Origin of the sequence: Clostridium sp. HBUAS56017 (assembly GCF_007115085.1) — a bacterium.
GTDB lineage: Bacteria > Bacillota > Clostridia > Clostridiales > Clostridiaceae > Clostridium > Clostridium cibarium.
Genome location: NZ_SULK01000003.1, coordinates 1,203 through 116,545, shown reverse-complemented (window position 1 = coordinate 116,545; position 115,343 = coordinate 1,203). Strand labels below are relative to the sequence as shown.

The 115,343-nt window shown below is 28.4% G+C and carries 91 protein-coding genes, 2 pseudogenes and 1 riboswitch (1 of these 94 only partly in view); of the genes and pseudogenes, 18 read left to right on the top strand and 75 right to left on the bottom strand.

The features are described from left to right. The 4 genes from mutL to FAY47_RS04315 form a co-directional block, all read left to right on the top strand. Positions 1-48: the end of a DNA mismatch repair endonuclease MutL gene (gene mutL, locus FAY47_RS04330; protein WP_143315196.1), read on the top strand. It extends 1,848 nt beyond the left edge of the window; only the last 48 of its 1,896 coding nucleotides appear in the window; its start codon lies beyond the left edge, outside the window; its stop codon occupies positions 46-48. A 14-nt stretch (positions 49-62) separates the two neighbouring features. Then, positions 63-992, top strand: coding sequence for a tRNA (adenosine(37)-N6)-dimethylallyltransferase MiaA (miaA, locus tag FAY47_RS04325; RefSeq protein ID WP_143315195.1), 930 nt, complete (start codon positions 63-65; stop codon positions 990-992). A gap of 38 nt (positions 993-1,030) precedes the next feature. Next, positions 1,031-1,276, top strand: coding sequence for an RNA chaperone Hfq (gene hfq, locus FAY47_RS04320; RefSeq protein ID WP_143315194.1), 246 nt, complete (start codon positions 1,031-1,033; stop codon positions 1,274-1,276). A 74-nt stretch (positions 1,277-1,350) separates the two neighbouring features. Further along, a complete protein-coding gene (locus FAY47_RS04315; RefSeq protein ID WP_143315193.1) occupies positions 1,351-2,631 on the top strand; it encodes a methionine gamma-lyase family protein in 1,281 nt (426 codons plus the stop codon). Positions 2,632-2,673: 42 nt separating this feature from the next. Here the strand turns inward: FAY47_RS04315 and FAY47_RS04310 are convergent, their stop codons facing one another. After that, complete coding sequence (locus tag FAY47_RS04310) at positions 2,674-3,288, bottom strand: DUF3267 domain-containing protein (protein ID WP_143315192.1); 615 nt, start codon at positions 3,286-3,288, stop codon at positions 2,674-2,676. Between the two features lie 73 nt (positions 3,289-3,361). Then, the gene (lexA, locus tag FAY47_RS04305) at positions 3,362-3,967 is read right to left on the bottom strand and encodes a transcriptional repressor LexA (RefSeq protein ID WP_143315191.1); all 606 of its coding nucleotides are present in this window, start codon (positions 3,965-3,967) and stop codon (positions 3,362-3,364) included. 147 nt (positions 3,968-4,114) lie between these two features. On the opposite strand from lexA (FAY47_RS04305), the gene FAY47_RS04300 reads away from it, so the two are divergent. Both FAY47_RS04300 and FAY47_RS04295 read left to right on the top strand, forming a co-directional pair. Continuing rightward, positions 4,115-4,534: a hypothetical protein gene (locus FAY47_RS04300; protein WP_143315190.1), complete on the top strand. Its 420-nt coding sequence runs from the start codon at positions 4,115-4,117 to the stop codon at positions 4,532-4,534. A gap of 71 nt (positions 4,535-4,605) precedes the next feature. Continuing rightward, positions 4,606-5,127 (top strand): hypothetical protein, encoded by a 522-nt coding sequence (locus tag FAY47_RS04295; RefSeq protein WP_143315189.1) that lies wholly within the window; start codon positions 4,606-4,608, stop codon positions 5,125-5,127. A gap of 26 nt (positions 5,128-5,153) precedes the next feature. On the opposite strand, the gene FAY47_RS04290 is transcribed toward FAY47_RS04295, so the two are convergent. From FAY47_RS04290 to FAY47_RS04265, 6 genes are all read right to left on the bottom strand, one after another. Continuing rightward, entirely contained in the window at positions 5,154-6,131 is a 978-nt protein-coding gene (locus FAY47_RS04290) for a tyrosine recombinase XerC (RefSeq protein WP_243129548.1), read from the bottom strand. A gap of 1,428 nt (positions 6,132-7,559) precedes the next feature. Next, complete coding sequence (locus FAY47_RS04285) at positions 7,560-7,853, bottom strand: metalloregulator ArsR/SmtB family transcription factor (protein WP_143315187.1); 294 nt, start codon at positions 7,851-7,853, stop codon at positions 7,560-7,562. A 23-nt stretch (positions 7,854-7,876) separates the two neighbouring features. After that, positions 7,877-10,180: a bifunctional glutamate--cysteine ligase GshA/glutathione synthetase GshB gene (gene gshAB / locus FAY47_RS04280; RefSeq protein ID WP_143315186.1), complete on the bottom strand. Its 2,304-nt coding sequence runs from the start codon at positions 10,178-10,180 to the stop codon at positions 7,877-7,879. Beyond that, on the bottom strand, positions 10,164-11,492 hold the full coding sequence (locus FAY47_RS04275) for an MATE family efflux transporter (RefSeq protein WP_143315185.1): 1,329 nt from the start codon (positions 11,490-11,492) through the stop codon (positions 10,164-10,166). The genes gshAB and FAY47_RS04275 overlap by 17 nt, the downstream gene beginning before the upstream one ends. 147 nt (positions 11,493-11,639) lie before the next feature. Next, positions 11,640-12,560 carry a DMT family transporter gene (locus tag FAY47_RS04270; RefSeq protein ID WP_143315184.1) on the bottom strand — a complete coding sequence of 307 codons (921 nt, stop codon included), beginning with the start codon at positions 12,558-12,560 and terminating at the stop codon, positions 11,640-11,642. A 9-nt stretch (positions 12,561-12,569) separates the two neighbouring features. After that, positions 12,570-13,337 (bottom strand): putative ABC transporter permease, encoded by a 768-nt coding sequence (locus FAY47_RS04265; RefSeq protein WP_143315183.1) that lies wholly within the window; start codon positions 13,335-13,337, stop codon positions 12,570-12,572. A gap of 220 nt (positions 13,338-13,557) precedes the next feature. Between FAY47_RS04265 and FAY47_RS04260 the strand changes: the two genes are divergently transcribed. Together FAY47_RS04260 and FAY47_RS04255 are read left to right on the top strand one after the other, a co-directional pair. Then, the gene (locus FAY47_RS04260; protein WP_143315182.1) at positions 13,558-14,025 is read left to right on the top strand and encodes a ribonuclease; all 468 of its coding nucleotides are present in this window, start codon (positions 13,558-13,560) and stop codon (positions 14,023-14,025) included. Between the two features lie 16 nt (positions 14,026-14,041). Beyond that, on the top strand, positions 14,042-14,317 hold the full coding sequence (locus FAY47_RS04255; RefSeq protein ID WP_143315181.1) for a barstar family protein: 276 nt from the start codon (positions 14,042-14,044) through the stop codon (positions 14,315-14,317). Positions 14,318-14,373: 56 nt separating this feature from the next. On the opposite strand, the gene FAY47_RS04250 is transcribed toward FAY47_RS04255, so the two are convergent. The 10 genes from FAY47_RS04250 to lexA (FAY47_RS04205) form a co-directional block, all read right to left on the bottom strand. Next, entirely contained in the window at positions 14,374-15,783 is a 1,410-nt protein-coding gene (locus FAY47_RS04250; RefSeq protein WP_143315180.1) for a peptidoglycan binding domain-containing protein, read from the bottom strand. Positions 15,784-16,065: 282 nt separating this feature from the next. Then, on the bottom strand, positions 16,066-17,451 hold the full coding sequence (locus tag FAY47_RS04245) for a peptidoglycan binding domain-containing protein (RefSeq protein ID WP_243129545.1): 1,386 nt from the start codon (positions 17,449-17,451) through the stop codon (positions 16,066-16,068). A gap of 251 nt (positions 17,452-17,702) precedes the next feature. Continuing rightward, entirely contained in the window at positions 17,703-19,340 is a 1,638-nt protein-coding gene (gene hcp / locus FAY47_RS04240; RefSeq protein ID WP_143315179.1) for a hydroxylamine reductase, read from the bottom strand. 93 nt (positions 19,341-19,433) lie between these two features. After that, complete coding sequence (locus FAY47_RS04235; protein ID WP_143315178.1) at positions 19,434-20,111, bottom strand: Crp/Fnr family transcriptional regulator; 678 nt, start codon at positions 20,109-20,111, stop codon at positions 19,434-19,436. A 51-nt stretch (positions 20,112-20,162) separates the two neighbouring features. Further along, a complete protein-coding gene (locus FAY47_RS04230) occupies positions 20,163-21,290 on the bottom strand; it encodes an ABC transporter permease (RefSeq protein ID WP_143315177.1) in 1,128 nt (375 codons plus the stop codon). Next, the gene (locus FAY47_RS04225; protein ID WP_243129544.1) at positions 21,283-22,419 is read right to left on the bottom strand and encodes an ABC transporter permease; all 1,137 of its coding nucleotides are present in this window, start codon (positions 22,417-22,419) and stop codon (positions 21,283-21,285) included. Before FAY47_RS04225 ends, FAY47_RS04230 begins: the two co-directional genes overlap by 8 nt. 22 nt (positions 22,420-22,441) lie before the next feature. Continuing rightward, positions 22,442-23,371 (bottom strand): ABC transporter ATP-binding protein, encoded by a 930-nt coding sequence (locus FAY47_RS04220; RefSeq protein WP_143315175.1) that lies wholly within the window; start codon positions 23,369-23,371, stop codon positions 22,442-22,444. Positions 23,372-23,471: 100 nt separating this feature from the next. Next, a complete protein-coding gene (locus FAY47_RS04215) occupies positions 23,472-24,092 on the bottom strand; it encodes a response regulator transcription factor (protein WP_143315174.1) in 621 nt (206 codons plus the stop codon). A 1-nt stretch (position 24,093) separates the two neighbouring features. Then, complete coding sequence (locus FAY47_RS04210; RefSeq protein WP_143315173.1) at positions 24,094-25,197, bottom strand: histidine kinase; 1,104 nt, start codon at positions 25,195-25,197, stop codon at positions 24,094-24,096. A gap of 12 nt (positions 25,198-25,209) precedes the next feature. Then, positions 25,210-26,628 carry a transcriptional repressor LexA gene (gene lexA / locus FAY47_RS04205; protein WP_143315172.1) on the bottom strand — a complete coding sequence of 473 codons (1,419 nt, stop codon included), beginning with the start codon at positions 26,626-26,628 and terminating at the stop codon, positions 25,210-25,212. Positions 26,629-26,831: 203 nt separating this feature from the next. On the opposite strand from lexA (FAY47_RS04205), the gene cax reads away from it, so the two are divergent. Beyond that, positions 26,832-27,881, top strand: coding sequence for a calcium/proton exchanger (gene cax, locus FAY47_RS04200; protein WP_143315171.1), 1,050 nt, complete (start codon positions 26,832-26,834; stop codon positions 27,879-27,881). A gap of 99 nt (positions 27,882-27,980) precedes the next feature. Here cax and FAY47_RS04195 read toward each other — a convergent pair whose 3' ends face one another. The 12 genes from FAY47_RS04195 to FAY47_RS04145 form a co-directional block, all read right to left on the bottom strand. Next, positions 27,981-29,255 carry an MFS transporter gene (locus FAY47_RS04195; RefSeq protein WP_143315170.1) on the bottom strand — a complete coding sequence of 425 codons (1,275 nt, stop codon included), beginning with the start codon at positions 29,253-29,255 and terminating at the stop codon, positions 27,981-27,983. An 85-nt stretch (positions 29,256-29,340) separates the two neighbouring features. Beyond that, complete coding sequence (locus FAY47_RS04190) at positions 29,341-37,929, bottom strand: non-ribosomal peptide synthetase (protein ID WP_143315169.1); 8,589 nt, start codon at positions 37,927-37,929, stop codon at positions 29,341-29,343. A gap of 114 nt (positions 37,930-38,043) precedes the next feature. Then, positions 38,044-54,222 (bottom strand): non-ribosomal peptide synthetase, encoded by a 16,179-nt coding sequence (locus FAY47_RS04185; RefSeq protein WP_143315168.1) that lies wholly within the window; start codon positions 54,220-54,222, stop codon positions 38,044-38,046. Positions 54,223-54,390: 168 nt separating this feature from the next. Continuing rightward, entirely contained in the window at positions 54,391-54,546 is a 156-nt protein-coding gene (locus FAY47_RS20210; protein WP_185966715.1) for a hypothetical protein, read from the bottom strand. Between the two features lie 11 nt (positions 54,547-54,557). Further along, positions 54,558-56,231: a hypothetical protein gene (locus FAY47_RS04180; RefSeq protein ID WP_143315167.1), complete on the bottom strand. Its 1,674-nt coding sequence runs from the start codon at positions 56,229-56,231 to the stop codon at positions 54,558-54,560. Further along, positions 56,231-57,109, bottom strand: a complete 879-nt coding sequence (locus FAY47_RS04175) for an ABC transporter ATP-binding protein (RefSeq protein WP_143315166.1) — start codon at positions 57,107-57,109, stop codon at positions 56,231-56,233. Before FAY47_RS04175 ends, FAY47_RS04180 begins: the two co-directional genes overlap by 1 nt. Before the next feature lie 483 nt (positions 57,110-57,592). Next, the gene (locus FAY47_RS04170) at positions 57,593-59,611 is read right to left on the bottom strand and encodes a phosphatase PAP2 family protein (RefSeq protein WP_143315165.1); all 2,019 of its coding nucleotides are present in this window, start codon (positions 59,609-59,611) and stop codon (positions 57,593-57,595) included. Positions 59,612-59,745: 134 nt separating this feature from the next. Next, entirely contained in the window at positions 59,746-60,480 is a 735-nt protein-coding gene (locus FAY47_RS04165; protein ID WP_243129543.1) for a DUF2812 domain-containing protein, read from the bottom strand. A gap of 52 nt (positions 60,481-60,532) precedes the next feature. Further along, positions 60,533-61,843 carry a peptidoglycan-binding protein gene (locus FAY47_RS04160; protein ID WP_143315164.1) on the bottom strand — a complete coding sequence of 437 codons (1,311 nt, stop codon included), beginning with the start codon at positions 61,841-61,843 and terminating at the stop codon, positions 60,533-60,535. 47 nt (positions 61,844-61,890) lie between these two features. Further along, positions 61,891-62,292: an SHOCT domain-containing protein gene (locus FAY47_RS04155; RefSeq protein WP_143315163.1), complete on the bottom strand. Its 402-nt coding sequence runs from the start codon at positions 62,290-62,292 to the stop codon at positions 61,891-61,893. Between the two features lie 14 nt (positions 62,293-62,306). Continuing rightward, positions 62,307-64,085, bottom strand: coding sequence for an ATP-binding protein (locus FAY47_RS04150; RefSeq protein WP_143315162.1), 1,779 nt, complete (start codon positions 64,083-64,085; stop codon positions 62,307-62,309). Next, positions 64,078-64,770 carry a response regulator transcription factor gene (locus tag FAY47_RS04145; protein ID WP_143315161.1) on the bottom strand — a complete coding sequence of 231 codons (693 nt, stop codon included), beginning with the start codon at positions 64,768-64,770 and terminating at the stop codon, positions 64,078-64,080. The genes FAY47_RS04150 and FAY47_RS04145 overlap by 8 nt, the downstream gene beginning before the upstream one ends. Positions 64,771-64,947: 177 nt before the next feature. Between FAY47_RS04145 and FAY47_RS04140 the strand changes: the two genes are divergently transcribed. Together FAY47_RS04140 and FAY47_RS04135 are read left to right on the top strand one after the other, a co-directional pair. After that, a complete protein-coding gene (locus FAY47_RS04140) occupies positions 64,948-65,418 on the top strand; it encodes a hypothetical protein (RefSeq protein ID WP_143315160.1) in 471 nt (156 codons plus the stop codon). A gap of 118 nt (positions 65,419-65,536) precedes the next feature. After that, positions 65,537-65,902, top strand: coding sequence for a NifB/NifX family molybdenum-iron cluster-binding protein (locus FAY47_RS04135; RefSeq protein WP_143315159.1), 366 nt, complete (start codon positions 65,537-65,539; stop codon positions 65,900-65,902). Between the two features lie 72 nt (positions 65,903-65,974). On the opposite strand, the gene FAY47_RS04130 is transcribed toward FAY47_RS04135, so the two are convergent. The 3 genes from FAY47_RS04130 to FAY47_RS04120 form a co-directional block, all read right to left on the bottom strand. Beyond that, positions 65,975-66,421, bottom strand: a complete 447-nt coding sequence (locus FAY47_RS04130) for a DUF134 domain-containing protein (RefSeq protein ID WP_143315158.1) — start codon at positions 66,419-66,421, stop codon at positions 65,975-65,977. Positions 66,422-66,526: 105 nt separating this feature from the next. After that, positions 66,527-67,363, bottom strand: a complete 837-nt coding sequence (locus FAY47_RS04125; RefSeq protein ID WP_143315157.1) for an MBL fold metallo-hydrolase — start codon at positions 67,361-67,363, stop codon at positions 66,527-66,529. 156 nt (positions 67,364-67,519) lie between these two features. After that, complete coding sequence (locus tag FAY47_RS04120) at positions 67,520-68,518, bottom strand: YeiH family protein (protein ID WP_143315156.1); 999 nt, start codon at positions 68,516-68,518, stop codon at positions 67,520-67,522. Positions 68,519-68,642: 124 nt separating this feature from the next. Between FAY47_RS04120 and FAY47_RS04115 the strand changes: the two genes are divergently transcribed. Further along, the gene (locus FAY47_RS04115; RefSeq protein WP_143315155.1) at positions 68,643-69,515 is read left to right on the top strand and encodes a LysR family transcriptional regulator; all 873 of its coding nucleotides are present in this window, start codon (positions 68,643-68,645) and stop codon (positions 69,513-69,515) included. Positions 69,516-69,587: 72 nt separating this feature from the next. On the opposite strand, the gene FAY47_RS04110 is transcribed toward FAY47_RS04115, so the two are convergent. From FAY47_RS04110 to FAY47_RS04065, 11 genes are all read right to left on the bottom strand, one after another. Further along, entirely contained in the window at positions 69,588-71,603 is a 2,016-nt protein-coding gene (locus FAY47_RS04110; protein ID WP_143315154.1) for a penicillin-binding transpeptidase domain-containing protein, read from the bottom strand. Between the two features lie 143 nt (positions 71,604-71,746). Then, positions 71,747-72,148 (bottom strand): hypothetical protein, encoded by a 402-nt coding sequence (locus FAY47_RS04105; protein WP_143315153.1) that lies wholly within the window; start codon positions 72,146-72,148, stop codon positions 71,747-71,749. Positions 72,149-72,254: 106 nt separating this feature from the next. Then, entirely contained in the window at positions 72,255-72,764 is a 510-nt protein-coding gene (locus FAY47_RS20205) for a potassium channel family protein (RefSeq protein WP_207706218.1), read from the bottom strand. 550 nt (positions 72,765-73,314) lie between these two features. Further along, complete coding sequence (locus FAY47_RS04095) at positions 73,315-73,857, bottom strand: hypothetical protein (protein WP_143315151.1); 543 nt, start codon at positions 73,855-73,857, stop codon at positions 73,315-73,317. Between the two features lie 75 nt (positions 73,858-73,932). Further along, complete coding sequence (locus FAY47_RS04090) at positions 73,933-74,865, bottom strand: phosphotransferase (protein WP_143315150.1); 933 nt, start codon at positions 74,863-74,865, stop codon at positions 73,933-73,935. Between the two features lie 97 nt (positions 74,866-74,962). Next, positions 74,963-75,949, bottom strand: a complete 987-nt coding sequence (locus FAY47_RS04085; protein ID WP_143315149.1) for a Gfo/Idh/MocA family oxidoreductase — start codon at positions 75,947-75,949, stop codon at positions 74,963-74,965. Between the two features lie 36 nt (positions 75,950-75,985). Then, the gene (locus FAY47_RS20805) at positions 75,986-76,258 is read right to left on the bottom strand and encodes a ribose-5-phosphate isomerase A (RefSeq protein WP_279232034.1); all 273 of its coding nucleotides are present in this window, start codon (positions 76,256-76,258) and stop codon (positions 75,986-75,988) included. Continuing rightward, positions 76,259-76,501: a hypothetical protein gene (locus FAY47_RS20800; protein ID WP_243129541.1), complete on the bottom strand. Its 243-nt coding sequence runs from the start codon at positions 76,499-76,501 to the stop codon at positions 76,259-76,261. Positions 76,502-76,528: 27 nt separating this feature from the next. Beyond that, entirely contained in the window at positions 76,529-77,545 is a 1,017-nt protein-coding gene (locus FAY47_RS04075) for an oxidoreductase (RefSeq protein ID WP_143315148.1), read from the bottom strand. A gap of 116 nt (positions 77,546-77,661) precedes the next feature. Next, entirely contained in the window at positions 77,662-79,152 is a 1,491-nt protein-coding gene (locus tag FAY47_RS04070; protein WP_143315147.1) for an HTH domain-containing protein, read from the bottom strand. A 32-nt stretch (positions 79,153-79,184) separates the two neighbouring features. Next, entirely contained in the window at positions 79,185-79,748 is a 564-nt protein-coding gene (locus FAY47_RS04065) for a TetR/AcrR family transcriptional regulator (RefSeq protein WP_143315146.1), read from the bottom strand. Positions 79,749-79,861: 113 nt separating this feature from the next. Between FAY47_RS04065 and FAY47_RS04060 the strand changes: the two genes are divergently transcribed. Continuing rightward, the gene (locus tag FAY47_RS04060) at positions 79,862-80,905 is read left to right on the top strand and encodes a TIM barrel protein (protein WP_243129540.1); all 1,044 of its coding nucleotides are present in this window, start codon (positions 79,862-79,864) and stop codon (positions 80,903-80,905) included. A gap of 94 nt (positions 80,906-80,999) precedes the next feature. On the opposite strand, the gene FAY47_RS04055 is transcribed toward FAY47_RS04060, so the two are convergent. From FAY47_RS04055 to FAY47_RS04040, 4 genes are all read right to left on the bottom strand, one after another. Beyond that, positions 81,000-81,545 (bottom strand): nitroreductase family protein, encoded by a 546-nt coding sequence (locus tag FAY47_RS04055; RefSeq protein WP_143315145.1) that lies wholly within the window; start codon positions 81,543-81,545, stop codon positions 81,000-81,002. 43 nt (positions 81,546-81,588) lie between these two features. Beyond that, on the bottom strand, positions 81,589-84,129 hold the full coding sequence (locus FAY47_RS04050; RefSeq protein WP_143315144.1) for a cation-translocating P-type ATPase: 2,541 nt from the start codon (positions 84,127-84,129) through the stop codon (positions 81,589-81,591). A 128-nt stretch (positions 84,130-84,257) separates the two neighbouring features. Continuing rightward, positions 84,258-84,348: riboswitch (NiCo riboswitch) on the bottom strand. 102 nt (positions 84,349-84,450) lie between these two features. Beyond that, a complete protein-coding gene (locus tag FAY47_RS04045) occupies positions 84,451-85,179 on the bottom strand; it encodes a TraX family protein (RefSeq protein WP_143315143.1) in 729 nt (242 codons plus the stop codon). Further along, positions 85,166-85,765, bottom strand: a complete 600-nt coding sequence (locus FAY47_RS04040) for an ATP-dependent Clp protease proteolytic subunit (RefSeq protein WP_143315142.1) — start codon at positions 85,763-85,765, stop codon at positions 85,166-85,168. The genes FAY47_RS04045 and FAY47_RS04040 overlap by 14 nt, the downstream gene beginning before the upstream one ends. A gap of 158 nt (positions 85,766-85,923) precedes the next feature. Here FAY47_RS04040 and FAY47_RS04035 point away from each other — a divergent pair, with 158 nt between their 5' ends. After that, positions 85,924-86,628 carry a DUF421 domain-containing protein gene (locus FAY47_RS04035; RefSeq protein ID WP_143315141.1) on the top strand — a complete coding sequence of 235 codons (705 nt, stop codon included), beginning with the start codon at positions 85,924-85,926 and terminating at the stop codon, positions 86,626-86,628. A 33-nt stretch (positions 86,629-86,661) separates the two neighbouring features. Here FAY47_RS04035 and FAY47_RS04030 read toward each other — a convergent pair whose 3' ends face one another. Together FAY47_RS04030 and FAY47_RS04025 are read right to left on the bottom strand one after the other, a co-directional pair. Further along, positions 86,662-87,831, bottom strand: coding sequence for a MerR family transcriptional regulator (locus FAY47_RS04030; protein WP_143315140.1), 1,170 nt, complete (start codon positions 87,829-87,831; stop codon positions 86,662-86,664). A gap of 216 nt (positions 87,832-88,047) precedes the next feature. Next, a complete protein-coding gene (locus FAY47_RS04025; protein WP_143315139.1) occupies positions 88,048-88,584 on the bottom strand; it encodes a cysteine hydrolase family protein in 537 nt (178 codons plus the stop codon). Positions 88,585-88,755: 171 nt separating this feature from the next. On the opposite strand from FAY47_RS04025, the gene FAY47_RS04020 reads away from it, so the two are divergent. Continuing rightward, complete coding sequence (locus FAY47_RS04020; RefSeq protein WP_143315138.1) at positions 88,756-90,759, top strand: KUP/HAK/KT family potassium transporter; 2,004 nt, start codon at positions 88,756-88,758, stop codon at positions 90,757-90,759. 90 nt (positions 90,760-90,849) lie between these two features. Next, positions 90,850-91,029 carry a hypothetical protein gene (locus FAY47_RS04015; protein WP_143315137.1) on the top strand — a complete coding sequence of 60 codons (180 nt, stop codon included), beginning with the start codon at positions 90,850-90,852 and terminating at the stop codon, positions 91,027-91,029. Between the two features lie 360 nt (positions 91,030-91,389). Here the strand turns inward: FAY47_RS04015 and FAY47_RS04010 are convergent, their stop codons facing one another. From FAY47_RS04010 to FAY47_RS03925, 18 genes and pseudogenes are all read right to left on the bottom strand, one after another. Further along, complete coding sequence (locus FAY47_RS04010) at positions 91,390-92,178, bottom strand: HAMP domain-containing sensor histidine kinase (protein ID WP_207706217.1); 789 nt, start codon at positions 92,176-92,178, stop codon at positions 91,390-91,392. 130 nt (positions 92,179-92,308) lie between these two features. After that, the gene (locus FAY47_RS04005; protein ID WP_185966712.1) at positions 92,309-93,067 is read right to left on the bottom strand and encodes an ABC transporter permease subunit; all 759 of its coding nucleotides are present in this window, start codon (positions 93,065-93,067) and stop codon (positions 92,309-92,311) included. After that, on the bottom strand, positions 93,045-93,977 hold the full coding sequence (locus tag FAY47_RS04000) for an ATP-binding cassette domain-containing protein (protein WP_143315134.1): 933 nt from the start codon (positions 93,975-93,977) through the stop codon (positions 93,045-93,047). The genes FAY47_RS04005 and FAY47_RS04000 overlap by 23 nt, the downstream gene beginning before the upstream one ends. Positions 93,978-94,218: 241 nt before the next feature. Then, entirely contained in the window at positions 94,219-94,902 is a 684-nt protein-coding gene (locus FAY47_RS03995; RefSeq protein ID WP_143315133.1) for a response regulator transcription factor, read from the bottom strand. Between the two features lie 891 nt (positions 94,903-95,793). Then, positions 95,794-96,018, bottom strand: a complete 225-nt coding sequence (locus FAY47_RS03990; RefSeq protein ID WP_143315132.1) for a hypothetical protein — start codon at positions 96,016-96,018, stop codon at positions 95,794-95,796. Positions 96,019-96,705: 687 nt separating this feature from the next. Next, positions 96,706-97,218 carry a flavin reductase gene (locus tag FAY47_RS03985; RefSeq protein ID WP_143315131.1) on the bottom strand — a complete coding sequence of 171 codons (513 nt, stop codon included), beginning with the start codon at positions 97,216-97,218 and terminating at the stop codon, positions 96,706-96,708. Positions 97,219-97,267: 49 nt separating this feature from the next. Then, positions 97,268-97,591, bottom strand: coding sequence for a GNAT family N-acetyltransferase (locus tag FAY47_RS03980; RefSeq protein ID WP_143315130.1), 324 nt, complete (start codon positions 97,589-97,591; stop codon positions 97,268-97,270). A gap of 100 nt (positions 97,592-97,691) precedes the next feature. Then, on the bottom strand, positions 97,692-98,486 hold the full coding sequence (locus FAY47_RS03975; RefSeq protein WP_143315129.1) for an ABC transporter permease subunit: 795 nt from the start codon (positions 98,484-98,486) through the stop codon (positions 97,692-97,694). Between the two features lie 20 nt (positions 98,487-98,506). After that, on the bottom strand, positions 98,507-99,415 hold the full coding sequence (locus FAY47_RS03970; RefSeq protein ID WP_143315128.1) for an ABC transporter ATP-binding protein: 909 nt from the start codon (positions 99,413-99,415) through the stop codon (positions 98,507-98,509). Between the two features lie 86 nt (positions 99,416-99,501). Next, positions 99,502-99,834, bottom strand: a complete 333-nt coding sequence (locus tag FAY47_RS03965) for an inorganic diphosphatase (RefSeq protein WP_143315127.1) — start codon at positions 99,832-99,834, stop codon at positions 99,502-99,504. A 199-nt stretch (positions 99,835-100,033) separates the two neighbouring features. After that, entirely contained in the window at positions 100,034-100,879 is an 846-nt protein-coding gene (locus tag FAY47_RS03960; protein ID WP_143315126.1) for an aldo/keto reductase, read from the bottom strand. A gap of 59 nt (positions 100,880-100,938) precedes the next feature. Continuing rightward, positions 100,939-101,664, bottom strand: coding sequence for an ABC transporter ATP-binding protein (locus FAY47_RS03955; RefSeq protein WP_143315125.1), 726 nt, complete (start codon positions 101,662-101,664; stop codon positions 100,939-100,941). An 11-nt stretch (positions 101,665-101,675) separates the two neighbouring features. Continuing rightward, positions 101,676-102,476 (bottom strand): energy-coupling factor transporter transmembrane component T, encoded by an 801-nt coding sequence (locus FAY47_RS03950; RefSeq protein WP_143315124.1) that lies wholly within the window; start codon positions 102,474-102,476, stop codon positions 101,676-101,678. Next, positions 102,477-103,457 (bottom strand): cobalt transporter CbiM, encoded by a 981-nt coding sequence (cbiM, locus tag FAY47_RS03945; RefSeq protein ID WP_143315123.1) that lies wholly within the window; start codon positions 103,455-103,457, stop codon positions 102,477-102,479. Between the two features lie 171 nt (positions 103,458-103,628). Continuing rightward, a pseudogene (locus tag FAY47_RS03940) lies at positions 103,629-103,838 on the bottom strand (MerR family transcriptional regulator); the annotation flags it as partial. 125 nt (positions 103,839-103,963) lie between these two features. After that, positions 103,964-104,968 carry an isocitrate/isopropylmalate family dehydrogenase gene (locus tag FAY47_RS03935; RefSeq protein WP_143315122.1) on the bottom strand — a complete coding sequence of 335 codons (1,005 nt, stop codon included), beginning with the start codon at positions 104,966-104,968 and terminating at the stop codon, positions 103,964-103,966. Positions 104,969-105,342: 374 nt separating this feature from the next. After that, positions 105,343-106,731, bottom strand: a complete 1,389-nt coding sequence (locus tag FAY47_RS03930) for a L,D-transpeptidase family protein (RefSeq protein ID WP_143315121.1) — start codon at positions 106,729-106,731, stop codon at positions 105,343-105,345. 95 nt (positions 106,732-106,826) lie between these two features. Next, a complete protein-coding gene (locus FAY47_RS03925) occupies positions 106,827-108,335 on the bottom strand; it encodes a glycoside hydrolase family 43 protein (RefSeq protein ID WP_143315120.1) in 1,509 nt (502 codons plus the stop codon). A gap of 283 nt (positions 108,336-108,618) precedes the next feature. On the opposite strand from FAY47_RS03925, the gene FAY47_RS03920 reads away from it, so the two are divergent. Then, positions 108,619-109,569: a hypothetical protein gene (locus FAY47_RS03920; RefSeq protein ID WP_143315119.1), complete on the top strand. Its 951-nt coding sequence runs from the start codon at positions 108,619-108,621 to the stop codon at positions 109,567-109,569. A gap of 209 nt (positions 109,570-109,778) precedes the next feature. Continuing rightward, positions 109,779-110,285 carry a hypothetical protein gene (locus FAY47_RS03915; RefSeq protein ID WP_143315118.1) on the top strand — a complete coding sequence of 169 codons (507 nt, stop codon included), beginning with the start codon at positions 109,779-109,781 and terminating at the stop codon, positions 110,283-110,285. Positions 110,286-110,426: 141 nt separating this feature from the next. On the opposite strand, the pseudogene FAY47_RS03910 reads toward FAY47_RS03915, so the two are convergent. The 7 genes and pseudogenes from FAY47_RS03910 to FAY47_RS03885 all read right to left on the bottom strand — a co-directional run. Beyond that, positions 110,427-110,657: pseudogene (locus FAY47_RS03910) on the bottom strand (YnfA family protein); the annotation flags it as partial. A 21-nt stretch (positions 110,658-110,678) separates the two neighbouring features. Continuing rightward, on the bottom strand, positions 110,679-111,395 hold the full coding sequence (locus FAY47_RS03905) for a DsbA family oxidoreductase (RefSeq protein ID WP_143315117.1): 717 nt from the start codon (positions 111,393-111,395) through the stop codon (positions 110,679-110,681). 165 nt (positions 111,396-111,560) lie between these two features. Then, complete coding sequence (locus FAY47_RS03900; RefSeq protein ID WP_143315116.1) at positions 111,561-112,004, bottom strand: Lrp/AsnC family transcriptional regulator; 444 nt, start codon at positions 112,002-112,004, stop codon at positions 111,561-111,563. Positions 112,005-112,563: 559 nt separating this feature from the next. Next, positions 112,564-112,701, bottom strand: a complete 138-nt coding sequence (locus tag FAY47_RS20605; RefSeq protein WP_207706216.1) for a hypothetical protein — start codon at positions 112,699-112,701, stop codon at positions 112,564-112,566. A gap of 214 nt (positions 112,702-112,915) precedes the next feature. Then, positions 112,916-113,494: a barstar family protein gene (locus FAY47_RS03895; protein ID WP_143315115.1), complete on the bottom strand. Its 579-nt coding sequence runs from the start codon at positions 113,492-113,494 to the stop codon at positions 112,916-112,918. Positions 113,495-113,548: 54 nt separating this feature from the next. Further along, the gene (locus FAY47_RS20600) at positions 113,549-114,349 is read right to left on the bottom strand and encodes a ribonuclease domain-containing protein (RefSeq protein WP_207706215.1); all 801 of its coding nucleotides are present in this window, start codon (positions 114,347-114,349) and stop codon (positions 113,549-113,551) included. Positions 114,350-114,644: 295 nt separating this feature from the next. Next, positions 114,645-115,061 (bottom strand): AsnC family transcriptional regulator, encoded by a 417-nt coding sequence (locus FAY47_RS03885; RefSeq protein ID WP_243129539.1) that lies wholly within the window; start codon positions 115,059-115,061, stop codon positions 114,645-114,647. Between the last annotated feature and the right edge of the window lie 282 nt (positions 115,062-115,343).

The window sequence follows — 115,343 nt, the reverse complement described above, 5'->3', positions numbered from 1 at the left end:
AAGTTTAGTAATTATGATTTAGAAAAGAAATTTAGAAGAATAGTATAGAGAATGGTGATTAGATGAAAAAGAAACTTTTAATTTTGGCAGGTCCAACAGGGGTTGGAAAAACTGAACTTTCTATTGAATTAGCTAAAAGGCTAAATGGAGAAATAATTTCAGCAGATTCTATGCAAATATATAAATATATGGACATAGGTTCGGCTAAAATAACAAGAGAAGAGATGGATGGAGTACCTCATCATATGATAGATATCGTAGATCCTTCAGAAAGTTTTTCGGTGTCTGAATACAAGGATAGGGGAAGTGATGCTTTAGAAGAAATAATAGCTAATAATAAGCTTCCTATGATAGTTGGGGGCACGGGGTTATATATAAACTCCTTAACTTGTAATATGAACTTTTCTGAAACGGATAAAGATGAAGATTATAGGAAGTATTTAGAAGATTTAGCTAATGAAAAAGGCAATGAGTTTGTACATGAAAAGCTTAAAGATATTGACCCAATAAGTTATAAAGAAATTCACTACAATAACTTAAAAAGGGTTATTAGAGCATTAGAGGTATATAAACTTACTGGTAAGCCTTTTAGTTCTTATAATTCAGGTGAAGAATTCTATAAATCACCGTATGATATACATTTCTTTGTTTTAACTATGAATAGAGATACATTATATGAAAGAATTAATAAAAGGGTAGACATTATGATAGATAAAGGTCTACTTGATGAATGTATAAGTCTTAAGGAAAGAGGGTATACTTCATCTATGCAATCAATGCAGGGAATTGGCTATAAAGAGATGCTTTATCACTTGGAAGGCAAGATATCCTTTGAAGAGGCAGTTGATATGGTTAAACAAGGCTCTAGAAATTATGCTAAAAGGCAATTAACTTGGTTTAGAAGGGATCCGAGGGCAATTTTCTTAGATAAGGATGTTTTAAGTGATAGTGAGATTGTAGCTGAAATTTTAGATGACATAAATTCTAAATAACTGTATAATTATTTTAAAAGAAAACGGGAGGTGCCTTAATGACTAAACAACAAAATAATTTGCAAGATATATTTTTAAACAGTGCTAGAAAAAATAAAAATCAAGTAGTTATCTATTTAACTAATGGTTTTCAACTTAAGGGCTTTGTAACTGGATTTGATGCATTTACAGTTGTGTTAGATCAGGATGGTAAGCAAGTTCTTATATATAAACATGCAATAACCACAGTAACTCCATCAAAACCAATATTATTTACTGAAACAAATACTGATAATAATATATAATAAAAGATGAAAGCTTGGCTTTCATCTTTTTTATTTGTTATAATACAAGAGGAATAAAATTTTGGAGGAATACAATGTTACAAATTACTAAGGACTTATTAAAAAATACCTATAACTTTGGAGATGAAACTTTAAAGTTATATGATATAGCGATAAAAGATGTAGAAGAACAATTTAAGATCTATGATGAAATAAGGGAGTATAACCAAATCAAAGTATTAAAGGCTTTTCAAGAGGAGAGAATAAGTGATACTCATTTTACTAATTCTTCAGGATATGGTTATGATGATATAGGGAGAGATTCTTTAGATAAAGTATATGCGAGAATATTTAACGCAGAAGCTGCATTAGTTAGGCCACACTTTGTTAACGGAACTCATGCAATAGGAGCTGCACTATTTGGAAATCTTAGACCTGGAGATAAATTACTTGCAGTATCAGGGAAACCTTATGATACTCTTCATAATATTATAGGGATAAGCGGAGAGGAGAAAATAGGCTCTCTTAAGGAATATGGAGTGAATTATGAACAAGTAGACCTTAAAGAAGGTAAATTTGATTTTGGAGCCATTAAGGAAGCTTTAAAAGATAGCTCTGTTAAAGTAATACATATTCAAAGAAGTACAGGTTATGGATGGAGAAATTCATTCCTAGTATCTGAAATTGGAGAAATAATATCTTATATAAAAGATATAAGAGAAGATGTAAATGTATTTGTTGATAATTGTTATGGAGAATTTATAGATGTTATTGAACCTACTGATGTGGGTGCAGATTTAATAGCAGGATCTCTTATAAAGAACATAGGAGGTGGCTTAGCTCCTTCAGGAGGATATATAGTAGGTAAGAAGGAGTTAGTTACTCAAGCAGCTTACAGACTAACTATCCCTGGAATAGGAGGGGAGTGTGGAGCAACATTTGGCCTTATGAGAAGCTTATATCAAGGATTATTCTTAGCTCCTCATGTAGCTATGGAAGCTGTTAAAGGAGCAGTGTTCTGTGCTAGAATAATGGAACTTGCTGGATTTGAAGTGTTACCTAAGTATGATGAAAAGAGAAGTGATATAATTCAATCTATAAAATTTGGTGATCCTAAAAAGGTAATTGATTTCTGTAAGGGAATACAACATGGTTCGCCAATAGACTCTTATGTAGAATGTGAACCATGGGCTATGCCAGGATATAAAGATGAAGTTATAATGGCAGCAGGTGCATTTATACAAGGTGCTTCTATTGAATTATCAGCTGATGCACCTATTAGAGAACCTTATATAGCATATCTTCAAGGTGGATTGACATTTGACCACGCTAAAATAGGTATACTTATAGCACTAAATAATGTATTGAATAAATAAGGACAAGAAAGCCATCTCAAAATATATTTGAGGTGGCTTTTATTATAAATTCATATTATTAGGCATTCTTTTTTTTACAATAAAATATCTATTAGCCGATTTTAATATAATATTTCCTGAGCCTGGAATCTTTTTAAGTAAAATATATATATCATATAGATCAAATGCTGATAAAAGAGCATTAGCATAAGCAATTGATAATAATAACATACTTATATGATTATAAATTATTATGAGAAGTGGAAATATAGTTAGTATAAATAAAGGGGAGATAGCTGCTATAATAAGCCTGAATTTTTTAAGTTCCTTTTTACAATAGCAAAAAGGTGTTAAGTATTTTCTATAAAAACCTAAATAACATTTTTTATTCCAAGTGCTAGTAGGAAAAAATAAGCAGTGAAGCAGCAGATGAATTATAGTTACTACTAGAAAAAACAATAAAAAATATCCTAAAAACCAAATTAAAGATTTAATAAAATTACTATGAAAATTAAAAGTACTGTAACCAATTCCGAAGCAAAAAGGATAATGAATGAGAATCATTATTCTTGATGCATATTTTCTCTGTTTCTTAGGAGAATTACGATCTGCTGAGGTAATTGTGTACTCGCTTGAAATCTCACTTTTGAAATCAGGAAAAGGACCATTAACAAACATAATTTAATCCTCCTTAAAAGAAATAAAAAAAGAACTATATTTAAATATATAGCTCTTTACATAATATTATTACTTAATATTGTCTAAACAATCCAACAAGTTTTCCTAGTATACTACAAGTATCCACAATGATAGGAGACATAGTATCGTTTTCTGGCTGCAATCTAATATGGTCTTTTTCTTTGAAAAATCTCTTTATAGTTGCTTCATCTTCTATAAGGGCTACTACAATTTCACCATTGACTGCGTTGTCAGCCTTTTCGATTATAGCTAAATCACCATCGCAAATACCTGCATTTATCATGCTTTCACCAGTAACCTTAAGCATAAACAACTCTCTATCATGTTTAATATAATCTAAGGGAACTGAAAAAGTATCTTCAATATTTTCAGTTGCTAAAATAGGTTGCCCTGCAGTAACTTTTCCTACAATAGGTATTGTTGCCATTTCTCTTTTTGCTGAATTTAATTCCACTATTTCTAAAGCTCTAGGTTTTGTAGGATCTCTTTTAATTAACCCTTTTTTTTCTAGTCTTTTTAAATGTCCATGAACTGTTGAAGTAGATCTTAGTGAAACAGCTTCACAAATTTCTCTAACAGATGGTGGATATCCTTTAGTTTCTGTATAAGTTTTTAGAAAATTATATATATCAGATTGTTTATCTTTACCTTCTACCATGTTAACACCTCTTTAAAATATTATAGCATAACATTAATTGTATATCAAACCTATGTTCTCAAAACCTATGTTCTGTATATAAATTTGATTAATGGGCAATACTTTGTTATAATAAAATTTGATTATTTTAATAGGTGGTGTATTAATATGGCTAAATATACTGAAGATGATTACTGCGATATATACAAAAAGAAAATTTGTGATAATTGCGGAAAGTGTTTAGAGATGGATGGAGTAGATATTAGAGCGATTAATATTGAAGATATAGCTAAGACAGTGGAAGAAAATAAGGTTTTAGAGGAAGAGTACATAAATGAATTAGAAGCTCAAAAGGATGCTTTAGACGAGGAAGTAGATACAACAGATGATTCTTTCTATGATGATTATGATAAATTAAAGGATGCATATAAAGATTTTGCTAAAGAAAATGATTTAGGCGAAGAATATGAAGATGCATTTGACCATATAGATTATTCAACTGAAGAAGAATTGTTTGAAGATGGAAATTTAGAAGAAATGACTGAAGAAGTTTTTCCGGGTGTTAGGAAATTAAAGAAAGACATATAGATAATAAGAATAAAATCACCTTCTAATACAAAAAATACATTAGAGATATTTTTGTGTTAGAAGGTGATTTTGTGTTTAAAGAAAGAAAATTTGCTTTGTTTACAATAGTTGTTTTGCTAATTTCTCTATTGTTTAGTGGATGTAATGCCAAAAATACAATAGAGGATGCTGGAAAAAACATTAAGCAAGGGACTGAAAAGGTAAGTGAAGATGCTAAAGATATAGTAAGTAAAATTAAAGATGAATCTATGGGATATAGTAAAGATGAATTAAAAAAAGAATTGGCTAAGAAAGGAATAACATTAGAAAAGCAAGATACTACTAGCCCTTATTTTTCTGTAAAGAGTGAAGATTACAAAATAGTTGGTGGTAGCCTAATTATATATGAGTATAACTTAGAAGATAAAGAAAAGATTATTAGTGATCTAAAAACAGTAACAGAGAATGGGTCTGTTATAAATGGTACTAAAATTAATTGGTTAAAAGCACCTCATATATATAAAAAGGGGAGAGTAGTAGTGATTTACGATGGAGATGACGAAGCTATCAAGACTAATTTAAAAGAGATACTAGGAGAGCCTTTGTTAGGATAAAAAAGAAGAGAGTAGAATCTCTTCTTTTAAAGTTTTGATAAAGGATTTGATTTTACAGCTTCCCTTAAGGAATCATCATCTACGTGAGTATAAATCTGAGTAGTTGAAATACTTTCATGACCTAAGATGTTTTGTAAACTTCTAATATCTACATTGCCGTATTTATACATAAGGGTAGCAGCAGTGTGTCTCAATTTATGAGGGGTATATTTGCCGTCTACGATTCCTGCATTTCCAATATGTTTTTTTACTAAAAGTTCAACAGTTCTTTTATTTATAGCTTTATTTCTACCTGAAATAAATAGATATTTTTTATCTTCTTCAGAAACTTTTGAAACATCTCTGACTTTTAAATAATTATCTAAGGCTTTAAGGCAAGCTTCGTTTAGGTATACAGTTCTTTCTTTATTACCTTTACCTATAATAGTTAATGTATCTCCTTTAATTTTTTCTATGTTGATAGAGCATAATTCTGAAAGTCTCATTCCGCAGTTTAGGAATAAAGTCAATATGCAATAATCTCTATAATAGTTTTTATCGGTAGTATCTAACGAATTTAAAAGTTCTAAGCTTTGATCTAAAGTTAAATAAACTGGCTGTCTTTTATCTAATTTTGGAGATTCTAACTCTAAAGTTGGATTTTCATCGATTACTTTTGCTTTGTTTTGTAAAAATTTAAAGAAGGATTTTAATGCAGCAACTTTTCTAGCTCTAGCGTGAGTGCCGTTTTCTCTTTGTTTTTCTACAAAAGAAAGGTAAGCATAAATATCTGTAAGTTTTATTCCTCTAATAAAATCTTTGGTTATATCGTTTGTAGGAATTTCACCAAACTCTAAAGAGGTATCTTTAATTAAACCTTTATATACCTTTAAAAATCTAAAAAACAAAGTTAAATCAATAGCGTAACCTTTGATTGTGTTGCTGGATTTACCTTTGATGGTCTCTAAATAATTTAAAAAATCTTTTAAGGTTTCAGGATAAGTGCTAGTATCAGCTAGCTCAATACCAAAGGTTTCAGATATATCTGAACCTGTGATAGCTTGTCCATTTCCGTTAGGAGAAAGGTTAAGATTTGAGTTTTTATCCTTAATTTTAGATGCTGTCTTTAAATCTCTATTAAGGCCTAATTCTTTAAGCCAAATTTGTATAGTTCTAACTCCGACACCATAAATATTAGCTAATTCACTGGTGGATAGTTTATGTTTATATGAAAGTATATATAAATCTTCAATAATATATTCATATCCGCGTTCAGCTTCTAAATCATAAAAATTTGAATAAACTTTATGAAGTCTTTTTCGATCAGCGTTGTTCAAGTCAACTTCAAATAGTGAAAGTATTTCTTCAGGATATTCGTAATTTTTATATTTAAAAGTTTTATTTCGTGCTTTATTCATTTTTTTACCTCCATAAATGCCACTTAAAGCCTTGATATCATTATATCACAGCATTTTTTTATAAACAATAACACGAAATGTAATAAATGTGTATTTAGCGAAATAACTTTTAGCTGATTTTTAAAGATTTTCTTATAAATTCTTGCGATTATATCAAATCTTTATTGCTGATATTATCTTTATCATAACTTGTGTAACTTCAAAAAACTGTTTTATAACCTAATTGGTTTATATAATTTAAAGATCTTTTGCTAAATGTTTCATTTTGAAATCTAAAAAAATTACATATATCTGTACCTGTTGATTTTTTATAAGAATCTTCAGTTTTACATATTTCTTTAAGCATTTCTCCAGGACTATTTATTGCAAGTTCGTTAATATCTATATCTTTAGCTAATAAATTTATAAAGAAAGGATGGAAGCTATTAATAATAAAATTGTAGCAAAAGCAATCTTGCTATTTAGGATTTGCTTTTGCTTTCTATTCCTTTGCGCCTTTTTATTTCTCAATCCTACCACCCGCTTGTTTGTGTGTGTTTTTATTTAATTTAATACTATTACATTTTATTTGGTTTGTAAATTATGTAAGAATATTCTTGGTTATGGATTTTTTAAACGGAGGGAGGAATGAAACTCTAGAACATTATGAAAAAATAAATATTATGAAAAAAATCTAATTTTATTACAAAATATGGGTAAAAAACGCTGATTTCGATTGTGTCAAAAATTATATTCTAACTTTTCTTTATCCCTCACAATTATACATTTGTATTAAAGTTGGAATTAAAAAAGCGTATAAATTGATGTAGTGTAATTTTATTTAAATTATTAATATATATGTAATTACTTAAATAAAATTATATATTATATAAAAAATTACTTATAATCAATTTTGAAACATATAAGTAATTTTTGATTAAATTGCTAAAATATAAGAAATGAAATGTTTATGAAAATCTATGAAAACAGAGGGAGCAAATAATAAAGTAAATAAAATTTAAGAGAATCATTTTTGATTCCCTTAAATGTATTACATTATTTTACTTTTGAACTTTTCATTACTATATCATTTAAAAAATTAAGAAGATTTTTTGTGTTGTCACAATTAAGTTTATAATAGTTCCAAGTACCCTCTTTTCTGCTAATAACTAAACCGCATTCCATTAATACTTTCATATGGTGAGATAAAGTTGGCTGTGTAAAATTAAATTGGTTTAATATTTCACAAGCACACTTCTCTTTACAAGATAGCATTTCGATTATTTTTAGTCTGTTAGGATCACCTAAAGTTTTAAATATCTTAGCAGTTACTTCGAATTTATTATCCATTCTTTCACCTTTCTTTACACTATTTATATCATTTCAAGCATCTTAAGCACTTCGACAGCTATACTTCTCTCCTTCCCTCTATATGGGAAACAATGAATGTGAATAGCTGGATTAAAGTTAAGTTCTATGATTCCGTAATTTGAATTTTCATGGCTAAAATCTTCTAACATAATGTCAACTCCGCAAATTTTTGCATTAACTGCATTGGCGCATTTAATTGCTATATCCTTAAATTTATCTGGGATTAAATCAGTGTAATCTATACTATCTCCACCAGTACTAATATTAGAATTTTCTCTTAAATAAACTACTTCATCTTTTTTAGGTATATAATCAAAATCTTTATTTTGATTACGTAAGAACAACTGAGCATTTTCATCTAATTGAATTTTTTCTAAAGGTGTCACGTAACCATGGCCTCTTAATGGATCTTGATTTTTAATATGGACTAATTCTCTAATGGATTTAGTGCCATCTCCTAGTACATTAGCTGGTACTCTATGAAGTATTCCTACTACTTTATCTCCTATTACTAAGAACCGATATTCTTTTCCTTTTATAAACTCTTCTAAAAGTACAGTTTTGTCATACTTAAATGCAATTTTAAAAGCTTCTAGAATATCTTCCTCTTTTGCGCCTTTTTTAAAAATGCTTATCCCTGTACCAAAGTTAGTTGATTTGGGTTTTATGACTATAGGTTTATTTACGTATTTTTTTATTCTCTCCCCTGCTTCTTTCATGGAATTAAATTCTTCTCCTTCTGGAACTCTAATACCTTTTCTTTGAAGAATTTTTTTAGTAACTGTTTTGTTTTCCATCATAAGTACCGTAACATAATTATCCTTAGATGTCTTTGTAGCTTGCTTGACATATTCTATTTTATCCTTAAATTTTAAAGAAATAAAGTTATCGCTTCTATCTATGAAATCAACCTTAATACCTCTTTTTATAGATTCTTTTATTAAGATTTGAGTAGAAAGTTCTAAATCTTCATAACCTTGAAACTTAAATCTATTATTGTAAGCTTCTTCTTTATAAACTTTTGCAAGATCTAAATGAGTTTTAATATACCCATTTTCTCTTACATCATTGTAAATTTTATATGCGTAAGTAAGCTTTTCATCCATGATTTTATCTATCATTTCAGTAATGACCTTTGCTTTACCGAGATTTAGTTCATCGTTAATATGCATTACTTCATTTAGAATTTCTAATGCCCAATCTTTTTTAGAAATAGGCTTTCCATCTTTAATCAATGTTACGTCATTGCGCCCTTCTTTAGCTATAATATGCTGATTTTCGAGAGCTTCTTCTTGCCAAGTTTCATAATTAGTTTCGTCTTTTATTAACATAAATAAGTTAAAGATTTGAAGAAAATATAAATCATTTAAACTTATACCACCCTTTTCATAAGGGTTCACATCAATACTTCTATATTCTAAATAATCTATTCCATCTTGAAGTAATGAATTTAATAAATCACTCTTGTTCTTAGGCTTTAATCTAACTTGACTATAAAGTTCCTTTGATGATGTAATAACCTTATCGTCAATGAACTTATTTAAACTGTTAACATAACTATCTACTGATTTATAACTTGGAAATAAGTCAATTTCGTTTTTATAACCACATTCTCCATTTCTATAAGAAAGAGCTCCATCACTAGAAAAACTACAATCTGAAATCTTTTGTAAGCATTTTTTACATTCGTTAAAATAACTTTCATGTACTGTAGAAGTTGAACCTAGTAAATATATAATAAGCCATCTATATCTTAAGAAGTTTCTTGCTACTTTTAGATAAATTCTATCTCTAAAGTCCTTATAGGTTTCTTTTTTTTCGCTTTCATTATACAATCCTGCTATAATATCTTCATTAAAGGAAAAATTAAAATGTATTCCAGAAATAAGTTGTTTTCTTCCACCATATTTGTTCATTAATTTTTCTCTATAAGTTCTAGCAGTTATACCTTCAGGTGAATTATCGTAAATAGCTATAGGTATATCCTTATCCTCTGGAACTATTGAGGGCATTGATTGAGGCCAAAGACATTCATCCCCTATTTCCATAGCGACAATATCATATAGAGAGTTTAAATAATTATAGGTTTCTTCTATTGTATTTAAAGGTGGTGTTATCATTTCAATTTGACTTTCTGAAAAGTCAGTAGTTATATATGGATTTTTTACCTTATCTCCAAAAACTTTTGGATGAGGCTTTAAGGATAAATTTCCATTATCCTCAATTCTTAATGTTTCTCTTTCTATACCATAATTCCCTTTTAGTAATTCACTCGGGCTAAAAATCTTTTTAATTCTCTTTAACATATTTATAATCCTTCCTTATCTTTATTCTATAGACTAAATATGAAACGCTTCCTTTTAATACGCTTGATAAAGTAATGCTAAGCCAAATACCATCAAGTCCTATGAAATTTGTAAATATAAGTGCCATAGGAAGTCTTAAAGCTGTAAAAACAATGCTTATAATAGATGGTATTTTAGGTAATCCGAGTCCGGTAAAAATACCATTAGACACCATCTCCATTGTACTAAATATTTCAGAGAAAGCTATAACAAATAAGTATCTTTTTGCTATTGCTATGGTTTCGGTATCTCTAATAAATAATTTAACCAAGTCTTCTCCCCAAAATATAAATAATAAAGCCATAATAAAAGAATAGGTGATTCCTATTTTTAGAGCTGTATTGTAACCAGCAATTATTCGGTTATACTTTTTTGCACCAAAGTTTTGACCAGTAAAACTTGAAATAGCTCCATTGAGACCACCTATTACCATGTATGTAACAGACTCTATTTCTAATCCTAATTTTTGAGCAGCTATAGCATTAGATCCAAAGGTAGCTGTTATTCTTGCAAGTCCTATATTAATGAGTGTAAATAAAACTCTTTGACAAGACATAGGAAATCCAAGTTTAATTATTTCTACTATCTTCTTATAATCTAACCTTAATTCAAAATTATATTTTAGTGTTTCTTTAAATTTAACTTTGTATATTATAAACATTATAATATTTGCAGCAAGGGTTGCTACGGCAGCTCCAACCACTCCAAACTTCAAAGTATATATAAAGAAAGGATCTAGTATAATGTTTGCTATAAGACCTACCAGATTAATATTAAAGGCATAATGATTATTGCCGTAGCTTCCCATAATTCTCGCATATAACATATTGAAAAATGAGAATAATAATATAGGTCCGTTTACTGCTAAATATAAATAGGAATCTCTTTCTACTGTGGGATTGTTCATATTTAAAAATTCAATAAAGTTTTTCCCTAAGAAAATAAGTACTAAGGCATATAATAATCCTATGATTAAATTAATAACTAATCCTGCATTTATATAGCCTTTTGCTTCTTCTTCGTTCTTTCTTCCTACTGCATGTGCTATCTTTATTCCAGCACCTATAATAACTAAGGAATTAATGGAGTAACCAAGTCCTATATAAAAGCTTGAAGATCCAACGCTTGCAACAGCATCGCTTCCAATGCCTCCAACCCAAAACATATCAACTAAGTTGTATGTGAATTGCACCAAAGAACTTCCCATTATAGGTAAAGCTAGTGCAGTCAGAACTGACATTACTTTTCCTTCTGTTAAATCAATTTTCTTCATTTTTTGCTCCTTACATAGATGTGTATCTATATTTAATATAGATAATTATCTATGTATTGTCAATATATTCTTAAGAAGTTTATGTCCTTGAATAAAAATAAACATCCTATCTAATTAATAAGATGTCTATTTTATAGTACTATTAGATTATTTTTTATTTACTATATATATGCCAATGCAGACACAAATTAATGAAATAATATTTTTAATATTAAATACAGATTCATATAAGAATAAAGCAGATAGCAATGATCCGAAGATCGGTATTAAAAAGTTATAAATTGATATCTTACCTGCACTATTATACTTTAATAATATAGTCCATATAGTGAATGCTATAGCAGATAAAGCTGATAAGTAGATAAGTAGAGCTATACCTTCTTTAAGGATAACAACGTTAGGTTGTCCTTCTATAAATGAAATAAGTGTCAATACAAAGCCGCCAATTAATAATTGATATCCTGTTATGGTCATAGCATCACTATCATTAGCAATTTCCTTGCTAATTACTGATCCTACTGAAGAAGATACTGCTGCTAAGATTATAAAACCTTCTCCAAATAACGAAAAATTATTACTACTACCAGTTGTAGAGCCAAGACTAATTATTATAACGCCAACAAAGCCAATTAAGCTACCAAGAGCTTTTTTTAAGTTTATTTTATCATCCTTAGTTATAAAGTGACAAATAATTATAACTAAAAATGGAGATATCGAGTTTAATATAGATCCTTTTACTCCGGTGGTATTTGAAAGGCCTATGTAAAAAAATATGTACTGAAGAGTAGTTTGAATTAAGCCAAGTAGACTTATCCCCAAAATATTCTTTCTATTTGGAATAATTAATTTCTTGTTTAATAAAATGCCTGCTAATATAGTTAATATACCTGCAAAGAAAAATCTAACTCCAGCAAAAAGCATTTGTCCATATATATTATCAGAAGTTATGGAAAAAAACTTATAGCCTATCTTAACTGCAGGGTATGCACTTCCCCAAAGTAATGTACAAATAATAGCTAAATATAATATATTTATGTTTTTAGTAAAATATGATTTTGTGCTTTTCAATGGTTCTCACTACTTTCTTTTATGGTTATCTCTACTTTTAATTATATTATCTTTGATTCTTTCAAAAGCTTCGTAATATTTTGTAGATTTGAAATTCGGGAAAGCCTTCATAATTCTCTTATCTTGAAATCTTTTGACACTTAAGATGTGTTTTATTTTTTCTGAATAAAATTCACTTTCTTCAAATTTATCAAGTATATTAAATTTAATTTTATCAGTTTTAACCTTAGATGCTTCTATATATTTATTAAAGGCTTCTTGTACCTGTTTAAGCCTGCTATTTAAGGATAATAAGCTATTTACAGTAAATATGGTGTCTACAACTAATATTATTAATAGAATAAGGCTGATAAGGTTAAGTATATTATCATTAACTACAGAAAGTACCTTATTAGTAAATAGGTTTATGTAAAATACAGTAATAACTGATAAGGTTCCAAATACCAAAGCCCCTTCTAAGCATACCCTCCCATTTATATTAAATGATCTATAGGAATAATCCCACCACTTAGCGTGAAATAACTTTTCCATAAGGTAAGAAGTAAGATATTCTAATATTCCAGTTAGCAAAATACTAGATAGAAATAAAGCTAAAATATCTTTAACATCACCTAAGAGAATGATAACAACCAATGCACCAGTTCCATATATAGGACATATTGGTCCATTTAAAAAACCTCTATTTATCAGTTTTTTATCTCTAACAGAACAAAGTGTCGATTCGTAAATCCAACCAATAAAACTATATATAATAAAAAGTAAAAAATAATACGTCATATAATATTCCCCTTAATTCTAATTTATTTTTATATACATTATTACAATACCATAATATCCAACTTTTTCATAATGCAACATGAAGGATGGGTTAATATAATTAAGTTTTTATTTATTAAAAACGTGTAATAAAAAGTTATAAATGGTTAATATTTCTTGATAAATTTATAAAATCCGGTTATAGTTTTTATATACACAAAAATGAAAGGAAGTGTTCAATATGAAAAAATTTATAAAAAAACTAAATTTCTTTTTAATTTTCGCATTTTTATTCACACCTATCTTTACTGTAACTTCACTAAATACTGCTAGTGCTTATAGTACAGATGAAGCAAACTTAGCAAGGTATAATGTGATAAATGACTTTCAAGGGGTGGCTGACTATATCCATGAATATGGGGTTTTGCCAAGTAATTATATTACAAAAGCTAAGGCTAAAAGGCTTGGCTGGAGACCTGGCAGAGATTTATGGCAATATGCTCCTGGTAAGAGTATAGGTGGAGATATATTTACTAATGTAGAAAAATCATTACCAGATGCTAAAGGCAGAGTTTGGCACGAATGCGATATTAACTATAATGGAGGACATAGAGGTGCCGACAGACTACTCTACTCAAATGATGGATTGATTTATGGAACTATAGATCATTATCAAACATTTACTTGTTATTATAGTGGGAAAAATTAATACTAAGGAGAACATAATGAATGAAATTATTTTAGACGGAAGAGAATTTACTAGCAAGAAGGAACTTCATGAAATATTAAAGTCAAAACTTAAACTTCCAGATTACTATGGAAACAATCTAGATGCTCTTTGGGATTGTCTTACAACAGATGTAGAACTACCTATGACTATAGAATGGATTAACTTTAGTAATAGTAAAGAGTTACTTGGAGAATACGCAGAACAAACAAAAAAAGTATTTATGGATGCTTCTGACTTTCTAGAAGAAGACTTAAATATAACTATAAACTAAATAAATATTAAAGCCCTTGATTTAAAATCAAGGGCTTTAATATTCGCATTAATCTGCTAATAACATACAACAGGAGTTCCTGCTTCAATATTTTCAAATATTGTTTTTGCTAACTCAACTGGTGCATTTACACAACCATGTGATCCATTACCTAGATAAGTAGTTGCAACAAAATCTGTTGGTGGCCTCCACCAAGCATCATGAATTCCTATGTTGTTATTAAAAGGCATCCAATAACTAACTGGTGTATTGTAATCTGTTCCTTTTAAGTGTGTATCTTTTTCCTTATATTTAAGGAGATAAACACCAGGTGGAGTTATTGTATCGGCACTTGCCGCATTACCTGTAACAACATTTCCTTCAACTACAAGAGAGCCATTTTTATAAAACCACAAATGTTGTCTAGCTAAATCAACTTCTACATATGTATTTCCTATATCATTTGAGCTATGAGAAGCAGCTTTTTGAGAATATTTTGGTTCTTTAGTTACAGTTTGTCCGTTTTTAATTGTTTCAATTAAATCTTGAGTTTCTGCTGAACCATCAATGTGCCATCCATAATCTCCGCCACTAACTTTTATTGTAGCACCAGATGAATTTTTGAAATCCCTTGTGATCCCAGTAGTATTATATTTATCACCAAGGGAATATACGTAGTTTTTAACTTTACTTTCATTAAAGATTAATTCAAAGTTTCCGTTTACTTCAAGCCAGTTATGTATTGTAGATCCATTTAATTCTACAGATTTATTATCACCAAATGTGTAGTCTATTTTTGATGATACATACTTATCTGCTAAATCTTTTGCATCTAAAACTTCTTTAGAGCTAGCAGTATATTTTGGATTTTCATAAACGTTAGATGAATCCAAATTTAATTCTGTCTTATTATTTTGTATAGCGTCTACTAATGCATCGTGTAAAGCAGTTTTATTAATTTTATTTCCATACACTTCGTCGACTATTTCGTAACCACTTTCAGTATACTTTAAGCTAGCATTTTTAGGTTCAACAATGTTTTTCCCCTTAACACAATCTAATTGGTCTATTTTTTTGTTTAACATTGCATCATCATAAGAAATAATTCCAGATATCTCATTATTATTATTAATGAAAGGTGCAAATATCCATAAAAAAGCATTTTGATTGTCTTTTAATTCTTGAACCTTCCCATCTGAAGTATATTTAAGCCCAAGATCAGAAGCGTTTATCTGCTCTTGAGTGTCGCCTCTTTCCTCTAACTGTAGTGAATATGATTCGATCCTAGATGCTAATAATTTATCTGCTTCCTCTGCAGTCTTACCTGTAATATTAATACCATTAAGTGCAGTGCCAAAATAAAAATGGCTTGTAAAATATATTGATATTCCTAGATATAAAACAAGCAAAGTGCTAAACGAAATTATAATACCTTTAATAAATTTATTGCTTACAAATTTACTGCGTTCACTTCTTTGTCTTCTCATTAACAATTACTCCCTTCCATAAGTTATTATACTAAAACTATAGCAATTTGTCCCACTTTTAAGATATATTTAATATCTTTTTTTTTATTTTTTTTACATGAGCAAATTAGACTTGGATGGGATACTTTAGTTTGGATAACTATCCATAAACTTCATGTCGCTGTTCTTATATGTGGAAGTTAATTTTGTTTTTAAAATATCAATTTATATATGAAAAAACTCTCGATAAATATTTTCGAGAGTTTTTTAAATCCACTTTTTAGTTGTCTATTTAATGTGTTATTAGTCATAACAAATTACAGGAGTTCCTGCTTCAATGTTATCGTAGATTGTACTTGCTAAGCTATATGGAGCATTGACGCAACCGTGTGACCCACCAGATAAATATATGCTTCCACCAAATTCACCTCTCCATGTTGCATCATGAATTCCTATTCCTCCATTAAATGGCATCCAGAAACTAACAGGTTGAGCATAATTGTCACCTCTTAAAACTGCATCTTTTTCTTTGTATTCTAATCTGTAGGTTCCGCTTGGAGTGCCCATTGAATTGCTAACATTTCCAGTTACTACATCTCCATCAGTAATAAGAGATCCATTTCTATAAAACCATAAATGTTGCTGAGCTAAGTTAATTTCAACATAGGTATTTCCTATATCATTAGCATTATGATTTAATGCAGTTTGTGCATATTTAGGCTCTTTAGTTACGGTTTGGCCATTTTTTATAACTGCCACTAAATCTGCCATTTCTTCTTCTTTATTTATACTCCATCCATAGTCTCCACCACTTACTTTGATTTTGGTTCCAGCTGTTGTAGTGAAATCTCTAGATATTCCTACTGTATCGTGCTTATCAGCTAATGATTCAATGTATTTATTCACTTGATTTTTATCAAAAGTAACTTCCATATTATCATTAACATTAAGCCAATTGTGTATGGTTTTCCCATCTAGTACTTCACTGCTATCTCCAAAATTATAAGTAACTTTTGTACTCGCATATTTTCCTAAAGTATCTTTGGCAGCTAAAACTTCTTTAGAATCCTTAGTATATTTAGGTTTTTCATAACAATCTTTATCATCTAGATTTAATGATTTATCCATATTCTTTAGAGCATTTTTTACATTGTCAGATAAAGAAGCACTATTGACTTTATTACCATAAACTTCATCAACTATGGAGTAACCTTCATCGCCATAATTAAAAACTGGACTTTTTGGGTTAGTGACATTTTTACTATCAAAACAAGATAAAGTGGTTAAATGCTTTTTTAGCTTGTCTTCATCGTATGAAATAATATCTTTAGAATCAAAATTTTTGGTAATAAATATACCTGGAATCCAAGCAAAAGGATTTTGCTTATCTTTCATCTTTTGAGTATCCTCAGTCTCATTGTATTTTAACCCTACATCTGAGGCCTTAATTTCTTCATTAGCGTCATTTCTCTCTTCTAATTTTAAAGTGTAAGATTCAATTTCAGACGAAATTTTTTCATTAGCATCTTCTACGGTTTTCCCTGAGACATTAATGCCGTTAATTGTTGAACCAAAATAAAAATGATTCCTAAAATAAATAGAAAATCCTAAATATATAACTAGCAAAATGCAAAGAGAAATAATTATACCTTTCATTTTTTTCTTACATTTACTTTTCTCTTCTTCCACCTAATTAATCCCCCTCTATTTATTGTTTTCTGAAAGGTAACAAGTACACTACTCAATAATATACTTATGTCATATAAATTATATACCATAATATGGAAAAATAAAAGAATTTGTTTTATCTTATATTATAAAAACAAAAAAATATATTATTATAGTATTCAATTGCTCTAAGAAGTGCTATCTGCTATTTCAAAATTATAAAAAAAAGACATTTACTAAGTATATTTAGTAAATGTCTTGTATATAATTAATTAGTTAAGGAACATTTTTATATCATCTTCAACATTTGTTATTCCACCAATACCAAAGTTTTCAACTAAAACGTTAGCTACGTTTGGAGAAAGGAATGCTGGTAATGTTGGTCCTAAGTGAATATTTTTAACACCTAAGTGAAGTAAAGATAATAATACTATTACAGCTTTTTGTTCATACCAAGCAATATTGAATGCTATTGGTAGATCATTTATATCTTCAAGTTCGAATACTTCTTTTAGCTTTAGAGCTATAAGTGCTAGTGAGTAAGAGTCATTACATTGTCCTGCATCTAACACTCTTGGAATTCCACCTATATCACCAAGGTCTAACTTATTGTATTTATATTTAGCACAACCAGCTGTTAATATAACTGTATCTTCAGGAATTGCCTTTGCAAATTCAGTGTAGTATTCTCTCTTCTTAGATCTACCATCACAACCTGCCATTACAAAGAACTTCTTAATAGCTCCAGTTTTAACTGCTTCTACAACTTTATCTGCTAAAGCAAGAACTTGATTATGAGCAAATCCACCTATGATTTCTCCATTTTCAATTTCTACTGGTGAATCACACTTCTTAGTTAAAGCTATTATTTCTGAGAAATCTTTCTTGCCATTTTCATCTTCAACAATATGTGTACAACCTTCATAACCTGCTGCACCTGTAGTAAATAATCTGTGTTTATAAGTATCCTTTGGAGGAACTATACAGTTTGTAGTCATTAAAATTGGTCCATTAAAGCTTTCAAATTCTGAAGTTTGCTTCCACCATGCATTTCCGTAGTTACCTACAAAATGAGAATATTTCTTAAATGCTGGATAGTAGTGTGCTGGCAACATTTCTGAATGAGTATATACGTCTATACCAGTTCCTTCAGTTTGAATTAATAATTGTTCTAAGTCTTTTAAGTCGTGACCTGAAACTAAGATTCCTGGCTTACTTCCAACTCCGATATTAACTTTTGTAGCTTCTGGATGTCCATAGCTTTCTGTATTTGCCTTATCAAGTAAAGCCATTCCGTCTACTCCAACCTTACCAGTTTCTAAAGCTAAAGCTATATATTCATTTAATGTTACACTGTCATCAGCTGTTTTAGCTAAAGCCATTTCCATGAACTTGCTTATTTCTTCATCATCATATCCTAAGGCATTAGCATGCTTAAGGTAAGCTGACATACCTTTTAATCCGTATGTGATAAGTTCTCTTAAACTTCTTATATCTTCATTTTTAGTTTCTAATATTCCAACTGAACCAGACTTAGCATCAAATTCAGCATCAGTTTCTGCTGTCCATAAAGCAGCTGAACTTAGTTCATCCTTGTTAGTTAAAAGATCTAATAATTCTTTCTTTAATTTTAAAGTTTCTCTTATTTTAGTATAAAAAACTGCATTATCAAAGTTTGCATTAGTAATAGTTGAGAAAAGATTTAAAGTTACAGTTCTGTTTGCATAAAAAGGAACTTCCTTTCCTTCTTCTCTAACTCTTGTAGCTACTTCAGATAAACCTCTTGTAACATATACTAATAAATCTTGTAGCTTAGCAAGTTCAGGTGTTTTTCCACATACACCTTTAACAGTACATCCTGAACAACCAGCTGTTTCTTGACATTGATAACAAAACATCTTATTTTCCATAATATCTCTCCCTTGGTCATTTATTATTTTCCATGAGTTTATTGTATTAGAATATAAAAAAATAGTCTGTAACTGTTGTTACAAACTATTTTTTTATTCAAATAATTCTTCTTCTAAATCATCTATATTTAAAATTGTTATGGTATTTCTATCGAAGGTTATAAGTTCTTCATCTCTAAGTTTTATAAGTTCCCTTGAAAGAGACGGTCTTGGCATACCTAAATAAGCTGCAATAGATTCTTTACTATCTTTAAGCTTTATTACTAGTGATTTTTGAGTTCTACTTTTTTGAATTAGATAGTTTATAACCCTTTGTTTAAGACTTTTAAAAGAAATACTCTTTATCTTACCATTTAGCATAAACACCTTATCACTTAAAAGTGTCATAAAATTTTCTAAAATAAGCTTTTCCTCTAGGCAAAGTTTTAAAACCTCTTCTTTATTAATAAAGATTATATTTGTCTTTTCTACAGCCTCTATAGTAGCTGGATAATTACCGTGAGAAGAAAAAACTAAAGCTTCTCCAAATACATCTCCCACTCCAAGTTTTTGTATAGTTATACTTTTACCACTTGAATATAATCTGATTATTTCAATACAACCACTTATTATAAGTCCCAGAGAATTACACTTTTCATCTTCATGAGCAATAACTTCGCCTCTATGATATTCCCTCTCATGATAAGTTATTTTAGAAATTATTTCTTCAATTTTTTCTTCCTTCATATTTTTAAAAAGTTCATTTCCTTTTAAAGCCTTTACTATCTTCATCTTTTCTCCTTTGATTGCATGATATTAAGTTAAGTTTCTCTTAATCTTATATTAATTGTTATCTTTAACTAATACAACCTTATTTTTTGTGAAGAAGATACTTAGCAAGAATAGTAAGATAGATAATAACAATACTCCCCCTACCATTGGCAAAATACTTACTATATCCTTTCCTTTTTGTAAATTCTCTATAGCTAAGAAAATCCATCTTGGAGGTAAAGCATTTCCTATTTTTTGCAAGGTACTACTCATAAGATCATATGGCCAAAATGAACCGCTAAGCATAAACATAGGTATTGTTAGGGCGCTAATAACCATTGTGAAAACAGGTTTATTTTTTATTATAGATGAAAGCATAATACTAAATGATACTGCTAATAAGGATATCAAGAAAATAATTGGCAATAATAATATTTTATTTTCAAATCCAAAATCCAAGTCAAGGAAATTAGATATAATATAATATTCTAGAGCTGGTACCATTGTAAATAGCAAAAATAATATTCCTAATCCTGCAAAATATTGTTTTTCTTTTATATTTCCCATAAGAACTCTTTCTTTTGTACCTTGCCTTTCATCCTCTAATAGGAATCCACAGCCAATGCTCGCGGAAATAAAAATTATATAAAATATTAATCCTAGAGAATCTTCACTTATTTTAATTTTAGCATCTTTGTTATTTGTAATTTCATAATCTGGCTTATATTCATTATAGCTTTTAATAACATTATCCATGCCATTTTCTTTTACATTAACGTTATTACATATACTAGCTAAGGATGATGTTTCACTTTTGAGCATATTCTTAACAACTTGAGTTGTATCGCTTTCAGATAGAGCTTGATATTTAATTTGCGACAATTCTCCATTTAATAATTTATCAGTAAAATTTTCATCTATGGTTATAAGCATTTCATATTTATGATAAATTAAACTTTGAGTATAATCTCCTTCATTTAAATCTGTAGTTTTAATTAAATCCATACTTGATAACTTGTCTTCAACAACTTTTCCAAGCTCACCTTTATCTTTATTAATTACTCCTATATTTAATTTTGTAATACTACTATTTAAACCGGTAATTGCAAATATTAATATTATTGGAAATATAAAAGTTGTTAAGATAAAACTTTTTCTCTTTAAAAGAATTTTAGCAGCATTTTTCATTATTCTAATCATTTGCAAGACCTCCTTTAGTATTTATAAAAGCAAAATAAATAATTAAACATATAGCAGATAATATAAGCGGAAGCCCGAGGGCAATTATATATGCTTCTGATTGCATACCACATAGCAAACTACTAATTGATGTATTTATCCAATATATAGGGCTTAAATAAACCAACTTTTGCATAATAGGCGAAGCTATAATAATAGTTAATGGTACGTAACAACCTCCAAGAAAACACATAAATATTATAATTCCTTGTAATATTCCTGTTGTTGTAGAATCATTTTTTGAAATAAGACCAACTAAAGCTCCAACTACTGAAACAAAAAATCCAAATACTAAATAAAGAGAAAAGAATTTAAATAAGTTTCCACTCCAATTTACACCTAGAACATAAGTTGAATATACATATATTAATGCGGTTTGTAATATAGAAATTATAACTCCCATAGCAACCTTAGAACCTATTAATAGATTATCATAAGCTTTTGATAACCTAATTCTATTTATTGTAGTAAGTCTATTTTCACTATAAACAGATTCTCCAACAGTTGTTGCTACATATAGTATTATTAAAGCTAACTCTGCAAAAGTGTAATATTCTGTGGAACTTATTTCTCTAGCACCATTTGGATTTTCCTTAACAACATATTCATCATATTTATTTTTTACTAGATTTTGAAAAGCTTTTGGATTAAATTTTTCTATTGTGCCATATGCAGCATATTCACTTAAGGATGATTCAAAAACATTTCTTAGTACTTTTTCTTTTGTCTTTTCCCCTTTACTTGACGAATATAAATTAAATCCATCAGTCCCAACTTCTACATGAAAAAGTGCATTGTGATTATCAATATTTTCTTTAATATTATCTAGATAAGAAACCTCTTCAAATTTAACATTAATACTATCTTCTATTCCTTTTTTAAATTGCAAAAAACCTTCTTTATATGGAGTATTATCTTCTATTGTATAATATACTTTTGAAGTTTCATCGCCTTCTTTAAATATTGTGTTATTTGCCATCATATCTTTTAAGCCAACGCTTAATGTAGTTATCAATATTATAGGAAATAAAAAAAGTATTAATAAGTTTCCTCTTGATCTTAAAAATTGTATAGCTTCTTTTTTTAGCATAGATAAAAACATAATTCTTCACCTACTCTCTTAGATTTTTTCCAGTTAAAGCTAAAAATACTGCTTCAAGGCTTGGTTCTTCACTTGCTATATTTTTTATATCTCCACCGCTTTCAGCTACTGTTGTTACAATGTTAGAAATTAGATTATTACTCTTTAATGTAGAAATCTTGTATTCATTTTCTAAGAAAGTAACCTTTTCTACCCCTGTTATTTCTTTTAGTTTTTCTTCTAGTCCATTGACCTTTTTTGTAACACTTAGATTAAAAATATTCATCTCTCCTACTAAATTTTTAAGTTCATCACTTGTTCCTTCAGCAATAACATGACCTTTATCTATAATTGCAATCTTATCACAAATATCATCAACTTCTTGCATATAGTGTGATGTGTAAATCACTGTTGCACCTTCTTCTCGAAGCTTAAGAACTGATTGTAATATATGATTTCTTGATTGTGGATCTATCCCTACTGTAGGTTCATCCATAATTATAAGTTTTGGAGAGTGTGCTATAGCACAACCTATATTAAGTCTTCTTTTCATACCACCAGAAAACTCTGAGGCTTTTTTATCTTTTACATCTAGAAGGCCCACAAATTCTAGTGTTTTTTTAGTTCTTTCTTTTAATTCTTTCCCCCTAAAACCATATAGAGAACAGAAAAAACTTATATTTTCCTCTGCTGTTAAATCCCAATAAAGAGCAAAATCTTGAGGTACAATACCTATATTTTCTTTCCATTTTCTTATTTTGTTTGTACTTTCTTCATATATAACTTCACCAGAAGTCTTTCTAATAAGTCCACAAATCATTTTTATAAGTGTACTCTTACCAGCTCCATTAGGTCCTAATATTCCATATATTTGTCCTTTATTTATAGTTAAGTTTATTCCGTCAACAGCTACTTGATTGTCATAGTCTTTATAAATCTTTTTTATTTCTAACATTTTCATTTTTTTATTCCTCCTGATATTTTCTATGATATTAGTATATAAAAAAAGATGATATTCCAATAGTTAGAAATATCACCTTTTATATATTACATTTGTCATATTATAAATTCCCTTTTAAATAGTTAACTGCAATAGCTGTTCTATGCTCAAGACCTGTTTTATCTAAAATACCAGTAATATAGTTTCTTATGGTTCCTTCTGATATATATAATTTTTTACTTATTTCTTTATTACTTAAGCCCTCACTTATTGCTTTAATTATATCTATTTCCCTATCTGTAAAATCATATTTTGATATCTTAGGCTCTGAAGTTTTACCTTGTATCTTTCCTAGTATATTTTCATTCATTACTATTGTATTGTTATAAACAGAAACTATAGAATTTGCTATTTGTTCTGGAGAGTTGTTTTTTAATATATACCCTTTAGCTCCATAACTAATAGCTTCATTGATATAATCTTCTTCATCAAAGGTTGTAAGAACCAAGCATTTAGTATTTGTTCTTTTAGTTATTTCTTTTACAGCCTCTACACCATTAACTTCAGGCATTCTAATATCAACTAAGGCCACATCAACTTCTTTAGATTTACATATATCAATACATTCCTGTCCGTTAGATGCTTCCCCTACTATTTCTATATCACCCTTTAATGGTATAAGTATTTTTAAACTTTCCCTAATTAGACTATCATCATCACATATTACAACTTTTATACTCATATTATTCCCCCAAGGTTATGATCATATTTATAATAAAACCATTATTATTATCAAATTGAATTCTTCCACCAATACTTTGAATTCTTTGCTCCATTCCTCTTATCCCTAGACTCTTATTAATTGATGGACATCCTTTACCATCATCTTTAAACTCAATCCTAGCAAATTTATTAAACACTAAAATAGATACTTGTACATTGGAGGCAGCGGAATATTTTGCTGTATTAGTTAAAGCTTCTTTAATGTTTTCTTCTATAATAATCCAAGCATTATACCTGATTCTCTCTACATCACCAGTGATATTCAAGGTTGTTTTTATGCCAGTACTATACTGAAACTTTAATAGTTTTTCTTTAATATCCTCTATTCCCATCACTTTTTCCTTAGGCTTAATGTTTTTTAGAACCTTACGTATTTCGTCCATGCCTTCTCTTAGGTTTTCCATGGAACTTATTAAATATTTTCTGCTAAGTTCGTTATCTTTTCCAAGAGTTTCTTTTGTGACTTCAAGCTGCATAAGAGAACTAGTTATTCTATGTCCTAAGTGATCATGAACCTTTTGTGCCATATAGTTTCTTTCTTTAAGGCTTGCCACTATGTTGTTTTGTTCTATATATCTTTCAAGATTTAGTAATCTTTGTTCCATTAAGTGACTTTCATATCTTTGTCCTCTACTAAATTCCTTTAATTCTAGCTCAGATTCTGATTGGTTCTTTATTTCAAAAAGATATAGATTTATTAGTATAATAAAAAACATATAGTAAAAAAAATCTTCTTTTACAAATATACTATTAACACTTATATCAAATAAGCAAACTATAGGTAAACTAAATTTAGGGCTTGCTAATTGAAATACTACTAAAGGAATAAAGAGTTCTACCCCTGTTATTTTAAAGAAGAGGGACACAATTATAACAATGGTTAATCCTCCTAATATAAGCTTTTTGTTTATTTTAATTATTTCATTTAGAATTTGAAGAATACAAATAGAAATAATAATACCTATATTAATAATAGAACTTACATCCATATTTGTTTTTATAACATTTAAAATTATGGCAAAAATGCCTACTATTAAAAAAAGTATCGATATTTTATTCCTCATCTAAATCCCTCTTTATTTCTTTTTAATAACACCTATTGCCTTACCTAAAACATAAAATTCTTGATCTTTTGTAACTTTAATAGGATCGTATTTATTATTTTCAGGCATTAGTAAAACTTCATCCTTTTCAAGTTTAATCCTTTTTAAGGTAGCACTTCCGTCTATGTTTACCGCAACTATGTCTCCATTAACTGGAGATGGATTTTGTTCTATAACAACTAAATCTTCATCATAGATATTTGCATTTATCATGGAATCACCTTTAATCTTTAAGATGAATTTTTGATTTTGCCCCTTTACCCAAAACTTAGGTAGTGTAAATATATCTTCTTGAGTAGGATTAATAAGTATAGGTTCACCGGCAGCTATGTTATTAAATACTGGAACATCTTGCAAATCACTTTTATCATATTTTTCTTTTGCTTCACCAACAAAGCTAACTTCATGACCGTTATCTTCAAGGGTAAATTCGAAGTCTCTTCTATGTTTTAAATCTACAAATAAATATTTATCTTCTATTTTTTCTTCTTTTAGTAGTGATAAGCTTTCAAAACTATTAGCTTGTACATCTGTTTTGAAGTTAAATATCTTCTTTTTATCTCCAAAAATCTTTTTAGCATATACCCTACCTTTTTTCACAAAAGAAGAATAGACATTTTCCCCCTTATCTATATCAACAGCTAAGGTTATGGTTCCATATGTCTTCTTATTATAAAGTGCAAGTAATAAGTCAAGTTCTAATTTAGAAAGCCCTTCTGCATTATCTACAAATATATGGACATATCCCTTATCAGCACTTTCATTTATATTATTTAATGCATTGATAAGCCTGTCCTCATCATCTTCAAGATCTTTATCCCACAATGCATCATTATATAAAGCAAAAAACTTAAACATATCTTCTCTTGCTAAGGAATTTTTTCTAAGTCTTAAGGGGCCTCCCATAAGGGTCATAAAGTCTTCAGAAGAAGAAACTCTATGGTTTTTAATAAATTTTATTTCGCTTAATATAAGATGTAAGTTTTGAAGTTTTAGTTTCTTACATTTCTTAAAAATATCTAATTTTAAAATTGAATTTATTATCTCTTCTTTATCTTTTAATTTAGCAAGTTTTTTATTAGTTGAATATTTCTCTACTACTTCTTTTATGGAAAGAAATTCAGGAGCCTTATCAGTAGATAAAAGAGACATATAAGTATACTCATTTTCTTTCTTAAAGAATACAAATCTATTTAAAAATTTATCTTTTAACTTTTCTTCCTTTTGAATAACGAGAATTTTATCATCATTTTCATAAGCAAAGTTGTTTGATAGGTTTAATATTCTATGAAGTATAGCTTCACTTTTTCCTGTATTTGATTTCCCTTTTAGTATATTTATTTCAACTGGTTTACTTTCTATAAATTTTTTTTGTATCTTTAGCAATTTCATAATTTTATACTTCCTTTATTAAATTCATGCTTATATTAATAATACCCGAAAAACATTATGTTATCAAACATTTCACAGTTTTATAGATTAAATTTTAATAAGTTGTAGCATAATATACCATATTATTTTATAATCTTATTTGAATAACTTTTAAGGTAGCTTAAGTAAGGTTATAAAATATAATTTAACGAGGAGGTAATTTCATGAAAGTATTAAGGTATATGCTTATTTTTATACCTATAAGCTTTATTTGTAAATTCTTAAATGTATCCCCGTCTATAATGTTTGTTTTAGCAGCATTATCTATAGTTCCCCTAGCAGGACTTATGGGGGAAGGAACAGAGGAGATCTCTTTTTATTCTGGTCCTAAAATAGGTGGTTTTTTAAATGCTACATTTGGAAATGCAACAGAACTTATAATATCATTCTTTGCTTTAAAAGAAGGTCTTTTTGAAGTTGTTAAATCATCTATAGCTGGTTCCGTTATTGGAAATGTACTATTAGTTCTTGGAGCTAGTATGCTGTTTGGTGGGTTAAAGCATAAGAGTCAAAGTTTTAATAAAAAGGTAGTTGAAGTATCTTCTAGTATGCTTCTTTTTGCAGTAGTAGGTTTATGTATACCTGCATTATTTACACATACTGTAGATCCAGAGCTTTTAAATACTAGATATGAAGGATTAAGCATATTTGTTGCTGTAGTTATGATACTAATATATATCTTAAGTTTAGTATTTTCTTTCTTTACTCATAAACATATTTATGCTAGTGCTAATGAAGAAGAGAATCACGGAACTGCAAAGTGGTCATTAAGTAAAGCTATAGGAGTACTAATAATTTCTACTGTATTTATAGCAATTGAAAGTGAATTTTTAGTAGGTGGTATTGAATCATTAACTGAAAGCTTAGGTCTTAGCGAATTCTTTGTTGGTATAATATTAATTCCTATAATAGGTAATGCAGCAGAACATAGTACTGCTATTATTATGGCTATGAAAAATAAGATGGATGTTGCCATAGAAATAGCTATTGGCTCTAGCTTACAAATTATTTTATTTGTAGCACCTGTATTAATATTTTTAAGTTTATTATTTACCCCTATGAGTATAGTATTTAACGAATTCGAACTTATAGCTTTAATAGTTGCTGTTTTAATAGCTAATAGAGTTTCTAGTGATGGTGAATCTAATTGGCTTGAAGGTGTACAACTTCTTGCTGTTTATTTGATTATTGCTGCATCATTTTTTATTCTTTAATACTGGACAAGCAAATATTTGAGAATTAAAAAGAACTGTCTAAAATAAATCTAATAATTTTATTTTAGGCAGTTCTAATATTTTTGTTTCCAATTGGTTCTATGATTTGTTTAGCTCTAACTCCTTTTCAGGACCCTTTAGCAAACTAATTCTAAATTTTAATATAGTTATAAGTAATATTAGTGAAGCAAAAATAATACATACCCATGCTTCAAAATTATCAAATAATATTCCAAATATCAGCTGCCCGATAGGAACAGCCGAAACACAACCGGTACTTATTACTGCACTTACTCTTCCCATCATTGTTAATGGTATTTCTTTTTGAATTATAATAGTTACACTTATGTTTGCAATAGAAGTTATCATACCTATTATAAATCCTACTACAATTATACTTATGTATGGCACAAAGTTGCTACTAAACAAACTAGTGTATACATCTGATGAGATTAATGCAATTAACACAGTTAACAATGATGAGCTAAAGATACTTAAAAACATAATTTTACCTGGATTAATATTTCGATTTAATTTACTAACTATAAATGGTGAAATAATCATAGATGCCATTAAAATTGATTCCATTATTCCATATTGAGAGTCAGTTATTTTTAGCACCTGTTTTCCTATATAGGTTAAACCTAAAGAAAATATTGGACTTAATGCAAAATTTAAAACTAACGCCAAAATTATTATATTAAAAACAAATGATTTTTGTTTTACAAATTTAATACCCTCAAAAAATTCTGTAATAAAAACTCTTGTATTTAATTTTTCAGATTTTATGTCTAACTTAGGAATATTTATAAACATTTCACCTATTGCAGAAAAAATAAAACTTATAGAGTTAATAAGTAATATCCCCTCTAAACCCAAAGTGGTGAATAAAATTCCGCCAATAAGAGGAGCTATTAGATTTCCTATATTTGTTGTCAAAGAATCTAATCCATTTGCATCTACTAAATCATCTTTTTTCACAATAGATGGCAGAATTGTGCTTATTGCAGGTAAGAATATGGATGAAATTACAGATAAAATGACTGCTAAAAAGTAAATACCTATTAATGATATTTCACCATTAAGTCTAAACATTACCCAATATATTCCTACTATAATACCAGATAACAAATCAGTATAAACTATTATTTTTTTCCTGTTAAACCAATCTGCAATTACTCCTGCTAAAGGTCCAATGACTATTCGTGGTATTATTGAAATTGCTGTTACTATAGCAAAATTTGTAGCTGATCCGGTTAATGCTAAAACATATAGAGACAAGGCAAATGTTTGTAGTTGACTTCCTATAAGGGATATAAATTTTGCTGTTATTAGCAACACGAGATTTCTATCTTTAAGAAGTTTTAAATTCATTTCATTTCCTCCACTAATTTATAGAGAAACAATATTGCTAGTTAAAGTATCAATATTGTTTCTCGAAATATTCTTCTAAACAACCTTAGTATTCATTTTTTAGAATATGGTCTAAGGAATTTTGCAAAAACTCTTGGATTCTTTCACTTTCTTCAAATAAGAAAGTGAAACATGTTAAATATAAATAATCACTTGAGTAATTAATAGTAAAGCCAATAGTATTCCTGTTTATCTTATTAGTATTAAAATTTTGCATTAAATCACTTATATAATTTTTTGTTTCTACATGATCAATATCCATATTACCTAAAAAGTTTAGAATTATATTATAATTTTCTCTATCGTCAGAGAAAGTGTTTAGCAGCTCTCCGATCTTTTTATACTCATTACTTAATTTGTAATCATTAAGTAATGTTAAAAAGTTTATATTATGTTTAGATGCATATTCTAAAAGATTTTCACAATATTTATAAGTGATAGTATTAATTTGTTCTTTATCAATTATTATAGGTATTCGATCTATACATTCACCAAAAACATCGTTAAATTTTTTATCTTCATACAATCTTCCATAACTTATTACTTGTAGTGGTATCTTAGTTGCATTTATATAATGCATAAAAAATTCTTGTATAATTTTGCAAGCAATTTCCCAAGAGTTATTTTTAAAAATGTCTTGATAATCCTTTGGTATAGGTAATTTTGCCTTGACAAATCCGCATCTCTTGGAAACTTCACTCAATTTTTCTTCTATTTCTTTAGAATAGCTACAATAACTTTCTAATTTATAAGTGTTAATTATCTCTTCTTCAGTTGAGTTTACTGGTCCCTTAGTAATCTGTTTTGAATATTCACTATATGGTTTAACCTTCTTCAAATTGATCTCTTGACAATTTATCAATTTATTGTAATATTCTTTGATAGTACTTTGAAGAATTAAATTACTTGTTCCATCAAATATGCAATGATTTATAGGTATATAAACTATATAATCCTTTAAGTTCTTCTTAATTATTAAAATTCTGTATAATACATTATTATAGTCATATTCTTGAGTGAAGGATTCATAAAAAAGATCCTTAACTATTGCATCTTGTTTATTTACATCTTCTTCAGATAAATCTATATATGGGATAAATAAGTTATTGATACACTCATCATTAACTATCTTTCTCCAGAAAATATGATCTCCTTCTTTTGATAAAATACTTCTTAAGTTATCAAAGGTTCTTATTGTATATATTATTGCTTTCTTAAGTACATCAATATCTATATAGTTATCAAAGCCTATTGCACACAAAGAAGGGGTAGATATTGTTGTAGTTATATTCAATCTTTGAATAGCAGTTAATTCACACTTTTCGGTTTCAACATTACTAAAAGATGATTTGAATTTATCTACAAGATTACATAGAAGAAGTTTATAATCCTGATTTTTTGAAATAAGAAATTCATTTTCTTTAGATCCATCTAAAATGTAATTTGGAAAAATGTCATTCGTTACAGAACTAGATAATAATTTTAATATTTCTTTGCAAGAATTTGATTCTAAATTATTTACATATAATGTAGAGAGTTGTTTATTATTAAGAATTTTAGTTTCTAATTTACTTTCTATACCAAAAGTCTCCATTAATAACTTTTCAACTTCTATATTATTATTGATATTAATTGCTTTGTCTTTATCTCTTTGCTCTAACGTACATGCTAATTCAAAAACTGTTTGATTTGTAAATAGATCATTTATATTAATATCATAATCAAGATTTTTTAGTTGCGATACTATATTTATTGCCTTAAGTGATTGTCCGCCAATATCAAAGAAATTATCATGTAGTCCTATTTTGTTAATTTCAAGAGCTTTTTCCCAAACTTCTACAATTTCTTTTTCTGTATTAGTTGTAGGAGGTTGGTATTTTGCTCTAATTCCATTTTCTTCTTGAGGCATTGGTAAATTCTTTTTATCAACTTTACCATTTACAGTTAATGATATTTTATCAATCCGTACAAAATAGGTAGGCATCATATAACTTGGAATTCTATTCTTTAAATATTCTCTTAATTTCTTTGGATTATAATCTTTATTTGACACAAAATATGCACAAATATATTTATTATTTTCTTCCTCTATTACCGTAGCAACAGACTGAGTAATGCCATCCATTTTTAATAAATTACTTTCTATCTCTTCTAGCTCTATTCTGAAACCGCGTATTTTAACTTGATGATCTATTCTACCTAAAAATTCTATATTTCCATCTGGCAACCATCTTGCTAAATCCCCTGTTCTATACATTCTTTCACCAGGTTCATAGAGATTATCTACAAATCTTTCATTTGTTATTTTTTCATTATTTAAGTATCCTCTAGCTAGTCCACTACCACTTATGCATAATTCGCCTGGGGCTCCAATTGGTTGAATTTGTCCATTTTTTCCTAATATATATATTCTTGTGTTATTAATAGGTTTTCCTATTGATACATTTTCTGAGGCACTATTTATTTTATATACTGTTGCACAAATACTATTCTCAGTAGGTCCATATTCATTAACAAGTTTTATATCAGGGAATCTGTTAAAATGCTCTTTTAACACTTTTTTTTGTAAACTTTCTCCAGCTACAGTTACTTTCTTTAAAGCAGTTATTCCTTCTAAACCAGTTCCTAAAAGTGTTCCGTAAAATGCTGGTGAGATTAGAAGACTTGTGACCTTTTCTTTTAACATAATTTCTTTTAAATATTTAACATTTAAAAGATTATTTTTACTTATTAAAATTAATTTAGCCCCTGAAATAAGTGCAGTAAATATATCTCCTACTGAACCATCGAAACAATATGCCATTATTTGCAGTACTGCATCATTTTTATTAAAGTTGTGATAACTACATCTCCATAATAAAGTATTTAAAATACTTCTATGTTCTATTAAAGTTCCTTTTGGTTTCCCTGTAGTTCCAGAAGTATATATTACATATGCCAAATTATTTGACTTTGTAATATTTTTTATATTCCTACAATCGTTAGAGTATGCACTTTCTTTGGTAATATCTATAATCTCACCTTCAAAATCAACCTTATTCATCAAGCTACTTTGAGTTAGTAAAATATTTGCGTTACTATCTATTAACATGTTATTTATTCTATCGGATGGTAGTTCAGTATCTATTGGTAAATATGCCCCACCAGCTTTAAGTATAGCTATTATACCTATTATCATCTCCATAGATCTATCTATCATTATTCCTACTATAGTTTCAGGAATAACTCCCTTTTCTCTTAATGTTATAGCTAGAGCATTACTTTTCTCATTTAATTCCTTATAACTTAATTCCTTATCATCGAATACTAAAGCAATATTATTAGGAGTTCTTTCTACTTGTTCTTGAAATAATTCTTGTATTGTTTTATTGCTTGGATAATCTACTTTGGTATTATTAAATTCATTAAGAATTATATTTTTGTCTTCAGGTGTTACTATGTCAACATTTGAAACTAATTGATCAATGTTATTTGTAATTTCTTTAAATATTTTAGCTAATTGATTTGTAATTTTTTCTATTAAGTAAGTTGTATAAACATTCTCATTGTACATTACTTTCAACTTTAAACTATCTTCCAAAACAAAGGATAAATTAAAGTCATAATTTGTTTCTTCTCTTCCTTGGATAAAATCAATCTTTATACCATTATTGCAATTATCTAATTCATTAAATGGGAAATTTTCAAAAACAGTTAAATTTTGAATTAAATTTTGTTTTAATTCACTTTGGTCTTGAATTTCAGCTAAAGATAAATATTCAAAGTTTCTGCTCTGATTTGCTTTTTCATAAACTTCTTTAAGCATTTCTTTTACTGTTATTTTTCCATTGTCAGTTATCCTTACAGGGACTGCATTTATGAATATACCTACCATTTCTTCTATCCCATTTATTTCTGGTGGTCTACCTGAAACTACAGAACCAAAAACAACATCATCAGTTCTATTATATCTTTGTAGAAGAATTCCCCATGCTAACTGGCATATTGAATTTAGAGTTACTCCACATTGACTAGATATTCCCTCTAATTTTCTTGTAACCTCTTTACCAAAATCCCACATTAAGTTTTTTTGTTTATATTTAGTACTTTTTGACTTTGTTTTAGGCAACTCAACAATTTGATTATATCCATCTAAATAGTTTTTCCAGTATGCAAGTCCATCCTCTTTTCTTTGTTTATACAGCCATTTGATATATTCATGAAAATTAATATTATTTTCTATATTAAGTTTTTCTCCTCGTTCTATATCTTCATAAAACTTAAACAAATCTCCTATAAGAATATTAGTTGACCATCCATCAATTATTATGTGATGGATAGTGAATATAAGTCTACTAGAGTTATCATCCATCTTAATTATGCTTAATTTAAATAATATGTCTTTGCTTAAATCGAAACCTTTCTTTACTAATTCAGTGCTAAATACTGAATAATCTTTTTCTTTATTACAGCTTTTAGTAAAGTCTTCATAATATATTTTGAAATTTCTATTCTCTAAAACTACTTGAGAAGGATGTTTAGAATTACTATAAATGATAGTCTTTAAGATATCATATTTTTTAGCTAACATATTATATGCTTTATTTAAGGATTCAATTTTTAGATTTCCTTTAATATTAAGTTCTAATTGTATAACATAAGCTGTAGTTTCTTTATTTTGCATATACGTAAATAGCATTCCTTGCTGCATAGGTGTTAATTTGTTTATCTTGCTTATATTAATATCTTTATCTATATTATTTTTTATAAATTGCTTTAATTCTTCTACATCTTCTAGAGAATATTCATTTATTCCATAGTCTGTAGGTGTAAGTTCTGCTTCTTTTCTAGTGGAGCAGTGTTCTATTATTCCATAAATATTTTTATTAAATATTTCAACAAATTTTTCAATTTCATCTTCTTTATATTCTAATTTACAGAAGTCGATATTAAATTTTAAATTTCCTTCTTGAATTAGCGAGTTTATTTGAATGCTATCTTTTAACTCGAAATTATTACTAATATCACTGCCCGTAGATAGATTTGAATAAGTAAATAACTCGTTATTAGAATTTGAATCTATCTGCCCTAAATAATTAAAGCTAATATCTGTTTCTATTGTCATATCTCTATTTTTTCTATTTTTACTACTAGTTAAATATTTTAATATTCCATAACCAATACCCTTATTTGGTATTTTCCTTAAAACTTCTTTATTTCGTTTAATGATTGTACTAATATCATTATCACTCATATCAAGTATAACTGGGTAACAACTAGTAAACCAACCTACTGTTCTAGTTATATCAACATCATTTATTATGTCTTCTCGACCATGGCCTTCTAAGGTTATAGCTGCATTTTTTGCACCACACCAATCTTTAATAGTAATTCCAAGGGCAGATAATAAAATATCGTTAATCTCAGTATTATAAGTCCTATTTGTTTCCATAACTAGTTTTTGTGTAGCTTCTTTATCTATTATAATATTTTTAGAAATCATGTCCTTAATTAATATTTTATCTGCTTTATTAAACTTAGGAAGTTCATCCAAATGTGTGTCAGCTAAATTGCTCCAATAATCTAATTCATTTAACAAAGCGTTACCATTTGCATACTCAATTTGTTTTTCTGTCCACTCTTTAAATGAGGTAGTCTTTTTAGGAAATTTTATTTCTTTCCCTTGTAATAATGATTTATAACCGTTATAAAAATCTTCAAGAATTATTCTCCAAGATACTCCATCTACAACTATATGATGAATTACAAAAAGTAAATAATCCCCTTTGTTAGTTGAAAATAATCCAACATTCATTAATGGACCATGTTCTAGATCTATTGATTCTTTTAATAATTGTCCTTCTTTGGCTATCTGCTCTTTAAAGTTATCTTCATGAGATAAATCAAAAAATTTAAAGTTAAATAAGTTTTCATCTATTTTTTTATTATATAAACTTATTTCTTCTCCATAATTTAGATTTATTCTTAGTGCATCATGATGAATTACTATTTCCTTTAAAAGCAATTTTACCTTATCTATTTCAAGTTTTTCTTTGCAGTAAATTAGTGTAGATTGATTAAAGTGTTTCATTACTTCTTTATCTTCTTGTAAGAATTTTTTCATTACCGGAGTAAGCATAGATATTCCAACAACTTCATCTTGAGATATTTGTATTTCTTCTGTTTTTGCATACTTAGATATTTTTTCAATAGTCTGATGGTCAAGAATATCTTTTATATCCACTTTTAGTCCTAAATTTTTAAGCCTTGATACGATTTGTATAGACTTTATAGAATCTCCTCCAAAATCATAAAAGTTATCTTTAATACCTATCTTTTCTGCTCCTAATACTTCACTCCATACAAGAGCCATTTTTTTCTCTACATCATTACTTGGTGCAACGTACTTATTAGTTTTTTCATTTAAATTAGGTTCAGGTAAAAGTTTTTTATCAACCTTTCCATTATTAGTAAGTGGCAAGGTTTCAAGTGTTAATATGTATGGAGGAATCATATATTCTGGTAAAGTCTTTTTTAGAAACTTTTTCATTTCATCTTGACTTACTTTTCCAACTATATATCCACATAAATATTTTTCTTTATTTTTATCAAATCTAACTATGACAGCAGCTTCTTTAACTTGTTCATGTTTTAAAATTTCTCTCTCTATTTCTCCTAGTTCTAACCTGAAACCACGTATCTTAATTTGATTATCAATTCTTCCTAAAAATTCTATATTTCCATCTGGTAGCCACTTTACTAGGTCTCCAGTTCTATAAATAATTTCATCTTTTATATAAGGATTTTGTACAAATTTTTCTTTTGTAAGCTCTTCTTTATTTAAATATCCTCTTGCTACTCCATCTCCCCCTACACATAATTCACCTGGAACACCTACTGGTAAAAGTCTCAAGTTCTTATCCATTACATAAGTTGTTGAATTTGATATAGGTTTCCCTATTGGTATTGGAATTTTTTTATCCCACATGTTTAAAGGGTCTATAGAAAAATAAGTAGAAAATGTAGTGTTTTCAGTTGGCCCATAACCATTTATGATTATCGTAGACTTATTATTTATTCTTAATTTATTAACCTGATTACTATCTAAAGCATCTCCACCAATCATCAAGGACTTAATGTCATCGAAAGTACTAGCATCAACATTGCATATTTGATGAAATAATGCTGTAGACATAAACATAGTTGTTATATTGTTCTTTTGTATATATTGCTTAAGCATTTTAGGATTTAAAATTAATTCTTTACTTTCAATATGCACTGTTAATCCATTTAAAAGTGCACCCCATATTTCAAAAGTTGAAGCATCAAATGCAATAGATCCTGTTTGAAGTATTTTATCATCAAGTTTTAAATCTATATAATTTTGATTTTTAACTAGTCTTACTACGCTTTTATTTTCTACACATACTCCTTTAGGATTTCCGGTAGAACCTGATGTATAGATAATATATATTAAATCATCAGAATTAATATTACCTGTAGAAATATTTTCTGTAGGTTGATTTAATAAATCATAACTTTCAAAATCTAATATTATAGGAGTTATTTCTTTAAAATCAAATTTGTTTAGTGTTTCTCTTCTTCCTATAATAAGATTGCTACCACAATCTTCAATCATATATTGAACTCTTGATTGAGGATAATCTTCATTAATTGGTACATAGGCAGCACCATTTTTAATAATAGCAATTATAGCTATAATTGTTTCCATACTCTTATCACATAATACTGGTATCAAACTTCCCTTAGTTACTCCATTATCTGCTAGTAAATGCGCTAACTGATTAGATTTATTATTTAACTCCTCATATGTTAAATTCTTTCCATTAGATATTATAGCTATATTCTTAGAAAATTCCTTGACTGTGTTTTCAAACAACTCTTTTACTGACATATCTTTTGGGTAATCTACCTTTGTATCATTAAATTTATTTATTATTATATTTTTCTCATCTTCATTAATAATCTCTACATCTCTTAATTTAACATCCATGTTAATTAATATGTTTCTTAAACATGATAAAAATTGATTGAATAGATTTCTAACCAAAGTCTTATCATTAATATTGTAATGAATATTACATTTTGTTAAATTATTTTCTTTTGAAAAACAGAATATTAATGTTAAGCCTAATTCTTTCAAATCATCAACTTTATGAATATTGCTAAGAGCACAGCCTACGTCAGTTATATCGATTATATTTTCTTTTTCTAAACTATGTATAATATTGTCAATAGGACAATTTTCTCTTTTATAAGATTCAATTACTATGTTTTTTGTATTTACCACCAGTTGCTTAAAACTTATATTGTCATCTATTTCCATAGGAAAGATTACAGCATTTTTATTTTCTTCCTTTTTATATGTTGGAGATACGATACATACTTTGTTAGTATTATATTTACTGATAAGTATTCCTAAGATCGTTACTAGAAAAACATATAATGGCAATTCAGAATTATTAGATATTTTATTTAATCTAACAGATAGATCTTCAGGAATTATAAAAGATTCTGTTTGGTATTCATTATTTATATGATTATTCTTTTTTATATTAAAGCTAGTAATCTCATCATAATCTTTTAAAAGGTTAGTCCAATATTTCATTTCTTTTTTATTTATTAATTCTCGCATAAAAATCCCCCATAGTTTTTTTATTGAATAACAAAAAGTTTTGATATATTGCTAGGTTACAAAAAGGAGAGCAAATGAATTACTCGCCTTTTTATAATCTGAGCAAAGCTTTAACTAAAAATTAAACGAAAAGTCTTCTATATTTTTATCATTATTGTCTGATATGTTTTCTTCAATTAATTTAATATCTTTTAATAAAACTTTCGGTTCTTCAAGTACCCTTTCAATAATATTTTTGTAATTATTTAATAACTCTTCTATTGTATCTGCCTTAAATGAAGAGGAATCATAAACACATTCTATTGTTAGTCCATCACAATTCTCAGCTACAATTATTGTTAACTCATTTTTAGAGGCAGTTGCTTTTAATTCAAGTGTTTGTAACTTAGTACCATCAAGACAAATAGATGAAAAATCATCATATTGATAAGAGAAAATCACATCAAATATATTATTATCCTTTATTAAACCTTGTTTCATAAGTTCTTGTAACATAAATTCTATTTGATAATCTTGGTTTTCAAATACTTGCAACGAATTCAATTTCACTTCATTTAATAATTTTTCAAAAGATACTTCATCCTCTACTGTACATTTAATTGGTAATGTATTTACAAACATTCCAACTATATTGTTCAAATCTAAATTATTTCTTCCAGATACAGGTGTTCCAATTACTATATTTTTCTGTAAGGTATATTTATTTAGTAATATATTTAGAGTAGCAAGCATAAATATATACTTACTTAGTTGCTTTTCCTTTGAATATTCATCTATTTTTAGTAATGTATCTTTATGAATTTTAATGTCAAGACTTCTTCCTTCGAAAGAATATTTATCTTCATTTATATAATCTTTTGGCAAATCTAGTTTTTCAAGATCATCACTTAAATATTTAAGCCAAAATTCTTTTTGTTTCTTCATTTGTCCTGTTTTAATTAAATTATTTTGCCATTCCGAAAAATCTTTATATTGTAATTTTACTGGTTCTAATTTTTTACCTTCATATAGATTAATAAATTCTTCAATTATAATTTTCATAGAAACACCATCTGTTATAATGTGATGCATATCAATAAACAAGATACTATTATTTTTTAATTCTATTAAATCAACTCTAATTAAAGGTGCTTTATCTAAATAAAATGGAATAATATGTTTTTGTATTAATTCTGCTATTTCCTCTTGATTTTCTTCATCAATATCATCATATTTGAAATGTTGGATTTTGAAATTAATAGTTTCTTCAATTTCTTGGATAAATAATCCATTTAAAACGCTAAATTTCGTTCTTAGACTTTCATGTCTAGCTATTATTTCATTAAATACATTTTGAAGTTTATTTATATCTAGCTTTCCATTAAACAAATATGCTCCTGGGACATTATAATTTGTACTATCTACATTTAATTGATTTATTGCATACATCCTCTTTTGTGCTGAGGATAATTCATAATAATCTTTCTGTGGTGCAACTTCAATCTTTTTATCATAATAACTTTTCTCATCTAATCCTAATGTATCTATCTCTTTTACAGAAATCATTAAACTCTTCACATACGCTGCCATCTCTTCTACAGTTGCTTTTTCAAATATATCTTCTATCTTTATTTTCACGTTGAATGTATTTAATATCTTCAATAATACATTTGTTGCCTTTAATGAATGTCCTCCCAATTCGAAGAAGTTATCAGTTATTCCAGGTTTCTCTACTCCTAATACTTCACTCCAAATATCTACTAGTTTTTCTTCTATCTCATCTCTAGGTGGAATATATTTAGAGGTTACTTGAGAATGATTAGGAACAGGCAATAGTTTTCTATCTATTTTTCCGTTTCCAGTAATCGGCATACTGTCAAGTTCAATAATATATGTTGGTATCATATAACTTGGTAAAGTATTTTTTAGGAATTCTTTTATTTCAGCCTGAGTTACACTTCCGACTATATATCCACATAGATACTTGTCTTCATTTTTATCTAGCCTATCTATTACAACAGCTTCTTTAACTTTTTCATGTTTTAAAATTTCTCTCTCTATTTCTCCTAGTTCTATTCTAAAACCACGTATTTTTACCTGATAATCAATTCTTCCTAAAAACTCTATGTTACCATCTGGTAACCATCTTACTAAGTCTCCTGTTCTATAAATCTTTTCACTTTTTACATATGGATTTTCAACAAACTTTTCCCTTGTAAGATCTTCTCTATTAAGATATCCCCTTGCTAATCCATCTCCTCCAACACATAGTTCTCCTGGAACCCCTGGTGGCAATAATCTTAAGTTTTTATCCATTACATATGCTGTTGAATTTGATATAGGTTTACCTATTGGGATTGTAGTATTTTCAACCCATATGTCATGTTGGTTTAATAAGAAAGATGTTGAATATGTTGTATTTTCTGTTGGTCCGTACAAGTTGATAAATAATGTAGAGTTATTATGTTCTCTAAATTTATTGAATTGGTTAGTATCTAAAGCTTCTCCACCTACTAACAAATACTTAAGATTATCAAAAGTACTTACGTCAATATTGCATAATTGATGAAATAATGCTGTTGTCATAAACATTATTGAAATACTATTTTCTTTCAAATATTCTTTCAATCTTTTTTGATTTAAAATTAAATCTTTTTCTGCAACATATAGTGTTAATCCATTTATAAGGGATCCCCATATCTCAAAAGTTGAGGCATCAAAAGCAATTGAACCTGTTTGAAGTATTTTATCATTGTAATCTAGTTCCATATAATCTTGATTTCTAACTAATCTAATTATATTTTTATTGCCTACACATACGCCCTTAGGATTTCCAGTAGAACCTGAAGTATAAATGATATATGCTAAATCATCAGGTCCATTTGTATCCTCTAGATTTTCTTTTCCTTTATTGTCAAATTCCTTTGAACCTATCTCCATAATTCTTATATTTAAATTTTCTAAGTTAAGCTTATCAATTTGATGTCTTTTTGCTAGCATTATTTTGCTTCCGCTATCTTCAATCATGTACCGTATTCTTAGTTCTGGATATTCTTCATCAATAGGTAAATATGCACCTCCAGCTTTTATTATAGCTAGCATTGAAACAATAGTTTCCATACTTTTATCGCATATTACTGGGACAATGCTATTTTTCCCTATTCCCTTTTCTTTTAATGTATGTGCAACTTGATTTGACTTTTCATTAAGCTCTTTATAACTTATTTTTTGACCTTTTGATATAATAGCTATTTTGTCTGATGATTTTATTACCTGTTCTTCAAACAATTCTTTTATTGTTTTATTGCTTTCATATTCTCTCTTAGTATCGTTGAAATCAGTTAATATCATTTTCTTTTGATCTTCATCTAATATTTCTATAGTAGATATTAATTGAGTAACATTTTCAGAAATAAATTCAAATATAATCTTTAGCTGCTTAGTTATATTTGATATAACTTCATTTTCATATACACTTTCATTATACATAACTCTATATTTTAAATTTCCTTCTAGTATAAATGAAATATCCAAATCATAGCTTGTTTGTTCTCTTGTATGATATTCCTCGACTTTTATAGTAGATTTCTTATTTGACTTGTTACTTTCAGGATAATTTTCAAATACTGTAATATGTTGAATAAGATTTTGTCTTAGTTCGCTTTGGTCTTGAATATCTGATAAAGCTATATATTGATATTTATTACTCATATTAACTTCATTTTGTACTTGCTTTAACAAATCAGAAATTATTTCATTGTCTTTAGCATTTATTCTGATAGGGATAGTATTTAAAAATATACCTATTGACTCTTCTATTCCCTTAATCTCTGGAGGTCTTCCAGACATAACCATACCAAATACAACATCGTCGCTATTAGTATATTTCTGTAACAATAGCCCCCAAGCTGTTTGGCAAATTGTATTTAGAGTTACTCCATACTTATTAGATATTTCTTGTAATTTTCTTGTTGTATCAATATCTAGTTGTTCTATAAGTTCTCTATGGTTATATTCTTTATTTACTGCATTATCTTTTTTTGGTAACGAAGCAATTTGGTTATAGTCATTAAGATATTTTGCCCAATACTTAATGCCATCTTGTTTATCTTGCTTATATAACCATTTAATATATTCGCTATAGCTAGTGCTAATTTCATAATTTAATTTTTCACCATTTTCCAACCTTTCATAAGTGTCAAATAAATCATTTATTAACATTGCATTTGACCAGCCATCAACTATTATATGGTGGATAGATATTATTAACCTATAATATTTTTCACCTAATTTAGCGACATTAAGTTTAAACAATATATCTTTGTCCAAAGCAAATCCTTTTTCAAGCAACGCTTTTACATACTTCTTGCAAGCTTCTTCAGTATTAATTTCATGAGTAAGATCTTCATAATAAATTTCATTATCTCTATTGTCCAAAACAACTTGCGCCGAATGTCTGGAATTGCTGTATATTATGCTTCTTAGAATATCATGCCTGTGTAATAAATGCTCATATGAAGTTTTTAAAATCTCCAAATCTAATTCTCCATGTATATTAAATTCTAATTGTAGTACATATGCATTGCTAGACTCGTTCTTTAAATAGGTGTATAGCATACCTTCTTGCATTGGAGATAATTTATTAATCTTACTTACAATTGCTTTATTGTCTATATTTGATTTAACAAAGGATTTTAACTCATCAACTTCTTCTAATGTATAGTCATTTATTCCATAATCTGTTGGTGTATATTCTACCTCTTCTTTTTGAGAACAATGATCTACTACCTTTACTAAATTTTCTTTAAATATTCTAATAAACTTATCAACTACTTCTTCGGAATATTCTAATTTATTAAAATCTATACTTATAGTTAATTGATCATCTTGTATAAGTGAATTTATTTGAATACTACTAATAGCTTCAAATTCAGTACTTTCATCACGGCCTCCTCTTAAGTTAGTAAGTTTAAATATTGAATTATTTTTATCTTCATTAAATTGACCTAAATAGTTAAAACTTATTTCAGTTTTTATATCAAGTTTTTCAATATCTACAGCATCATTTTGTGTTAGATATCTTAGTATTCCATAGCCTATACCTTTATTAGGAATTTTTCTTAAAATCTCTTTATTTCTTTTTATATTTAAACCTATATCACTGTCACTAGTATCCAAAACTACTGGGTAGCAGCTTGTAAACCATCCAATTGTTCTGTTTATATCCACATTTTCAATTATATTTTCTCTTCCATGACCTTCTAACATTACCGCTACTTTATCATTTCCGCTCCACTTTTTAGTGACAATTCCTAATATTGACAATAAGATGTCGTTTATTTCTGTGTTATATGCCCTATTAGTATCCTTTAGTAGTTTATTTGTTATTTCTTTATTGAAAGTAAAAGTTTTTGATTGCATATCTTTAAACAACAAATTCTTAACCACATTATACTTTGGCATTTTTCCTAAAGGCTCTTGTGGGACAATATTATTCCAGTATTCTAACTCGGCTAGAATTTTTGGACTTTGTGCATATTCAACTTGCTTTTTAGCCCATTCCTTAAATGAAGTTGTTTTTGGAGGTAGTTTAATTTCTTGTCCATTTTGTAATGCACTATAGCCATTATAGAAATCTTCGAATAAAATTCTCCAAGACATTCCATCAATAACAAGATGATGTATTACAAAAAGCAAATAATCTCCTTTTTGTGTTTTAAATAACCCTAGTTTTACTAGTGGGCCACTTTCAGTGTTCATGGATTCCTGAATCTTTTGACCTTCTATTTCAATGGAAGCTTTAAAATCCGAAATTTCTCTTAAATCATATTTTGCAAAATCAAATAATTTCTCTTCAATTCCTCGATTATACATCTTAACTGTATCAGTATATTTTAAAACGCTCCTTAGTATATCGTGATGGCTTACAATAGCTTTCATTACTTTTTGAACTTTATCATCATCAAATCCCTCATAACTATGAATTATCATAGACTGATTAAAATGAGTATAGACATTATTTTTAATACCTATAAACTTTTTCATAATAGGGGTCAATTCAATTTCTCCTTTTACCTCTCCTTGAGAAAACTCTAACATATCCTTTTTAACATGCTTAGATAATACTTCAATAGTTTTATACTCGAGTATATCTTTAATTTCAAGTATAATACCATATTTTCTGATTCTAGATACTATCTGCATAGATTTTATAGAATCTCCTCCAATATCGTAAAAATTATCTTTAACGCCTATTTTTTCTATACCTAGTACTTCACTCCAAGCATTTGCCAATTTTTCTTCTACATCATTTCTAGGTGCAACATATTCATTATCTAATTCCTTTGAAAGATCAGGTTTTGGTAAGGCTTTTCTATCAGTTTTTCCATTTGGTGTTAGTGGCATCTCCTTAAGTTGCATTATATATGATGGAATCATGTAGTTAGGAAGTTCTTTCCTTAAAAATTCCTTTATCTCTAATGAAGACATTTCTCTTAAGGCAACTATATATCCACATAGGTACTTATTTCCTTTACTATCTAATCTATCTATTACTACTGCATCTTTTATTTCATTATGTTTTAAAAGTTTAGCTTCTATTTCACCAAGCTCTATTCTAAATCCATTTATCTTAACTTGATTATCAACTCTTCCTATAAAATCTAGATTGCCATCTGGAAGCCATTTTACTAAATCTCCAGTTTTATATATTATTTCATCTCGTTTATATGGATTTTCAATGAACTTTTCTTTAGTAAGTTCACTTCTATTTAAATATCCTTTTGCAATTCCATCTCCACCTACATATAATTCTCCTGCTATTCCAATTGGTAACAACTTATTATTTAAGTCCATTACGTAAGCTGTTGAATTTTGAATAGGAGTACCTATAGGTATTTTGTGATCTTCTTCCCAATTTCCTATAATTCCATACATAGTAGATGCAACTGAATTTTCAGTTGGGCCATAACCGTTAATAATTTTCAAATCTTTATACATTTTTGTTAATTTAGATACTTGCTTGCTGGAAAGAACATCTCCTCCGACTAACAAAGCTTTTACGCCTTTGAATATCTCTGGACTATATTGATTGAATAAAGGAGTTGGTATAAGCATAAAGGTTATTTTATTTCTTGTTACATATTCTTGCAATGATTTTTCATCAATTGTCAGACTCTTATCTTCTAAATGAATCTCACCACCATTTAATAAAGTGATCCAAATTTGGAATACAGATGCATCAAAGGATAAAGATCCTGATTGCAATACTCTTTCAAGCTCTTTCTTATCCATGTACTCTGGATCTTTAACAAGATTAATTAATCCTCTATTTTTACAACATACACCTTTAGGATTTCCGGTAGATCCTGAAGTATAAATAACATAAGCTAGATCATCAGGTCCATTTAAGTCTTCTAAGTTTTCTTTACTTACATTTAAATCCTTATCATTTATTTTTAGTAATTCTATATTTAAATTTTCTAAATCTAATCGTGTATATTCACTTTCCTTTGCTAGCAATATCTTACTTTTACTATCTTCAAGCATATATCTTATCCTTGATTTTGGATATTCTTCATCGATTGGTAAATATGCTCCTCCTGATTTTATTGTAGCAACCATTAATACTATAGTTTGCAAACTTCTATCGCATATTATTGGGACAATAGTTCCCTTACCTACACCTTTTTCCTTTAACAAGCGTGCAATTTGATTTGCTTTTTCATTAAGCTCTCTATAGCTTATTTTCTCTCCTCTAGATACGATAGCAGTTTTATCTTGAGATTCTATTACCTGTTCTTCAAATACTTCTTTTACTGTTTTATCATTTTTATACTTTTTCTTTGTATTATTAAAATCAATTAAGATTCTTCTCTTTTCTATTTCATCTACTTTTTCTATATCCTTAACTGATGTTTCAACATTATTGATCATTATTTTAAATACTGAAATTAATTTATTAGTTAATTGTTCAATAAATTCATCATCATATATATTTTTGTTATACATATATTGAATTTTTAATGTATCTTGTTTTTCAAATGATATATTTAAAGGATAATCAGTTTGTTCTCTTGACTTTAGTTCTTTTACAATTAAACTTTCCTCATAATTTTTGCTATTATCAATTGGATAATTTTCAAAAACCATTATGTTTTGTATTAATTGATCTCTTAAAGGTGTAATCTCTTGAATTTCTGATAAAGCAATATGCTCATATTTCTTTGTATTATTATTATCTTGTTGTACTTTTTGTAAAAGATTTAGTATTGTTACACAGTCATCAGCTTTTATTCTTGCTGGAATAGTATTTATGAACATTCCAACCATCTTTTCTATATTAGTAACTTTTGCTGATCTTCCTGAGACAACAGTTCCAAATACAACATCATTACTTGAAGTATATTTTTGAAGTACCAATCCCCATGCAACTTGATATACTGTATTTAGTGTAACATCACACTTAACTGCAACTTTATCTAGTTTTTCACTAAGATTTTTATCTATAGAAAAGTTTAAAATTCCTTCTTTATAATTTCCTGTAGTATTCTTTTTAGCTGGAAGTATTGAAGTTTCATTATAATCATCAAGATATTCTTTCCAATAGTTAAGCCCTTCTTCTTTGTTTTGTTTAGATAGCCATGCTAAGTATTCCTCATATCTTAAGTTTTCTTTAGGAATTGATTCTCCCTTTTCTATTGCATTGTATATATTGAATAACTCGTTAATAATTATAGAATTGGACCATCCGTCTATGATTATATGATGAGCTGTTATTACTACCTTGTAATCTTTATCACCTGTTTTAACTACACTTACTTTAAATAATACATCCTTACTTAAATCGAAACCTTTGTTAATAATTTCTTTAGCATATTCTTGATAATCTTTTTCTACATTATCTTTTTCGCTAAAATCTTCATATATGATTTCTGTTTTTCTATTTTTAATAACTATTTGCGCTGGATGCTTCCAGTGATTAAAAATTACTGTTCTTAAAATGCTATATCTATTAAGTAATTCATTATAAGCCTTATTTAATATAGATAAATCCAATTTACCCTTTACTTCTAATTCCATTTGTAATACATATGCAGTTGTATTTTTATCATTTAAATACGTATATAACATTCCTTCTTGAATAGGAATAAGCTTATTGATACTTTCTATTATTGCATCTTCATCAACATTTTCTTTAATAAATGATCTAATCTCTTCTAAATCTTCTAATGTATAATCATTAATTCCATAATCTGTAGGTGTTAGCTCAACATCAAGCTTTTCACTACAATGACGTATTACAAGCTCTATTTTTTCTTTCAATATATCAATAAATTTAGTTGCTACCTCGTCAGTGTATTCTTTAGTGTTATATTCAATAATTACTTTTAATTCTCCATTTTGTACCATTGAATTTATCTGAATACTATCTGTTGCTTTAAATTCAGGACTTATTTCTGTACCACTTGATATATTAGAAAACTCAAATAATTCATTATTAACATCTTCATCAAATTGCCCTAAGTAATTAAAACTTATTTCTGTTTTTAGATTAAAGTTTTCTTTATTTTTATTGAAATCTTCTGTTAAATGTTTTAACATACCAAATCCTATACCTTTATTTGGTACCTTTTTCAAGATCTCTTTATTTCTTTTTATATTAGACGCCAAGTCATTGTCAGTTAAATCTAAAACTACTGGGAAACAACTTGTAAACCATCCAATCGTTCTTGTAATATCTATATTTTCAATTATATTTTCTCTTCCATGGCCTTCTAATGTTACGGCTACTTTATTAATTCCACTCCACTCTTTAACAGCAATTCCTAATGAAGATAATAAAATATCATTTATTTCAGTATTATATGCTCTATTAGTTTCTCTTAATAATTTCTTTGTTGTATTTTTATCTAAAGTAATAGTCTTAGAATTCATATCTTTAAATAATATTTCATCTGTCACATTGTATTTTGGCATTTTTCCTAGTGGCTCTTTTGGTATAATACTATTCCAATACTCTAATTCTTTAAGGAATTTACTACTGTTTGCATATTCATATTGTTTCTTTGCCCAATCTTTAAAAGAAGTTGTTTTTAGAGGAAATTTTATTTCTCTTTCTTCTTCTAAGGCTCTATATGCATTGGAAAAATCCTCAAATAATATTCTCCAAGACATACCATCTATAACAAGGTGATGAATTACAAAAAGCAAATGATCTCCATTCTTTGTTTTAAATAATGCTAATTTTACTAAAGGCCCTTCTTCAACATCGATAGATCGTTGTAACTTTTCAGCCTCCATTTCTATTGCTTTTTCATATTCTAGATTTTTAGTAAAGTCAAATCTAACATAACCAAATAAGTTTTCAGTTAACCCATTATTGTACAGAGTGATTTTGTTATCATCATATTTTAATATCATTCTTAAGGCATCATGATGAGTTAAAATGCTATTCATAGCTTCTTTTATGTTGTTTTCATCAAAACCTTTTTTACTGTATATCATCATAGATTGATTAAAATGGTTAAATATCTTTTTAGAAGTTCTAGTAAAATCTTTTATAATAGGTGTTGGTATTATCTCTCCTTCTACCAAATCCTGTGATATATTAGTTTCAAACTTTTTAATGTAATTTGAAATAGTTTTTATAGTCTTGTATTTCAAGATATCCTTAACTTCTATCTTAATTTTATGTTTAGTAAGTCTTGATACAATTTGTATAGCCTTTATTGAATCTCCACCAATATCATAAAAATTATAATTTGTACCTACTTTATCTATTCCTAAAACCTCACCCCATATATCAGCCATTATTTGCTCTTGCTCATTTATTGGTTCTATATATTCATTAATATTTTGAGATAAATCAGGTTTAGGTAGCAAGCTTGTATCTATCTTCCCATTTGAAGTCATTGGCAATCCTTCAATTTGGATAATATAAGCTGGTATCATATAATCTGGTAAATTGAAACTTAAACTTTTCTTCATTTTTTCTGAGGAAATCTTTTCATTACTAGTAACATATGCACATAAGTATCCAACACCTCTATTATCTTTATTTTCAATGACCAAAGCTTCTTTTACTTTTTCATCTTTTAAAAGTTCAGCTTGAATTTCACCTAGTTCAATTCTAAAACCTCTTATTTTTACTTGATTATCTATTCTTCCTAGAAAGTCTATATTTCCGTCCTCTAACCACTTTGCCAGATCTCCAGTTTTATATAAGCTTTCACCTTCAACAAATGGGTTATCTATAAACTTATCTTTTGTAAGTTCTTCACGATCTAAATATCCTTTTGCAACTCCTACTCCACCTACTAATAGTTCTCCTGGTACTCCAATTGGGCATAACTTGCCACATTTATCAACAATATATGCTTTAGCGTCATTTATAGGCTTTCCTATTGGAATTGTTTTGTCTTTATCCCATGACTTTTCAATTACATATTCGGTTGAAATTATAGTGTTTTCAGTAGGTCCATAGGCATTTATTATTTTTATATCTGGATAAGTCGCAACTAAAATTGCAACTGCATTAGAAGAAAGAACATCACCACCAACTGTTAACTCTTTAATTCCGTTAAATACATTAACATTTTCAGAAACTACATTTGCAAATAAAGCTGATGGCATCTGCATAGAAGTTATTTTAAATGTTTTTACTACGTTTTCTAATGAATTTAAATCCATTATTTCTTCATTAGATGCAATATATAACTCTTTACCATTTAATAGCGTTTTCCAAATATCCAAAACTGATGGATCAAATGAAAGTGAAATAACTTGTAATATTCGATCTTCTCTACTAGGATTTATGCAATTTAACGATCTATTAATTAACCCTCTTTGACACAAACATACACCTTTTGGCTTTCCTGTTGATCCTGAGGTATATATTGTATACATAAGATCATCTAATTCATTTATACTTTCCAAATTTTCTATACTTTCTTTACATATTTCTTTATTGTCTGTAACTAATGTTTCTATATTATATTCATTAAAATCATCTTGAGATAATTGTTTTATGTTTCCTAGTAACATTTTGCATTTGCTATCTTCAATCATGTATTTCTTTCTTGATTGTGGATAATTATTATCTATTGGCAAATAAGCAGCCCCTGATTTTATTACTGCTATCATAGAAATAGCTGTTTCGATTGTTCTATCACAAAGAATTCCTATAATATTGTTTCTACCAATACCTTTCTTTCTTAATAAGTGAGCTATCTGGTTAGCCCTTTCATTTAATTCTTTATAAGTTATTGTTCCATCTTTACTTATTAGTGCAGGTTTATCTTTGAGTTTCTTTGCAGTTTCTTCAAACATCTCTTTAGCACCTTTAAGAATTAAAGTATTTGTCTTTGTATTATTAAAACCATTTAGAATAGTATCTCTTTCTTTTTCAGTTGCAACTTCTATTTCATTAAGATTTATATCTATATTTGATACTAGTTGATTTAATACATTTTTATAATTATCAATGAATCTTGTAATAGTCTCATATTTAAATAGTTTAGTCTTGTATTGAATCAACCCTTCATAGTTATCATTCATAATTACTGTCATATCAAGTTTTGCTATAGTATCTTTTCTTAAATATCTTTTTAATTTAATTGTTTTACTATCTTCATAGTTTAAATTAAAGTCTTGTACAGAAAACATTATGTCAAAAATAGGATTTCTATTAGCTTCTTGCTTTATATTTAACTTTTCAACTAAATTAGCAAAATCATAATCTTGATTTTCAAAAGCATCTAATATAGTATTTTTTACTTCATTAAGTGTTTCAATAAAAGTGCTGTTAGGATTAAGTTTATTTCTAATTGCAAGCGAATTTACAAACATTCCAACAATATTGTTTAAACTATCATTACTTCTTCCTGAAGAAGGAGTTCCTATAACTATATCATCTTGACCACTATATCTAGACAAAACCACCATAAATGCAGTAGCTAGCAACATATATCTTGTTGTGCCTGTTTTCTTTACAATGCTATCTAATTTTGTAGTTAAATCAGCACTTATATTAAAGAAAATAGTGTTTCCATTAAAATTTTGATAAGCTGGTCTACTATAATCTGTCGGCATATTTAGCACAGGGATATCCCCTTTAAACTTTTCAAGCCAGTATTTTTCTTGATTATCTAAATAACCATTTTTATATAAATTATTTTGCCAATGTGCGAAATCTTTATATTGAATTTCTAATTTATCTAGAGTTTTTCCTTCATATAGGTCTACAAGCTCTTTAATTATTATTTCGCTTGAAATACCATCAGTAACTATATGATGAATATCTAAAACTATAATATCTATATCATCAAGTTCAATAACAGATAATCTAATAAGAGGTGCCTTGCTTAAGTTAAAAGGATATATTAGATTGTCAATTTGCTTGTTAATATATTCTTCCATATTACTGAAGTTACCACTATACTTGAAATATTCTATTGGAACCTTAATATTTTTATTAATCTTTTGAACAATTTCTCCATCTACTACGTGAAAACTTGTTCTTAATGATTCATGTCTATTTATCAGCTGTTGTAATGCATTTTCAAACTTTTGCTTATCTATATTTCCATATACAGTATATATTTCTGGTTCATTATAATTTATGCTTTCTAGATCAATTTGATTTATAGCATACATTCTTTTTTGAACAAATGATGTTTCGTAAAACTCCTTTTCTGGGATGCATTTAATTCCATCATATTCTTCTAAAATCTCAGTTTCATCTTTAAAATTATGTTTTTCAATAAATTGTGATAACTTTTGTATTGTTGGATTTTCAAATATATCAGCAACCTTAATTTTTATCTTAAGATTTCTTCTTATTTTACTTACTATACTTATTGCCTTTAATGAATGCCCCCCTAATTCTAGGAAGTTGTCAGTTACTCCTATTTGAGATAATCCTAAAATCTCACTCCATATACTTTCAATTTTTATCTCTAATTCTGTTGATGGCTTTATATATTCTCTTTCTAACTGTGTGATATTAGGTTCAGGTAACTTTTTCCTATCTAACTTACCATTATCAGTAAGTGGCATTTTTGATAATTGTATTATATATGGTGGAACCATATATTCAATTAATGATTTATTTAGAAAATCTTTAAGTTCTTTAACGTCTATTGTTACATCAGAAACTATATATCCACATAGATATCTATTTCCACCATTGTCCAATCTATCTATAACTACAGTTTCTTTCATGTTTTTAAACTTTAATATTTCTTTTTCTATTTCACCTAATTCAATTCTAAAACCTCTAATCTTAACTTGATGGTCTATTCTTCCTAAGTATTCAATATTTCCATCTGAATTCCACTTTGCAAGATCACCTGTTTTATACATTTTTTCTCCAGGGACAAATGGATTCTCTATAAACTTTTCAGCAGTTAAAGTAGGGTTATTTAGATAACCTCTTGCTACTCCTACACCTGATATGTATAATTCTCCTTGAATTCCTATTGGTTGAAGTTTCTTTTCTTTATTTAAAACATATAGTTTAATATTATCAATAGGTTTTCCAATTGGAATGCTTTTTAGTTCTGTATCTTCTGAGCAATCAAAATATGATACATCAACGGTCGCTTCTGTTGGACCATATAAATTTGCTAGCTTTGCTCCAGTTTTTCTATATAACATTTTATTAAATCTATCAGCTTGTTCAACATGTAGTGCTTCACCGCTACAGAATACTTGCTTTATACTACTTAATTTATCGGCATAATTATCACTATTGAAATCTTCAATATAATCTAAAAATACATTTAGCATAGATGGAACAAAATGAAGAGTTGTTACTTTGTTTTTGCTTATAGCATTAATAATTCTATCTGGATCCTTTTCTCCATCAGGGTACAACATACAAACCTTTGCGCCCACAAAAGACCACCAAAATATCTCCCATACCGATACATCAAAAGTATATGGAGTTTTTTGAAGTATTACATCATCAGGAGAAATTGGATATTTGCTTTGCATCCAGCTTATTCTGTTTATAACTGAATGATGCTCTATCATAACCCCCTTTGGTTTTCCTGTAGAACCAGAAGTGTATATTACATATGCTAAGTTTTTAGATGTACTTAAAGGTACCAAATTTTCACAGTTTCCTTTATATAAATCATCACTTTCAACATTTAAAATAGTTAATATATCTTCTATTTCTGATAGTTTTTCTAAATATTTTTCTTGAGATAATAAAACAGTCATCTTACTATCCTTAGCCATATATTCAATTCTTTGGATAGGATAGTGAGTTGCTATTGGTAAATATGCTCCTCCTGCTTTTAATATACCCATAATTCCTACTATCATTTCTAGTGATCTATCTAGCATAATTCCTACTACGCTTTCTTCCTTAACACCTTTTTCTCTTAATACTCTTGCTAATTGATTGGATTTATCATTAAGCTCTTTGTAAGTTAATTGTCTATCTTCAAATATTACTGCAATATTATTTGGTGTTTTTATAACTTGTTCTTCAAATAATTTATAAATAGTTTTTTCGCTCATATAATCTTTTTTTGTGTCGTTAAACCTATTTAGAATTAGCTCTTTCTCATATTCAGAAATTATATCAATGTCACTTATTTTAATTTCATAATTATGTAATATTAACTTTAGAGTATTAATAAAATGTTCTTTAAATCTATCAATAGTCTCTTCTTCAAAAGCATTGCAGTTATATTTTAAACTACAACTATATGTATTAGTGTTTTCTACTATTTCTAAAAACATATTTCCTAAAAAGTTACAACCTGATTCATTTCTTTCCCCTGCTTTAAAATCTATTTCATTACCATCACCTATATAGTTGAAAAAAACTTCGGATAAAGTATCACCAGTTTTTTCAGGAGCAAGCGTGTCTAACAATTTAGTAAAATCAAAGTTCTTATGTTTTAAATCTTCTTTCAAATTTTTATTAACTTCCTTTAGAAAAGCACTAAAATATTTAGTGGAAGCTGGATAATTTCTGATTGGAATATGTTTATTGTCTATAATATTAGATTCTATATTTTCAGATGTTAGAATCTCTACAATAATATCTTCTTGCCCACTTTTTTTGGACAGTGCTATGTAAAATAAAGACAAGAAAAAATCAAATTTTTTTACTCCCATTTTTTCTGTAATACAATCAATTTTATTACTTAATTCTTCCTCCAAACTAAACTTTATAATTTTTTCTTGAAATTTATTGACAGATACTTTATAATCTGTTGGAATATTAGTTACTGGTATTTCGCCATTTAACCTATCTTGCCAATATTCAAGTTTACTATTTTTTTTTACACTCATTAATTTCTCCCCCTTTATTAAAACCCTTTTTTTACATGTATTATATTTTTTGAAATTAATGTATTACTCACTCAGAAATAGATAAAAATGGAATATAACTCGATTTTTTTTTGCTTTATATCAAATAAAGCAAAAAAATAAATTTAATATGTAATGCAATTAGGCTTATTATAAAATAAGTCTAATTGTAGTTATAACTATATCTAATAGTCCTAATGCAACTATAATTAAAAAAGCTTTCTGCTCTTTATTTCTATAGTATAATATTCCTCCTATCAAAAGAGCTATAAATCCACCTAAAAGATTGAGTGTAAGTAATTGCATAAATTTTCCTCCTAATTAAATTTTTTTTCAACTTTTTTTATTCTACTTAAAAGTGCTATAAATATTAAAATAACACTAATTAATGCATAAATAATTGGTGTTCCCATAGAAATAGATTCTTTAGTAAATCCAAGAAAATCAAAGACTGGAATCTTATTTAATGGGCCTAAATACCATAATGCCATATATATTAATTCAAATAAAATTGTATTTCCACTTACCATTCCTAAAAATACAGCAAGTGATGATATAAATGCTATTCCAACTAATAGAGCTAGAACATTTACAAAACCTACAGAAACTAAAATTTTTATTATCGTGCTTACTGAAATTAGTAATGTAAAAATTGCTACAGATATCCATAAAGCTACAAATTGATCTATTCTATAATGCTTGCAACTAAAAAGATATTGTTCAGTTCCATATTTATTGTCAAGTGTTCCTGCTTTTGACCAAACAAGTAAAGGTGCTATAAATGTTGCTGGAATAATAGAACTCATAGCAACATCATTAGGAACTGGTACAATATTAAGTATTAAAACTCCCTGTATAAGAAACCACCATGGAGATACACCTTTTAACATTAAGTTTAATTCTTCAATGATCATATCTAAAAAGCTAAATCGATCTTCAGTTATATCATTTGTTGCGTAATATGCTAAGCTTCTTGACTTGCTTCCACTATTCACTTCTAAGTCATTCTTAGTCTTTTTCTTTGACTTTCTAATTTTTATTGGTTTTCTTATACTAATCACTTTATCGATAAGATATTCTTTTTTGAATTTACTAGAAGCATATATAAATAGTACAACAGTCAGTAAAATCCACAGAAGTCTTGGTAATAATATAGCTGTGCTCCATTCAATTCCATCCCACTTAAAAGTATTAATTTCTGTTATTCCCACACCAGAACCTAATGTGAAGCCTCCATTAAAGTTTGGATAATTTTCTAAAATTCCATTTAACATGGAAGCAGATAATTTACCTATCCCAAACACATCTATATAACGACTAATTTGACTAAAAATATTTCTTACAAATTCAAGTGGAATAAGCTTTCCTATTGTTCCTAAAACAGAAAGAGCAACTATTCCGCACCATAAAAAGAAATATAAAATATTTCCTCCTGTCTTTTGCAGAGAAGGTGTAGAATCAAAAATTACCGATAAAACTCCAGTAATAAACATAGCAGGAATTGCTATAAATATAAATGGAGAAATAAGTTTCCACAAATCCAATTCAGTGGATTCTCCCCTGGTCAATTGAAGAAATATAGCTACTAGCATAAATATTCCTACCATTATAGCTAGATAAATAAAATTACTAAGTACTTTACCAAATAGATAATTTACATCTTTTACATCTGAAGCTGCAATAACCTGACCAACTTTTGTTTGTTTATCTCTGCTAATTGTATTTTTCGTAAGAAAGAAACCAATTAAAGTCATATATGTTACTACAATGAATGTAACTAGAAATCCAATCCAAGCAGAATTATATATCCCTCTATAGGCAACATTGTTTTCCATGCCAAATACCGTATTATAATAAGTGGCTTTAATATCTGGAACAGCTAAATATGAGAAATACATCATAAACGCTATAGCTATTAATGTACTTTTTTGCTTAATTCGCTGAAGAAAATCTGCTCTAGCTACTTCATATATTACTTGAAACCCTTTCATTATAAGGTACCTCCACTGCAATTAACTTGATACAAATATGCATCTTCAAGAGTAGGAAAAATATTTTTGCACTTTTCAAGAGGTTTATTCTTCGATAAAATCCTTACATGTACACCATCATTTCTTCGAATGGTATTACTTATTATATATTTACTTCTTATACTTACTAATTCATCTTCTCGAACCACGCAATCCCAAACCATATTTTCAATTTTGTCTAATAGCTCTTCTATAGTGCATTTTGATATTAAGCTTCCTTTATTCATTATTGCAATATTAGAAGCAGTAGCTTCTACATCAGAAACTATATGAGTTGAGAGGATTACAATTCTTTCTCCAGCTAGATCTGAAATTAAGTTTCTAAATTTCACTCTCTCCTCTGGATCTAATCCAACTGTAGGTTCATCTACTACTAATATTTTAGGGTTATTTAGTAATGCCTGCGCAATACCTATTCTTTGTCTCATTCCTCCAGAATAACTTCCAATACTCTTTTTAGCTGCTTCACTTAAATTGAGAGCTTCTATCAATTCTTTTATTCTTTTTGTTGCTATAGTCATATTAATACCTTTTACAGCAGCAATATATCTTAAAAAATCAACAGCATTTAAATTTGGGTATACACCAAAATCTTGTGGAAGGTATCCAATATTATTAGTTATAATCTGAGGATTTTTATGAATGTCTTCCCCGTTAAAAAGCACACATCCTTCCGTTGGCTTTGAAATAGTAGTTATAATCCTCATCAATGTAGATTTTCCAGCACCATTAGGCCCTAAAAGTCCTAGTACACCATTTTCTAACTCCAAATTAAAGTTTTTTAGTGCCCAAAAATCCTTTCCGTATTTTTTACTTAAGTTTTTTATAGTAAGTTTCATTTATTAAGTCCTCCTTATATAACTAGATAAAATCTTATGACTTCTAAAATAGAACTATTAACTTTCTAAATAATACTACACTCATCTTTAAATGTCAAATATTCAATAATATGGAATTTGTCTCTGTTTAAAATTTTACCTTGCTTAATTCCCATATATAATAGGTTAATAATTAAGCTTTGATAATTGCTTTCTTTTTGTTAAAAATTTTTTACTTAAAGTTAACTATTTAAAAATTATTAAATCCTTTTTTCATGTCATAAGTCACTGAAAAAATAACTATAAGAAATTTGTTAATCATATTTCTAGCAAATAGAAAAGAACGGACAAAACTTATCCGTTCTTTAAAAATTTATCTATTATTTTTATTAGAATACTTCTCAGCTAGCATTTTTACAGCATATTCTTAAGAATATTACCATACTGGAATATTACCATATTAGAATATTCTAATATAACCTTTATATATTATTGAACCTAATATCACTTAAACCATCTTAGTTTTCTTTTTCTTCCAAAAATAATTCCTGAAGCTGTACTAGCAAGTAGTAATAATACAGTAACAAATAAGTTTGTACCTGCAAAATCTCCTGTCTTTACTAAAGTTTTAGTGTTATTTCCTTCTTTTTGAACTTGCCCATTATCATTTGTTCCTTGGTTAGGTGAATTAACACTAGCTTTTCCGCTAACTGAAACTGAAGTTGCCTTTGCTTCTTTATTATCTGCTTGTCCATTGTTTACTTTTAAACTAATATTATCAGCATTTTGAGCTACAGATACAGTATATCCTTTAGGTAATCCTGTTGTTTCAACTGAAGAAAATGCCCCGCTTCCTCCATCTTTTTTGTAGGTTATTATAGTAGAACCATCAGCAGGGATATAATTATTTAAGAAGTTAAGCTTTAATGTCCCAGCGAAATTTGCTTTATCTCCAATCTTTAGAATATCTGTGTCACCGCTTATATTAAGCTCTAGTGTACTATTTGAGCCTTGAGAATAGGCATCTTTTATAAATACTGGACCAGATACATTTTCTGTCACTTTTCCACCATTATTTTTTAGATTTCCAGCACCAAAAGCAGTAGATGAATCAGCTTCAAGGTTTCCGTTATTCACTTCTGTTCCACCACTAAAAGTATTGTTACCTGATAATTTTAAGGTACCAGTTCCATTTTTAGTTAAACTTCCAACCCCTGATATATCGTTACGCCAGCTATCTAATGCATTAAAACCACCTTTTGAAGCATCCATATTTACTTCAACATGGTCAAGGAAAGAACCATATCCATCTGCAGCTCTAAAGAGGTTAAGTCTTCCCCATCCTTCAGCATCATCAAGTAATGGATAACCAGATTTAATACCTGTTGTATATAAAACAGCTCTACGTTGATTTGAGTCTAAGTATGGAAGTCTCGTTTCTAATAAAACTTCTGCTCCTTTTGGAACTTTCATCGGAGTAGTTGTTATACCTATTTGAGGAAAACCATATGTTAATCTATATGTATAATCTTGTTTATTTTTATTATAATCGCTAAATCTATCAACTGAGGTTCCGTTTTGTGTAAGAAGTTTTGTATGAGCATCATTATAGGCTGCGGTTTTTAAACTTTGGTTATCAGGATTATTTAAAGCAGCTGCAACAATTGCAGTAGCCATAACACGTCCTCCCATCACATCAAGAGGTGAATGCATTCCTGCAACTATTCTATCATTCCCAAGTTCAGAAGCACGTGTAATTATCTCTTGAAAGCGTTCTGGTGTTGAGTATGCGAGGCCTAGAGCTGCAATAGTTGCTGCATTTGTGTGTCCACTTGGAAATCCTCCATCCTTTTCAGGAGTACTGCTTTTTGCTGGTTCAAGTGTTGGAAGTACTTGTACACTATTACTCCAACGCCATGGACGTTTATATTGAAAGTAATTTTTAGCAGGGGTGGTTGAAGCTGAAGAATTTCTCATAGTATTTATTAAATTTACCATGTTTCCAAGGTTGGAATCAGTATCAGCCCAATTACCATTACTATTTCCTTTATCATCATATTTTTTTTGATTAGCATCTTGAGGAATTTCATCAGGTATTGTTGTTCCAGCATGGGATCCATTACGGAATGCATCAGTATATTTACCAAGTCCATCAACTATGCCATAGTTTTGATCTCTACGATCATCTAGATAAGCTTGATGGGCTTCCATATCAGTACGATTTTTTGTTATATCAATTGATTTTTGTATATTAGCATTATGAATTTCATTGTTAAGTATAGTTCCGTTATTCCATGCACTTCCTGGAGTCCAAAGTTTAAGATATTCTGAAAGTACTCCTATTGCAGGGTTGGTATTTGGAGTCATATTAGAAGTATTATTGTTTTTCCATGTATCTACGTAATATCCATAAGATCCTGGATTAGGATCAATATATGTACTAGCAGAAGTACTTTTAGCTATGCAGGTTTGTGAAACTGCTACAATTAAAACTAGTGGAATAATTTTATTTTTGTAATTCATTTAAATCTTATCCTTTCTGTTTAGCTTCTCACTTGCCATATTACATTAATAAATTGCAAACTTATATCATGAAAGGGTTAACTTAATGTTAAGAAAAAGTAATATTAATCAGTTTAGGAATATAATTCTTTTATTTATAAAATAAAAAAATCTCCAACACCAAAAGATGTTGGGGATTTTCTATAAAGATTTTTTATATTTTTTATAAGAATTAATAGCAAAAAAACAAATACAATTATAAACAATATGGAAAAATAATTTTTTTTAGTTAAATATAATATTCCAACAGCTAGAAATAGACTTGCTGTAAATAGATCGAATTTCCATAAGTTTTTAGCATATAATTTTTTACTATCATACTTGCCATACTTTTCTATTTCTTTAATCCTAGAATTGTATGCTAAGTAAGGCATAAAGTTAAAAGTAAATATAACAAAATCAATAAACAAAAGTCCAAACATAATAAAAAATATAGGTCTTATAAAATTTATTGAGGCCATTAATAAACATATTAATGGAACAGCTATTATTGAAGATATAATTGATCCCTTTTTTGTTATATTTCTTATATTTGAATACTTATCTATTTCCGATTCACAATCAGTATAGATAGGTTTAGTACCAGCTTTAGCTGAAAAGATATGCATTTGGTTTTCCATGGATAAAACAGGAGACCATCCTGCTTCTTTAAATAAAGTAAAATATTCTTCGTTAGCTTCACTTTGATAATCTAAGGTATAGACTATTCTTTTAGGTTTATCTTTTTTTAACTTGTAGAAGAACCCTCCTGTTATGCCTTCAAGTATCCAACCTTCACTAGATCTGCTGATAAAAGTTTTTTTATGTTGTGTATAATGATGCAGGCGCAATTGTAACCCTTCCTATTTATATATATGTCAAAGTTAGTTTTGCAAAAAATATCTATATTTCAAACTTTCTTAAATTCCTACTTGATTCAGTAGTTTTAAGCTCTGCAAGTTTTGTTACTCCAACATAAATATCTGATATCTTATACCATGTAGCATAATCAACTACACCTGTTTGAGGCAATGTAAATATTCTCTGAAATGTCTTTACCGCATCTGAAGTTTTTTCAGTATATTGTCCATCTTCAGCTTGCTTTGGAATTGCTGGATAATCTTTTGCTATTCTATTTAACTGCCCTTGAATTGTTTTAACTGCTGGGCTAGATATTCCAATAGTTAAATCTTCACCTGGATATGACATTGGACTTCCAGAAACTTTTTGTGCTGTAACTAATTCGATATTATTTCCATAGTAGTGTGTCAATATACTATAAGGATCTAAACCTTGAACTCCTAACTGTTGACTGCCCCATTGACTTAACCATTCTGGACAAGTAACGCTCTTTCCATCACAGTATTGTGAGAAAAGTGGTTGCTTCTTTCCGCTTCTTTTTATATAGGTAGAAAAAATCTCGTCTACAATTTGACTTATATTATCATATATGTTTCTGCCATAACTAAATGCCTGATCATAAGCTGTAGAATTTGTAATATCAAATTTTTTTCCTTTACCTCTATACCATTCAGTAAAAATTCTATTTAAAGTAAAAGATACTATGCAAAAAACATTTGCTTTTAGAGCTGAATCTGTCCAAGTTGAATATATTTCACATGAAGCTACATTTTTTATGTAGTCCTTAAATGGTACTTTATAGTTTTGTGCCGATGTATCATCTGGAACTCCTTGATGAACAGTAATATACTCTGGAACTACTGGTTGAGCTAATACAACTCCTGATGATGGAGGTGGTAATGGTTTATCAACTTGTTCTGGTATTTTAGGCGGGAAATTTCCGTATAATGTATTTGGTTGTACACTTATAACTTCTTGTCTCATATCTCCTCTTCCCGAACTAGGTTCCAAATTACATATTTGATATGCAACTCGTGTTGGTAATACCTGACACCCGTTTATTACTAGCGGCTTAAATCCATTTCTCTCAATAGTTATATCATATAAACTATAAGGCATCTTATCATTATATATATCCAAGGAATACTCTAATGGTGGAGTTGATAAATCTATCTCCTGCGTTAATCCAGCATCATCTGTAACTAGGTCAATAGTCCCTAAACTTTCACTTCCTTCTATGCCTTTGACAGTTATCTTAGCTCCATCAATTGGAATATAATCACTGCCCCTAAAGCATTGAATCTTTAATCTACCTGTTTTGTTCAGTAAATTTGTATTATTTGAATTCTCCATATATATCCTCTTTATAATTTTTAGTCAAATTATTATATTTATTTCGTTTAATATTTATTACTTGTTCTAAATTCATCGTAGGATAAGTTTCCTTTGACTAATTGTTCAGTAGTGTCATTGTCTATTTTGTTCTCTTCAATCAAATTTTTTATATTCAAAAATTCTTTTGTTCCTATTTTGCAATTTGCATACCTTTCAAGAAGCATAGGAATATATGAATTTGAATATTTTATATCTTCTATAATAGATTTTCTTTCTATAAATTCATCTGCAGTAATAATTCCAGAAGCATATTTTTCTTTAAGTATATCTATTAACCTTACTGTGAATTCGTTTGGAGTTGGTTTTCTTCTTAGCAACAAATATATTAATATACTAAAAATTATTAAAAATATTATTAAAACATAATGACCATAAAACCCCATCCCCATGTGATAACCATGCCTCATATCTCTACCTCCATTTAAGTTTCTCTAATTGAAAATGCAATAATTATTGTTGTTCCTTTTCCTAAATCACTTTCTATATAAAAGTTTCCCTTTAAGACTTTTATTAATCTCTTTGCTATTGAAAGTCCAAGCCCAGTGCCCTCAATTTGTGCATTTCTTGACTTATCAGCTTTAAAAAACTTTTCACCTAAATACTCGATTTCTTCTTTAGGTATGCCAACACCATTATCTTCAACCTTTATATATATTTTTTTGTTATCTGAATATGTTGTTACCTTTAAAATGCCTTTAGAATAAGAAAACTTTATAGCATTATCTAAAAATATAATTAGCAGCTGTTTTAATTTATCATAATCACTTAATAACTTTGGCAAATTACTTTCTAAATTTAATTGCAAATCTATATCTTTACTATAAATTAAAGTCCTAAGACTTCTTGCAGTATCATTTATAAGCATATTTACATCTAATTCATTATGGTCAATTTCTACTTTGCCTGATTCTAACCTACTTAAATTAAGCAGATCTTTAACCATTCTTTCAAGTCTATTTGTCTCTTTTATTAATGCTGTGCAAGTATCTACTACCTCGGTAGGTTTTGTCATACCATCTACAATAGACTCTAAGTTACCTTTAATAATGGTTAAAGGAGTTCTAAATTCATGAGAAACATTTGAGATAAAGTCTTTTCTCATTTGCTCTAGCTTCTCTTTTTCACTAATATCCTGGATAAGTATTACTCCTCCCATAATCTCATTTAAGCTATTCTTTATGAGAGATATAGAAAAGTCTAATATTTTATTTTCATGTTTTTTTACTAGTGACTTTTTTTCATTATTTTCTATAGCAAATTTAAATTCATTAATTACACCTAATTGTGATAATAAATTAATCATTTCCCCATCATCTTTCATTTTTTTGCTAAAGAGCAGACTATTTGCAGCTTCGTTTACATTTATAATATTAGAATTTTTATCTAAAGCTAAAAGCCCATCACTCATACTGGTTATAATGTTACTTAATTTGTTTTTCTCCTCAAAAAGTTCACTTATTGTATACTTAAGCTTTAAAGATAATAAGTCAAATGAGCTTGATAATTCCCCTATTTCATCCTTTTGATATATGTTTGTTTTGATTCCATAGTGTCCTCTTGCAAGTTCTAAAGCTGACGAATTTATTTTCTTTATGGGATTAGAAATATTTCTTGAAAAATAATATCCTAATAGTCCTACAATAAATATTTCACCTAAGACAGTTAAAATTAAGCTTTTAAAAAATTTATCTATGGAATTTGATAAATCAGATACTGGCGAATTAAGAATTACACCTTTTATTAGGCTACTACTATCTTTTATAGGAACTGCTACTATCATCATTTCTTCATTATAGTAAGGGTTATATCCTTCATCATATGCATCTTTTCCATCCAGTACCTGCACATTAATGTCTCTATATAACTCCTTTATCTTAGAATCATTAATATAATTAATATCATTATTATCTGATGCAGTTAATAGACTACTATCATCTTTTAGTATCCAAACCTTTGCATTGTCAATATTTTTTATCAGATTCATAACTTTTATAAATTCATCATTATTTAAATCATTTCCGAGGTATGGCTCCATAGCTTTAGCTATTGCTATAGCGTGTTTTTTCATATTGTTTTTTTTAACTTCATAAATATTATTTTTAAATATATTTAATGCAATAATTCCTATAAAAAGCGTTGATACCATAACTATTGATAAAAAGCCAAGAGTTAGTTTAAAGGTAATATTTTTCTTAATCATCTTCCACCTCAAATTTATACCCTATTCCCCATACAGTCTTAATATCCCAAACATATTGATTATTTAAATTAAGCTTTGCTCTTATTCTTTTTATATGGGTATCTACAGTCCTAGGATCTCCAAAATAATCCACTCCCCATATATTATCAAGGAGCTCATCTCTTTTGATTATCTTGTTTGGAGAACCTGCAAGCATCCAAAGAACTTCAATTTCTTTCTTTGTAAGATTCATATTTACATCATCTACTTTTACTAAATAATTATTTATATCTAGTTCAAGTGAAGGATATTTAATTACTGATAATTGGCTATTTGATACTGGAGCAATTCTTCTTAGCACCGCTTTTATCCTTGCCACTACTTCTCCAGGGCTAAATGGTTTTGAAATATAGTCGTCAGCACCAGAATTTAATCCTAAAATTTTATCTGCCTCTTCACTTTTGGCAGTTATCATTATTATAGGAGTATTTGATTCTTTTCTAATTCTATTGCAAACTTCTATTCCATCTATATATGGCATCATAATATCTAGTAAAATTAGTTCAGGATTATAGTGCTTAAATTTTAATAATGCTTCTTCTCCATCTAAAGCAAAAATTACGTTAAAACCTTCTTTTTCTATATATGGTTTTAAAATTTTAATTATCTCCATATTGTCATCAGCAATAAGAATACTATTATTCATTTTTATCACCTCGTATCTCTTCCATATATGCCTAAATTATATCATTTCCTTTAATTAGAATTGTGTCCTAATTGTGTCCTTTTATTTCACAATTAAGACACTTATGCATATGTAAAATGATTTAATATTATGGCATAGACAATAAACACACAAATTTAATTTGAGGAGGAAATTAAAATGAAATCAAAAAAATTAATAGTAACATTAGCTATGGCCATTTCAATAGGGTTAGGTGTGACTGCTTATGCAGCAAATGCAGAAGCAACAAATAATACTACTACTTGTACTCAGCAAAGAGTTGGACTTTCTAAAGTTACAGGGGTTAAAGGCTACAATTATGGAGAATCAGTATTAAAGGATAAACTTGGTATGACAGATAATGAAATCTCAACAGGTTTTAATTCAGGAAAGACAATATATGATATGGCAAAGGAAAAAGGAATGTCAGAAGCTGATTTTAAGAAAGCTTTACTTGAAGAAAAAAGCAATGCTATCGATGAAGCTGTTTCTGCTGGAAATATAACAAAAGCTGAAGGTGACTCAATGAAAGCAAAGATAGAAAGTAATTCACAAAACTGCATAGGAATACCGGGTAGTAAAAAAGGTTCTATGTCAAAATCTAATTCTAGATGTTTAGCAAATTCATAATTTATATACTTAGTAATTATTGACATATAAATTCAATAAAGATATTATATATATAAAAGGCATATGCCAATAACTAAAATTCATATGCTAATTTATTATATATTAATGGAGGTTCTTTATGAAAATTGCATTACCATCACGTAATAATAATATCGATGATCATTTTGGTCATTGTGAATATTTCACTGTCTTTACAGTTAACACAGAAACTAAGGAAATAACAGCTTCTGAAACAGTTCAGTCACCATCAGGTTGTGGCTGCAAATCAAATATAGCATCAACTCTTTCTAACATGGGTGTCAAAGTTATGCTTGCAGGCAATATGGGTGAAGGTGCTGTAAGAGTACTTAATAATTCAGGAATAGAAGTATTGAGGGGCTGTTCTGGGGATGTAAAGGCTGTAGCCTTAAAATGGCTTGAAGGCTCTATTAAAGATTCTGATGATTTCTGTCATGCTCATGAACACGGATGTCATAATGAATAAACTTTTATAATATTTAAGTATAATTAATGAAAAAAAGAGGAGACATTTTATTTAGTCTCCTCTTTTAAATAATTACAAATTATTACTTGTCTTACACCACTTCTTGCAAAATTGCTTTTTCTTACTACACATTACTTTTTGTGAACCACAACTAGGACAAATTGTCCTGTCTTGGTCATAATTTATTTCGTAAGTTTCTCCGCAATCTAAACAATTAAACTTGCAATGATTTGTAGTGTAATTTCCACCATTTATATTAATTGCCTTCCCTTCTGTTAATGCAATAGCAACTTTTTTCCTTGCGCTATCGATTATGTTTTGAAAGGTTTGTCTTGATACTTGCATCTTTTCTGCACATTCTTCTTGATTTAATTCCTCTATATCTTTAAGCCTCATAGCTTCAAGTTCTTCAACCTTTAGAATAATTTCTTCTAGTTCACATTTTGGCTTTCCCCAGGGTACAAAATAATTATCTTCTGGAAAAAATTCAACTCTTCTAAACTTTATTGGTCTAGCCATCCTTATCCTCCTTGCATTCACTACATGTTTAAAGTTACCATTAATATCTATTATACTATTACATTTAAAATAAATCTTCAGGAGGTTTGAGTATTTCTTTTTATTCTAGATTATTTCTATTGAGTTACCTGTATTGTTATAAATAAACTCTTTTCTAAATTCATGTTTAAGTTTATATATGGTATTTTCTCCTGTACAATGTGACAATCTTAGAAGAGATATGCTATTTTCTTTGAAAAATTCCATGGTTTTATTTAATCTTAATTCATCTGCTTCTATTAAATGACTTCCTCCAACAACGCAATAAATAGGCATTCCTGTCCTTTTCATTATTGTTTTAAGTATATTTACAATTCCAATATGAGAACATCCAAGTATAACAACTAACCCCTTTTCGTATTTAACTCCTAAAGAAATTTCATCTGAAAAATCGTCTAAAATATACCCCTCATTTTTCTTTATAAAAAACTTTTCATTAAGAGTTTCAAACTCAGTGCTTCTCTCAAAATTAGTAAATACCATTAACTCATCAGTAATTTTAAAGATATCTTCAGTAACATATTTTACAGCTATATTGTTTTTAACTATAAATTCCTCACTAAAGGAATTCCCGTTGAATTTATAGCCTTCTTCTATTAACTTATATTTTTCATTAAAAAATCCATTTCCAACTATGAGTTTAAAATTTTTTTTTGAATATTTGGTAAATTCTCTAAAGCCTCCACTATGATCATAATGACCATGACTTAATATTACGTAATCTAAATTATTAATATCTTTATTTAGCTTTTCTGCATTTTTAATAAAATCTCCACTTTGCCCTGTATCAAATAAGATTTTTTTATCCTCAAATTCTATAAATAAAGCAAGTCCATGTTCATTAACTAAAGTATCATTATTATCTTGCCGGTTCTCTATAAGAGTCGTTATTTTTATGCTCATATAATTCTCTCCTTGTTATAATAATAAATTTAAACATTTCATTATAAGCATATGATAATTATAACAAATTGACTTATACTTTTTTGATTTAATTTAGATAATATCTCTTATATAGTTATTTTCACTATCTCTACTAATTTTATTTTACTTTACATATTACCATATATGTAATGTATGTTGTATAAAAAGACTAACAGATGCAATACTTATCCAACAACAAAGTCCCATAATAATTGGTTTTCTACCAGTTTTAATTAATTTCACAATATTAGTATTTAGTCCGATTGCTACCATAGCCATTGTAATAAAGAATTTACCTGCTTCAGTTAATGGTTTTGTAATGCTGCTACTCATATTAAATACCGTACTTATAATAGCAGCTAACAAGAAAAATAAGATAAACCATGGGAATATTTTTGATAATTTGACTGTAGTAGTGGAATTTTTTTTAGAACGATATAAGGCAAGTATTAATGTGATTGGAATTATTGCAAGGGTTCGTGTAAGCTTAACAATTGTAGCATAATGTAGTGCTATATCACTTCCATGAGCGCTTGACCATGTTTGTCCAGCAGCAACTACAGAAGAAGTATCATTTATAGCAGTTCCAGCCCACATTCCAAAGCCTATATCATTGAAGCCTAATAAATCCCCCAAGACTGGGAACAAAAATGCAGCTATTACATTAAATAAGAAGATTACAGAAATTGACTTAGCAATATCCTCATCCTTTGCATCAATAACTGGAGCAGTAGCAGCAATGGCTGATCCACCGCATATAGACGAGCCAACCCCTACTAAAATAGATATGTTTGAAGGAATTTTCATTAATTTACTTACTACATATGAAACAATCAGCGAAGTTGATATTGTTGAAATTATAATTAATAATGACTGGCTCCCTACTTTAAATATTTGAAAAAAATTCATTCCAAATCCTAGTAAAATAATTGCGTATTGAAGTATCTTTTTTGACGTAAATTTAATTCCACTTTCAAAAGAATTTTTACGTGGGAAAAGTGCTATTATCAAACCTAATAAAATTCCAAATACCGGACCTCCTATAATTGTAAATTTTTCTCCAAATAACGCGGCAATTATAGCAATTAATAAACAAAATAGTAAACCTTGATAATTCTTTTTAATAAACTCCATAATATTCCTCTTTTCTTAAACTTTTCTTCAAGGAGTATATTATCACAAGAGAACCATAACTAAAAATTATTTATTTTTATATAATCATAAAAATATGTTATGCTTAATTGATGGAGGAATATGTATGTTGGATTTTAGAATAAATACATTTTTAACTGTATGTAATTACATGAATTTTACCAAAGCTGCGGAAGCTCTATGTATTACACAGCCAGCGGTATCGCAGCATATTAAATATTTAGAAAAGAGTTATGATACTAAATTCTTTGAATATGAAGGCAGAAAAATAACCCTTACTAAGCAAGGAAAAATATTTTATGATGCTGTTGCCACAATGAAGCATGATGAGCAATATTTAAAAGAAAAAATTATTCAAGAAAAATCAGGTGTAAAGAACCTTAAATTTGGAGCAACTCTCACAATTGGAGAATTTATATTGCCACCAAAACTATGTGATTACTTAAACAGGAATAATAATATGAATATTACTATAATTGTAGAAAATACTAAAGAGCTTCTTTATAAGTTAGAACATGGCGAAATTGATTTTGCACTAGTAGAAGGATATTTTGCAAAAAATGAATATGATTTTGCTGTATATTCAAGTGAAAAGTATATTTGCGTTTCAGGAAAAGGCTACCAATTTAAAAAGCAACCACGTGTATTAGAAGATTTACTTCAAGAAACATTGATTATAAGAGAAAAAGGGTCAGGTACACGAGATATTTTTGAAAAGAACTTAGAAAAACAAAACCTTACTTTAAAGGATTTTACCAAAGTTATTGAGCTAGGGAATATTAATGCAATAAAATATTTAGTTAAAAATAATAATGGAATTACTTCTCTATATGAAGCTGCAGTTAAAGATGAGCTGGAAAATGGATCTTTAAAAAAAATAGAAATTAAGGATTTGCAGAAAAATCATGATTTTTATTTTATATGGAGAAAAAATAGCGCCTTTAAAAATGTATACCAAAAATTAGTTGAAGAATTTTAAAGAAAATACCTTGGACTACTCATATAATAAAATCTCCAACATCTTATATAATGTTGGAGATTTTCATTATAATTATTTCACTGTAAGTAATGCGTTCTTTACCTTTGGAACTACATAGTGACTTCCACCTTTATCCTTTGCGTTTTCAACCATTTCTACTACAAGCATGTTGCTAGTTTTGTTAGTAGTCATAGCTGCAAACCAACCAATTTCAGTTCCTGTTTTATCATCTTGCGATGCCTTAACTTCTGCTGTTCCTGTTTTACCAGCTATAGTAGCACCTGGTATTTGTGCCTCATGGCCTGTACCATTAGGATTTGCAACTACCTGAATCATATCATTTAATATGGTAGTTGTAGATTCCTTAGAGACTACATTTGATTTCCACATCTCTCCTGTTGGATTATCCTTATATAATAAATATGGTTTAACCATGCTTCCGCTATTTGCAAACATAGAATACATAGAAGCTAAATGTACAGGATTTACAAGAATTTCTCCTTGACCATATCCACTATCTGCAAGTTGTACATCAGTTTTTATGTTTCCATCTGTTGCATATTGTGAATTAGTTAATCCAAATTCAAAAGGCATATCTTCACCAAAACCAAAGCTTTTAAGTTTTTCTGCGAATTTATCTTTTCCTATATCTAATGCAGCTTGAGCAAAATAGATATTATCAGAATAAATCATAGCATTTTGAAGGTTTGAACCTCCTCCATACTCAGATACTCTTGTAACAGAATAACTTCCCCAGCTATTATCCTTCTTCCAAGATAAACCGCTGATTTTTTTATCTGCTTCTGGATCTAATGTTTTTGTATCAAGTCCTATAGCGCCAGTTATAGGTTTAAATGTTGATCCTGGAGCTACCGTACTCTTAAACCTATTATATAAAGGTTTATTAGGATCGTTATTTAAACTATTCCATTTATCATTTGACATACCTAGTACGAAGTCATTAGGATCGTATCCAGGAGCACTTACAAGGGCTAATACTTCTCCTGTATTTGGATTCATAGCAACTGAAGCACCTTTGTCTTGAGATAAATCTGTATATAATGAACTTTGAAGGCTACTATCTATAGTTAATTTTATGTCTTTACCGTTTTCCACTTCTTTAGAAAGTACGCTGCTTACTTTACTACCCTTGCTATCAACTATAAGAATTTCTTCTCCATCATTACTTCTTAGGGTGTCTTCATAAAGTTTTTCGAGTCCTGCTTTTCCTATAAGGGAATTTTGATTATAATGTTTATCTTTATTTTGCTCTAATTCATCAGCATTTATAGCTTGTACATAACCAGTTAAATGAGCAGCTTGTGCTCCTAATGGATATATTCTTGAATCTTTATCATTAAGCAAAATCCCAGGAATTTGTAATAATGAAGCTTTTCTAGGATCATCCTTTGACATAAGCTTAAGTGGTACAAAGGTATCACTCTTTACATATGATGCACTTAACTTAGAATTTATATCATCTGCTGTCATTTGAAGAATTGATGCTATTTTATTTACAGCGTCTGCTTTATTTGCTAGCTTTCCAGGTACAATACCTACGTTAAAAACTTTACCGTCAGTAGCTAAGATTTTACCATTTCTATCTAGTATGCTACCTCTTTTTCCTTTTGTAGGATTAGTATTTACCTTATAATCATTTTGAAGTTCTGGAAGAATAGCTTTTGAATCCCAAACTATTTTATAATCCTTCCCGTCATCCTTTTTCAGTTCTATAGAGTTTGAAAAATCAAGTTCTCCAGCTATAGTATTCATAGAGGTATCGTAATTTATAGTAGCTTCACTACTACTTTTCTTAATATCTCCTACTTTAACTTTTATATCACTTGCATCTATCCCGTTATATATGTTTTTATTTCTAGAAACAAAATCCTCTTGAGATATATTGCTATCCTTAGAAATTAAGTTATACATACCTTCGTAATCTTTGTCATTTAAGAGACTTACATACTTTTCTAGTACATCACTTGGCTTACTTGAATTATTAATTACATAATAAATTCCTCCACCAATTAATGATACAACTACTATACCGCTGCCTATTATAGCTGCTAATAATCCTTTTTTCATTAATTCACCTACTTTTCATCTTGTAATTTATAATTAAAATTGCATTACATTTCCATTATACTATGTATTTATATGAAATTCATAGTGTTAAATTATTAAGAAAAAAAAATTCTAAGATTTATCTCTTAGAATTTTGTAGATCCTTATAATGTTTCAATTATTAAAGTTGACCATTCAGTATCATCATTTTGAATCCACTTAAAGTTTACTTCTATTTTATTTAACCAAGCACTTAGTCCACTGCTTTCTTTTGATGCATTAGGTAATTGTCTTCCATAAATATCTTTAATATCTTCTAGTAACTTTTTTTGTTCGTCTTTACCTAAACTTTCACCTAAAAATGTTGAAACAAGATTTCTTGCTTCTATATAACTTTTTCCATCTTCAAAATAAAGTTCATCAGCAAGGGCTTGCCTTTCTCTATTTAAAAATTCTCTTACCTCATCGATTTCAGCATGATTTGATAAATACTTTTTTGAAATCTTTAATGCTTCTATTTCTTTATCCATCTTTTTCACTTGTTTCTCTAATTGTAAATGTCTCATTTATTAACCTACTTTACTTATATTATTTTGTCTTTTTATGACTATTAGCTTATTATATCATAAATATAGTTTTTTAATGCATACGAAAATATTTAAACTTTTTATTTTAATCTCTATCTCTATACGAATAAATACTTCCTAGGAAAATAGTTATACATATTATACTTGTTGCAGAAATAACTATTGCAATAAGTTTTGCTAGAATAGATAAAGGGATAATATCTCCAAAGCCTATAGTAGTAAAGGTAACTACGGTATAGTAAAAAAGATCAAAATAACTAGGATTATTTGAAAATCCATTTTGTAAGGAGCTAGCCAAACATACCCCAAGGAATAAGTTTAACACAATCATTATAACAACTATACCAACTATTAATGATACCTTAATAAAACTTTTTTCATCATATGGAGAAATCTTTACCTTTCCTGGATTTCTCATAATATTTAAAAGTATTTTTAAATTTAAAATATAACATATGAAGACTCCAATAAATCCACTAATTACATATTTACTTACTTGCGAAGGATATGCTAAAGTTGCTGCTAAAAAGGTACTGGTTATAAAATAGCTTAGTAAAAAATCCCCTTTCATACTGTTATCTTTTGAGCTTGCCATAAAATTATTTAAATTATTGCTTATTATTAAGATAAATCCAAAAAGGTAATGCACAAGCAAACAGCAATTAATTATAAGTATAAGTTTAATATACAAATTTAGCTGTAGGTTTACATATTTAATAAGAATAATATAAACTGATACAAAGCTAAAGAACTCTGAAAGACAAATTATAATACATTGACTTATTCTCATAAAGAGATCCTTTTCTAAAAATAAATCTAGATAGTTCTTATTTATCTTTTTAATAGCTAGGAAAATGGAGTTAATACAGTTACCTATGCTTCTTCCGCTTCCTAAAATTAATATAATAATAGCTAAAACTGTTATCAATGTTATTATATCCTCACCTCTAAGTATATAATTCTTTACAACTATAATAATATGTATTAAATGTTATATTAATAACTTCTAAAAAAAAGACTATATCACTAAAAATTAGTATCTTATATCTCTTAACAAATAAAAGAATCTCCAAGTTTAATACCTTGAAGATTTACTTGTTTTAGATGTATTATGGTGTCTAGCATTTATCTCAAATTGTTCTTATTTATTCTACAACTTTATAATTAAATTTTGGTGGTCCACTAAAACAGTAATATAAAAATAAATTATCATCTATCTTTTCAATATTACATTTAATATCATCTACATAAATTTCTTTATAATTATTATTCGTACCAGTAAAAAAGCCATAAAGAATTCCTTTTTTATCTGGGTCTTTTGAACTTGTTAATCTGCTCCAGCTGGATGTAAAATTATATTTATTTGAATTTGATTGTATAAATATATAATTATCTAATTGATCGATATTTGCTCCCAATAAAAAATCCTCTACACTCCATCCCTTAAGAAATTTGTTTCTTGTTATTACTAAATTTAATTGATTGTATGGAGTTTTATTGACAAACATAACCTTATCTTTATTTAAATTTATTTTTTTTAAGGTTTCCAAATTCTTTAAATTATCTATACTTTTTGAATTAGTCCTACTAAAGGATTGTTCAGGTGACCAATTGTGGGTAATTCCTATAATTAATGCCAATAATATTAATAATGATAAACTAAAAATTAAAATAATCTTCTTTCTCATATAAACCTCCCTTTTGGAAAATATAACTAAATAATAACATGGGAGTATATATAAGTAAATTAATGGATTATATAGTTAATAGCCAAAGAACACTAATATATTTAAAACAATATTTTTTAAATCAATATATTTTTGTGGAAGATTTTCTTTTGCACCAAGCATTTGTAGTGGGTTTACTAAATCTCGAAGCTTGCTTAACCCATACCAATTAGATGGCAAGACTCTATTAGAAGAGCTATTATATGCTTTTTCAAACATTTCAATTTGCCTTTGATTAAAACTATTCTCATATCGAAAAAACTGTCCTATATCTCCTAAGCTATGGCCAAAACCCGAAAATTCCCAATCAACAATCCAAATACCATTATTTTTATCAATTATCATATTTGCAGGACGAAAATCTGAGTGAATGAAACTTATATACTTATCAATTTCATATAAATCTCTTTTTTTATCTTCTATAAGTGTCTTAACTCTTTCTTTAATATCTTGTCCAATACGTTCAGTAACAATTTCTTTTTCAAGGAACAAGTCATACCATGTTAGAAAAGGTGGATAATCATCATGAAATTCATCTTTATTTAAAATATTACAGTTATGTATATATGAAGCACTTTCAGCAACTTCAACTATAATTCTATCTTCAAGCTTGCCTTTTTGTATAAGCATTTCTTGCATAGAATTACCATTCACATATTCATATATTAAACATATTCTTTGTGTAATGTTATTTTCAGATACAAAAAGCAATTTAGGAACATTTATATAGCCGTAAAATAACTCGCTAATAAATCTTTCCTTTTTATAACTAATATCCTTTAATGGGCATACTCTTAACAAAAAATATCCCTTATTTGTATGTATCTTATAATTACTATTTCTACATCCAACATATATTGGAGTATAATTTAATATTTCAAAATTCTTATCATATTCTGTGAATATAGCTGTTATTTCTTTAATGCTCAAATTATAAAAAGGTATCGAGCGTTCCCATACATTATCCATCCTATCCTCCACTTAAATGTTAAATCCAGTACCTACATTCCTGAATTACCAATTGTTCTTCCAGCAATATATAAAATCAATATTATCTACATTATTTTTAATTATTATCTTCAGGAAATACAATTCCACTTTTATTCCTTGCAATTGTTTGAGCTTCACTTACTATTAAGCTGTGTTCTAACATTTTATAACACTTTTCCAAATCATTATTTTTAATCATCTCTATAAATTCAATGAACTCATTAACCATACGATGATCATAATTGTTTTCATTAATTAAAGAGCTAGTTCCATCATTCATTAATAACTCAAATCCTTTACAAACATTAGTTGGAGTATCTTGATATATGCATCCTTTATCCCCTTGAATATTATTTGCAATAGGAGCCTTACAATCTTTTGCTCCAATACAAACACATTTAAATGTTTCATAATCTAATATTAATACTCCTGATGTATCTATTCCTCTTTCTATATTAGGATAATATTCAACATTTTTAGGTTTTCCAAATAAACCAACTATATAATGAATGTTGTAAATATTCAAATCCATTAATGCTCCACCAGAAAAATTAGGATCAAATGCAGGCAGTACATTACCTTCCTTAAAACTATTATATCTACTAGAATACTGAGAATAATTACATTGAACAATTTTTATATTTCCCAAGGCTGGAAGCAGTTCCTTAATCTTTTTATAATTAGGGAGATATTGATTAGTGATTGCCTCAAATATAAATAAGTTTCTTTGTTTAGCTAAATCCTTTAATATTGATGCTTCTTTATAATTTGATGTTATAGGTTTTTCAATAATAACATTTTTATTTGCCACTAATGCCTTTTTAGCAAACTCAAAATGCAGATTATTAGGTAATGCAATATAAACAGTATCTACATCACTATTAAGCAGTTCGTCATAATCATAATAAATATCCATAATTTTATATTTATTCTTCAATTCATTCATTTTCTCTTCAGCACTTTTTCTTCCATAGATAGCTGCTAACTCTAAATCCTTTAAATAGGAAGTAATAGTTAGGAACTCCTGAACGATCATTCCAGATCCAATAATGCCTAGTTTCATGTTAATACCTCCATTGCATATAAAAAAAATTTAACTTCACTTTGAAATAACTCTTGTTCCATTTTTGCCTGCTACTATTATCTTTGTAACCTCTTTGGTGAATATAGAAGTTTCAATTACCCCTGTAATATTATTTAGATCATCATTTAATTTTTTAAAATTCCTTACATTTTCAAACTTTATATCTAACAAAAAATTGCCATCATCAGTAATTAAATATCCATCTTTATTATTACAAGTTCTAACTACAGAGTTACCTCCTAAGGCTTTAACCATTTTGCTTACATAAGCTAATGAATCTTTAACTATTTATAAATGAACTTCATCAATAAAATATGCTGGAATTACTTCTATTCCATAGTTAAAACAAAGATTTTTTGTACTATCAGATGGAGTTACAACTTTAATTTTCAAACCATCCTGTATTTCTTTACTTATAAGCTCAATTAAAGAAGCTATAGTTCTTCCTGCTCCTAAACCAATTACAGTATTATTTTTTATATATTCCATAGCTTTTTCAGCACATAATTTTCTTAAATCCTCTTCATTCACCTTATCTTAAGCCTCCATATTAGCTACTTATTTTAAATCTTTTATTCCAGCTTCTAATATTTCCATTTGCAATAATACTTGTTCATCAGTAATAGTTTTACTTTTACCATTTATAATTGTTTCGTATAAATCATCATATACACGGCCATAATCACCAGAGACAGACTTCACCTTTTCTTCGTGTATGTCGCCTTCTTCATCCATATATGTAAGTACCCCATAATGATCAAATGTATCAATACCAAAATCCTTGTTTTGAGGCATATAGAATAATTTTAAATGCTCTTCTTGGCGGTCCTTTGTCTTCTTTAGAAAACATCCTTTTTTACCATATACAACAAAGCTTGGTCTTTCCTTGATTCTAAAATAACTGGATTTTACTGATACCTTTAATTTTCCATAATATAAATCCAAATCGAAGTAATCATTCATTTTGCCTGTGCCTAATAATTGCCTTACATCATAATGGATATTATCTGGTTTGCCAAAATAACTAATTACTTGATCCAAGGTATGACACCCGTGACCATATAAATATGATGAGTGAGGATCAAAACTAGTACTAGCTTCAGGTACTTCTGGTCTATAATAATCAAAATGCATTTCTAATTCTAGTAATTCACCTAATTTTCCCTCTTTGATAACTTTTTGAACTGTTAAAAAATCACTATCAAAGCGTCTATTTTGGTAAGGTTGAACTATTAATCCTTTTTCTTTTGCCAAAGCAAAGATTTCTTTTGCCTGCTCAGAATCTTCCATAAATGGCTTTTCAACTAGACAATGTTTATTGTGTTCTAACACCATTTTTGCATATTCATAATGACTATTATGAAGTGTACAAATCACTATCAATTGTATTTCTTCGTCATTTAATAGCTCATCTAAGTTAGAAGTATAATTTACTCTATCGATTCTATCCCAATTTTCATTTTTAGGATTCCTTTGATAAATAGTCTTTACCTTTATATTTTTTCTTTGCACCACAAATGGAAGATGATATCTATTAGTACTTTTACCATTTCCAATATAACCTATTGTAAGCATAGCTACCTCCTAAAAATATAATTCTGTGTGTACTTATCTCTAAGCTTTGGTTTTATTATAATCATTCTAAATTTTTTCCACAAACTAAAATATTTCACCTCAAAGGGTGAAATACTTTATGATGATTCGCTTTTATAACCATCAAGATATTCAGCTATCATATCCATGTCATTTTGCTCCACTTTAGGACTTATTCTAATAAAAGGAATATTAGTAATATCCGCTATTGTTGAGGTGGTTATTATAAAATCTACCTTTTTAAGATTCTCCTCATTTTCATACATAAATTCTTGATAATCATAAAACCTGCATACCTCTATTTTTTCTCCAAAATAATTTTTAATTTTATCATTAATAAAACTTAATATAGACTCATCATAATCACAAACAATTATAGTATTTAATTTATATCTACCTATCCCACACATGGTTACTAAGTGAATAGTTATATAAGCTAAATCAATAAGTCCTATATTCAAATTTAGTTTCTTCTTAATAATATGTATAATTTCAGTGGCCATTTTAAATTCTGTTTTATAGGTTTTAACAACTTTTTTATCTATGGTATTTGATATACAATGTCTATATTTCAAACGATTTATCATTGGAGCTACATATAAAATTAACTTATATTTATTATCTGGATTAACCCTTAAATCTATTTTAAAGTTTTTATATAAAATGTTTAAAAACTCATCTACTATATAAACAACTTCTTCTGTTTGAATATTTTTAATATCTGTTCCATGAAGGAATTGCTTTGATTTAAAATACTGCTGTAAATTGAGCCATTCTGTTTCTGATAATCTTTCCTCTAATATCTTTTCTACTTTTTCTCGTATAGCAATAATTACAGGCATAAGTTCACCGTTTATATCATCTGAATCATTTAAATTAAATCCTAATTTCTGACGATTAACTGCAACTAATATTTCATAACATAAAAGTTGGGCGCTATGGCCTGATAAATAATAATTATGCTTTTTAGTTTCAGCACTTACCACATGATAAATATCTCTAGCTAATGTAATAACATCTTTCCCTTCAAATAAATAACTCCAATATTTCGAAACAGTACTTATATTAATCCGTTTTGCTAAAACCCAACTGATAATATTTCTTTTTTCCTTTTCATCTGCCCTAAGTGTAATTCCTTCATTTAAAGAATAACTTATTCCCAATTTCAACTCTTTCTTTAACCACTTATTCATAAAAGCAATATCATTATTTACAGTAGCTGTAGATACATATAAACTTTCTGCCAATTCTTCTACATAAATATATTTTTTAGTAGTTAATTTTAGCAGTATGTACATTTGCCTATCTATGGGCAAACTTGGTGCTTCTATTATATACTCATAATCTAAAACTTTTCTTATAAGATCATTTTTCTTCAAAATCTCTTTATTTCTTTTAGTTAGGAAGTAACCTTTTTTTATACTAGAATCTATTTCTGTATCGTATTCTTTTAATAAATTGTTGATTTCTTTGATATCTTTTCTTATTGTCCTAATTGTTACATTGCAAAGCCTTGCCAGTTCATTACCAGTAATGTATTCTTCTGTATTAAAAATTAAATTTAAAATATCTCGACGTCTTCGATTCAAATTTATGGTCACCTACCTTATATCGTTAGCTTTCAATTGCCAATTGTTCTTCCGGCAATATATAAAATTAATTTTGCTTCTTCTTCTGGTGGTTTCAAACAATCTGAGAAAATCCATTCTTTAAGAAGTCTTACTGTTCCATACTGTACAAAGGAAGCGATTGCGTTCTTTTCATCCAAATCAAGATCCTCTGGTAGATGTTTAATGACCATCCCATCAAACTGTGGAAGTGAGATTTTGATGTGGGTGATTAGGTCATAATTACCTTGATCTAGCACAAGTTTTGCAAATTCAAGATTGTCTTTTATATATTGTAGAACCCGGGTCAGACATTCAAAGAAATTTTTGCCTTCTCTAATATCATTTATAACGGCAAATGAAGTATTTTCTATGTACATTTCAGCAATTTCATTTAATACATCATATTGACTTCCATAGTGATTATAGAAGGTAGTACGATTAATTCCTGCAATTTGACATAATTCTCGTATTGATATTTTTTTTATATTATGTATCTTTAACATTTCTAATAAAGCCTCACGGATCAAGCGTTTTGTTAACATGACCCTCTGATTGGTATTATTTTTTTCTGACATAACTCCTCCATTGAATTCGACACTTTTAAATCATCTGTCGGTTGCAAAATCAACAGGTGTTGATATTATTATAGAGTACTTATGAAATAAGTCAATGAAAAGGAGATTGGAAAATGAAGAAAAAATCAAAAAAAATATTAAAAATAATCATTGCATGCATTATGCTCGTGATAATACTTATTTCTGGTTATGAAATCAAAGAAAATATGAGAATTAATAAAATCGTGAACTCACACAAAACGGAGCAAAACATAAAAGAAAACGATGTTGTAAGAAATAGTGATGAGAAGGATTCTAAACATATTGTGACTGGAGTTCAACAGATTATGATAGGAACAATGTGTAATAGTTATGATAATGCTTTACAGACATTACTTGATATTAAAAACGCAGGTTATGAAGGAATCGAATTAAATGATTTTATGATCCACAAGTCTTCTATTCTGGTAAAACTAATGACAAAGTTCTCAGGAATGTCTATTGGCAACGGTGGCGAGCTTGATTGGCCAAAGCTCATAGAAGAAAGTGGACTAAAGGTTACAAGTCTCCACAGTGATTTGGCAAGCATTGAGAAAGATCCTAAAGCTATAACAGATGAAGCTAAAAGTTTTGGAACAGATACTGTAGTTATTACTGGTATGTACAAATTTGATTATAGTAGTTTAGAGGAAGTGGACAAACTTGCCCAAGGTCTCAATCAGGCAGGAAAGGCTCTTTCGGATGAAGGAATACATCTTTTGTATCATAATCATAATTGCGAATTACAAAAGGAAGCCAATGGAAAAACAGCTTACGATGTTATAATTGAAGAAACAGATCCTGAATATGTGAACTTCGAGTTTGACAGCTTTTGGATGACAGATGGTGGTGCTAATGTTACAGCCTTAATGGAAAAGCTAGGTAATAGGATAAAACTATGGCATATTAATGATCGTGGTTGCACTAAATCAGGTCCATATATGACGCCAATACTTGAAGAAAATGCTACAGAATTAGGAAATGGAAATATGGATCTAGATACGCTCTCAGAAATAGCTATAAAAAATGGAGTAAAGGGTGTTATATTAGAAACTCATAAGAATTGGGTAGATAAAGATCCAATTAAGAGTCTACAGGTTAGTGGAGAATACATGCAGAAGAAGTTTGGTGACAAATAACGTTATTTTGTAAATGCTCCACCCTCCATTTAAATGTTAAAAAGGCCTTTTTAACTAACAAAATTTAATGTTAGCGAAAAAGGCCCAAATAATTTTAATACTTATTGTAACTCATTATTTCAGTTACATCTTTTCTAATCTTTTTTCTTGGTTCCTTATTTTCATAGTAACCTAGAGATATTACTAAATGAACTTTTTTGCTTGATGGAATATTTAAAAGTTCCTTTATGGATTTTTCCTTAAACCAACCCATCATACAGGTTCCTAAATCTAAGGAAGCTGCAGCTAAACAAATATTTTCACAGGCTATTCCTATATCTAAAGAAGTAAAATCCTGCTTTTTAATAACTTCTCCCATTTTAGATGTTAGGTTTCTCTTCTCCCCTACTACCACAATAAAAGCCGGTGAAGAGAGAGCAAATTTATTTATCCCACTTACTAAAGGATCATATAATTTTTTAGCTAGCTTAGAAACAATTTCTTTATCATCTACTACAACAAACTTCCAAGGTTGTGCGTTACATGCAGAAGGCGACATTCTGCCTGCCTCAATTATCTTTTCAATCTTTTCTCTTTCAACTGGTTTATCTATATATCCTCTAACACTTTCTCTTTTATATATCAATTCAAAAAAATCCATTACTGTCCTCCAAACACAAAGTTATTTTATACATTATATCATACTATTTATCTTTAGATATTAGATCTGTTTTTTTTAATTTTAAGGCAAGCTTTACAAATTCATACCACATCACTGAAGCTATGGATGCACCTATAACCAAAAGCATTTCTTTAAAACTTAAAGCTTCAAGGTTTAGAAATTTTGAAATAGGAGTATAAAGAATTATTCCAACCCCAAGAAGTATTGCTATATTTACTAGCCATAAAACCTTATCCTTACTTAATTTTTTAAAAGATTCATATACAAAGTCCTTATTGGAACTATTAACTTGAACTAGAAATATATTAGAAAGTATTATTATAGCTAATCCCATGGAACGTGCTACTGCTGCCCCTTCAGGATTATAACTTAAATACCCATAATAGATACCAAAGGAAGCAATAAAAATGACTAATCCTTGAATTAAGCTTTTTAGCAAAAGCCTTGGATTTATTATGCCTTCATTTTGGCTACGTGGATTACGTTTCATAATATCAGATTCTGATGGCTGTCTTTCAAGAACTATTGAACATGTTGGATCTATAATTAATTCTAAAAGAACAACATGTATTGGTAATAATAATAAAGAAGAAGAATCTATTTTTAGAAGAGGTGCAACTAGTGAAGCTAAAGCTATTGGTATATGAATTGTAAATATATAACCTACAGCTTTTCTTATATTGTCATATATTCTTCTGCCGTCTTTAACAGTATCCACTATAGTAGAAAAGTTATCATCTAAAAGTATTAAATCTGAGGCATCTCTTGATATCTCGGAGCCCCTTTTACCCATGGAAATACCTATATCTGCATATTTTAATGCAACAGCATCATTTACACCATCACCAGTCATAGCTACTACTTCTCCATTTTCTTGAAAGGCCTTTACTATCTTCATTTTATGCTCTGGAAGTACCCTTGAAAAAATACATACATCCTTTACTTTTTCTCTTAATGTACTATCATCCATAAGGGAAAGCTCATCACCAGTGATTATTTTATTTGAACAAATGCCAACTCTTTTTGCAATTGAAGCTGCAGTTAATCCATTATCTCCAGTAATCATAATAACTCTAATACCTGCAGATATACATTTATTAATGTCATCTTTTATATAATCCCTTGGAGGATCTATAAGCCCTATTAATCCTAGAAACTTTAGACTGCAATCTTCTAATTCAAGAGGAACTATTTCATTATCTTCAATGTCCTTTTTTCCTACCGCTATTACTCTAAGGCCTTTTGAAGATATTTCATATGCCTTTTTATTTATTTTATCTATTTCTTCCTTTTTGAGATTGCAAAGGTTAATTAACTTTTCAGAAGAACCTTTAGCACAAATTATTATTTTATTATCACGCTTCCAAACATGCCCCATCATTTTTCGTTTATTGGTAAAGGAATATTCATTAATAAGCTCACCACTAAACAGGTAGTCCTTTTTTATATCATTATCTTGGCAGTATTTAAGCATGGCTTTTTCCATAGGGTCATAAGGATTTGTTTCACATGCCATCCCCATAACTTTTAGCAAATTATCTTTATCTTCTTCAATAGACCAAATATGATCTACTTTCATATTATTTAATGTGATAGTGCCAGTTTTATCTACACAAAGTATGGATACAGCACCTAAAGTCTCTACTGAAGGAAGCTTTCGAACTAGAGATTGTTTCTTTGCTAGCCGCCATGCTCCCATTGATAAAAACACGGTCAAAACTACAGGGAATTCCTCTGGAATCATCGCCATTGCAAGGGTTATACCTGAAAGAATGCTTTCGATTAGCCTTTCTTTTAGTGGGGAATCAAAGAGATTTAAATACGTTATTGCTGCCACGATAAAACAAAGAACTATAGCTAATACAGAGCATATTTTTACAAGATATCTTGTTTGTTTCTCAAGTGGAGTTACAATATCTTTAGCTTCTGATATGCCATGCCCTATTTTCCCATATTCAGTAGCCATTCCTATTTTTTCTACCTTAACTACTCCACTCCCCTGAAGGACCAAGGTTCCAGCATAGCAGTGATCCTTTTTTAAATAATCCCCTTCATCTGTAGAATCAATGGATTTCCATATACCTTCAGCCTCTCCAGTTAAGGAAGATTCATCTATGAAAAGATCATTAGAAGAGATTAGCTTTCCATCAGCTGGCACTTTTATACCTTCTGTTATAATCATTAAATCTCCTGGAACTAAGTCTTCACTATTTATCATTTTTTCTTTATAATCTCTAATAACCTTAATATGAGGTGCAGATAATTTCCTTAAGGACTTTAAAGTTTTATCTGTCTTCCACTCTTGAACCACATCAATTAATATCATTCCAACTACAAATATTAGCATTACCGAACCATCAGTTGGTTCCCCCAGTAGGAAATAAATAATAGCCGACATTATTAGTAATAAAAACATAGGTTCTTTTAGTACATTAAGAAGCTTTAAAAGGAAATTCTCCTTTTTCTCTGGAATAAGTTGATTTTTACCATACTTATTTTGAGCTTTCTTAGCTTCCTCATTTGTTAGCCCCTGCAATTTCATTGTCTTTCTTTCAATTGTCATAATAAGTTACCTCCCTTTAATCCATAACGACTCTCTCTCTCTGTTATGAATAAATTTGTTTGATAGCTCTATGGCATTGCATTTATAACAGTTAATGCTCTAAAAGAAAAAATACCTGTAGAACATTAAACTGTCCCACAGGTATTAAATAACCCTGTTGCCTATTTTGGCCCGGCTCCTTAAATTACTACAACTTATGGCCTGATCAGTTTGTACTGTAGTTTATATGCAGCGCAAAGAGATTTTTATATATTATATTGCAGAATTATTAATAAGGTTACTTTATTTGATAAAAATATTTAATTTTCTAACTTACTTGTGTTAAATATGGGCTAAAATGCCTAATATCACTTGATGCAAGGGGTAGTATATATAAAATAGCCACTTCAAATTTTTGCTTTTCCCAAGGGTTCCATTGTACTTTAATAAAACAGGAATACCAAGAAGTAAACCAAAAAGGTAGATCTCACTATACCAAGCTCCAGCCCCCCTTAAACTTAGTTGATAAATAGTTAAAATATCTATAAACATGGCACATATTCCAAGAAAAATCATCTGTTTTTTTCTGTTTCCATAATAAATATTAAATCCAAATATCAATATAACTGCAAATATACCCCAATCTCCTAAAGTTGATAAACAGCAAATAATGATTAACAAAATTATCTTATATATTTTTTTAAATCTATCATCATTCCAAACACATATTAATATTAACCCTAAAAGTAATGACCATATTACGCTGGTATGAAAATTACGTTCACCAAATAATAAAGATACTTTTCCTGTGAAAAGAAATACATAAGGTATATGAGAAATGAGAGCAAATATAAACATTCTTAATAGATACTTTTTTATGTTATGTGTATGTTTATATCCTTCTACAACCATATAACACATTATAACGATTGTTAATTTCCCAATTGCTCTAAAAACTTCATATGTGATAGTACTTGGGGTAATAAATCCATAAGCGATATGGTCCATAGTCATAGCTATGATAGCCAGTATTTTTAACTCATTATTAGTTAAGCCTTTATAACTCTTCATACTTAGTTATAATCTTATTTACAATACCGTAATCTACAGCTTCATTTGCATTCATCCAATAATTACGATTTATGTTTTCATTAACTTCTTCTAATGGTTTTCCTGTAGCATCACTTATTAATCTTGCTACTCTATCTTTTATCTTCATTATTTCTTCAGCTTCAATAGCAAGATCAGTACTTTGTCCTCTAGCTCCTCCAGATGGTTGATGAATCATATATCTTGTATTAGGCAAAGAATATCTATTTTCTTTATCAGCTGCAAGGTAAATGGTTATACCTGCACTAGCAACCCACCCTGTACCAATCATTATTACCTTAGGCTTTACAAATTTGATCATATCATGAATTGTATCTCCAGATTCAACATGGCCACCTTGGCTATTTATAAAAATCTTTATAGGTTCATCACTTATTTCTTGCAAAATCAATAACTGCATGCTAACTTTTGCTGCTAGCTCTTGATTAATTTCTCCTGAGATTATAATAGTTCTAGAATTTAGCATTTTCTCTTGATATATATCAGGTTTATTTGCACTTGCTTCTTTACTATCTTCCTTATTTATCACTTTTTTTATAATTTCCATAAAAAAACCTCCTATATTTTCCATTACATACCATTTATTCTATTCTTACTTCATGTATATGTCAACTAATCATGTTGTTTTTCTTAGTATAATCAGCAATGCCTAATGGGTAAAATAACATGAGCATTGAATCTTTGAATAAAGGAGGTACATATTTTATGAATTTTTTACAAAGCCAAGAGACCCTTACTGGAGCTCAGTGGGTTCTTCGTGCTATTACTTCATATTTCTTCTTGCTTATCATGGCAAAAATCTTAGGACAACGAACTATATCACAATTAAGACTTCTTGATTTTGTTATTGCTCTAGTTATTGGAAACATAATTGCTCACCCTTTGTCTGACGAACACCTTGGTTTAGAAGGCTCTATGATTACAACAACTGTACTAGTAATTTTATATCTTATTAGTATCTTTAGTATTCTTAAGTTCCCAGCCTTAAGAAGAATTGTAAATAGTTCACCTATTACTATTGTTAAAAATGGAGAAATTCTTTATAAAGGATTAAAAAAAGCAAGAATATCAGTTGATGTGCTATTAGAAGAATTACGTGAAGAGAAAGTAGAAGATGTGAAAAAGGTAGCCTTGGCAACTTGGGAATCTGATGGGAAAATTTCTGTTTTTTTGGATCCTAAATATAGTCCTGCTACTCTTTCAGATTTAAATATACAAGCAGAAGCTTTTAATTTTCAAAGGACAATTGTTAAAGAAGGTAAGATAATTTCAAAGAGCTTAAAGGAAATACAGAAGGATGAAGATTGGGTTCAGTCTAATTTGAAACGGTTATATCAAACAGAGGTTAAAAATGTTCTCTTAGCTACATTTGATGATAAAGGTAATCTAAAGGTGTTTTTATATAAATAAGAAAAGCTAAGACATAAAGCTTAGCTTTTCTTATTAATTGTTTTTAGAATAAAATTTTAGGGCTTCTCCAATAAATTTAGATGCACCATTTCCATATTTCTTATCCATTACTTTTATATAAGTAGGATCTGATAAATATTGTTCTGCTGTATAGCCCCAATAATTTTCTCCTTCATCTCTTTTTAAAACCTTAAGCTGTTTCTCAGTCTCATTTACTATTTTCTGAACTATTTCTTGAATTTCCTTTGAATGAGGATCTTTATTTAAGTCAGATGTAAGATTTTTATATAGTACCTCAAGCTTAGGCTTATTATATCCTAAATAACTTTTTAGAGCTTTACCGATAAATTTAGATGAGCCATCTCCATATTTACTGTCAACTGCTTTTATCCAATCAGGTAAGACTAAATAAAGTCGTACCATGTAGTACCAATAGTCATCTCCCATATCAGCTTTAAAAATTTCATAATCTTTTTTAGCTATATTAGTTATTTCTTCAGCTACTTGTTGAATTTCCTTTGAAGAAGGGTCTTTACTTAAGTCAGATACAAGCTTTTTATATAATTCTCTTAATTTAGGATGCTTATCTTCCAATAGATCTCTCTTAAACTCATCATATTGTTCTGCTTTAGTAAACATCTTATCATTTTGCCAATTTTTCTTCATAGCCTCAACATATTTTTCAATGCTTCCATACTGTGTTATGGCCATTTTAGCAATCTTATTAGCTGTACCTTCCTTAGATTTCAAGCCTTCAATAAATTCATTATATTTATCTATGCTGCCATAAGCTTTAATTATCTTATCTTTATGTTCTTTTTTAAATTCCTCTAAGGCATTAAAATATTCACTCATATCAAATTCTTTAAAACTCATTGAATTCTCTCCTTTTATTGTCTTATTTATAAGATCAATTAAATCATTTAGTCTATCACGTTTTAAAACAAGCAACTTCTCCTGCTTTTTTAAAGCTTTCATTTTATCAAAACTTGGACTGTCCATTATTTCTTTAATATCTTTTAAAGGTATATCAAGCTCCTTAAAAAACAATATCTGTTGCAATTTTTCAATAGATTTATGATCATAAAGTCTGTAACCTGCATCTGTGATTTCACTTGGGTTTAATAATCCAATTTTATGATAGTGATGTAGTGCGCGCACACTAATTCTTGTTAAATCTGAAACTTCTTTAACTGTTTTCAATTGTTATACCTCCAGCCTTGATTCAAAGGTTGTTAATATTGCAATTTATTAGCTAGCTATGAATTTCTTTTACAATATGTTCAACCTTTACCTATATGCTACACTATAACCTTATGTTAGGGTCAACAGTTTTTTATTTAAATTACAATTAAAAGGTTATATTCCTTATGAGGTTTATTTCTTGGGAAATACTGGTAACTAATTCTGATATGAATATTATTTATCTAGATAAGTTTTTATTACATCCTCCATTGAGATAACCTGAGCAAAGCGGTTATTCCAAATTCCATAATTAAAAAATTTATAAAGATTCTCACCAGAAAGATATTCGTTATCAAAAGTTGTATTTGTTTCTTCTGGAATAATTATTTTATATCCTGCATCAAAGGCACTTTTACAAGTAGCATCAAAACAATATTCTGTTTGAAGCCCTACTAGCATTATTGTATCTATCTCTTTACTTTCTAAATATTCTCTTAAGCTTGTCTTTAAAAAAGCACTATTAAACTGTTTTTCAATAATTAACTCATCATTATTAGGTGCTACTTCATTATAAATCTGCCATCCATATGTTCCTTTTTCAAATTCAGTCCCTACTCCATCATCATGACGTACATATATAACTTCTTTCATATTATCTCTTGCAGTTGAAATTAGCTTTTTTATATTTTCAATTACTTTCCTTTCATTATAAGGATGTTTTTCAATCAATGCATTTTGAACATCTACTACTAATATAGCTACGTTACTCATATATCTTTTCTCCTTTATTGTTTTTTTATATCAGATAATGATATTTATAACAATTATAAACCTTTTTCTTAAAAAATAGTTTATATATTTTTTTATTTTATCTATGATTTTAAGATAAAAAGTAAATAATAAATATAGCTTTATCTAGAAAAAAGAAAAGGAAGATTAAATATGAATTTGATTAGAAAACAAAATAATATTTCTAAATTGACCTTAGGAGGAGTTTTAGTAACCTTAGGGGTAGTTTATGGAGATATTGGAACTTCACCACTTTATGTAATGAAATCTGTTTTAAATGGTAATGGCGGTTTAAGTAACGTATCTGAAAGTTTTATACTTGGAACTTTATCTATGGTTTTTTGGACAATTACCATTTTAACAACTATAAAATATGTTCTTATAACATTAAATGCAGATAATAAGGGCGAAGGTGGAATCTTTTCTCTTTTTACTCTAGTTCGTAGGCGTGCAAAGTGGCTTATAGTTCCAGCTATTATTGGTGGTTCTACATTACTAGCTGATGGAATGTTGACTCCTGCTGTAACTGTAACTTCAGCAATTGAAGGACTAAATCTAATACCAAGTTTTAATGAGGTTTTTGGGAACAATCAAAATAATATTGTTGTAATTGTAATAATAATCATAAGTGCTTTATTTTTTATTCAACATTTTGGAACTGATTTAATTGGAAAATTATTTGGTCCAATTATGCTTATTTGGTTTTGTGCTTTAGCTTACTTTGGAATTATTAATATGTCTCATGATTGGACACTATTACGTGCATTGTCTCCATATTATGCAATTAAAACACTTTTTAGCAGTGAAAATAGACTAGGCTTCTTTATACTTGGTAGCATATTTTTATCATCCACAGGCGCTGAAGCTCTTTATTCAGACCTTGGGCATGTTGGAAAAGATAATATATATGGGTCTTGGCCCTTTGTTAAGATATGTTTACTATTAAATTATTTTGGTCAAGGAGCTTGGATACTGGCAGCTAAGAATAGCACTGAATATGCTGATATAGAAGGCCTAAATCCATTTTTTCAAATGGTTCCTGAAGGACTTTTAATATTTGCTATAGTAATTTCAACTTTAGCTGCAATTATCGCCTCACAAGCTTTAATTTCAGGCTCCTTTACACTTGTTTCTGAAGCAATTAAATTGAATCTATTCCCTAGATTACATATTATGTATCCCTCTAAGTCTAAAGGACAGTTGTATATACCTTCAATTAATAAGCTTTTATGGATTGTTTGTATAGGAATAGTTCTCTACTTTAAAAATTCAGAACATATGGAAGCAGCTTATGGTCTTGCAATAACTGTTACTATGTTAATGACAACAATTTTATTGTTTAACTATTTATTAAAGAAAAAGACTCCACTTATTGTTGCGATATGTATACTTATTTTCTTTGGAGTAATTGAATTTTGTTTCTTTATTGCAAATATAGTTAAATTTATGCATGGAGGATTTGTAGCTGTTTTAATTGCCTTAGGAATACTAACAGTTATGATTATTTGGATTAAAGGTCACTATATTAAGATGGGATTACTAGAAGAAGTTCCAATAGAAGATTATAAGGATCAATTAAATCAATTACGTCAAGATGAGGATCGTCCTAAGTATGCAACAAACTTGGTATATTTAACAAGCTTAGGAAGCCGAAAATATATTGAAAGAAAAATAATGTACTCCATTTTAGACAAAAGGCCTAAAAAAGCAAATGTTTATTGGTTTGTAAATATTGATGTTACCGATGAACCTTATTTAGCTGAATATAATGTAGACACCTTTGGAACATCTTACATTGTGAAAGTTCGATTAAAGCTTGGATTTAGAGTAGAACAAAAATTAAATGTTTTCTTGCGCCAGATCTCAAATGAATTAGTTGAAAGCGGTGAAATAGAAATGCAAGCTAGAACTTACACAACTATGCCCGATAGAAAAATTAGTGACTTCCGATTTATTTTAATTCAAGAACATCTTTCTTATGAGTCAGAATTAAAGTCTTGGGATTCACTTATACTTAGATCAAAATTATTAATAAAGAAAATTACTGTTACTCCAGCAAGATGGTTTGGACTTGAAACTAGTGATGTTTATATTGAAAAAGTTCCATTATTTGTAGGACATTCAAATCCTGTAGTTTTAAAAAGAAGTAAAAAATAAAGAATAAAAGTGTTATAATTATTATACTGTTTAACTATAATTTAGTAATATGTGAATATAGTGGTACTCATAATAAAAGGGGGATACGTAATGAATAAAAAAGAGGTTTTGGGATTGACTTCCTTAGCATTTTCAATTGGAGTAGTTTTTGGATTTATTATTTCACCAGTTAAAAATGGTGTTGGTAATAATTCAGGTAATACTACAAATAATTATTACAATAAAGAGAAGTCAAGCGACAATGAAGAGATTCCAAGTGTTGCTGAATAATGAATGTAAAGAGGCTGTTACATTAGCATTTTGAAAATGCTAATGCGACAGCCTCTTTAAAAAATAAAGAATTAATTTTCCTGTAATACTTTCAAACTTCATTTTATTTTTTAATGTATTATATATCTTCTATTTTCCATCTTTTATTTTCATAAATCTTTTTTTATATAAATTAGCCAAATAACCACTACTTAAGTTATCTTAGCCAGTAAAAAGAAAAAAAACCTGGTAAGCACTAAATGCTATATCAGATTTTGATATTTTATCTATAAGCGTAATTTAATTTTAATAATGAGGATTTACTAATATTCAGCTGTCAAATCTCTCGATGCTTATTATTACCTAACAAATAAACTTAGCTTAACTTTTCCTCATTAGCAAAATTGTAATATCTAGCATATTGTCTTGAAGTTTAGCAAATACTTGCCCTCCCATCTTTTCTATTAAAAGCTTTGTTATATAAAGCCCTAACCCAGTACCATGTTTATTACGAGCTTCATCTCCAGTATAAAATTTTTCAAATAGTTTAGTTGGATCAAACATTTTATTTTGAAAAATACCATTTTTAAAACTTATATTAATCCATTCAGATGCAGTTACAGTTATACTAAGATCGCCATTGCTATAACGCAATGCATTTATCAATAAGTTATTTATAATTCTTTCTAACATCAATTTATCCACATAAGCATAATCTACTTCCTTTGAAATTTTCAATTTTGGGACTATATTTCTCTTGTCAAATTCTTCAAAGTAATTAAGTACACATTCAGTAATAACCTTTGAAATATTGACCCTTTGGAAATTTGGTTTATTTTCACTTATTTCCAAAATAGAAAGCTCATAGAAATCACAAATTAATTTTTTTAATCCATCACTTCTATTTAATACTATTTCAACAAATTCATTTTGTTCACTATTAAGCTTTGATCTTTTCAGAAGTTGTAAATATCCAATAATAGATGTTAATGGTGTCCTTAAATCATGTGAAATACTCAAAATTGCTTCCTTTAGTTTTTTTTCCCTTTTTATAATATCCAAATTATGTTTTTTTTGATTTAGAATATTTTTATTTATTATAGAAGCTAAATTAATAACATCTTTATTAATTAAAGCGATATTTATTTTTTCAACTTTATTTTTTTGCAATTGATTTGATATAGCTCTTATCTGCCTTTTTATTAGATATAAATGAAGAAATAATATAATGATTATGCATATGAGAATTATTAGTATAATATTGGTTATGAACATATTATTTCTCATATTTATCTAACCTCTATTTAATTTCTGCTTTATCAAAAATTATATAAGTTAAACTTAATGTTATAATTGTTATAATTAAAAATGATAAAAATATTACAAATATTTGTTGATAGCTAATTGTGGCGATTGATATATTTTTCAACTGTGCTAAGGTTGTAACGTTGATTACACTCTTTAAAATTGGAATAACATCTCCTATTAATGACTGAAAAAACGAAAATAAAATTGGAAATAATAATGAAGCGCAAATAGTTTTGGGAATATCTTTAAAAATAAAAGCAAAAAGTACGAATACACTATTTGTTCCAATATTTAAAATTGAACCTAATAAAGCAACCCTTAATATATAGCAGAATGAAAGAAAAGTAAATGGTTCACCCCACCCAAATTTAATTGTATTAATAATAGTAACTGTAATTGGATAAAGTAACATAATAATTGTTGTCCCCATGAAAAAGCCTAACGATTTTGCTATAATTATTGAAATACGGCTATGTCCAGAAGAAAGATAAGACTGAATTGTCCTATTTGAAAAATCAGCCCCTATATAAAGACCTGCAAATACAGCACATACAAAATACATAAAAATATCTTGAAACGCTTTTTCATAACTTAATTTTCCACTGCTTGAAACTCCTTGCTCAGCAAGTATTCTAATCTCAGAAAAAGCGCTTAAAACAGATAGCAAGATTACAAGTAGTAATAATACTTTGAGTGTCTTTTGCTTTTTCAATTTATATAATTCTAACTTAAATAGATTTAAAATTTTCAACACCTCCAATAAGATTAATGAAATAATTTTCTAAACTGTCTCCATTTACATTAATCTTTTTAATTATAATTTCACCTTTTGATAGTGTATTAATAACCTTCTGGACATCATCAACATAATCATATAGTAAGATGCTATCATCAGGCATAATTTTATATTTTTTTATACTAAGTGATTTTTCTAAACTTGCTATTGCAAGTGAAGTATTATCTACTGATATAGCAATATGTTTTTCACATTCTTTATCTAATTCTTCTTTTGTTATTGTTCGTAAGATTTGCCCTTTATGAATAATAATATAATCTGTTACTAATTGGTATAACTGCTCCAATATATGGCTAGAAATTAAAATGGTAATATTCTTGTCACGTGCTAAACTAGCTATTAAATCTCGTATTTCTATCATGCTAATTGGATCTAACCCATTTGTAGGTTCATCCAGAACAAGAAACTCCGGTTCATTAAGTATAGATATTGCAATACCTAAACGCTGTTTCATTCCCATTGAAAAATCTTGCACTTTTTTCTTTCCTGTATCCTGTAACCCAACAGCAACTAAAGCTTTCTCACTTGAATCTTTACTCGGAATTCCGTAAGCTATTCGTGCTGCTTCAATGTTCTCATATGCTGTCATATATGGATAAAAAGCTGGTGTTTCGATCATAGATCCCATACGTTTTCTTTCTTCTATTAATCCTTTTCTATCTGATACCCCAAACATTTCTATATACCCAGAATCAGCGATAGAAAGACCTGATATAATTCTCATAACCGTAGTTTTTCCGGCTCCATTCTGTCCAACAAATCCATATATTCTACCTTTTTTTATAGTAATATTTACATTGTTTAAAACTTTAGTTTGATTATATTTTTTATTCAAATCAATTGCCCTTAAAATAATTTCTTCCATATTCAAATACTCCACTTTCTTTTATTTTATCTTTCTCCAAATAGAGCCCCTTATAAATTACTGAATATTTTTTAACATAGGTTTATTTAGTGTTGATTTCCTGTTAATATAACTATATCGCACTCCCTGTTATTAAAATTTTTCTTAACTATTAGTTTGGATTTGAAAATCATCCTATACTTTTATCATAATAAGTAATTCTAACAAAATCCTTACAAATTAATAAAAAAAATATAAATACTTACTTCGACAAACGATATCCTAAGCCCCAAAGAGTTTCTATATATTCCATATGCGGATTTGCAACTTTTAACTTCTGTCGTAATCTACTAACATATACATTAATAGTATTATCACTTACAATATAATCTTCATTCCAAATGCTTTCAAATAAATTAGCCTTAGAAAATAATTTTTGAGGATTACATAAAAAGAGTTCTAAAATTTTATATTCAGTTGCTGTTAATTGAAGTACTTTTCCACCAACCTTTACCTCTTTTTCAAGCAAATTCATTTCGATATCCTTATTTTTAAGTATACACTTTTGTTCTTCTTTGTTTTCATTTCTACTACGTCGCAAGTTTGACTCAACTCTAGCTACAATCTCATCAAGATCAAATGGCTTTGTTATATAATCATCTGCTCCTAATCGAAGTAAATCTACTTTAATCTGTGTTGTTTCTTTGGCAGAAATTACAAGAACTGGAACTTGTGAAAATGTACGAAGCTCACTTAAAATTTTATCTCCACTCATAAAAGGTAACATTAAATCTAGTAATACTAGATCAAATTTTTCTGATTTTAAATATCTTATTCCATCTAATCCTGTAAAGGCAGAAGTTGTAAAATAATTATTATCTTCTAATACCTTACAAATAAGTTGATTAATTTCTTTATCATCTTCTAAAACCAAAATCTTAATCATGTCCTACTCCTCCCTCTTTTTATTCATACCTATAACAATAGCTTATAAATAATACATTGTTGTATAATTTACATAAAATGATTGATCTATTTTGTTAACTTCATGTAAAAACAGATTAGTATTCCACTACTTTATAACACTATCAATCCATTTCATTACTATAATTCAATGTTTTTACAATAATATTATACTGTAATTGTTTCTGTAATAAAATAATTTAATTCTAATTGTTACTGCTATTCAAATATTGATTCACATTTAAAGAAATAAGTTGCATATATTAGTTGATATATTTTCAAGTATAGAACATTATTTTTTTATACGTTACTTTTTTCAAGAATACAGCTAAAAGTTCTTCTACCTAAACATGAATAATTGTAGAATACTTGTATCAAGATTTTTAACTTTTTACTAAAGATCATCTGAAATCAATAATCTATTATTAAACTTATCAAAAAGATAGAAGAAAAACTATGAAGACTTATGACACCAAGCAGTAGACATAATGTAGACATAATGAAGATACAAAAAAATACTGCAATGTTCCAATATGGAATTACAGTATTTTGAACCATAAAATATCTTTATTGTTAAAATTAAATTTAAAAATCTAAAAGTATAATATATAGCTATTGCTTCACTCTATATAAATTGAATAGTATTTTTTATCTTAGCTACTTTTAAAACGTTTTAAATATGGTTTAATTTTAGAAATCAATTTTATTAATATTTCTAACCACTACTGCATCATCACAGTTGTATTATCTTTTATATGTTTTAGTTCAAAACAGTAACTATATTTTAAATTACAAAACATGGTTGGACAAATTACATGTAGAATTGCAATTTCACATAAATATTCATGCATTTTTTTTTGGCGTTTTAGTTCTTCTAATTCTTCCTCGTGACTAGAAAATATATATCCCTATTCCTTAAAGATTTCATTAGATTCTCGCCTATAAATTTCTCATCTAAATTCTCCATACTTTTTATACGTTCAATTTTTCCTTTTGTTTCTGTATCAATTACATCAATTGCTCCAAATAATGCATTTAACATTAAAGTATTTTCACCATCTAATTCATATAATGAGATATATTTTGTTAAAACACTCATTTGTTTCCTCTCCTTGATATAATATTTTAAAGAAACTACACAAAATAGGTAATTTCCTACCTTATGTAGTTTCTTACTAATGAAAAACATGCTCTAAATAATCTAATTTTATTTTAAATTATCCAAAATATGTTAACAAACTAATTATATTCGCCAACAACATAAACATGTAATATACTCTTCACGAGCTTCTAATTCTTCGATTTCAACTTCTGTCCATAATGTATTAGTTTCATTAATTTCTTTCATCCAAAGCCTTTTTAGTATCAATTTCAAGAATAACTGCCTTATCATCAATGTCTTTTACCAACTCTTTGAGCGTAGTCTCCATATCATTCTATAAATAATAATATTGCCTTCCATTTGGTAGATGATTCTACGCACTTTCTTTTACTGTCTTCTTCGGTACAACATAATGTACAGCGGAATGAAAAAAGGACATAACATCTCTTTCTAAAATAAAATGAGTTTCCCCTCACTTTATCCTTCAATAGATGCTTGTCCTGTATATAATAAGTCTTTGTTTCTTTATTAGTTTACTGCTATAGCTCTTTTGATTCTTATTTAAGGATACAAATAGAGATCAAAGCGCATTTTACCAGCATATTCTTAAGAATATAAGAATACTAGAATATCACAATATATGAATATTAGAATATGATTTATCAGCAATAAATCATATCTATCTTATTCTTGTCTCATAATTTCAATAATTTCTCCAATATAAAGATTATGATAATCCTTATCCTTATAAAATTTTTCTTCCAAATCATCCATAACAAAACTGTCTGGAGTAATTGTTTGACAGCTCATCTTTTTGCATACTAAAACTATTGAAGCTTCATCAATATAAGGAACTCCTTCATAATAACCTACTGTAACATTGGCTCCTTTAATCTTATTTTCATCTCTTCCAGATACTGTTCCCATATATCTTAGTACTTCACCATATTTATTAGGCTCAAAAAATGAAAGAGAAAAGGAATTTGAAGCATCTATAAATTCCTTTGTGTAACGACTATTTCTAACTACGATATAAGCTACATTTTTCCTCCACATAACTCCTAGTCCACCCCATGATGCAGTCATGCTGTTTACTTTTCCATCTTTTTCTGCTGTAATAAGCATGCTATCTTTTCCTATCATCTTAAATGGACTAAAATGAAAAGAATCTGCTGAAATTGATTTAAATTTATTCATAAATATACCCCCAAACTAAAATTTTAAAATCTATATATAAATTTATATATTAATGCTTTCCATCTATTCTACATGCAATAGGTTGATCCCACATATCCTTTGAAATTACATCAGAATACTCTTCTTCATTCTTTTTAAACCAACCATTAGCATATGAACAAGTAGCTGTTGTTTTAAGTTTATTTTCTCTTAGATAATTTACCATAACCTCCATTATTTTGCCAGCTACACCTTTTCCTCTTAGCACTGGATTAACATAAACGTGATCTATATCTATTTCTCCATTATTTTTGTGGGTAAAGGTTGCTTCTGCCATTAAGTCACCTTTTTCATCTACACTATATATCTTGTTGTTTTCATATTTCCAATCCATATTCTGCCTCCTTATTTAGTTTATCTATTAATAATAGTTATAACTTAATTTTAGCAACAATATACTCATTTATCAAAATTTCTTTTTAGCAGTAAGATATTTATATTAGTTTTTCAGGTACAAACTTAGAGGAAATCTTCTTTATCAATATATAATCGAGTAACAAAATAACAACTCCCCCTATTAGCATTGCAAAGTTATTAAGTAAAAACATACCTGTCATTTGGCCTATTAATATAAGAATCACTGGAATGACAAGAAGTCCACTTACCTGTTGAGCTTCTTGAAAACTTTCAGATTTTGCTGATATTCTCACAGTAAATATTAAGGATAATAAATTCATTGCAGGAGAAATCAATATTATAATTATGAGCCATTTTACATCTGGAAATATAAGTCCTCCAAAATATATAAAACCTCCTACATTAATTATTATTCCAAAGACTACAAACGAAATTAAAGTTACAATATAAGAAGGTATAAAAACTCCTAAAATCTTTGCCCTAAGAAGTTCTTCCATAGATATCGGTGTGTAAAGCAAAGATTCCAAAGTCTTATGTTCCTTCTCTCCAACAAAACTACTGGCTCCAATAACTGCTGAGCACATTATTGGAATTATAAGAAAGTATGACGGAAACATAAAATCTATAATTATTTTTATTAAAAGCTGAGCTTGATTGTAATCTGCATATTCAGAAGGTAATTTTTCTATAAGAGGAGCCATCTTTGTAAGCATACTTGAATCATTTCCCATAAATTTTATACCTATCAACATCCCTAAAGGTATAATTACTACCATAATAAGTGGGACAATAGTCATAGGCATAATAACACGTTTTGCTTTTGTTATTTCATTTATATCTTTCCATATTAAAGCTTTTTCATTTCTATTCATATTCTAACCACTCCATAACCTTAAATATTAGAATTTCCTTTTATATATTTAAAATACAATTCTTCTAAAGACCATTTCTGCTGCATGGCTTCATAAATTTCACCGCCATTTGTAAGTATGCCTTGTATTAAAAGATTTGCCTCTTTGTCTCCTAAAATAGGTTTACTATATATATCATTACCTTCATGGATAAGCCCAAATTCTTTAGAAATATTTTTCCCTCTAACCCTTAACCTAAGACCAGCATTTTTTCTTGAGGCAAGCTCATGAAATGTACCAAAGCCTAAGATATTTCCATCATTAATAAAACCATATAAAGTACAGATATCTTCAGCATATTTTAATTGATGAGTGCAAAGAAAAATTGTAACCTGATTTTCCTCAGCAAGCTCTTTTATAAGCCTTGTAACATTTAGTGCATTTTCTGGATCTAAGCCAGAGGTAGGTTCATCAAGGAATAAAATCTTAGGATTATGAATTAATGCTATTCCTAAAGAAATTCTCTTTCTCATTCCTGTACTAAATGACTTCACTTTTTTATCTTTTACATCTAGTAAATCCAGTCTTTTTAATATAGTATTTGTACTTTCTTTAAGGGATCTTTCTTCAACTCCATGCATCTTTCCAAAAAACAATAAATTTTCTTCAGCAGTGAGATTTTCATAACAGGAAGAGCTCTCAGTCATAACTCCACATAATCTATGAATATCCAGATTATTTTCATTTGCAGGAATTCCTAAAATCTCAGCATATCCTGAGGTTAAAGAAAGAATTCCATTTAAAATTCTAACTGTAGTTGTTTTTCCAGAACCATTAGGGCCAAGAAAGCCAAATATCTCACCCTTTGGTATACTTAAATTTATATTTTTTAATACATTAGTCTTTCCATCATAGGATTTACTAAGATTTTCTATATTTATTGCATTCATAAATTATCTTTAGTAAGAGATTGTATTACAACTTATCAAACTCTTACTAAAGTTCACCTCCTTTGAATATAGACACTTTTTAATGTCTAATAAGTTATTATAGTAGATTCAAAAAATCTTTCTTGAAATTCCACTAATGCTTTTATCTGATCTTTGCTATATTTGTTTAATTCTTTACAAACCACTAATTTATCTTCAATATCATTTATTCTTTTTATTATTGCTACAACATATCCTTCATATGTTTCTAAAGGTTCAAATTCTCCAATAATATATACATCAATCTCTTCCCCATCTCCTGCTGTTGTATTAGGGATAAAGCCATAATTTAAAGAGTATATAAAGTTATGTTTAGGGTGCTTAGAACCCAATGGTCTGTCCATTTTAACTTTAACAAATTTACCTAAATAAGATTCCATATAATTCTCTCCTAATCTTTTATTTTCATCTCTCATTTATTAAACGCATAATTAAAAAAAAAGTTCAAAAACTTTTTGATATATTTTGAAAGATAAAAATGCCACCAGACTTTCTAAATCCGATGGCATAAATAATGTATTTATATAATGAAGTTACGTTAAACTTATAAAGCACATGCTATTTATATAATAATTTATCTTATCTTGCTAAACTTGTTATAAATTCTACTATTTTGGGATCATAATGAGAGAAAAATGCACTCTCCTTTTTATCCAACTTAGCTATTATAACTATATCATCCTTTGATAACTTGAAATCAAACACATCAAAATTTTCAATCATTCTATCTTTATTTACTGTTTTAGGAATGACAACTACACCTCTTTGAATTAAGTATCTTAAGGCAACCTGTGCATTGGATTTATTATATTTATCTCCAATTGCCTTAAGAGTTCCATTCATGAACATATCATTTTTACCTTCAGCAAAAGGAGCCCAAGACTCAATTTGTACGCCATATTTATTCATAATTTCTTGAGCTTTTACTTGTTGATTAAATGGATGTGTCTCAACTTGGTTAATTGCTGGAACAATTTCATTAAATTGAATTAAATCAATTAATCTATCTGGATAGAAATTACTAACACCTATGGCTTTGATTTTACCGTCTTTATATAATTCTTCCATAGCTCTATATGTTCCATAGTAATCACCAAAAGGTTGGTGTATCAATAATAAATCTAAATAATCTAATTGGAGTTTTTTTAATGATTCTTCAATAGATTTCTTAGCTTTTTCATAGCCTGCATTAGAAATCCATACCTTTGTAGTGATGAATAACTCTTCTCTAGGTACCCCTGATTTCTTTATTGCTCTTCCAACAGCCATTTCGTTGCCATAAGCTTGGGCAGTATCAATTGAACGATAACCTACACTAATTGCATCTAACACACATCTTTCACATTCTTCTTGCTCTACGATCTGATACACTCCATAACCTAGTACTGGCATTTTTACACCATTGTTCAATTTTACATATTCCATACTAATTTCTCCTTTATTCAGATTTTTCCTAACTAGATAGAACTTCTAAGTCAACTCTTTTATATAATGTTATAGCTTCTTAGAAAATCTTTGTCATTTATAATATTTTCGTATTTATCGTCTCTTGCTATTTTATGATCTTCTGAAAATGCAATAGCTCTATTAAAAATGCCTTCTACATATTCAAAATCATGAGTTGCACAAATTATGGTTTTACCGCTTTTATTCAGAGCCGCTAATAACTCATTTAAAAATCTTTTTCCTTTTGGATCTATTCCATTCATTGGCTCGTCCAAAATTATCACTTCTGGATTCATGGCTAAAACACTAGCAAGTGCAACTCTTTTCTTTTCTCCTGCACTTAAATTATATGGATGTTCATCCTTAAGCTTTTCTATGTTAAGAAGACTTAAACAATCACCTACTCTTTTATCCACCTCATCCTCAGAAAGTTCCATTTGCAAAAGTCCAAATGATACTTCTTCAAATACAGTAGAACAAAATAACTGAGTGTCTGAATTCTGAAATACAAATCCCAGCCTTTTATGAAATAACTTTAAGTATTTGGTATCCTTTAATGTTTCTTCATTTATTTCAGTATCATCAAATATATACTTACCTTTGTTTGAAAAAATAATGCCGTTTAATAATTTTAAAAAAGTGGACTTCCCACTTCCATTTGGTCCAATAATGGCTATAGATTCACCTTCATTTATATTAATATTTACATTATCAAGAGCTATTTTATTTTTATATGCAAATGAAACATTCTCTATTTTTATCATGAAAATTCCCCTTAACTTTTTACTACTGTACATAAAAATAGACTAAACAAAATTATATTTATGAGCAAATATGCATAGTCTATTTTCTTGAATTTTAAATTTACCTTTGTAGAATATTCTCCTATAAACCCTCTACATTCCATAGCATGGTACATCTCTTCACTCATTTTATAAGACTTAATAAATAAATTTCCCATTATTCCTGTGAGAGAATTATATTTATTTAAAGTTATGCCAATTGACCTAAGTTTTAATGCATATAAAAGATTAATAGAATATTCTCCTAAAAGAACTATATATTTTATGGTTATATCTATAATCAATATAAATGTATCTGGTATAAACAATAGTTTTAATGACTTACTAATCTCACTCCATTTAGTATTATGGGATAACAAATTTATAAGTAATATAGTTATAAGTAGCTTTTGAAAAATTACCAAACTATTAAGTATATTCCCATAAAACATAGATGGAAGTAATGCTATTAAAGTTAGTAAAGGAAATATTAGACTTTTAGCCATTATCCCCTTTCTTGATTTCTTTTCCATGAGAAAAAGGTTAATCAACACATATATATCTACTACCAATGTATATTGAAAACTTCTTGAAAGAGATACACAAAGTATAATTACTATAATACTTATGACCTTCAATGTTGGATTTATTGAATAAATTAGTTTGTCTTGATCTTTACTTTGTCTGATTATAGAAATTGTCTTAATTAAGGAGAAAATGCTTTTTTCAATGTATGAGTTTTTTTCCTTCCTTGGGATATAATTATCCTTTTCTGAAAGCCATTTTGGAATCATTTAATCACCTTTTTTATTTCTCTTGAAATTTACTTTGCCCATAACCATAAAAATGATCAATATGAATAATACTCCTAATAAGGCTGATAAAATATATCCCAAATATTCATTAAAAAATCCAAAGTTATAATCTGGAATTGGAGAATTAAATTGTAGTCCTTCTTCCATCCCCTTTGGTATAAAGCCTATAATATTCTGTATTTCTTCTGTTCCCCATTCTCCCCAAGCTGTTCCGCTTGCTAAAAGACCTAATGGAGTAGCTATAATAAGAATTGATATTATAATGTATAAAGGTTTTATTTTGCTTGTTTTTCCTTTGTATATTATATCTGGGGATACTTTTTTTATATAACTATAGGCACCTACAGTAATTATCCCTTCTAAAATTCCAACTAATAATAAATGAGGTATCATCATAGCTGGAATAGAAATAGCCAAACTATATGGACTATATAATGGCAAGCCTAAAGAATCTTTAAATAAAATTGGTTGGATACCAAATTCAATAGCTGCAAGTAACGCTGCCATATTTACAGAAATATATCCTCCAAGAAATGCTCCAATATATTCTCCATTTTGTGTTTTAAAGATTTTTTTTGTTAGTTTAAATAAATAAAACGCTGTAAATGGCATTATAAAAGCCATATTAAAACAATTTACTCCTAGCGATAAAATCCCTCCATCTCCAAAAAATAATGCCTGAATTACAAGAGCTATAGTAACTGTTATAACAGCAACATAAGGTCCAAGCATAATAGCAACAAGAGCACCTCCAATAGCATGTCCTGTAGTTCCTCCTGGAAGAGGGATATTAAACATCATTATTAAAAATGAAAAAGCTGCTGCTACCCCAAGGAGAGGCATTTTCTCTCTTGTTATTTCAGCTTTTATTTTTAAACTTACTTTTCTCCATATAGGTATCATAATTGCTCCAAAAACAGCACAAGTTGATGGGCTTAAATAATTATCAGGTATATGCATAAACAAATCCTCCTTAGAATCAATTATATTAATTAGATTGTTACCTTATTAATGTTTTTTTAACTCTAAGTCAAATCTTATTAAACTAAAAAACCTCTTTACACTTTTTAATTTAAAATAAGTGTAAAGAGGTCTTAATTTTATATTTTTATATCTATTATGTAGAAAATACTAATCATCTATTCTTTTTACTTCATTTATTTTCGTAACTATGCCTTTTTCATATCTTTCTATTTTATAATCTAGTCGTTCTAATGTTGCCTTCATATTTTCCATTTTTTCTTTCAGATGCTTACGTTGTTCCTTTAATATATTCTTTCTTGCCTCGATAGTTTCATCACCCTCTTGAAAGAGTGCAACATATTCAATTAATGCTTCAATATGTTAGAGTTAACTCTAAGTCAAGTGTTTTTTGTATCTACAAAATTCTTTAAATAAAAATAAGAAGGAGCAACCACAATCTAGGTTTCTCCTTCTTTTATATTCTTATATTTATTTAATCACTACTAAACTTCTGAAAGTGTTTCTATAATTTTATCAGTGAATTCAGTTGTTCCTAATTGTCCGCCTAAATCACTTGTAACATACTTACCTTCTCCAAGAACTTTTGAAATAGCTTTCTCAATTTTATTAGCAGCCTCTGTTTCTCCTAAGTATCTTAGCATTTGAACTCCAGAAAGCATCATAGCTGTTGGGTTTGCTAAGTTTTTCCCAGCAATAGTTGGAGCACTTCCATGTACAGCTTCAAATATTGCTATATCTTTTCCAAGATTTGCACCAGGTGCAACTCCTAAGCCACCAACAAGACCAGCACATAAATCAGATACTATATCACCATAAAGATTAGGTAATACTAAAACATCGTATTTTTCTGGATTTTGAACTAAGTTCATACACATTGCATCTACTATCATGTCTTCAAATTCTATGTCTAGGTACTCCTTTGAAATCTCCCTAGCAATATTTAAAAACATACCATCAGTACATTTCATTATATTAGCTTTATGTACAGCAGTTACTTTTTTTCTTCCTTCTTTTCTTGCAAACTCAAAAGCATATCGTATAATTCTTTCACAGCCTTTTCTAGTAAATATCTTAATACTTTCAGCTGCATCTTCCCCAATCATATGTTCTACACCTGCATATAGATCTTCAGTATTCTCTCTTACTATAATAATATCCACATTTTCATATCTTGATGGTATACCTTTATATGTTTTAGCAGGTCTAACATTAGCATATAAATCGAACTCTTTTCTAAGTGCAACATTAACACTTCTAAACCCTGTCCCAACTGGTGTTGTGATTGGTCCTTTTAAAGCGATTTTGTTATTTTTTATAGATTCTTTTACAGATTCAGGTAATGGAGTTCCATGCTCCTTAATCATATTTTCTCCTGCATCTTGTATGTCCCAAGTAATCTTAACTCCTGTAGCATCTATTAGCCTTTTTGTTGCATTTGCAACCTCAGGCCCGATGCCATCTCCTGGTACAAGTGTTATCCTATACATTGTAATGCCCCCTTTTGTAATTTAATACTCATAGTGATTATATCATATATTATTTTTCTTTTTCCATCTTTATTAAATATTTTCTGCCATTACTTATTATCACCACTGTTTGAGGGGCGAACTTATTTCTATATATGAATAAAGCAAACTTTTTCCGTGAATAATAAAAAATGAAGGTGGTGATGTTAATGGGTAGCTCTCAATATAATAGAAACAAGAATGACAAGAGCAATGTTGATAAAATGAAGGGAAGAAATAATCAAGATAAAGGTAATAATCAAGTAAAATCAGTTTAGTAACTAAAAAAGAAAAGCTGAATGACTATGCTTATTGTTAGTCATTTAGCTTTTTTACTAGTTAATACTACTACGTCTCTATTCTTCATAACAAATAATAGGCGTACCTTCTTCTATATTATTAAAAATTGTTTTAGCTAAATATAATGGTGCATTTACACAGCCATGAGTTCCATTTCCTTTATATATATTCCCTCCAAAGGAATATCTCCAGCTTGCATCATGTATTCCTATATTTCCGTTAAAAGGCATCCAATAAGTTACCTTTGACTCATAATTATCACCTCTTAAGGTTGAGTCTTTTTCTTTGTAGTTAACCATATACACCCCAAGCTTTGTGGAATTTCCTTTACTTGGATCACCTGTTACCACTTCACCTTGAGTTATAAGTTTCCCATTTTTATAAAACCACAAATGTTGTCTTGTTATATTAATTTCTACATAAGAACTTCCAATATCATTTTCTTCTCTACATACACCCTTTTGTGAATATATAGGTTCCTTTTCAAGAGATTCGCCCTGTTTTATACTTTCTAATAGTGATTTTTTCTCAGCAGCACAATTAATTTTCCATCCATAAAAGCCACCGTTAACCTCTATGATTTTACCAGTTGATGCTTTTATTTTTCTCGAAATACCAACTGTGTCATATTTTTTGCCTAAAGCTTCAACATATTCCTTAATTAGTTTTTCGTTTATAACTACATCTAAATTTTCATCAACACTGAGCCACTTATTTATTGTATCACTATCTAGAATCTCTCTCTTGTCTCCAAATAAATAAGTTATTTTTGCTGATATACATTTATTAAGTAAATTCTTAGTTGTCATAGTTTTTCTTGAACTTAAAGTGTATTTTGGATTGTCATAACAGAGATTTTCATCTAAATCTAAGGTTATGTTTCCTTTTGATATACTTAAGGTTATAGCTTCATTTAACTTATCTTTATATATCTTATTTCCATATACTTCTTTAACTTCTTCGTAGGAACCATTTGAATATTCAAAGCTCACATTTTTAGGTTCTATAACTTCTTTGTTTAGACAATTTAATTTACTTATTCTATTTTCTAAAGCTTCTTTATTATAAAGAAATAAATCATCTAAATAATATTCTTGGTTACTAAAAAAAGAACTTATCCACTTAAATTGATTTTGTTTTTTATGAATTTCTGAAATATTATTTTTCTCATTATACTGCATTCCTATATCTTGTCCTAATATTTCTTCTGTTTCTCCATCCCTTTCTATCAATTTTAACTTATAATCTTTTATATAAGTTTTAATTATATTGTTTGTATCATCTAGTGATTTTAAAGATACATTTACTCCATTTATTGTTGTATTAAAAAAATAATGAGTTGTAAACAATAATGATATGAGTAAGTATGATAACATAATGGAAGCTACTATGATAATTATCTTTCCTATAGGCTTACTTTTTAAAACTGCTTTTATACTTTTCATATATTGATATCCTTCATCAAAAATACTTTCTATTATAAACATAATAATTAATTTATATTATGATTGTATTTTTATATTAATACCTAGTATGTTAATTATTCACCATTTTCACTATACTGGCACTTGAAGTTTGTAAACTCCCCATAATTGGTACAGTTTTTATCATAGGCATATAAACCAATAATAACACCTGTAAATCCTCCAGCAACCTCAGAAGAGAGATATTTAGTTTGTGCCTTGCCAAGATAAATTTGTTTACCTTCCTTTTCAATAAAGAAGTTATAATAAGTATTGTTTGCAGAAATAACAAGTGAAGCTGTATTTATATCTTTTAAATCCACAACTTTTTCTATAGATTTAATATCACCAATATTTAGCCCTTCAATAACCTCATATCCATTCTTCTTTTTTCGTATCGCTAAATCGTAATGATGATTTTCATCCATATATAATGTAATACCTGCTTCACCTTCTGATATACTTACATCACAAGAAATAATTGCATTGAAATCTTTTTGACGTAGCCCTATGAATGTTGGTGAATCCACTTCATCAAGGGTTATTTCAGTTCCTTTCAGCTTTAACATATTCTCTTCAAGTAAATAATTTTCAAAATGAGGCAGACGTAAATAGCACCAATCCTTATCCCATTCTGTATTTTTAAAGGTATAGCATTTTTTCTCTCTTTGGATAACCCTATCATTTATTCGATTTGTATCAAAAGTTTTGATTGTTGTACCTTTATCTCCTGCTGTAAACCAATCATCCTCTCCAAAGGTAACTGGTGTAAGAAAAACTTCTCGTCCCAAGTGATGATATGGAATCCATTCATCTATTTGACGGAAACCAAGATGAAGTATCCACCAGTTTCCACTATTATCTTGAACAAGATCTCCATGACCCACTGCTTGTATTTCATAAGCACCTAAATTACGGTTTGTGAGAACAGGATTATAAGGATATGCTTCAAAATCACCATAAGGAGATTCTCCACGTGCATAAGTTACCATATGACCAAACTCGGTTCCTCCTTCAGCTGCCATAAGATAATATTTTTCTCCTATTTTATACATATGGGGACCTTCAAGAAAACGACCACCTGAACCTTGCCAAATTGTACGACTTGATGTTAGCTTTTTACCTGTCTTAACATCAATTTCACACTGAACTATGCCACAGATCCCATTATCATCTTTCCCATTGCTCATAAAATATGTTTTGTCATCTTCAAAGTATAAAGAAGGATCTATTCCTCCTTGATCTACATAGATAGGCTCAGACCATTCCCCGTAAATATCTTCTGTCACTACATAAAAGTTCTGCCCAGTAGAGCTATTGGTAGTAGTCATATAAAAAACTCCATTAAAATACCTTATTGTTGGAGCAAAAACTCCTCCAGAACTTTTTACTTTATTTAATTCTATCTGGCTTTTTCTTGTAAGACAATGTCCAATTTGCTGCCAATTAATAAGGTCCTCACTTTGGAATATTGGAACGCCCGGAAAATATTGCATTGTACTGCACACAAGATAATACTTATCCCCCACTTTGCATACGCTAGGGTCAGGGTAAAATCCTTTAATTACAGGGTTATTATATTTCATTTTCTATCCTCCCATTATATAAATAAATTTAATTGTTTATAAGTAAGATTTCTTTTAAATTAAGTTGTTACAATACTTATAGCATAAAGCTCAATTCTAAAATACCCATATTTTATGCTATTAAATACCTACATTTTAAATAATTTAACTTAATTTATTTACAACTAAATCGTTTGTTCCTCCCGATATATACATTTTATACTAATTAAGCATTAATTTTCTTTAAAAGGATACGAGTATATAACTATGAGGAAAAATAATTAAATTTAAGGAGATAAAAGATATGTCAATAAACATTCCATCATATTATTACACAGATATTTACAAACATGTTAAAGGTGAAAGTATAAAAAGCATAAATGCTAAAATAGCTAAAGGAAATCCTAATTTTGTTCATGATTTACAAAATGGTCGTCCAAAATTAAATACTTTAAAAGCCATTGATTTAAGCACAAAAGAGGGACAAGCTTCTGTACATCTATCAGATGAAGAAAAGAAAAACATCGAAGAAGCTAAGAAAAAACTAAGGAATGTAAAGATAGATTTTGATGAAATTGAAAATAGAACTCCTGAATTAAAAGTTATAGTTAAAAATAAAAATGGCGAACCACTTGCCTATTATGACTTTGAAAATTGCATAAATAATATGAGTGAATTAAGTGACAAGCAGAAAGAAACCCTTGCAAATGCAATAATTACCTCAACAGAGTCCCTACAAGGTCAGCAGCAAGATAGTAATACCTTTGGTATGCACATAAGTCAAACCCAAATGGAACTTAAATATATATCAGAGAAGCTTGTACCTGAAAAATATCGTGAGGAATTTAATTCTATATCAGATAAATACGTTAATAATGAAACTGATAAATATACAAAAATCTTAGAAACATTTGAGACAGCTATTATGAATTCAACAGATCCCGCACTTATTCAAGCTGGTTGGAGAGAAAAAGCAAAACAATCCTTGGATGAACTTAAAAATGGAACTGATGATTTTCATACAACTAAAAGATACTATGATGAACTTTATAGAAATATTGATTTGACAAATGATGATAAAATCAAAGACCAGCTATCCTCAGTATACAACAAGTTTCTGGCTAAAGGAGAATATGATGGAGATGCTCGAGTTAGAGAAGTTAAGTATCTTAGTGAAAAATGGAATGCGGTTATAGATTCTATGAAAGGTTCTAGCAATTTAAAATTCACTACTGCTTTAAATTCTCTTGCATAATTTAAAGTAATTTAAAACTTAATTTAAGCAAAAAGTAGACATGCCTTTCTATGTCTACTTTTTGTTTTTCTAATATAGCTCTTTACTTAAACACTAATCATAAACTATCTCCCACCTAAAGAAAAATATATTTTCTACACAATTTCTACATAAATTTATTTTAAAATACTAATAATAACTTGATTTAGATTATGACAGGAGAAAAAAACATGAAAAATTTAATTTACAAATATTTAGTTTATGTTATTTATTTCTTAGGAATAGGAATGACATCTAGCGGTATAGTGTTAATGCCTTTTAACATGATGAGATACTCTATTATATTGTTTATTGGTCTTAGCCTTTTTATTATAGGATCAGTTTTTAATGAAGTTGTAATAAACCAAAATCACATGTCTCCTACGGAAAGTATAAAACTTGTTATATTTTCGTTAACCTTGGCTATAGGTATAGGTATGATTAGTGGAGGAATATCACATTTTAAAGAAAGTCCTAAATATGTTTCTTATCTAATTCCTCTTGGGATAGTTATTTCTTTTATAAGTTTTGCCATTAAAAACAACTTCAATTTAGAAAAGAAAGAAAGATTTACTGTTTTAATTGGTGTTATTATTGTTGCCATAATAATTTTCGTAGGATTATCCTTAGCTTCAAGTAATATGGGAATGATGAATGATATGACTCCAGGTGGAGATATTTTTAAAGGTGGTCATTAGAAATTAAAAAAGCATCAACTTTTTAGAAGTTGGTGCTTTACTTTATATTAAAGTTAGACATTACTTTTATTCCATGATCTATATGTCAGAATTACTGATATTTAATACACTTATTTTTATTGTGACTTCTACAGAGCTTTATTAACTTCTAGGTGCATACATAATTACAAGAACCCCAACTAAAACTATTAATCCTCCAAGTATATCAAATTTATTAGGTATTACATTATCAACTTTCCATCCCCACAGTATAGATAAGACAATAAATACTCCCCCATAAGCAGCATATACCTTTCCAAAGTTAGAATTCGAAGGTTGTAATGTTGGAATTACTCCATACAGAATTAAGATTATTCCTCCTATAATTCCATATTTTCTCCTCGTTATTTATCTTTAAATTTCACATTTACCATCAGAACAAATTCCAGAGTTTGAATTTCTATCATCTGATAAAATATCTACTTCCTGCACAGAAGATTCTTCTGCTTTTACTTTCTCAAGAACTTCTAAAAATAATTCAGGTGGTTGTGCTCCAGATACTGCATATTTATTGTTAAAAACGAAGAAAGGAACACCTGTTATATTAAGTTTTGAGGCAGTCTTTTCATCATTTCTTACATTAGTGCCATACTCCTCTGATTCTAAAACCTTTAAAGCTTCTTCTTCATTAAGGCCTACCTCTCCTGCAAGGACAGCTAATACTTTGTGATCAGAAAGATTTAAGGAATCTACAAAATATGCCTTTAATAATCTTTCTGCTAACTCATTCATCTTACCTTCAGTTTTTGCATAATGTGATAATCTATGAGCATCAAAAGTATTTGTTGGAATCAAATCATCAAAGTTAAAATTAAGACCAACTTCTTTTGCTTGTTCTACTAGCTTAGCATTTGATCCTTTAGCTTGTTCTAATGGTATTCCATATTTTTTAGCTATAAGCTCATGAATATTTTCATCGTATTTCTTTTTAGCTCCTGGATCAAGTTCAAAGCTCTTAAAAATCACTTCAACTTCATCCTTGTGTTTAAATTTATTTAAAGCTATTTCTAATCTTCTTTTTCCTATATAGCAAAATGGACATACAAAATCGGACCATACTTCTATTTTCATTTTCATTCCTCCTAAAGATTTGTTTATTAAATCAACTTGCAAACTTTTTTCAAGTGATTTGTATTATCAGTATATATCATTTTTAGCGCCTTTAGCAATAGAAGAAATTTCTAGTATTCATTTTTACTAAATTGCATTACACAAAAAAACACCGACCATTCTAATTTACTGAAAATCCATTATTGATATTCCTCTAAACTTAACAGGTGTTGAAAATACTATTTGAGTTTCAGTATTTCCATATTTCTGAAGATGACTTATTAAAACATCTAGTTCAACCGTTCTTTGATAAGCTACCTTAATAACCATAGAGTAATTTCCTGAAACACAGTTACATTCAATAACATTTGGACATGCTTGGATAAACTCACAAAATTCTGCTTTTAACTCTGGAGTCATAGTTAAATTAATAAAAGCTACTATATTATATCCTAATTCTAATTCGTTTATTGAAGCATGATATCCTGTAATTACTCCAGCTTTCTCAAGCTTTTCTATCCTTGCTGATATTGCTGCTGCAGTTAGAAAAACTTCTTCTGAAAGTTTTTTTAGAGGATACCGTGCATTTTCTTGTAAAAGTTTTATAATTTTCAAGTCTACCTTGTCCACAATAACACCACCAATTTTAAATTTCGACACCATTCCGTACCATTCATATTGTTTTAATATGTTATGAAGTATACATATTTTTACTATTTATGTCAATATATTTTTGTTATTTTCTTACATTTTGTTAAATGTTCTAATATAAGGAGATTTTTTTAGATAATATCTAATGCTTTTAACGTCTAACACTATTTATTCACTATAAAAAATAATGAACCAGCTTACTTATGATATGCTAGTTCATTACACCTTTTCAATGCATTATTAATAATTATGCATATTATTATATTTTACTTTCTTATAACATAGTATAAAAATTGAAATAATTTTTAATAGTAGATTTATTTATATAAGTTATTAAGTAAGTTTAATCACAACTTTGCAGTTACTCTATCAATCAGAAATTTTTATTTCATCTATTTTAGCTCCGTCTTCCAAGTTTTTAGCACTTTTTATCATTTGCCCACATATACTCCAATAGACTTCCATATCACTAACTTCTAAGTTTGCTACTTCATCATCTTCTCCAAGGAAAAAAATTATTATCTATAATATGGAACACTTACCCTTTTATACTTACCATATTATTTTCTTTCTTTTTTTGCTTATTTTCATTAATACCTACCCTACTCTGTAAATAATTAAGACTAAATATAAAAGTTGTACTTCCACAAGGCTTTCCTCTTGCGATAATTGCCATCTTACCAAATATTAATACGACTAATCAGTAACTCAGCTAGCACTACCATAAAAAATAGATAGCACATACTCCTTTTTATCTAAAATTTCTCCTTTTTCAAATAATCGTTACATCTATTTTTTAATATATTTAACTATATAAAATCAATTAAAAAATAAGAAGTATCGATACTTTAAATAGAATCAATATTTCTTATTAATCTAGAACTTTTAATTTAATCTTTATATATTACTTTACACTCATTCGAAACACATTCTACTAATATTTCTTTCAACTTTTCAGTCTCATTGGGCATAATATCATTTAAATGACTCCATCCATTAAATATAAGTATTTTAGGCAAAAGAGTTTCTTCCAAAAATTCTCTTAACGCATACCAATTCATTACATAATATTGTGAAAACTCTAATTTTTCTTTTAAGACTTTGTGTAACTCGGGTAAGGAATTTATATTTCTACAATTTATCTCCACCTTGTCTTTCTGTCCATATTTTTGTTTTAATATATTTATTATATTATCATCAGTTTCCATATAATCAATAATTTTTTCAATATAGCCATCATTAATTTTATTAAACTCATCATAATTATTGCATAATAAATACTCTTGTAGTTTATTTTTGAGACTAGCAACCTCTCTATTAGCACTATAATTAGTAGAAATCATTTCATAATATATAGTATCAGAAAATAGTCTATTTAATTCATCATCATTACCATATACCCATTCTTCAAATTCTCTATTTGATAAATAATCTTTTGTATATAAACCTATAACTTCTATTACTTTCATAGTTCCTCCTTTATATGTCCTTACTCTCTGAATAAATTATTTTTCTTATTTCTATTAATATTCTCCAACCTTAAATACTGTTTCATAATGATTATAAGTTCCATATATTAACCCATCATTTGAATAAACTATTCGATATCCAGGATTTTTGCTTCTTCCTTTAGTGTAATCCATTCCCACATCTGCTTCATACCAAGTTCTTCCTTGTTTATTAGGCAAAACTCCATCATCATTTCTAAATATATCACCACCAATTTTCTTATCAGGTGCATAATTATTTAATGCTTTATTAGGTTTCCAACCCAAATTTATAGCATCTTCTTTCGGTATATAATCATTTGGTAATTTTCCAGTAGACTTTAATGAATCTACTAAATCATTTCCATATTCCGTTACTTTATATTCTTCTTTAAGTTTTGCATAATTAACTACATTATGTGCCTCATCAAGTATTTTGGAGTTTCCCACTCCCTCTACAATATCTTCAAATTCGTCACTATGCTTTACTAATGTTCCAACTTCATCAGTATATTTCAAAGACCCTATAACTGGGAAAAATGCCATCGCATCTAGAAACGTTTGTCCTGCATGTCCCCATGACCATTCCCAATTAACAAAATCTGCACTGATATCTCTTATGTCTGCTGGTAAGTCAAGACCAGCTAAACCAAGTCCAACTTGAGCACCAGTCCCTAGTACTGTTACATCATCTGTATAATTCCCTAGTACAACCTGATCAAGAGATTTATCAAAATAGCTTTTTTCTTTTTCAAAATTACTTCCACTAATAGCTAAATTTCCCAATCCGTTATTTCTACAATACTTATTATATCTGCTATCAATTGATGTTTTCAATGTTAATCTGCGATACTTACTTTTTCCTTATAATCTTTCAATTTTGGACTAAAATGCCACTCTTATTCACAGGCTTTTAAGTACAAAAAAGTAATGAACCAGCTTACTTAATTTCGCTGATTCATTACACCTTTTCACTCCATTATTAATATTATGTAGTGAAATTTCTTTGGAGTTTAATTTATTTTACTAAATGACATAAGAAACATATTTTTGTATTAACTTATTCTAAATTAAAGCATACAGTTGATATATTACTCATATAAACTTAATATATCATTTATGCATCAATACTTTACTTGTCTCCCGTTATTTCTCTATATTTAGGAAATACTTCATGACATTTTATTGGATATGGTATTCCAGAATAGAATGCTTCAAATTCTCTTTTTGCCTTTATAAAATCATCTTTAAATTCAGCATAATTATATATATCTATTTTTTTCCCTGTAATTAAGTCTAGTATCCCTTTAATCCCAAAACAAGAGTTAATGCTAGATAATAGCACCATTAACTTATCAATTACTTTTTCTGAATTTGGCTTTGCTATTCTCATATATACTCTTAACTGATTTTTAATATTACTTATGTTTTCTTCCCCATATACTCCTTTATGTATTTCATATGGATTCTCCATTAATACCTCAATTATCCCTTCTTCATAAGAAAAATCTATATTTATTCTTCCACAAATATTGTCTTCACTTACCAATATGCCACCTAGCTCTAATAATTTTTCTTTTATAGCTTGCTTACTTTCTTTTTTTCTATATTTACGGCAAATCTATATGCTTCTACTCCCATACTTTACCCCTCCCAAATTGGTAAACTTCAACTGTTCTATTTTTTCACCATTAAGTAGCTTTTTAATTTCAACTAATTGATTGAGTATTATTTATAGAAAATCAAATTCAAAGTTTGGATGACAAACATGAACCTATGACACAATCCTTATTAAAATATTTCTCTATGAAGTTATTAAAAAATTTATTTC

What these genes read in the sequence shown, in the direction of transcription:
- miaA (WP_143315195.1), top strand. Translation starts at nt 63, where the DNA reads ATGAAAAAGAAACTTTTAATTTTGGCAGGTCCAACAGGGGTTGGAAAA.
- hfq (WP_143315194.1), top strand. Translation starts at nt 1,031, where the DNA reads ATGACTAAACAACAAAATAATTTGCAAGATATATTTTTAAACAGTGCT.
- FAY47_RS04315 (WP_143315193.1), top strand. Translation starts at nt 1,351, where the DNA reads ATGTTACAAATTACTAAGGACTTATTAAAAAATACCTATAACTTTGGA.
- FAY47_RS04310 (WP_143315192.1), bottom strand. Translation starts at nt 3,288, where the DNA reads ATGTTTGTTAATGGTCCTTTTCCTGATTTCAAAAGTGAGATTTCAAGC.
- lexA (WP_143315191.1), bottom strand. Translation starts at nt 3,967, where the DNA reads ATGGTAGAAGGTAAAGATAAACAATCTGATATATATAATTTTCTAAAA.
- FAY47_RS04300 (WP_143315190.1), top strand. Translation starts at nt 4,115, where the DNA reads ATGGCTAAATATACTGAAGATGATTACTGCGATATATACAAAAAGAAA.
- FAY47_RS04285 (WP_143315187.1), bottom strand. Translation starts at nt 7,853, where the DNA reads ATGGATAATAAATTCGAAGTAACTGCTAAGATATTTAAAACTTTAGGT.
- gshAB (WP_143315186.1), bottom strand. Translation starts at nt 10,180, where the DNA reads ATGTTAAAGAGAATTAAAAAGATTTTTAGCCCGAGTGAATTACTAAAA.
- FAY47_RS04275 (WP_143315185.1), bottom strand. Translation starts at nt 11,492, where the DNA reads ATGAAGAAAATTGATTTAACAGAAGGAAAAGTAATGTCAGTTCTGACT.
- FAY47_RS04265 (WP_143315183.1), bottom strand. Translation starts at nt 13,337, where the DNA reads ATGACGTATTATTTTTTACTTTTTATTATATATAGTTTTATTGGTTGG.
- FAY47_RS04260 (WP_143315182.1), top strand. Translation starts at nt 13,558, where the DNA reads ATGAAAAAATTTATAAAAAAACTAAATTTCTTTTTAATTTTCGCATTT.
- FAY47_RS04255 (WP_143315181.1), top strand. Translation starts at nt 14,042, where the DNA reads ATGAATGAAATTATTTTAGACGGAAGAGAATTTACTAGCAAGAAGGAA.
- FAY47_RS04250 (WP_143315180.1), bottom strand. Translation starts at nt 15,783, where the DNA reads ATGAGAAGACAAAGAAGTGAACGCAGTAAATTTGTAAGCAATAAATTT.
- hcp (WP_143315179.1), bottom strand. Translation starts at nt 19,340, where the DNA reads ATGGAAAATAAGATGTTTTGTTATCAATGTCAAGAAACAGCTGGTTGT.
- FAY47_RS04235 (WP_143315178.1), bottom strand. Translation starts at nt 20,111, where the DNA reads ATGAAGATAGTAAAGGCTTTAAAAGGAAATGAACTTTTTAAAAATATG.
- FAY47_RS04230 (WP_143315177.1), bottom strand. Translation starts at nt 21,290, where the DNA reads ATGATTAGAATAATGAAAAATGCTGCTAAAATTCTTTTAAAGAGAAAA.
- FAY47_RS04225 (WP_243129544.1), bottom strand. Translation starts at nt 22,419, where the DNA reads ATGCTAAAAAAAGAAGCTATACAATTTTTAAGATCAAGAGGAAACTTA.
- FAY47_RS04220 (WP_143315175.1), bottom strand. Translation starts at nt 23,371, where the DNA reads ATGAAAATGTTAGAAATAAAAAAGATTTATAAAGACTATGACAATCAA.
- FAY47_RS04215 (WP_143315174.1), bottom strand. Translation starts at nt 24,092, where the DNA reads ATGAGTATAAAAGTTGTAATATGTGATGATGATAGTCTAATTAGGGAA.
- FAY47_RS04210 (WP_143315173.1), bottom strand. Translation starts at nt 25,197, where the DNA reads ATGAGGAATAAAATATCGATACTTTTTTTAATAGTAGGCATTTTTGCC.
- lexA (WP_143315172.1), bottom strand. Translation starts at nt 26,628, where the DNA reads ATGAAATTGCTAAAGATACAAAAAAAATTTATAGAAAGTAAACCAGTT.
- cax (WP_143315171.1), top strand. Translation starts at nt 26,832, where the DNA reads ATGAAAGTATTAAGGTATATGCTTATTTTTATACCTATAAGCTTTATT.
- FAY47_RS04195 (WP_143315170.1), bottom strand. Translation starts at nt 29,255, where the DNA reads ATGAATTTAAAACTTCTTAAAGATAGAAATCTCGTGTTGCTAATAACA.
- FAY47_RS04190 (WP_143315169.1), bottom strand. Translation starts at nt 37,929, where the DNA reads ATGCGAGAATTAATAAATAAAAAAGAAATGAAATATTGGACTAACCTT.
- FAY47_RS04185 (WP_143315168.1), bottom strand. Translation starts at nt 54,222, where the DNA reads ATGAGTGTAAAAAAAAATAGTAAACTTGAATATTGGCAAGATAGGTTA.
- FAY47_RS20210 (WP_185966715.1), bottom strand. Translation starts at nt 54,546, where the DNA reads ATGCAATTACTTACACTCAATCTTTTAGGTGGATTTATAGCTCTTTTG.
- FAY47_RS04180 (WP_143315167.1), bottom strand. Translation starts at nt 56,231, where the DNA reads ATGAAAGGGTTTCAAGTAATATATGAAGTAGCTAGAGCAGATTTTCTT.
- FAY47_RS04175 (WP_143315166.1), bottom strand. Translation starts at nt 57,109, where the DNA reads ATGAAACTTACTATAAAAAACTTAAGTAAAAAATACGGAAAGGATTTT.
- FAY47_RS04170 (WP_143315165.1), bottom strand. Translation starts at nt 59,611, where the DNA reads ATGAATTACAAAAATAAAATTATTCCACTAGTTTTAATTGTAGCAGTT.
- FAY47_RS04160 (WP_143315164.1), bottom strand. Translation starts at nt 61,843, where the DNA reads ATGGAGAATTCAAATAATACAAATTTACTGAACAAAACAGGTAGATTA.
- FAY47_RS04155 (WP_143315163.1), bottom strand. Translation starts at nt 62,292, where the DNA reads ATGAGGCATGGTTATCACATGGGGATGGGGTTTTATGGTCATTATGTT.
- FAY47_RS04150 (WP_143315162.1), bottom strand. Translation starts at nt 64,085, where the DNA reads ATGATTAAGAAAAATATTACCTTTAAACTAACTCTTGGCTTTTTATCA.
- FAY47_RS04145 (WP_143315161.1), bottom strand. Translation starts at nt 64,770, where the DNA reads ATGAATAATAGTATTCTTATTGCTGATGACAATATGGAGATAATTAAA.
- FAY47_RS04140 (WP_143315160.1), top strand. Translation starts at nt 64,948, where the DNA reads ATGAAATCAAAAAAATTAATAGTAACATTAGCTATGGCCATTTCAATA.
- FAY47_RS04135 (WP_143315159.1), top strand. Translation starts at nt 65,537, where the DNA reads ATGAAAATTGCATTACCATCACGTAATAATAATATCGATGATCATTTT.
- FAY47_RS04130 (WP_143315158.1), bottom strand. Translation starts at nt 66,421, where the DNA reads ATGGCTAGACCAATAAAGTTTAGAAGAGTTGAATTTTTTCCAGAAGAT.
- FAY47_RS04125 (WP_143315157.1), bottom strand. Translation starts at nt 67,363, where the DNA reads ATGAGCATAAAAATAACGACTCTTATAGAGAACCGGCAAGATAATAAT.
- FAY47_RS04120 (WP_143315156.1), bottom strand. Translation starts at nt 68,518, where the DNA reads ATGGAGTTTATTAAAAAGAATTATCAAGGTTTACTATTTTGTTTATTA.
- FAY47_RS04115 (WP_143315155.1), top strand. Translation starts at nt 68,643, where the DNA reads ATGTTGGATTTTAGAATAAATACATTTTTAACTGTATGTAATTACATG.
- FAY47_RS04110 (WP_143315154.1), bottom strand. Translation starts at nt 71,603, where the DNA reads ATGAAAAAAGGATTATTAGCAGCTATAATAGGCAGCGGTATAGTAGTT.
- FAY47_RS04105 (WP_143315153.1), bottom strand. Translation starts at nt 72,148, where the DNA reads ATGAGACATTTACAATTAGAGAAACAAGTGAAAAAGATGGATAAAGAA.
- FAY47_RS20205 (WP_207706218.1), bottom strand. Translation starts at nt 72,764, where the DNA reads ATGGCAAGCTCAAAAGATAACAGTATGAAAGGGGATTTTTTACTAAGC.
- FAY47_RS04095 (WP_143315151.1), bottom strand. Translation starts at nt 73,857, where the DNA reads ATGAGAAAGAAGATTATTTTAATTTTTAGTTTATCATTATTAATATTA.
- FAY47_RS04090 (WP_143315150.1), bottom strand. Translation starts at nt 74,865, where the DNA reads ATGGATAATGTATGGGAACGCTCGATACCTTTTTATAATTTGAGCATT.
- FAY47_RS04085 (WP_143315149.1), bottom strand. Translation starts at nt 75,949, where the DNA reads ATGAAACTAGGCATTATTGGATCTGGAATGATCGTTCAGGAGTTCCTA.
- FAY47_RS04075 (WP_143315148.1), bottom strand. Translation starts at nt 77,545, where the DNA reads ATGCTTACAATAGGTTATATTGGAAATGGTAAAAGTACTAATAGATAT.
- FAY47_RS04065 (WP_143315146.1), bottom strand. Translation starts at nt 79,748, where the DNA reads ATGTCAGAAAAAAATAATACCAATCAGAGGGTCATGTTAACAAAACGC.
- FAY47_RS04060 (WP_243129540.1), top strand. Translation starts at nt 79,862, where the DNA reads ATGAAGAAAAAATCAAAAAAAATATTAAAAATAATCATTGCATGCATT.
- FAY47_RS04055 (WP_143315145.1), bottom strand. Translation starts at nt 81,545, where the DNA reads ATGGATTTTTTTGAATTGATATATAAAAGAGAAAGTGTTAGAGGATAT.
- FAY47_RS04050 (WP_143315144.1), bottom strand. Translation starts at nt 84,129, where the DNA reads ATGACAATTGAAAGAAAGACAATGAAATTGCAGGGGCTAACAAATGAG.
- FAY47_RS04045 (WP_143315143.1), bottom strand. Translation starts at nt 85,179, where the DNA reads ATGAAGAGTTATAAAGGCTTAACTAATAATGAGTTAAAAATACTGGCT.
- FAY47_RS04040 (WP_143315142.1), bottom strand. Translation starts at nt 85,765, where the DNA reads ATGGAAATTATAAAAAAAGTGATAAATAAGGAAGATAGTAAAGAAGCA.
- FAY47_RS04035 (WP_143315141.1), top strand. Translation starts at nt 85,924, where the DNA reads ATGAATTTTTTACAAAGCCAAGAGACCCTTACTGGAGCTCAGTGGGTT.
- FAY47_RS04025 (WP_143315139.1), bottom strand. Translation starts at nt 88,584, where the DNA reads ATGAGTAACGTAGCTATATTAGTAGTAGATGTTCAAAATGCATTGATT.
- FAY47_RS04020 (WP_143315138.1), top strand. Translation starts at nt 88,756, where the DNA reads ATGAATTTGATTAGAAAACAAAATAATATTTCTAAATTGACCTTAGGA.
- FAY47_RS04015 (WP_143315137.1), top strand. Translation starts at nt 90,850, where the DNA reads ATGAATAAAAAAGAGGTTTTGGGATTGACTTCCTTAGCATTTTCAATT.
- FAY47_RS04000 (WP_143315134.1), bottom strand. Translation starts at nt 93,977, where the DNA reads ATGGAAGAAATTATTTTAAGGGCAATTGATTTGAATAAAAAATATAAT.
- FAY47_RS03995 (WP_143315133.1), bottom strand. Translation starts at nt 94,902, where the DNA reads ATGATTAAGATTTTGGTTTTAGAAGATGATAAAGAAATTAATCAACTT.
- FAY47_RS03990 (WP_143315132.1), bottom strand. Translation starts at nt 96,018, where the DNA reads ATGAGTGTTTTAACAAAATATATCTCATTATATGAATTAGATGGTGAA.
- FAY47_RS03985 (WP_143315131.1), bottom strand. Translation starts at nt 97,218, where the DNA reads ATGAATAAATTTAAATCAATTTCAGCAGATTCTTTTCATTTTAGTCCA.
- FAY47_RS03980 (WP_143315130.1), bottom strand. Translation starts at nt 97,591, where the DNA reads ATGGATTGGAAATATGAAAACAACAAGATATATAGTGTAGATGAAAAA.
- FAY47_RS03975 (WP_143315129.1), bottom strand. Translation starts at nt 98,486, where the DNA reads ATGAATAGAAATGAAAAAGCTTTAATATGGAAAGATATAAATGAAATA.
- FAY47_RS03970 (WP_143315128.1), bottom strand. Translation starts at nt 99,415, where the DNA reads ATGAATGCAATAAATATAGAAAATCTTAGTAAATCCTATGATGGAAAG.
- FAY47_RS03965 (WP_143315127.1), bottom strand. Translation starts at nt 99,834, where the DNA reads ATGGAATCTTATTTAGGTAAATTTGTTAAAGTTAAAATGGACAGACCA.
- FAY47_RS03960 (WP_143315126.1), bottom strand. Translation starts at nt 100,879, where the DNA reads ATGGAATATGTAAAATTGAACAATGGTGTAAAAATGCCAGTACTAGGT.
- FAY47_RS03955 (WP_143315125.1), bottom strand. Translation starts at nt 101,664, where the DNA reads ATGATAAAAATAGAGAATGTTTCATTTGCATATAAAAATAAAATAGCT.
- FAY47_RS03950 (WP_143315124.1), bottom strand. Translation starts at nt 102,476, where the DNA reads ATGATTCCAAAATGGCTTTCAGAAAAGGATAATTATATCCCAAGGAAG.
- cbiM (WP_143315123.1), bottom strand. Translation starts at nt 103,457, where the DNA reads ATGCATATACCTGATAATTATTTAAGCCCATCAACTTGTGCTGTTTTT.
- FAY47_RS03935 (WP_143315122.1), bottom strand. Translation starts at nt 104,968, where the DNA reads ATGTATAGGATAACACTTGTACCAGGAGATGGCATCGGGCCTGAGGTT.
- FAY47_RS03930 (WP_143315121.1), bottom strand. Translation starts at nt 106,731, where the DNA reads ATGAAAAGTATAAAAGCAGTTTTAAAAAGTAAGCCTATAGGAAAGATA.
- FAY47_RS03925 (WP_143315120.1), bottom strand. Translation starts at nt 108,335, where the DNA reads ATGAAATATAATAACCCTGTAATTAAAGGATTTTACCCTGACCCTAGC.
- FAY47_RS03920 (WP_143315119.1), top strand. Translation starts at nt 108,619, where the DNA reads ATGTCAATAAACATTCCATCATATTATTACACAGATATTTACAAACAT.
- FAY47_RS03915 (WP_143315118.1), top strand. Translation starts at nt 109,779, where the DNA reads ATGAAAAATTTAATTTACAAATATTTAGTTTATGTTATTTATTTCTTA.
- FAY47_RS03905 (WP_143315117.1), bottom strand. Translation starts at nt 111,395, where the DNA reads ATGAAAATAGAAGTATGGTCCGATTTTGTATGTCCATTTTGCTATATA.
- FAY47_RS20605 (WP_207706216.1), bottom strand. Translation starts at nt 112,701, where the DNA reads ATGGCAATTATCGCAAGAGGAAAGCCTTGTGGAAGTACAACTTTTATA.
- FAY47_RS03895 (WP_143315115.1), bottom strand. Translation starts at nt 113,494, where the DNA reads ATGAAAGTAATAGAAGTTATAGGTTTATATACAAAAGATTATTTATCA.